89 protein-coding genes, 4 tRNA genes and 1 pseudogene (1 of these 94 only partly in view) are annotated in these 115,343 nt (G+C 71.8%); 68 read left to right on the top strand and 26 right to left on the bottom strand.

The genetic code is table 11. The features are described from left to right. Positions 1-123: 123 nt before the first annotated feature. Positions 124-2,712 (bottom strand): aminopeptidase N, encoded by a 2,589-nt coding sequence (gene pepN / locus AB0K80_RS02120; protein ID WP_365664839.1) that lies wholly within the window; start codon positions 2,710-2,712, stop codon positions 124-126. 137 nt (positions 2,713-2,849) lie between these two features. Between pepN and AB0K80_RS02115 the strand changes: the two genes are divergently transcribed. Next, complete coding sequence (locus tag AB0K80_RS02115; RefSeq protein ID WP_365664838.1) at positions 2,850-3,500, top strand: DsbA family protein; 651 nt, start codon at positions 2,850-2,852, stop codon at positions 3,498-3,500. Between the two features lie 3 nt (positions 3,501-3,503). Here the strand turns inward: AB0K80_RS02115 and AB0K80_RS02110 are convergent, their stop codons facing one another. The 9 genes from AB0K80_RS02110 to AB0K80_RS02070 form a co-directional block, all read right to left on the bottom strand. Further along, on the bottom strand, positions 3,504-3,728 hold the full coding sequence (locus tag AB0K80_RS02110; protein WP_365664836.1) for a hypothetical protein: 225 nt from the start codon (positions 3,726-3,728) through the stop codon (positions 3,504-3,506). Positions 3,729-3,796: 68 nt separating this feature from the next. Then, positions 3,797-5,221 (bottom strand): FGGY-family carbohydrate kinase, encoded by a 1,425-nt coding sequence (locus AB0K80_RS02105; protein ID WP_365664835.1) that lies wholly within the window; start codon positions 5,219-5,221, stop codon positions 3,797-3,799. A gap of 18 nt (positions 5,222-5,239) precedes the next feature. Continuing rightward, on the bottom strand, positions 5,240-6,271 hold the full coding sequence (locus AB0K80_RS02100; RefSeq protein ID WP_365664833.1) for a 2-hydroxyacid dehydrogenase: 1,032 nt from the start codon (positions 6,269-6,271) through the stop codon (positions 5,240-5,242). Continuing rightward, entirely contained in the window at positions 6,268-7,338 is a 1,071-nt protein-coding gene (locus AB0K80_RS02095) for an ABC transporter ATP-binding protein (protein ID WP_365664831.1), read from the bottom strand. The genes AB0K80_RS02100 and AB0K80_RS02095 overlap by 4 nt, the downstream gene beginning before the upstream one ends. Further along, positions 7,316-8,137, bottom strand: a complete 822-nt coding sequence (locus AB0K80_RS02090; protein WP_365664829.1) for a DeoR/GlpR family DNA-binding transcription regulator — start codon at positions 8,135-8,137, stop codon at positions 7,316-7,318. Before AB0K80_RS02090 ends, AB0K80_RS02095 begins: the two co-directional genes overlap by 23 nt. Continuing rightward, entirely contained in the window at positions 8,134-9,213 is a 1,080-nt protein-coding gene (locus AB0K80_RS02085; protein WP_365664827.1) for an ABC transporter ATP-binding protein, read from the bottom strand. The genes AB0K80_RS02090 and AB0K80_RS02085 overlap by 4 nt, the downstream gene beginning before the upstream one ends. Next, positions 9,210-10,040, bottom strand: coding sequence for a carbohydrate ABC transporter permease (locus AB0K80_RS02080; protein WP_365664825.1), 831 nt, complete (start codon positions 10,038-10,040; stop codon positions 9,210-9,212). Before AB0K80_RS02080 ends, AB0K80_RS02085 begins: the two co-directional genes overlap by 4 nt. Further along, positions 10,037-10,912: a sugar ABC transporter permease gene (locus tag AB0K80_RS02075; protein ID WP_365664966.1), complete on the bottom strand. Its 876-nt coding sequence runs from the start codon at positions 10,910-10,912 to the stop codon at positions 10,037-10,039. The genes AB0K80_RS02080 and AB0K80_RS02075 overlap by 4 nt, the downstream gene beginning before the upstream one ends. Next, the gene (locus AB0K80_RS02070; RefSeq protein ID WP_365664824.1) at positions 10,912-12,336 is read right to left on the bottom strand and encodes a sugar ABC transporter substrate-binding protein; all 1,425 of its coding nucleotides are present in this window, start codon (positions 12,334-12,336) and stop codon (positions 10,912-10,914) included. Before AB0K80_RS02070 ends, AB0K80_RS02075 begins: the two co-directional genes overlap by 1 nt. Positions 12,337-12,490: 154 nt before the next feature. Between AB0K80_RS02070 and AB0K80_RS02065 the strand changes: the two genes are divergently transcribed. From AB0K80_RS02065 to AB0K80_RS02055, 3 genes are all read left to right on the top strand, one after another. Next, the gene (locus AB0K80_RS02065; RefSeq protein WP_365664823.1) at positions 12,491-13,972 is read left to right on the top strand and encodes an FGGY family carbohydrate kinase; all 1,482 of its coding nucleotides are present in this window, start codon (positions 12,491-12,493) and stop codon (positions 13,970-13,972) included. After that, a complete protein-coding gene (locus AB0K80_RS02060; RefSeq protein ID WP_365664821.1) occupies positions 13,969-14,583 on the top strand; it encodes a histidine phosphatase family protein in 615 nt (204 codons plus the stop codon). The genes AB0K80_RS02065 and AB0K80_RS02060 overlap by 4 nt, the downstream gene beginning before the upstream one ends. 106 nt (positions 14,584-14,689) lie before the next feature. Then, complete coding sequence (locus tag AB0K80_RS02055) at positions 14,690-15,238, top strand: hypothetical protein (RefSeq protein ID WP_365664820.1); 549 nt, start codon at positions 14,690-14,692, stop codon at positions 15,236-15,238. A gap of 121 nt (positions 15,239-15,359) precedes the next feature. Here the strand turns inward: AB0K80_RS02055 and AB0K80_RS02050 are convergent, their stop codons facing one another. Then, positions 15,360-16,007 (bottom strand): superoxide dismutase, encoded by a 648-nt coding sequence (locus tag AB0K80_RS02050; RefSeq protein WP_365664818.1) that lies wholly within the window; start codon positions 16,005-16,007, stop codon positions 15,360-15,362. 128 nt (positions 16,008-16,135) lie between these two features. After that, a complete protein-coding gene (locus tag AB0K80_RS02045) occupies positions 16,136-17,524 on the bottom strand; it encodes an amino acid permease (RefSeq protein ID WP_365664816.1) in 1,389 nt (462 codons plus the stop codon). Between the two features lie 384 nt (positions 17,525-17,908). Between AB0K80_RS02045 and AB0K80_RS02040 the strand changes: the two genes are divergently transcribed. After that, positions 17,909-18,490: a biotin transporter BioY gene (locus AB0K80_RS02040; protein ID WP_365664815.1), complete on the top strand. Its 582-nt coding sequence runs from the start codon at positions 17,909-17,911 to the stop codon at positions 18,488-18,490. Here AB0K80_RS02040 and AB0K80_RS02035 read toward each other — a convergent pair. Next, positions 18,477-19,583 (bottom strand): annotated as a pseudogene (locus tag AB0K80_RS02035) (FAD-binding protein); the annotation flags it as partial. The gene AB0K80_RS02040 and the pseudogene AB0K80_RS02035 sit on opposite strands and share 14 nt — an antisense overlap. A gap of 241 nt (positions 19,584-19,824) precedes the next feature. Next, entirely contained in the window at positions 19,825-21,309 is a 1,485-nt protein-coding gene (locus AB0K80_RS02030; RefSeq protein ID WP_365664813.1) for an amino acid permease, read from the bottom strand. 206 nt (positions 21,310-21,515) lie between these two features. Between AB0K80_RS02030 and AB0K80_RS02025 the strand changes: the two genes are divergently transcribed. Together AB0K80_RS02025 and AB0K80_RS02020 are read left to right on the top strand one after the other, a co-directional pair. Further along, positions 21,516-22,001 (top strand): ribose-5-phosphate isomerase, encoded by a 486-nt coding sequence (locus AB0K80_RS02025; RefSeq protein WP_365664811.1) that lies wholly within the window; start codon positions 21,516-21,518, stop codon positions 21,999-22,001. Positions 22,002-22,806: 805 nt separating this feature from the next. Beyond that, complete coding sequence (locus AB0K80_RS02020; protein ID WP_365664810.1) at positions 22,807-23,619, top strand: DNA-formamidopyrimidine glycosylase family protein; 813 nt, start codon at positions 22,807-22,809, stop codon at positions 23,617-23,619. A gap of 10 nt (positions 23,620-23,629) precedes the next feature. On the opposite strand, the gene AB0K80_RS02015 is transcribed toward AB0K80_RS02020, so the two are convergent. After that, a complete protein-coding gene (locus tag AB0K80_RS02015; protein ID WP_365664808.1) occupies positions 23,630-24,886 on the bottom strand; it encodes a GNAT family N-acetyltransferase in 1,257 nt (418 codons plus the stop codon). A 164-nt stretch (positions 24,887-25,050) separates the two neighbouring features. On the opposite strand from AB0K80_RS02015, the gene AB0K80_RS02010 reads away from it, so the two are divergent. Together AB0K80_RS02010 and AB0K80_RS02005 are read left to right on the top strand one after the other, a co-directional pair. Further along, positions 25,051-26,229 (top strand): PP2C family protein-serine/threonine phosphatase, encoded by a 1,179-nt coding sequence (locus tag AB0K80_RS02010; protein WP_365664807.1) that lies wholly within the window; start codon positions 25,051-25,053, stop codon positions 26,227-26,229. 2 nt (positions 26,230-26,231) lie between these two features. Beyond that, a complete protein-coding gene (locus tag AB0K80_RS02005; protein ID WP_365664965.1) occupies positions 26,232-26,729 on the top strand; it encodes an HD domain-containing protein in 498 nt (165 codons plus the stop codon). Here the strand turns inward: AB0K80_RS02005 and AB0K80_RS02000 are convergent. Then, the gene (locus AB0K80_RS02000; protein WP_365664805.1) at positions 26,719-27,942 is read right to left on the bottom strand and encodes an acyltransferase family protein; all 1,224 of its coding nucleotides are present in this window, start codon (positions 27,940-27,942) and stop codon (positions 26,719-26,721) included. The genes AB0K80_RS02005 and AB0K80_RS02000 overlap by 11 nt on opposite strands. Before the next feature lie 624 nt (positions 27,943-28,566). Between AB0K80_RS02000 and AB0K80_RS01995 the strand changes: the two genes are divergently transcribed. Next, positions 28,567-28,761 (top strand): hypothetical protein, encoded by a 195-nt coding sequence (locus AB0K80_RS01995; protein ID WP_365664803.1) that lies wholly within the window; start codon positions 28,567-28,569, stop codon positions 28,759-28,761. A gap of 110 nt (positions 28,762-28,871) precedes the next feature. Then, positions 28,872-31,043 carry a protein kinase gene (locus AB0K80_RS01990; protein ID WP_365664801.1) on the top strand — a complete coding sequence of 724 codons (2,172 nt, stop codon included), beginning with the start codon at positions 28,872-28,874 and terminating at the stop codon, positions 31,041-31,043. A gap of 90 nt (positions 31,044-31,133) precedes the next feature. Here AB0K80_RS01990 and AB0K80_RS01985 read toward each other — a convergent pair. Then, positions 31,134-31,204 (bottom strand) — tRNA-Gly (locus tag AB0K80_RS01985). A gap of 154 nt (positions 31,205-31,358) precedes the next feature. On the opposite strand from AB0K80_RS01985, the gene AB0K80_RS01980 reads away from it, so the two are divergent. The 5 genes from AB0K80_RS01980 (at position 31,359) to clpX (ending at position 36,162) form a co-directional block, all read left to right on the top strand. After that, positions 31,359-31,435: transfer RNA gene (locus tag AB0K80_RS01980), tRNA-Pro, on the top strand. Positions 31,436-31,636: 201 nt separating this feature from the next. After that, positions 31,637-33,028 (top strand): trigger factor, encoded by a 1,392-nt coding sequence (gene tig / locus AB0K80_RS01975; RefSeq protein ID WP_365664799.1) that lies wholly within the window; start codon positions 31,637-31,639, stop codon positions 33,026-33,028. 244 nt (positions 33,029-33,272) lie between these two features. Beyond that, positions 33,273-33,878 carry an ATP-dependent Clp protease proteolytic subunit gene (locus AB0K80_RS01970; protein WP_365664963.1) on the top strand — a complete coding sequence of 202 codons (606 nt, stop codon included), beginning with the start codon at positions 33,273-33,275 and terminating at the stop codon, positions 33,876-33,878. A gap of 109 nt (positions 33,879-33,987) precedes the next feature. Further along, complete coding sequence (locus AB0K80_RS01965) at positions 33,988-34,695, top strand: ATP-dependent Clp protease proteolytic subunit (RefSeq protein WP_365664797.1); 708 nt, start codon at positions 33,988-33,990, stop codon at positions 34,693-34,695. 180 nt (positions 34,696-34,875) lie between these two features. Continuing rightward, positions 34,876-36,162 carry an ATP-dependent Clp protease ATP-binding subunit ClpX gene (gene clpX, locus AB0K80_RS01960; RefSeq protein WP_365664795.1) on the top strand — a complete coding sequence of 429 codons (1,287 nt, stop codon included), beginning with the start codon at positions 34,876-34,878 and terminating at the stop codon, positions 36,160-36,162. 67 nt (positions 36,163-36,229) lie between these two features. On the opposite strand, the gene AB0K80_RS01955 is transcribed toward clpX, so the two are convergent. After that, entirely contained in the window at positions 36,230-37,207 is a 978-nt protein-coding gene (locus AB0K80_RS01955; RefSeq protein ID WP_365664793.1) for a hypothetical protein, read from the bottom strand. Between the two features lie 138 nt (positions 37,208-37,345). Here AB0K80_RS01955 and AB0K80_RS01950 point away from each other — a divergent pair, with 138 nt between their 5' ends. The 11 genes from AB0K80_RS01950 to AB0K80_RS01900 all read left to right on the top strand — a co-directional run bounded on the left by AB0K80_RS01950 (position 37,346) and on the right by AB0K80_RS01900 (position 53,690). Continuing rightward, the gene (locus tag AB0K80_RS01950) at positions 37,346-39,970 is read left to right on the top strand and encodes a valine--tRNA ligase (RefSeq protein WP_365664792.1); all 2,625 of its coding nucleotides are present in this window, start codon (positions 37,346-37,348) and stop codon (positions 39,968-39,970) included. Positions 39,971-40,084: 114 nt separating this feature from the next. Beyond that, on the top strand, positions 40,085-41,599 hold the full coding sequence (locus tag AB0K80_RS01945) for a folylpolyglutamate synthase/dihydrofolate synthase family protein (protein WP_365664790.1): 1,515 nt from the start codon (positions 40,085-40,087) through the stop codon (positions 41,597-41,599). 10 nt (positions 41,600-41,609) lie between these two features. Then, on the top strand, positions 41,610-41,969 hold the full coding sequence (locus AB0K80_RS01940; RefSeq protein ID WP_365664788.1) for a DUF4233 domain-containing protein: 360 nt from the start codon (positions 41,610-41,612) through the stop codon (positions 41,967-41,969). Between the two features lie 55 nt (positions 41,970-42,024). Next, positions 42,025-42,438, top strand: a complete 414-nt coding sequence (gene ndk / locus AB0K80_RS01935; RefSeq protein WP_365664786.1) for a nucleoside-diphosphate kinase — start codon at positions 42,025-42,027, stop codon at positions 42,436-42,438. A 264-nt stretch (positions 42,439-42,702) separates the two neighbouring features. Next, complete coding sequence (locus AB0K80_RS01930) at positions 42,703-43,722, top strand: rod shape-determining protein (protein WP_028422119.1); 1,020 nt, start codon at positions 42,703-42,705, stop codon at positions 43,720-43,722. A gap of 115 nt (positions 43,723-43,837) precedes the next feature. Then, complete coding sequence (gene mreC / locus AB0K80_RS01925; RefSeq protein WP_365664785.1) at positions 43,838-44,809, top strand: rod shape-determining protein MreC; 972 nt, start codon at positions 43,838-43,840, stop codon at positions 44,807-44,809. Between the two features lie 12 nt (positions 44,810-44,821). Further along, a complete protein-coding gene (mreD, locus tag AB0K80_RS01920; protein WP_365664783.1) occupies positions 44,822-45,490 on the top strand; it encodes a rod shape-determining protein MreD in 669 nt (222 codons plus the stop codon). A gap of 254 nt (positions 45,491-45,744) precedes the next feature. Next, positions 45,745-47,991 (top strand): penicillin-binding protein 2, encoded by a 2,247-nt coding sequence (gene mrdA / locus AB0K80_RS01915; RefSeq protein WP_365664781.1) that lies wholly within the window; start codon positions 45,745-45,747, stop codon positions 47,989-47,991. Further along, positions 47,988-49,190, top strand: a complete 1,203-nt coding sequence (gene rodA, locus AB0K80_RS01910) for a rod shape-determining protein RodA (protein WP_365664779.1) — start codon at positions 47,988-47,990, stop codon at positions 49,188-49,190. Before mrdA ends, rodA begins: the two co-directional genes overlap by 4 nt. A gap of 295 nt (positions 49,191-49,485) precedes the next feature. Then, complete coding sequence (locus AB0K80_RS01905; RefSeq protein ID WP_365664777.1) at positions 49,486-51,450, top strand: TIGR03960 family B12-binding radical SAM protein; 1,965 nt, start codon at positions 49,486-49,488, stop codon at positions 51,448-51,450. Between the two features lie 182 nt (positions 51,451-51,632). Then, positions 51,633-53,690, top strand: coding sequence for a restriction endonuclease (locus AB0K80_RS01900; protein ID WP_365664775.1), 2,058 nt, complete (start codon positions 51,633-51,635; stop codon positions 53,688-53,690). A gap of 9 nt (positions 53,691-53,699) precedes the next feature. On the opposite strand, the gene AB0K80_RS01895 is transcribed toward AB0K80_RS01900, so the two are convergent. Further along, positions 53,700-54,452: a hypothetical protein gene (locus AB0K80_RS01895; protein WP_365664773.1), complete on the bottom strand. Its 753-nt coding sequence runs from the start codon at positions 54,450-54,452 to the stop codon at positions 53,700-53,702. A 130-nt stretch (positions 54,453-54,582) separates the two neighbouring features. Here AB0K80_RS01895 and AB0K80_RS01890 point away from each other — a divergent pair, with 130 nt between their 5' ends. From AB0K80_RS01890 to AB0K80_RS01835, 12 genes are all read left to right on the top strand, one after another. Then, positions 54,583-55,044 (top strand): GNAT family N-acetyltransferase, encoded by a 462-nt coding sequence (locus tag AB0K80_RS01890; RefSeq protein WP_365664771.1) that lies wholly within the window; start codon positions 54,583-54,585, stop codon positions 55,042-55,044. 67 nt (positions 55,045-55,111) lie between these two features. Then, entirely contained in the window at positions 55,112-56,248 is a 1,137-nt protein-coding gene (locus tag AB0K80_RS01885) for a hypothetical protein (RefSeq protein ID WP_365664769.1), read from the top strand. Between the two features lie 46 nt (positions 56,249-56,294). Next, positions 56,295-57,077 carry a TIGR03936 family radical SAM-associated protein gene (locus AB0K80_RS01880; protein WP_365664767.1) on the top strand — a complete coding sequence of 261 codons (783 nt, stop codon included), beginning with the start codon at positions 56,295-56,297 and terminating at the stop codon, positions 57,075-57,077. A 263-nt stretch (positions 57,078-57,340) separates the two neighbouring features. Next, entirely contained in the window at positions 57,341-61,927 is a 4,587-nt protein-coding gene (locus AB0K80_RS01875; protein ID WP_365664765.1) for an Rne/Rng family ribonuclease, read from the top strand. A 290-nt stretch (positions 61,928-62,217) separates the two neighbouring features. After that, on the top strand, positions 62,218-62,538 hold the full coding sequence (gene rplU / locus AB0K80_RS01870; protein WP_004001309.1) for a 50S ribosomal protein L21: 321 nt from the start codon (positions 62,218-62,220) through the stop codon (positions 62,536-62,538). A 14-nt stretch (positions 62,539-62,552) separates the two neighbouring features. Further along, positions 62,553-62,807, top strand: a complete 255-nt coding sequence (rpmA, locus tag AB0K80_RS01865; RefSeq protein WP_073938528.1) for a 50S ribosomal protein L27 — start codon at positions 62,553-62,555, stop codon at positions 62,805-62,807. A 136-nt stretch (positions 62,808-62,943) separates the two neighbouring features. Further along, positions 62,944-64,389, top strand: a complete 1,446-nt coding sequence (gene obgE / locus AB0K80_RS01860; RefSeq protein WP_365664763.1) for a GTPase ObgE — start codon at positions 62,944-62,946, stop codon at positions 64,387-64,389. Positions 64,390-64,542: 153 nt separating this feature from the next. Further along, entirely contained in the window at positions 64,543-65,973 is a 1,431-nt protein-coding gene (locus AB0K80_RS01855) for an FG-GAP repeat protein (RefSeq protein ID WP_365664761.1), read from the top strand. A 228-nt stretch (positions 65,974-66,201) separates the two neighbouring features. After that, positions 66,202-67,761: an alkaline phosphatase D family protein gene (locus AB0K80_RS01850; protein ID WP_365664759.1), complete on the top strand. Its 1,560-nt coding sequence runs from the start codon at positions 66,202-66,204 to the stop codon at positions 67,759-67,761. Positions 67,762-68,130: 369 nt separating this feature from the next. Next, complete coding sequence (locus tag AB0K80_RS01845; RefSeq protein ID WP_365664757.1) at positions 68,131-69,627, top strand: bifunctional cytidylyltransferase/SDR family oxidoreductase; 1,497 nt, start codon at positions 68,131-68,133, stop codon at positions 69,625-69,627. Between the two features lie 171 nt (positions 69,628-69,798). Continuing rightward, complete coding sequence (locus AB0K80_RS01840) at positions 69,799-71,934, top strand: hypothetical protein (protein WP_365664755.1); 2,136 nt, start codon at positions 69,799-69,801, stop codon at positions 71,932-71,934. Between the two features lie 244 nt (positions 71,935-72,178). Then, positions 72,179-73,399, top strand: coding sequence for a glycosyltransferase family 2 protein (locus tag AB0K80_RS01835; protein WP_365664753.1), 1,221 nt, complete (start codon positions 72,179-72,181; stop codon positions 73,397-73,399). A 130-nt stretch (positions 73,400-73,529) separates the two neighbouring features. Here AB0K80_RS01835 and AB0K80_RS01830 read toward each other — a convergent pair whose 3' ends face one another. Next, positions 73,530-75,584 carry a hypothetical protein gene (locus AB0K80_RS01830; protein WP_365664961.1) on the bottom strand — a complete coding sequence of 685 codons (2,055 nt, stop codon included), beginning with the start codon at positions 75,582-75,584 and terminating at the stop codon, positions 73,530-73,532. 496 nt (positions 75,585-76,080) lie between these two features. After that, on the bottom strand, positions 76,081-77,508 hold the full coding sequence (locus AB0K80_RS01825; RefSeq protein ID WP_365664751.1) for a polysaccharide pyruvyl transferase family protein: 1,428 nt from the start codon (positions 77,506-77,508) through the stop codon (positions 76,081-76,083). Positions 77,509-77,719: 211 nt separating this feature from the next. Between AB0K80_RS01825 and proB the strand changes: the two genes are divergently transcribed. The 5 genes from proB (at position 77,720) to AB0K80_RS01800 (ending at position 82,792) form a co-directional block, all read left to right on the top strand. Beyond that, positions 77,720-78,847, top strand: coding sequence for a glutamate 5-kinase (proB, locus tag AB0K80_RS01820; RefSeq protein ID WP_365664749.1), 1,128 nt, complete (start codon positions 77,720-77,722; stop codon positions 78,845-78,847). A gap of 199 nt (positions 78,848-79,046) precedes the next feature. Continuing rightward, positions 79,047-79,505, top strand: coding sequence for a hypothetical protein (locus tag AB0K80_RS01815; protein WP_365664959.1), 459 nt, complete (start codon positions 79,047-79,049; stop codon positions 79,503-79,505). 122 nt (positions 79,506-79,627) lie between these two features. Next, the gene (locus AB0K80_RS01810) at positions 79,628-80,914 is read left to right on the top strand and encodes a glutamate-5-semialdehyde dehydrogenase (RefSeq protein ID WP_365664748.1); all 1,287 of its coding nucleotides are present in this window, start codon (positions 79,628-79,630) and stop codon (positions 80,912-80,914) included. Positions 80,915-81,014: 100 nt separating this feature from the next. Next, positions 81,015-81,611 carry a hypothetical protein gene (locus AB0K80_RS01805; RefSeq protein WP_365664746.1) on the top strand — a complete coding sequence of 199 codons (597 nt, stop codon included), beginning with the start codon at positions 81,015-81,017 and terminating at the stop codon, positions 81,609-81,611. Between the two features lie 110 nt (positions 81,612-81,721). Further along, entirely contained in the window at positions 81,722-82,792 is a 1,071-nt protein-coding gene (locus AB0K80_RS01800) for a hypothetical protein (RefSeq protein ID WP_365664744.1), read from the top strand. Positions 82,793-82,957: 165 nt separating this feature from the next. Here the strand turns inward: AB0K80_RS01800 and AB0K80_RS01795 are convergent, their stop codons facing one another. Continuing rightward, positions 82,958-84,073 (bottom strand): M48 family metallopeptidase, encoded by a 1,116-nt coding sequence (locus AB0K80_RS01795; protein ID WP_365664743.1) that lies wholly within the window; start codon positions 84,071-84,073, stop codon positions 82,958-82,960. 125 nt (positions 84,074-84,198) lie between these two features. Here AB0K80_RS01795 and AB0K80_RS01790 point away from each other — a divergent pair, with 125 nt between their 5' ends. The 7 genes from AB0K80_RS01790 (at position 84,199) to AB0K80_RS01760 (ending at position 88,623) form a co-directional block, all read left to right on the top strand. Then, positions 84,199-84,360 (top strand): hypothetical protein, encoded by a 162-nt coding sequence (locus AB0K80_RS01790; RefSeq protein WP_365664741.1) that lies wholly within the window; start codon positions 84,199-84,201, stop codon positions 84,358-84,360. Positions 84,361-84,500: 140 nt separating this feature from the next. Then, entirely contained in the window at positions 84,501-84,665 is a 165-nt protein-coding gene (locus AB0K80_RS01785; RefSeq protein WP_365664739.1) for a hypothetical protein, read from the top strand. Between the two features lie 82 nt (positions 84,666-84,747). Next, complete coding sequence (nadD, locus tag AB0K80_RS01780) at positions 84,748-85,470, top strand: nicotinate-nucleotide adenylyltransferase (RefSeq protein ID WP_365664738.1); 723 nt, start codon at positions 84,748-84,750, stop codon at positions 85,468-85,470. 16 nt (positions 85,471-85,486) lie between these two features. Further along, the gene (locus AB0K80_RS01775; protein WP_365664736.1) at positions 85,487-87,229 is read left to right on the top strand and encodes a LytR C-terminal domain-containing protein; all 1,743 of its coding nucleotides are present in this window, start codon (positions 85,487-85,489) and stop codon (positions 87,227-87,229) included. Between the two features lie 101 nt (positions 87,230-87,330). Next, positions 87,331-87,777 (top strand): ribosome silencing factor, encoded by a 447-nt coding sequence (gene rsfS, locus AB0K80_RS01770; RefSeq protein WP_365664734.1) that lies wholly within the window; start codon positions 87,331-87,333, stop codon positions 87,775-87,777. Beyond that, positions 87,774-88,445, top strand: coding sequence for a histidine phosphatase family protein (locus tag AB0K80_RS01765; protein WP_365664732.1), 672 nt, complete (start codon positions 87,774-87,776; stop codon positions 88,443-88,445). Before rsfS ends, AB0K80_RS01765 begins: the two co-directional genes overlap by 4 nt. A 105-nt stretch (positions 88,446-88,550) precedes the next feature. Beyond that, a tRNA-Ala gene (locus AB0K80_RS01760) sits at positions 88,551-88,623 on the top strand. A 37-nt stretch (positions 88,624-88,660) separates the two neighbouring features. Here the strand turns inward: AB0K80_RS01760 and AB0K80_RS01755 are convergent. After that, a complete protein-coding gene (locus AB0K80_RS01755; RefSeq protein ID WP_365664731.1) occupies positions 88,661-89,521 on the bottom strand; it encodes a helix-turn-helix transcriptional regulator in 861 nt (286 codons plus the stop codon). Positions 89,522-89,734: 213 nt separating this feature from the next. Here AB0K80_RS01755 and AB0K80_RS01750 point away from each other — a divergent pair, with 213 nt between their 5' ends. The 4 genes from AB0K80_RS01750 (at position 89,735) to AB0K80_RS01735 (ending at position 91,775) form a co-directional block, all read left to right on the top strand. Further along, positions 89,735-91,099, top strand: a complete 1,365-nt coding sequence (locus tag AB0K80_RS01750) for an MFS transporter (protein WP_365664957.1) — start codon at positions 89,735-89,737, stop codon at positions 91,097-91,099. Between the two features lie 69 nt (positions 91,100-91,168). Then, positions 91,169-91,342 (top strand): hypothetical protein, encoded by a 174-nt coding sequence (locus AB0K80_RS01745; protein WP_365664729.1) that lies wholly within the window; start codon positions 91,169-91,171, stop codon positions 91,340-91,342. 3 nt (positions 91,343-91,345) lie between these two features. Continuing rightward, positions 91,346-91,579 (top strand): hypothetical protein, encoded by a 234-nt coding sequence (locus AB0K80_RS01740; protein ID WP_006136074.1) that lies wholly within the window; start codon positions 91,346-91,348, stop codon positions 91,577-91,579. Positions 91,580-91,702: 123 nt separating this feature from the next. Beyond that, positions 91,703-91,775, top strand: a tRNA-Ala gene (locus AB0K80_RS01735). A 127-nt stretch (positions 91,776-91,902) separates the two neighbouring features. On the opposite strand, the gene AB0K80_RS01730 is transcribed toward AB0K80_RS01735, so the two are convergent. Beyond that, the gene (locus AB0K80_RS01730) at positions 91,903-93,513 is read right to left on the bottom strand and encodes an NADH-ubiquinone oxidoreductase-F iron-sulfur binding region domain-containing protein (RefSeq protein ID WP_365664728.1); all 1,611 of its coding nucleotides are present in this window, start codon (positions 93,511-93,513) and stop codon (positions 91,903-91,905) included. Beyond that, on the bottom strand, positions 93,510-94,898 hold the full coding sequence (locus AB0K80_RS01725) for a ferric reductase-like transmembrane domain-containing protein (protein WP_365664726.1): 1,389 nt from the start codon (positions 94,896-94,898) through the stop codon (positions 93,510-93,512). The genes AB0K80_RS01730 and AB0K80_RS01725 overlap by 4 nt, the downstream gene beginning before the upstream one ends. A gap of 444 nt (positions 94,899-95,342) precedes the next feature. On the opposite strand from AB0K80_RS01725, the gene leuS reads away from it, so the two are divergent. The 10 genes from leuS (at position 95,343) to AB0K80_RS01675 (ending at position 108,108) form a co-directional block, all read left to right on the top strand. Continuing rightward, a complete protein-coding gene (gene leuS / locus AB0K80_RS01720) occupies positions 95,343-98,225 on the top strand; it encodes a leucine--tRNA ligase (RefSeq protein ID WP_365664725.1) in 2,883 nt (960 codons plus the stop codon). Positions 98,226-98,364: 139 nt separating this feature from the next. Continuing rightward, positions 98,365-99,096 (top strand): hypothetical protein, encoded by a 732-nt coding sequence (locus AB0K80_RS01715; protein WP_365664724.1) that lies wholly within the window; start codon positions 98,365-98,367, stop codon positions 99,094-99,096. 72 nt (positions 99,097-99,168) lie between these two features. Then, entirely contained in the window at positions 99,169-100,014 is an 846-nt protein-coding gene (locus AB0K80_RS01710; protein ID WP_365664722.1) for a DegV family protein, read from the top strand. Between the two features lie 340 nt (positions 100,015-100,354). Beyond that, the gene (locus AB0K80_RS01705) at positions 100,355-101,626 is read left to right on the top strand and encodes a helix-hairpin-helix domain-containing protein (RefSeq protein WP_365664720.1); all 1,272 of its coding nucleotides are present in this window, start codon (positions 100,355-100,357) and stop codon (positions 101,624-101,626) included. Positions 101,627-101,724: 98 nt separating this feature from the next. Beyond that, positions 101,725-104,223, top strand: a complete 2,499-nt coding sequence (locus AB0K80_RS01700; protein ID WP_365664955.1) for a ComEC/Rec2 family competence protein — start codon at positions 101,725-101,727, stop codon at positions 104,221-104,223. Positions 104,224-104,227: 4 nt separating this feature from the next. Beyond that, on the top strand, positions 104,228-105,067 hold the full coding sequence (locus tag AB0K80_RS01695; protein ID WP_365664719.1) for an arylamine N-acetyltransferase: 840 nt from the start codon (positions 104,228-104,230) through the stop codon (positions 105,065-105,067). Between the two features lie 185 nt (positions 105,068-105,252). Then, complete coding sequence (locus tag AB0K80_RS01690) at positions 105,253-106,134, top strand: YceI family protein (RefSeq protein WP_365664717.1); 882 nt, start codon at positions 105,253-105,255, stop codon at positions 106,132-106,134. A 53-nt stretch (positions 106,135-106,187) separates the two neighbouring features. After that, entirely contained in the window at positions 106,188-106,442 is a 255-nt protein-coding gene (locus tag AB0K80_RS01685) for a hypothetical protein (RefSeq protein WP_365664715.1), read from the top strand. A 69-nt stretch (positions 106,443-106,511) separates the two neighbouring features. Beyond that, positions 106,512-107,501, top strand: coding sequence for a DNA polymerase III subunit delta (gene holA / locus AB0K80_RS01680; protein WP_365664714.1), 990 nt, complete (start codon positions 106,512-106,514; stop codon positions 107,499-107,501). Between the two features lie 211 nt (positions 107,502-107,712). Further along, positions 107,713-108,108: a nuclear transport factor 2 family protein gene (locus AB0K80_RS01675; protein WP_365664712.1), complete on the top strand. Its 396-nt coding sequence runs from the start codon at positions 107,713-107,715 to the stop codon at positions 108,106-108,108. Positions 108,109-108,321: 213 nt separating this feature from the next. Here the strand turns inward: AB0K80_RS01675 and rpsT are convergent, their stop codons facing one another. Then, a complete protein-coding gene (gene rpsT, locus AB0K80_RS01670) occupies positions 108,322-108,588 on the bottom strand; it encodes a 30S ribosomal protein S20 (RefSeq protein WP_344602013.1) in 267 nt (88 codons plus the stop codon). A gap of 230 nt (positions 108,589-108,818) precedes the next feature. Between rpsT and lepA the strand changes: the two genes are divergently transcribed. From lepA to AB0K80_RS01655, 3 genes are all read left to right on the top strand, one after another. Next, positions 108,819-110,693, top strand: coding sequence for a translation elongation factor 4 (gene lepA, locus AB0K80_RS01665; protein ID WP_365664710.1), 1,875 nt, complete (start codon positions 108,819-108,821; stop codon positions 110,691-110,693). 280 nt (positions 110,694-110,973) lie between these two features. Then, positions 110,974-112,848, top strand: coding sequence for a long-chain fatty acid--CoA ligase (locus AB0K80_RS01660; RefSeq protein ID WP_365664708.1), 1,875 nt, complete (start codon positions 110,974-110,976; stop codon positions 112,846-112,848). Positions 112,849-113,486: 638 nt separating this feature from the next. Beyond that, a protein-coding gene (locus AB0K80_RS01655; RefSeq protein ID WP_365664953.1) for a SpoIIE family protein phosphatase crosses the window boundary here: on the top strand, positions 113,487-115,343 show its 5' portion. It continues 9 nt past the right edge of the window; 1,857 of the gene's 1,866 nt are visible here — the first part of the coding sequence; the start codon lies at positions 113,487-113,489; the stop codon falls past the right edge of the window.

The raw sequence follows: 115,343 nt of genomic DNA, 5'->3' as shown, positions 1-115,343 counted from the left end.
TAAAGTACGCGTGTTCGGATGCCGAAACCCCTGGTCGGTTCGGGTGCGGCCCAGGGGTCACGGCCTCATTGCCTGAATTTCGTAACGGTCACCGCCGGCCCGACCTCAGGCCAAAGCTCCTGGTCAGGAGGCCGCCGCGTCGTACGCCTGTCCGCGCAGCGCGCGTGCGAGGTCGTCCCGGGCCTCCAGCACCAGCCGGCGCAGCGCCGGGGCGGCGTCCTGGTGGGCGGCCAGCCACGCGTCCGTCGCCTCCAGGGTCTGCGGCGAGTCCTGCAGCGAGGGGAACAGGCCCCGCACGATGTCCATGCCGATCTGGATGGAGCGCTCGTTCCAGACGCGCTCGATGGCCGCGAAGTACTGGTCCGTGTACGGGGCGGTCAGCTCCCGCTGGGACGGCTGCGCGAACCCGGCGATGGTCGCCTCCACCAGCGCGTTGGACAGCTCGTCGGACTCCACGACCTGCGCCCACGCCTGCGCCTTGACGGCGGCGTGCGGGCGGGCGGCCAGACAGCGCACCTGGTGGCGCTTTCCGGACGCCGTGTCGTCCCGGGCGAGTTCCGCGGCCAGCTCCTTCTCACCGGCCACGTCGTGCACCGCGAGCGCGTGCAGGAACGCCCAGCGCAGCTCCTGGTCCACCTCCAGGCCCGGCACCTCGGCCGTGCCGTCCAGCAGCCCGCTCAGCAGCTCGAAGGCGGCCGGCACATCGGCCACCCGCGCGAAGAACCGCGCCCAGGCCAGCTGCTGCTCGCTGCCGGGCTCGGCGGCGTACAGCTGGACCGAGGCCGCCTGGCACAGCTCCCGCCCGGCCGCCGCCCGCCGCTCAGGCGCGGTGTAGTGCACCGCCGCCGACTCCGCCCACGCGTGCAGCATCTGCAGCACGCCGATGTCGGTCTCCTGGCCCGCGAACCGCACCACCAGGCCGATGAACTCCCGCGCCGGCAGCAGCGCGTCCCGCGTCATGTTCCACAGCGCCGACCAGCACAGCGCCCGCGCCAGGGGATCGGTCATGGAGCCGAGTTCGCGCCGCAGGGCCGCCAGCGAGGCCGCGTCGAACCGGGTCTTGCAGTACGTCAGGTCGTCGTCGTTGACCAGCACCAGGTCCGGGGCCTTTGCGCCCGCCAGCTCCGCCACGACCGTACGCGGCCCGTCGACGTCCGTCTCCACGCGCGCGTAGCGCTCCAGCGCCGCCGCTTCGCCGGCGTCCTCGGTGCGCCGGTACAGGCCGATCGCCACCCGGTGCGGCCGCAGTTCGGGGTGCGACTCGGCGGCCTCCTGGAGCACCGCCAGCTCGTCGATCCGGCCCTGTGCGTCCAGCAGCACCTGCGGCGTCAGCGAGTTGACCCCCGCCGTCTGGAGCCAGGAGCGCGCCCACGCCGCCATGTCCCGGCCGCTGGTCTCCTCCAGCACCGCCAGCAGGTCGCCCAGGCGCGTGTTGCCGTACGCGTGCCGCTTGAAGTAGCGCCGGGCGCCTTCCAGGAACGCGTCCTGGCCGACGTACGCCACCAGCTGCTTGAGCACGGAGGCGCCCTTGGCGTACGTGATGCCGTCGAAGTTGAGCTTGGCGTCCTGCAGGTCGCGGATGTCGGCGGTGATCGGGTGGGTGGAGGGCAGCTGGTCGGCCCGGTACGCCCACGCCTTGCGGCGGTTGGCGAAGGTGATCCAGCCGTCGGTGAAGCGGGTCGCGCCGACCAGCGAGAAGGCGCCCATGAAGTCGGCGAAGGACTCCTTCAGCCACAGGTCGTCCCACCACTCCATGGTGACCAGGTCGCCGAACCACATGTGCGCCATCTCGTGCAGGATCACGTTGGCCCGGCCCTCGTAGGAGGCCCGCGTCACCTTCCCCCGGAAGATGAACTCCTCCCGGAAGGTCACCAGACCCGGGTTCTCCATCGCGCCCAGGTTGTACTCGGGTACGAACGCCTGGTCGTACTTGCCGAACGGGTACGGGTAGTCGAAGTGGTCGTGGAAGAAGTCCAGGCCCTGCTTGGTGACCAGGAAGACGTCCTCCGGGTCGAAGTGCGGCGCCAGGCCCTTGCGGCACATCGCGCCGAGCGGGATCTCCAGCCGCGTGCCGTCCTCGAACACCCGCTCATAGGTGTCCGTCACGTAGTGGTACGGCCCCGCGACGACACAGGTGATGTACGTGGAGATCGGCTTGGTCTCCGCGAACCGCCACACCCCGTCCGTCCGCGAGCCGGCCCCGTTGCTCCACACCGTCCAGCCCTCCGGCGCCCGCACCTCGAAGCGGAACGGGGCCTTGAGGTCGGGCTGCTCGAAGTTCGCGAACACCCGGCGGGAGTCGGCCGGCTCGTACTGCGTGTACAGGTAGACCTCGCCGTCCTCCGGGTCGACGAAGCGGTGCAGGCCCTCGCCGGTGCGGGAGTAGGCGCACTGCGCGTCCACCACCAGTTCGTTGTCGGCGGCCAGGTCCTCCAGCGTGATACGGGAGCCGTCGAAGACCTGGCCCGGGTCGAGGTCCCGGCCGTTGAGGGTGACGGACGTCACGCTCGGGGCGATGAGATCCGCGAAGGTGGCCGCCCCCGGCTCGTTGCAGCGGAACCGGATCGTGGTGACGGAGCGGAACGTACGGGGCCCGTCACCGCTGTGCTCGCCGACCGCGGACCGCAGGTCGAGGGACACCTCGTACCCGTCGACGGACAGCAGGGCGGCCCGTTCCCGGGCCTCGTCGCGGGACAGATTCTCACCGGGCACGGGCGGCACTCCCTCACACGTCGCGGATACGGCTGAACAGCACCGATCCTGCCACGCGCTGCTGACGGCGGGCAGCCGGGAATGGCCGGGCCGAGCGGCGGTGTTCCCCGGAGAAACGGTTCCTTGTGAGGAGAGACATGTCGGACGCCACGACCCCCGCCACCCCGGTCGACTTCTGGTTCGACCCGCTGTGCCCCTGGGCCTGGATGACCTCCCGCTGGGTCCTGGAGGTGGAGAAGGTCCGGGACATCGAGGTCCGCTGGCATGTGATGAGCCTCGCCGTCCTCAACGAGAACAAGCTCGACGAGCTTCCCGAGGCGTACCGGGAGATGCTCGCCACCAAGGCGTGGGGTCCCGTCCGGGTCGTCATCGCGGCCCAGGAGGAGCACGGCGCCGACGTCCTCGGCGACCTGTACACCGCGCTCGGCACCCGCATCCACAACCAGGGCATGGGCCCCGAGAAGGAGGCCGTCGCCGCCGCCCTGCGGGACGTCGGCCTGCCCGAGTCGCTCCTGGACCACTGGGACGACACGCCGTACGAGGAGCAGCTGCGCGCCTCCCACAAGGAGGGCATCGAGAAGGTCGGTCAGGACGTCGGCACCCCGGTCATCGCCGTGCCCGGCCCCGACGGCGAGCAGATCGCCTTCTTCGGCCCGGTCGTCACCCCGGCCCCCAAGGGCGAGGAGGCCGCCCGCCTGTGGGACGGCACCCTCGCCGTGGCCTCGGTCCCCGGCTTCTACGAGATCAAGCGCACCCGCACCAAGGGCCCGGACTTCAGCAACCTGTAGGACTCACTCGGCGGCGGCGGGCTCCTCCCGGAACCTCTCGGGGAGCACGCCGCCGCCTCTCGCGTTGAGGTGCGGCTGGTACCACAGGCAGCCCCGCGCGGTGCAGCGCCAGAGATCGTCGACGTAGTGGCGCGCTCCCCTCTCCGCGCGCACCGCCGCCTTCTCGTCGGCGTCGAGCTTGCGGAAGTCGTGCCAGGCCCGGCATGTCGGGCACCACCTGTGGATCATGGCCCACCTCTCCGATCACCGCGTCCTCGTCAGCCCGCCGGGTCCATCATGCCCCGGTATGGCCGAGTTCAGCCCCGTGCCCGGGCCCGTGCCCGGGCCAGCCGGTCCAGGTGCTCCTCGTACCCCTTCGCGTACGACGCGGCCCGGGCCGCGTCCGGCTCGACGACGGCGGTCGGCTCCGTCCACACCGCCGCGTCCAGATCGACCCCGTACCGTTCGGCCGCCGCGAGCACCGCGCCGCGCGCGCCCACCTCGCCCTCGACCACCCGCAGCGGCCGGCCCAGCACGTCGGCCAGCAGCCGCATCCAGGCCGGCGAGCGGGTGCCGCCGCCGCACACGGCCAGGGTCCCGGTCAGGCCCGCCGCCTCCAGGCAGTGCCGGGCCGCGTACCCGATGCCCTCGCAGGTCGCGCGGATCAGATCGCCCTTGGTGGACTCCAGGGACACACCGGTGAGTTCGGCGCGCAGCCGCGGCTCGACGAAGGGGGCGCGCTCCCCGGACGGCGCGAAGTACGGCAGGACCCGCACCCCGTGCGCCCCGGGCGGGGTCTCGGCCAGCAGCCCGTCCACCTCCGCGTGCGCCACACCCGTGGTCGACAGCACCCAGTCCAGCGCCGCCGTGCCGACCATCGCGGGCATGGCGCGCAGCCAGTGCCCGGGCCGGTCGGTGGAGATGTACAGCCCGGCCGGTTCGCCGGTCAGGTCCAGCTCGGTGGTGGCGACCAGGGCGGCCAGGCAGGTCCCGACGATGAGGAGTCCGTCGCCGGGGGCGGTGACGCCCGCGCCCAGCGCGCACGCGGGCAGGTCGTAGGGGCCGTTGGCGATCCGGGTGCCGGCCGGCAGGCCCTCGCCGCGCGTCCGGGCCGTCGCCACCGGGTCGCTGACCGGGGCGAGCAGCCCGCGGCGGTGGGTGAGGCCGAGCAGCTCCACGACCCGGTCGTCGTAGCGGCGGGTGCGCGGGTCGAGGAACGGCATCGACGCGTCCGACACGTCCGTCGTCGCCGGTGCCCCGGTCAGCCGCAGGAACACCATGTCCTTGCAGTACAGGGCGGTGGCGGCGGCGTCCAGCGCGGCCGGCTCGTGCCGGTCCAGCCAGGCCAGCAGCGGGCCCGGGCAGCCGGGGAACAGCGTGCTGCCGGTGCGCCGGAACACCGCCTCCACGGTGCCGTCCGCCAGCCACCGGCCGAGCAGTTCGTGCGCCCGGCCGTCCATCCAGGAGGCGGCGGGCCGCACCGGCCGGCCCTCGGCGTCCACCAGCCACACCCCGTCGCCCTGCCCGGTCAGCCCCGCCAGCTCCACCGGCTCCGGCACCCGCCGGGTCAGCTCCGCCAGCACGGCGACGACCGCCGCGTACACCTCCTCCATGTCCTGCTCGACGCACCCGTCCCGCAGGGACAGGCCCACCGGCCGTGCCGCGACGGCCCGTTCGCGGCCCGTGCCGTCGAAGGCCGCCGCCTTGACCACCGACGTGCCCACATCGATACCGACGTACATGCGGCTTCCCTCCCGGTCTCAGGTCAGGCAGTGCGCGAGCGGCTCCCCGCGCGCCCAGCGCCCCACTTCCGCGGCGGCGATCCGCGCCGCCTTCCGTGCCACCGCGCGGCTCGCCCCGCCCAGGTGCGGGGTGAGGACCACCCGGTCGGCGAAGCCGAGCAGGCGCGATCCGGACGGCAGCGGCTCACGGGCGTAGGTGTCGAGCGCCGCCGCCGACACCTGCCCGCTCGCCAGCGCGTCGCACAGCGCCTCCTCGTCCAGCAGCGGGCCGCGCGCCGCGTTCACCACCACCGCACCGTGCGGCAGCAGGGCCAGTTCGCGGGCGCCGACCAGGCCGCGGGTCTCCTCGGTCAGCCGGGCGTGCAGGCTGATCACCTTCGAGCCGCGCAGCAGGTCGTCCAGCGATGGCACCCGCAGCCCGTGGATGTCGCCGTGCACGTAGGGGTCGTACACCATCACCCGCGCGCCGAACGCGCACAGCACGCGCGCCACCCGGCTGCCCACGGCCCCGTACCCGACCAGCCCGACCGGCAGGTCCTCCAGCTCCAGACCGCCGCGCTCGTAGGTGTAGTACGCCGCGCCCTCCCAACTGCCCTGCCGGGCCAGCAGGTCGTGGGCCTGCGGGATGCGGCGCAGCACCGCCAGCATCAGGCCGACGGTGAACTCGGCGGTCGCGGCGGCGTTGCGGCCGGGCGCGAAGCAGACGCGCACGTCGCGCTTCCCGGCCGCGTCCAGGTTGACGTTGACCGGGCCGCCCCGGCACACCACCACCAGCCGCAGCCCGGGGCAGGCGGCCAGCACCCGCTCGGTGACCGGGCCCATCTGGGTGACCAGCACCCGCGCCCCGGCGAGGGCCTCGATCAGCGCGTCCTCGGCGTCACTGGCCTCCGTCACCTCGGCCACCGGCCCGAAGGGCTCCAGGGGCCAGCCCAGCGTCACCTCCCGCACGGCGTACGGGCGGTCGCGCAGTTCGTCGCCCACCGCCCGCGCGATCAGCGAGGGCAGCACGAAGTGGTCACCGGCGGCCACGATGCGCAGCGGTTCGGTCATCGCAGGGTCTCTCCCGTCTCGGCGTCGAAGACATGGGTGAATCCGGCCGCGACCCGCACCCGCTCGCCGTGGCCGAGCCGCACCTCGGGGCCGGTGAGCACGACCAGGTGCCGTTCGACCCCGTCCAGCGCGAGGGTCGCGATGCCCGCCTCCAGCAGCGGCTCGTGAGCGACGACCCGGGCGGGCAGTCCGTCGGGCGCCAGGCGCAGGTCCTCGGGGCGCAGGCCGACGACCACCTCGCGGCCCGGGGCGACCGGCACGGGCAGGGCGACCGATGCGGAGCCGGCCAGCCGGGCGTGGCCGTCGTCGCCGGCGACACCGGGCAGCAGGTTGATCGCGGGCTCGCCGACGAAGTCCGCGACGAACACGTCGGCCGGGTGGTCGTAGATCTCGTAGGGGGTGCCGAGCTGGCGGATCACCCCGTCCTTCATCACGGCGATCCGGTCGGCGAGGGAGAGGGCCTCCTCCTGGTCGTGGGTGACCAGGATCGTGGTGTGGCCCAGGTCCTTCTGCAGGCGCTTGAGCTCACGGCGCGTGGCGTCCCGCTCGGCCGCGTCCAGGTGGGACAGCGGCTCGTCCAGCAGCAGCACGTCGGGTTCCCGGATCAGCGCCCGGGCCAGGGCGACGCGCTGCTTCTGCCCGCTGGACAGCCCGGCCGGGCGGGCGTCGAGGAGACGGGTGAGGCCGACCCGCTCGGCCATCTCGCTCACCCGGCGCTCGACGTCGCCCCGGGCGGCCTTCCCGCGGGCCCGCAGCCCGAACGCCAGGTTCTCCGCGACCGTCAGCGGCGGATACAGCGCGTAGTTCTCGAACGCCACCCCGATGTTGCGCCGCTGCGCGGGCAGCCGCACCACCGACGCACCGCCCACCCGGATGTCCCCGCCGGTCACGCTCTCCAGCCCGGCGATCATCCGCAGGGTCGTCGACTTGCCGCACCCCGACGGTCCGAGCAGCCCCAGCAGCTCCCCGGACCGCAGGTCCAGGTCCAGGCCGCGTACGGCGTCCACCGCCGGACGGCCCCGCGCCCGGTAGGTCTTGCGCAGCTCACGTAACTCCAGTTCCGTCATCACGGCCCTTCGTCGCGCAGACTCGGTACTCGGCCTTGTGCTCGTCCAGGTCCCGCAGTGCCTGGGGCGACGCCCCGTCGTCCACCAGCAGCAGGTCGAAACGGGTCAGCGGGCAGACCCGGTGCAGGGCGACCCGCCCCAGCTTCGTGTGGTCGACCAGCAGCACGTTGCGCGCGGCCGAGTCGAGCATGGCCCGCTTCACGGACACGATGTGCTGCTCCTGGTGGTAGGCGTACCCGCCGTGCACCGCCGAGGTGGAGGCGAAGCACACATCCACCCGCAGCTGCTCGACCGCCGCCACGCACGACACCCCGAGGAAGGACGCGTGCAGCGGGTCGTAGTCGCCGCCGAGCGCCATCAGGTGGATGCCCCGCTGGTCCGACAGCAGGTTGATCGCCTCCAGGAAGTTGGTGACGACCGTCAGCGGGGTGATCTCGCCCAGCCGCAGCCTGCCCGCTATCTCCAGCGTGGACGTGGAGTCGTCGAGCAGCACCGCCATGCCGGGCTCGATCAGCCGTATCGCCTCCTCGGCCAGGGCGGCCTTCTCGGCCCGCATGGTCTTCAGCCGGTACTGCACGTTCGACTCGAAGACCCCCGACGGCTGCGCGGTCACCCCGCCGCGGAACTTCCGCACGATGCCCTGCCGTGCGAGCTCGTCGAGGTCGCGGTGGATGGTCATCAGGCTCACCCCGAACCGCTCGGCGAGCTCGGCCGCCGTCGCCGAGCCGTCGGCCAGCACGCGTTCGGCGATCGCCGCCCGGCGGGCCGCGGGCCCCTGCTGTGCACTGCTGCTGCTCATCGCGTCTCTATCCGTCGTCCTGGGCGCTCAGGCCGGTCGGCCTCGAACAGCAGCAGGTTCTCAGGCCGCACGGCGAGCCGTACCGGATCGTCCGGCCTCAGGTGCGCCGCGGCGCCGCGCGGAGCGACCAGCGACAGCCGCTGCCCGCCGATCCGCACGGTGACCTCCACGGACCGGCCGAGGACCTCGATGACGTAGACGGTGCCGTGCAGCTCGTGACCCTCCCCGTGCAGCACCAGGTCCCGGGGCCGTACGCCGACCAGGACCGGGGTGCCGGCGGGCGTCTGCGCGCGGACGGGCAGCTCGGCCCCGCCGTCCGCGCGCACCCCGCCGTCCGTCACCACACCCGGCAGCAGATTGATCCGGGGCCGCCCGAAGGCCCGCGCGACCTCGGTGTCCCACGGCCGGTACCAGATCTCCTCCCGCGTCCCGGTCTGCACGATCCGCCCGTCACGGATGACACCGATCCGGTCGCCCAGCGCCAGCGCCTCCACGGAGTCGTGGGTGACGTACAGGGTGGTGGTGCGCTGCACCGCGCCGATCGCCTTCAGCTCGGCCCGCATCTGCTGGCGCAGCTTGGCGTCCAGGTGGGACAGCGGTTCGTCGAGGAGAAAGGCCCGGGCGGGCCGGACCAGCACCCGGCCGAGCGCGACGCGCTGCCGCTGGCCGTTGGAGAGCCGGCCCACCGGCCGGTCCAGCAGCTCCGCGATGCCGAGCATTTCGGCGATGGCGCCGATGCGCTGCCGGGCCTCGCCGGCGGGCAGGCGGTAGCGGGGCGAGCGCAGCGGCGAGGCGAGGTTGTCGTAGGCCGAGCGGTGCGGGTAGAGGGCGTAGCTCTCGAAGCACATGGCCACGCCCCGGTCGTACGGCTCGACCCCGGCCATGTCCTTCCCGTCCAGCTCGACGGTGCCGGCGTCGGGCGTCTCCAGCCCGGCGATCGTCTTCAGCGTGGTCGTCTTGCCCGCGCCGGACGGCCCGAGCAGGCAGAAGAACTCGCCCTGCGCCACGTCCAGGTCCAGCCCGTCCAGCGCGACGGTCCTGCCGTACTGCCTGCGGATCCCGCGCAGCCGGATCACGACTTCACCGCCCCGAAGGACAGCCCCCGCACCAGGTACCGCTGGATCGTCAGCGCCAGCAGCAGCGGCGGCACCACGGACACCAGCGCGGCGGCGGCCGTCAGGTGGTACTTGGGCCGGTCCCCGCCGAGGAAGGACAGCGCGCCCACGGTCACCGTCTGGGCCTCGCGGGAGGTGAGGATGAGCGGGAAGACGAAGTTGTTCCAGGCGAAGATGAAGGCGAGCAGCGACACGGCCGCGATCCCCGGCCTCACCAGGGGCAGCGCCACGCGGAAGAACGCCTGCTTGCGGGTGTAGCCGTCCAGCAGCGCCGCCTGCTCCAACTCGGGGCTGAGGTCGGCGAAGTACGACCGCATGATCCACACCACCAGCGGCAGCGTGACGAGCTGGAGCACCCACACCATGCCGACATAGGTGTCGAACAGCCCCAGCTTCTGGTACAGCACGAACAGCGGGATGATGACGGTCAGTTCGGGCGCGAACCGGAACGACAGCAGCGTGAACATCAGGTGGTCCGAGCCCCTGAACCGCCGGCGCGCCGAGGCGTACGCCGCCGGCAGCCCCACCACCAGCGACAGCGCGACCGCGCCCACCGACACCACCAGGCTGTTGACGAAGAACCGCACGAACGGCACGCCCTCGCTGTCGCCCAGGACCGTCCGGTAGCCGTCGAGCGTCGGCGAGAAGGCGAAGTACGTGCTGAACAGCTGGTCGGCGGGCTTGAGCGACAGGATCACCATCCAGGCGACGGGGAACAGCGCGAAGACGAAGTACAGGACGAGGGCGGCGTCCGCCAGCCACCCCAGCAGGCGCCTTGTGTACGTCATGTGGCCTCGGCCGCCTTCCGCTGGATCCGTCCCAGGTGCCGCACCAGCGCCATCGCGGCGAGGTACACCACGGCCCACAGCACGATCGTGTAGCTGATCCCGAAGGAGTACCGCTGGAACCGGATCGCCTCCAGATAGGCCCGGATCTGCAGCACGACGGTCGAGTCCCCGGGCCCGCCCTCGGTGAGGGCGTAGATGATGTCGAACACCTTCAGCGAGTCCATGAACCGGAAGATCACCGCGACCAGCACGTACGGCCACAGCATCGGCAGCGTCAGCCGCCGGAAGGTGTACCACCAGCCCGCCCCGTCCACGGCCGCCGCCTCGAAGGGCGACAGGGGCAGCGACCGCAGCCCGGCCAGCGCCAGGACCGCCACGAACGGCGTGTACACCCACACGTCCACGGCGATCGACGACAGCAGCGCGCCCGTCGGCGTGTCGGTCCACTGCACGTCACCGAGCCCGAAGGGCCCGAGCAGATGGTTCACGACCCCGACCGACGGCTGGAGCATCAGCTTCCAGATGATCGCCGCGATCACCGGGGCGATCATCAGGGGCAGGATCAGGACCTTCTCCAGCACGCGTCCCACGCGCGTCGGCCGGTGCAGCAGCAGCGCGACGGACACCCCGAGCACGGTCTCGACGGCGGCGGCCCCGACCGCGTACAGCACGGTCACCCACGCCGAGTTCCAGAACGCCTCCTGCGTGAAGACGGCCCGGTAGTTCTCCCACCCCACCATGTCGGGCTGCGGCTTGCTCGCCGAGAAGTCGAACAGCGTGTAGTACAGGCCGAGTCCGAACGGGTACAGGATCCCGCACGTCAGCAGCAGGGCCGGGACGATCAGGAGGTACGGGCGCAGCGCGAGCCGCATCACTGGCCCACTTTGCCGGCGAGGTCGTCCGCGAGCCCGTCCAGCACCGACCGGGCGCTCTTTCCGCCGTAGATCTCCTGCAGGGCCGCGGCCCAGCTGGTGGTGGCGTCGAAGAACTGCGCCTGCGGCGTGAACTGGATCCGTGTCTGGTCGACGACCGTCTCGAAGGTGTCGAGGAAGCCGGGCAGGTGCCGCATCTTGTTGCGGTACGCGGCGTCCTCGGCGACCGACCGGCGCACCGGGTCGATGTGGTGGTGCGTGAGCGCGGACGTGCGCAGGTGCTCCTTCCCGGTCGCCCACTGCAGGAACAGCCAACTGGCGCTCTTGCGCCTGCTCCTGGCGTTCATGCCGAGCGACCAGATCCACATGTTGGTGGCGAGCGAGCCGTCCGGGCCCTTCGGGCCGGGGTGGAAGGCGATCTTCCCGGAGGCCGGGCCGGCCCCCTCCACCGCCTGGAAGTAGGCGGCGGTGTCGGCGTCGAACAGCATCCCGGCCTTCTTCGCGCCGAGGTCGCTGGAGCACTGGTACCAGGTGTACGACGTCCACGACGGCGGCCCGCCCCGCTTCACCATGCGCGTCCAGTCCTCGGTGAAGGCGACGGCCTCGGGGCTGTTCATGGCGGGGGTGAGCTTCCCGCCGTCGACCGTGAAGTCCTTCAGCCCGTTGCGGGCGTACATGGTCATGAAGCCGGGGTGGATGGTGGCCCAGCTCCGCGACCCGCGTACGGCGATCCCGTACATGCCGTCGAAACCGGCACCGGGCGCCCTGCGCTTGATGGTCGCGGCGAGGTCCACCAGCTCCTCGAAGGTCTCGGCGGGCTTCAGCCCGAGCTTGCCGAACACCTCGGTGTTGTAGGCGACGACGTTGGTCTCCCAGCCCCACGGCAGCGCGTACTGCCCGCCCCGCCCGAGCGGTGCGCCCGCCTTCAGCGACCACTGGCCGGCCTGGAGGAGGTTGGGGAAGAAGTCCGTCCGGTCCCACTCCGCGCCGGTGGCGGAGGAGTTGCGCATCCACGGGCCGAGGTCCTCCAGCCAGCCCGGCGGCCCGTACTGCCACACCATGTACGCGCCCAGCATGAACACGTCGTAGGAGGCCCGCCCGCTGGACAGGTCCACGGTGAGCTTGTCGAAGTAGTTGTCCTCGGGGAACACGTCGTACTCGACCTCGATGCCGGTCTTCTCGGTGAACGCCTTCAGGTCGGCCAGCAGGGCGTCCGTGTAGGGGTGCTTGTTCAGCAGGGCCTTGACGGTGGTGCCCTTCTCGCGCCGCCAGTCGAAGGAGCCGGTGACGTCGTCGGCGGCGGAGCCGTCGCCCTTGTTCCCGTCCCCGCCGAAACCGGCGCCGCAGGCCGTGAGCAGGGGCGCCGCCGCGGCGGCGGCGGTCAGTGCGAGGAAGCGGCGGCGGTCGTGCACGTGCGTGTCCATCCGTGACCTCCGTGGGTCCGGGCCGGTCTGGGGTAACACGTCGAGTCGACTCGCTAACAGAGGGTGTTACGGCCCAAGGGGGGCGTCAATCCCTCGCGCACGGGAAAATATCGGTGCAGAGTGAGAAGTTCACACGCCGGAGCGGGAGGTGGGGATGGCGGACCGGGGCGTCACCGACGAGGCGTGGCTCGGCATCGACCTCGGCACCCAGAGCGTGCGCGTGCTGGCCGCCACCGCCGACGGCACGGTCCTCGGCGCCGGTTCGGCCCCGCTGACCGGACGGCGGGACGGGCCGCGGCACGAGCAGGACCCGCGGCAGTGGTGGACGGCGTTGTGCGCGGCCTCCCGGTCCGCGCTCGCCGCACTGCACGGCGTACGGATCGGCGGGCTCGCGGTGTGCGGCACCTCCGGCACCGTCCTGCTGACGGACGCCTCGGGGCGCCCGGCCACCCCCGCGCTGATGTACGACGACGCCCGCGCGGCCGGTGAGGCGGCCCGGGCCCGGCGGGCGGGGCTCGCGGTGCAGGACACCTGGGCGCTGCCGAAGGCGCTGTGGCTGCTGGCGGAGTACGGCCCCGCGGTGCGGGAGCACGGTCTGCGCCTGGCGCACCAGCCCGACCTGATCGTCACCCGCCTCACCGGCGAGCTGCCCCCCGCCGACTCCAGCCACGCCCTGAAGACCGGTTACGACCTGGAGCGCGACGCCTGGCCAGAGGCTGCTCTCGCCGGACTCGGCCTGCCGCAAGGGCTGTTGCCCCACGTCGTCCGCCCCGGCACCCGCCTCGGCGAGGTCGGCCCGGCCGCCGCCGACGCCACCGGCATCCCGGCCGGCACCCCGGTGATCGCCGGGATGACCGACGGCTGCGCCGCCCAGGTCGCCTCGGGCGCCCTGCGCCCCGGCGCCTGGAACTCGGTCCTCGGCACCACGCTCGTCCTCAAGGGCGCCGCCCGCGACCCCGTCCGGGACCCGGCCGGCGTGGTCTACAACCACCGTGCCCCGGACGGCACCTGGCTGCCGGGCGGGGCGTCCAGCGTCGGGGCGGGGGCGCTCCCGGCGGCCTTCCCCGGGGCCGATCCCGCCGCCCTGGACGCCCGGGCCGCCGCCTTCGAACCGTCCGGGGCGATCGCCTACCCGCTGGTCTCGCCGGGGGAGCGGTTCCCGTTCCTGGCCCCCGAGGCGACCTTCCTCCTCCTCGGCGAGCCCGCGGACGAGGCCGACCGGTGGGCCGCCCTCCTCCAGGGCGTCGGCCTGGCCGAACGGCTCTGCCTGGACTACCTGCACCACCTGGGCGCCCCCCTCGACGGCCCGCTCACCTTCACCGGGGGCGGCGCCCGCAGCACCTACTGGAACCAGCTGCGCGCCGACATCCTGGGCCGCCCGGCCCGCGTTCCGCAGCAGACCGAACCGGCCCTGGGCATGGCCGCGCTGGCCTGCCACGCGACGACCGGAACCCCGCTGACCGACGTCACCGACCGCATGGTCCGCATCCGCACCACCGTCCACCCCCAGAACACGGCCCGCTTCACCGCCCCCTACCTCCGCCTTCTGGACGCGCTGGAGTCCCGCGGCTGGCTGCCGGGCCCGGTGGCGGCGCATGCGCGCGGCCGGGCGGAGCGCCATACTGGCGGTCCATGACCGCCACCCTCCTCCTCGCCCGCCACGGACAGACCGTCTGGCACGCCGAGAACCGCTACGCCGGCGTCAGCGACATCGCGCTCACCGACACCGGCCGTGCCCAGGCGCGGTCCCTGGGCCGCTGGATCGGCGAGCACCCGGTCGACGCGGTGTGGACCTCGCCGCTGTCCCGCGCGGTGGCCACCGCCGAGCCCGCCTGCGCGGCGCTCGGCCTCACCCCGCGCCGCGAACCGGACCTGCGCGAATGCGACTTCGGGGTGGTGGAGGGCCGTACGCTCGCGGAGTTCGCCGAGCAGGACCCGGCCCACGCGGACGCCTACCGGGCCGACCCGGTGGCTCACCGCTTCCCCGGCGCCGAGGACCCGGCCGCCGCCTCCGGGCGCGGTGCCGCCGCCCTGCACCGCATCGCGGTTGCCCACCCCGGCGAACGGGTCCTGGTCGTCGCCCACAACACCCTGCTGCGCCTGGTGCTGTGCCGACTGCTGCACATCCCGCTCGCCGAGTACCGCCGCGTCTTCCCCCGCCTGCACAACGCGGCCCTCACCGAACTCCGACTGGACCCGGACACCGGCACCACGGGCCTGCTGTCGCTCAACGTCCCCACCACCTGACGCCCCGGCAGGGCCGGCGGAAGCGCCTGCTCCCGTCGTGAAGATCTTCTGCAAGAGGCAACCGGCGCAAGCCTGTTCACATCTGGATGTGCATGGTGTGGGACGAGTGCCAGTAGTCGGTGTACGGGCCGCCGTGGGACTGGTCACCGTGCTGGCCGTCGCGGTGCTCGCGGGGTGCGGGACCGGGAGTGGCGGCACGGACGCCCGTTCCTCCACGGACGCCGGTTCCCGGTCGGACTCCGGTGGACAGCGGGTGCCGTACTGGGTGAAGGGCGTCGGGTTCACGCGGGTCGCCCAGGACCTCGGGGTGACCGTCCCGCGGACGGCCACGCAGCGCCTGGGCGCCCGGCAGAAGGGCTTCCAGGACGACGTGCTGCTGCTGGCCTTCGTCCTGCCCGCGGGCGAGGTCGACGGCTTCGTCGACGGGCTCGACCCGGAGCACCAGCCGGTCCACCGGAAGAGGGCCGCCGCCCCGGCCGGCTACGAGCCCACCGCACCCTTCGCCCACCTGGGCCTGGCCGAGCCGGAGACCCTCGACGGCGTCACCGCGGGCCAGGTCTGTGCTCCGTGTGACGGTGAGCTGGACTCCCTGGACATCACCGTCGCCCCGGCGGGGAAGGACCGCAGCCGGATCTACCTGCGCGGCATCGACTGACCTCCTCGCACCGGCACGGGAAAGCCCCGCGCGTCACGTCCGCGCGGGGGCTTTCCTTCTCTCCGCCTGCCCGCGTGAAGGGTGAGAAGACGATCACGAGGCAGGGCGACGGGAAAGGCTCTCAGGGAGCCGGCAGCAGTACGTCCGCGCGCGCCTTGGCCGCCTCGTGACGGCGGGCCACGTCCTGCCAGTTGACGACCTGCCACATCGCCTCGACGAAGTCCGCCTTCTGGTTGCGGTACTGCAGGTAGAAGGCGTGCTCCCAGGCGTCGAAGACCAGGATCGGCGTCGAGCCCTGGCCGACGTTGCCCTGGTGGTCGTAGACCTGCTCGACGATCAGCCGCCCGCTGAGCGGCTCGTAGGCCAGGACGCCCCAGCCGGAGCCCTGGGTGGCCGCGGCGGCCTTGGACAGCTGCGTCCTGAACGCGGCGAACGAGCCGAACGACTCCCTGATCGCCTCCGCCAGCTCCCCGACCCCGTCCTGGGCGAGCGGCTCACCGCCGCCGTCCTTCGGGCCGGTCATGTTCTGCCAGTAGATCGAGTGCAGGATGTGCCCGGAGAGGTGGAAGGCCAGGTTCTTCTCCAGCCCGTTGATCGAGCCCCACTGCTCCTTGTCCCGCGCCTCGGCCAGCTGCTCCAGCGTGTCGTTGGCGCCCTTCACATAGGCCGCGTGGTGCTTGTCGTGGTGCAGCTCGATGATCTCGGGGCTGATCACGGGGGCGAGCGCGGAGTAGTCGTACGGCAGGTCAGGCAGCGTGTAGACGGGCATGGCGGGTCCCCTTCGAACCTCTTATTGCAAGCTACTTGCAACTGCACGCTAGCAGCAGGAGAGCGCCTGTGGGTGCCCAGGGACACAAAAAGGCCCCCGTGGACGGGGGCCTTGTATGCGGACGGGCGTCAGCGACCGGCGCGTGCCTTCTGCCAGGCGTAGCCGACCGCCGCGAGGAACAGCGTCATGCCGCCCGTCGAGTACAGCTGCACGCGGGTGTCCGGCTGCCGGGCCATCAGGACGAAGATCCCGGCCATGCCCGCCAGCGCCACCCAGGTCAGCCACGGGAACGCCCACATCCGCACGGCCAGCCGCTCCGGCGCCTCCCGCTCCAGCCGGCGGCGCAGCCGCAGCTGGGAGACGGCGATGAAGATCCAGACGACCAGGATCACCGCGCCGATCATGTTCAGCAGCCAGGCGAAGACGTCGTCGGGCCGCCAGTAGCTCAGCACCACGCACAGGAAGCCGAACACGCAGGAGGCCAGCACCGCGATCCGCGGCACCCCGCCGGACACCCGGCCCAGCCCCTTCGGCCCCTGCCCGCGCTCCACCAGCGAGTAGGCGATGCGCGAGGCGCCGTAGACGTTGGCGTTCATCGCCGACAGCAGCGCCACCAGCACCACGACGTTCATCAGCTGCCCGGCGCCCGGGATGCCGAGCTCGTCGAGCGCGGCGACGTACGGGCCCTTCGCCACGACCTCTTCGGAGTCCCACGGGACGAGGGTGACGATGACCGCCATCGAGCCGATGTAGAACACCGCGATACGCCACATCGCGGTCCGCACCGCGCTGGCGACCCCCTTGACCGGGTTCTCCGACTCGGCCGCCGCGATGGTGACCGTCTCCAGGCCGCCGTAGGCGAAGACGGACGCGAGCAGGCCGATGACCAGGCCCTCGCCGCCGTTGGGCAGGAAGCCGCCCTCGCCGGTGAGGTGGCTCAGGCCCGGGGAGTCCGTTCCGGGCAGCACGCCGGCGATCGCCAGCACGCCCAGCACCAGGAACAGGGTGATCGCGCCGACCTTCAGCGCGGCGAACCAGAACTCGAACTCGCCGAAGTTCTTCACGGCGGCGAGGTTCGTGGCGCAGAAGACCACCATGAACAGTGCCACCCATGCCCACTCGGGCGTCCCCGGCAGCCAGCCCGTCACGATCTTCGCGGCGCCGATGCCCTCCAGGCCGACGGCCGTGCACAGCAGCACCCAGAACGACCAGCCCGCCGTGAAGCCCGCCCACGGGCCGATCGCCCGCTCGGCGTGCGCGGAGAACGACCCCGACGACGGGTAGGCGGCCGACATCTCGCCCAGCATCCGCATCACGAGCATCACGAGGAGGCCGGAGAGGGCATAGGCGAGGACGATCGAGGGCCCGGCGGCGGCGATGCCCGCGCCGGAGCCGACGAACAGTCCGGCGCCGATCACCCCGCCGAGGGCGATCATCGACAGATGGCGCTGCTTCAGGCCGTGGGACAGGGCGGCGCCGTCGGTGCTCGGCGGCGTCCCGGTGGTGGTGCTGGGCATGGGCGTGGTGCGTCCAATGCGTGAGATGGCGTGCTGAGGGCAAAAACGCCGCCAGTCTGGGCGGACGGCCACGCGGAGGCGGCCGCCGCCCATCATGTGGACAGGTGCGGCACGGCACGTGATCGTCCGGTCACTGGCGGCGCGGGAGCCGCCCGGCGGCTCCTTTTGGTGAAACCCTACAGTCCCCTCGACCGGCGCCTGAGTGAGCGAAACCTCCCGGCCTCCGTGACCGGTGTCACGCCGTACCCGGTGTATCAGGCACCAGTTGTCGGAAGGTCACCAAGCGCGCGTTCGAGCCTTTGTCGACCGCTGATGGTGATCGCCTCGTGCCCGCCGGTATAGCGTCACCGTGTCCGTCCTGCCCACACCACCCGCGGAGTCCCCATGAGCACCGCTGCCGCCGCCCCCGCCCGCACCGGCCAGGTCCTCGCCGACCTCCTGCCCGCCTCCCGAGTCCGGGACGCGGCCCTCGTGCTCGGCGGAGCCGCGCTCACCGGCCTCGCCGCCCAGATCTCCGTGCCCGTGCCGGGCTCCCCGGTCCCGGTGACCGGCCAGACCTTCGCCGCGCTGCTGGTCGGCACGGCCCTCGGCGCGGGCCGCGGCTTCCTCTCGCTCGTGCTGTACGCCCTGGCCGGCATGGCGGGCGTGCCGTGGTTCGCGGGCGGGACCTCGGGCGCCGCCGCCCCCTCCTTCGGCTACATCCTCGGCATGATCCTCGCCTCCGCCGTGGTGGGCGCCCTGGCCCGGCGCGGCGCCGACCGCTCCGTGCTGCGCACGGCGGGCACGATGGTGCTGGGCGAGGTGATCATCTACGCCGTCGGCGTGCCCTACCTGGCCCTGGCCACCGGCATGTCCGCCACCGCTGCGATCGCGGCCGGCCTCACCCCGTTCCTGATCGGCGACGCCCTCAAGGCCGCCCTGGCGATGGGCGCGCTGCCCACCGCCTGGAAGCTCATCGAGCGCTGACCTCGAAGGGTGCGCGAAAGAGGTTCGCCGGGTCGAAGCGCTGCTTCAGCCCGGCGAGCCTCGCGCGCGTCACGGGGTCGTACAGCCCTTCGGTGCGGTCGCCCGCCCCGAAGGCGAAGTTCAGCGCACGGCCCAGGGTCACCGGGGCCAGCACCGCGAGCGCCGGGTCCAGCAGCGCACGCGCCTTCTCGCGCTCGCCCATCGTCAGCAGCCGCACCAGGAAACGCCCGGCGCGGAACGGCACCGCGTTCGGCGCGGGGCGGGCCAGCGCCCCGCCCAGGTGGTTGATCTGCACGACGCACATCGCGCCGGCGCCCGGCCCGGTCCTGGCCAGCACCTTCGCGGCCAGGTCGACGTCCAGCCCGCTCAGCACGGCGCTGTCCCCGTAGTAGGTGTGCGGGACGTCCGGGTCGCTGTGGATGGTGTGGCTCTCGGCGTACGGCATCACGCGCAGTGCGTCGTCGAGCACCGGCCCGATCTCCCGCAGCGGGGCGGTGAGCCGCTCCCCGTCGGGGCCGGTGCAGGCCACGCGTACGGAGATGACGTACCGCCCGCGCAGGTGCGGCGGCAGGCCCGGCAGGTCCGGGTACGGCACGGCCGCGAAGGACGAGGTCAGCGAGTCGGGCACGGTCCGCGTCCACTCCTCGTACGCCCGCAGCACGGCCACCGGGTCGACCCGGTGGCCGTCGAACGCCAGCGACCCGCCGTACAGCGTGCGCACCGGTACGAGGCCGATCTCCAGCCCGGTGACGACGCCGAGCCCGGGCCCGCCGCCGAGCAGCGCCCAGTACAGCCCAGGTTCCCGCTCCGGCGTGACGTGGCGCTCCCGTCCGTCCGCGGTGACGACGTCGAGCGAGCGCACATGGTCCGCCGCGTAGCCGAACTCCCGCGCCAGGATGCCCAGTCCGCCGCCCAGCGTGTACGACACGGCCCCGACGCCCGGCGCGGAGCCGTTGAGCGGCGCCAGCCCGTGGGGCACGGCGGCCGCCACGACCTGCCCCCAGCGCACCCCCGCCTGGATACGGGCCGTGCGGGACCCGGGGTCGACGGTCACCCGGTCCATGCGCCGGGTCGTCAGGAGCAGGCCGCCCTGCCGCGCCGGGGTCGCCGGGGCGGAGCGCGAACAGGTCGGTGATGCGGTTCTCGGAGCTCATGGCACCGAGGGTGGCCGGATAACCTGACAGGTCCCGTCACGTTATCCGGCAGGCCTTCCGAAGCCCCCCGATCAGCTCCGCCGCCGCTGGAGAGGGGTGCGTGAGCGCACGAAGACAGGGGCCCGCGGTACGCGAACGCACCGCGGGCCCCTGTACGCCTGGTCGGCCCGAAGCCGGGACTCAGCCCGCCGAGACCTCGTCCTTGGCCGGGGCGGCACCCGCCTCGCCCGCCGCGGCGGGCCGGCGACCGCCACCGACCTTCTCCTTCACGAAGGCGATGACCAGCACGATCGCCGCGACGAGCAGCGACAGCAGCACGGTCTCCCGGCCGTCGTGCTCGGTGTCGGTCAGCATGTACCCCAGCACGAACACGATCAGCGCGGCCGTGGCCCAGGTCAGGTACGGGTACAGCCACATCTTCACGACCAGCTTCTCCGGCGCCTCCGCCTTGATGATCTTCCGCATGCGCAGCTGCGAGAAGCAGATGACCAGCCACACGAACAGGGCGACGGCACCGCTGGAATTGACCAGGAAGAGGAAGACGGAGTCCGGGAACTTGTAGTTGAAGAAGACGGCCACGAAACCGAACACCACGGACGCGATGATCGCGGTACGCGGCACACCGTTGCTCGTCGTCCGGGCGAACGACTTCGGCGCGTCCCCGCGCTCGCCGAGCGAGAACGCCATGCGGGAGGCGGTGTACAGACCGGAGTTGAGGCAGGACAGCACCGAGGTCAGCACGATGAAGTTCATGATCTGACCGGCGTGCGGAATGCCGAGCGAGTCGAGCGCGGCGACGTACGAGCCCTTCTCCGTGATCGCCTTGCTGTCCCACGGCAGCAGGGACACCACGACGAGGATCGAGCCCAGGTAGAAGACGGCGACCCGCCAGATGATGCTGTTGGTCGCCTTGGTCACGGCCTGCTGCGGGTTCTCCGACTCCCCGGCGGCCAGCGTCGCGATCTCGCTGCCCATGAAGGAGAAGACGACGAGCAGCACACCGGTGAGGATGGCCCCCGGCCCGTTGGGCAGGAAGCCGCCGTGGGCGGTGAGGTTCGACAGGCCGGCCTGCTCGCTGTCGACACCCGGCAGCAGCCCGAACACGGCGAGCCCGCCGATCACGATGAAGGCGGCGATGGCGACGACCTTGATGCCGGCGAACCAGAACTCGAACTCACCGTAGGAGCCGACGGACACCAGGTTGGTGGCGGTCAGCACCACCATCACGATCAGCGCCCACCCCCACTGGGGCACCGCCGGTATCCACCCCTCCAGGATCTTGGCGCCCGCGGTGGCCTCCACCGCCAGCACCACGACCCAGAAGAACCAGTAGAGCCAGCCGATGCTGAATCCGGCCCAAGGGCCGAGCGCCCGGTCCGCGTGGGCGGAGAACGACCCGGAGGTCGGGTTGGCGGCCGACATCTCCCCGAGCATCCGCATCACCAGCACCACGAGCGTGCCGACGAGGGCGTACGACAGGAGAATGCCGGGCCCGGCGGTGGCGATACCGGAACTGGATCCGACGAACAGACCAGCCCCGATGACACCACCAATGGCGATCATCGACAGGTGACGGTTCTTGAGGCCTGCCTGGAGGCCGTGACCGGGTTCTCCGGGACCTCCGGGGCCGTTTCCGGCCTTCGTCAGGGTCGGCTGCGAAGTCATGGGACGGATTTCCTTTGCGCCGGTTGCACTGGAACCCGTACGAGCGGAGTACGAGCCGGTCCAGTGAAACGGAGGTGATTGGATTCGAAAACCTTTGATTCCGAATCGTTACTTGAGGTTTCCCTGAGGTTCGTGCCTCCTGCGCACCCTTTTCAGGATCGACACCCCCGGCTGCTGCCCCGAAACGGCCGTGTCACACTCGTCCCATGCGCGTGTATCTCGGCTCGGACCATGCCGGCTACGAACTCAAGAACCACCTCGTCGACTGGCTGAAGGCGGCGGGCCACGACCCCGTCGACTGCGGCCCGCACATCTACGACGCCCAGGACGACTACCCGCCCTTCTGCCTCCGCGCGGCGGAGCGCACGGCAGCGGACCCCGACGCCCTCGGCATCGTCATCGGCGGCTCCGGCAACGGCGAGCAGATCGCCGCGAACAAGGTCAAGGGCGTCCGCGCGGCCCTGGCCTGGAGCGAGGAGACGGCGGCCCTGGGCCGCCAGCACAACAACGCCAACGTGATCGCGGTGGGCGCGCGCATGCACTCCCTCGACGAGGCGACGAAGTTCGTCGAGACCTTCCTCGCCACGCCCTTCTCGAACGACGAACGCCACGTCCGCCGCATCGACATGCTCGCCGCATACGAAACGACAGGCGACCTGCCCCCGATCCCGCCCCACCACCCCCAGCAGTAGCCGGGGCTCCGAGGAGGCGGCCGGCGCAGCCCCGGCCTGCCTCCGGTTTCAAGGGCGCAGTGCTCGGGGAGCAGGTGAGGGCTTCGCCCCGCGCCTGGCGGCCCTCCGACGCGGTCGGCCCGCAGATGGGGCCCTCCAGGCTCAGGGAGAGCGGGTGAGGGCTTCGCCCCTCGCACCCCGAGGGCCGTCCGACGCGGTCGGCCCGGGGCTGAAGCCTCCGTGCTTCGGGAACGGCTCGATCGCAGCACGGGTGGAGGCTTCGCCTCCCGCCGTCCGTCCTCCGACGCAGTCGGCCGGCGGGGCGTCCCCATGCCCCGAGCTTGGAAACCCTGGGCCCCGGGTCGACTGCGTCGGACGGACTTGCCGGGGTGCAGGGGCGAAGCCCCGCCCCCCCCGCGGGCTGACCGCTTCGGACGGCCGCCAGGCGCGGGAGCGAAGCCCTCACCTGCCCCCGAGCTTGGAGGCCCGGGGCCCCAGGTCGACTGCGTCGGACAGGCCTGCCGGGGGTGCAGGGGGCGAAGCCCCCGCCGCCTCCCGAGTCACGGAAGCACCCCCCCCGGGCCGACTGCGTCGAACAGGCCTACTGGGGTGCAGGGGCGAAGCCCCCGGTCCCTCTCGAGTGCCCGAGAGCCCGCCCCCGCGCCTTCCCCGAGCCCGAGGACCCGGCCTCTCGGGGAACTCCGTCAGGTGGGTGGGAGACTGGCGGGGTCCGGGGCGGAGCCCCGGGGTGAGCCGGGCCTGTCGGCCGACCGTGTCGGGTGGGCGGGCGGGCGAGGAACGTGCCGCAGAACAGAGAGGAACCCCCGTGCCAGAAGGGCACACCATCCACCGCCTGGCCCAGGACTACCGCACCACCTTCGCCAACGGCACCCCCACCCACCTCACCAGCCCCCAAGGCAAGTTCACCCCCGCCGCGGCCCTCCTCACCGGCACCCCCCTGCACACCGCCGAAGCCCACGGCAAACACCTCTTCCTCGGCTTCCGCGACAGCGACTGGATCCACATCCACCTGGGCCTGTTCGGCAAGGTCACCTTCGGCCCGGCCCCCGCCCCGCCCCCCACCGACACCGTCCGCCTCCGCCTCGCGAACGACACCGCGTACGCGGACCTGCGCGGCCCCACCACCTGCGCCCTGATCACCGGCCCCGAGAAGCAGGCGATACACCACCGCCTCGGCCCCGACCCCCTCCGCCCGGACGCCGACCCCCGCGCCGCGTACCGCCGCATCTCCCGCAGCCGTACGACGATCGCCGCGCTCCTCATGGACCAGAAGGTCATCGCCGGCGTGGGCAACGTCTACCGGGCCGAGGTCCTCTTCCGCCACCGCATCGACCCGTACCGCCCCGGCAAGGACATCACCCCCGCCGAGTGGGACGCGATCTGGACCGACCTCGTCGGGCTGATGCGCGAGGGCGTCCGCACCAACCGCATCGACACCGTCCGCCCGGAACACACCCCCCAGGCCATGGGCCGCCCGCCCCGCGTGGACGACCACGGCGGCGAGGTGTACGTGTACCGCAGGGCCCACCAGCCCTGCCACCTGTGCGGCGACGAGATCCGCACTGCCGGCCTCGCCGCCCGCAACCTCTTCTGGTGCCCCACCTGCCAGACCGACTGACCTGCCCAGGTCAGAACCCGTACGGCAACCAGGGCGCCACCACACTCCCGAAACCCACCGCGGCCTCGGCCAGCGCCCCCGCCCGTACCTCCCGCACCCGCCCGGCCGTCCCCAGCGCCGCCAGACTCACACCCCCGAGGTACGCCGCCCCCAACTCCCGTACCGACAGCACCAGATCCGCCGCGTCCGAGGTCCGCACACAGGACGCCCCCTTCGCGTCCCCGGTCAGCCGCCAACGCCCCGCGTTCCAGGGACAGAACGCGTCCTCCACCTCGAACACCACGTCCACCGGCGCCTGGTACGTCCGCGCCTCCAACGCGGCCCCGACCTCCACCAGCCGTACGTACAGGTCGTCCCGCACCCGCGTCAGGCACCGCCGGATGTCGGACACCAGGTACTGCCACGCGTCGTCCACGGGCCGCCGTTGCACGACGAGCGACGTCGTCAGGTCGATCCCGAACAGGAACCGCCACAGCGCCGCGTCCGCCGCGGCGTCCATCGCCGCCAGATCCCGCAGCACCACCACGCCGTTGTGCCCGGTGGTCTCCCACTGCGGCTTGACCCGGAACCGCGCGTACCCGACCGTCTCACCGCCCCGCTCCGCGACGACACACTGCAACGGCGACGCCCCGTCCCGGCCGCTCTCCGGGTCGAGCAACCCCACCCGCTCCCACCCGGGCCGCCGCTGCAGCATCCCCGGCCGCAGCGGCACCAGCCGCGCGTACAGCGCCTCACAGGCATCGAGGACAGCGGCGGGATCGGCGTAGCGCAGCCGTACGTCATCGGTGCCGTCCGGCACCGACAGCCGCACCCGGCTGGTGTCGATCTCGGCGCTCAACAGCGACGTCGCGGCGCCGTATCCGAACCGCCCGTAGATCACCGGCTCGGACGCGGTCAGCACGGCCAGCGGCTCGCCCCACGACCGTACGTCCTCCAACTGCCGCCGCATCATCGAGGTCAGCACCCCGCGCCGCCGGTGCGTGGCGGACACGCCGACCATGGTGACGCCCGCCGTGGGCACCGACGCGCCGCCGGGCACGGTCATCCGGAAGGTGAACGCCCCCGCCGTCCCCACGCAGGTGTCCCCGTCCCAGGCACCGAGTGAACGCTCGTACTCGGTCAGCGTGTTCCACAGCTCGCGCTCCTGCACGGACTCCGGCACCCCGCCGAAGGCGCGCAGGAGGGTGTCGTACCACCGGTCCCAGTCGTCCGGCCGCAGCCCCCGCACCTCGTGCGCCGTTCCCGTGTCACGCGCGTCAGTTCCCATAGCCCATGCCTACCAGCGCGCCACGACGGCGAGCGAGGGAATTTGTGCCGGCCGCCAGCGCGGCGGCGTTCGGTGAAGTTCACTGTGGAAGTCGGTCCCCGGACGGGGGACAAGATGGACCTCCCGTGCCAAGCGGCTGGTCCGATGGATAGGGTCCCGAACTAATGGCAGCAGGACGACAACGGCGAGCGGAAGCCGAGACGTTCACGGCCCGGTTGAAGAAGCAGTGGCACCGGGCCCGCGTCGGCATGCGCCGATCCGCCGTCGACTACTTCCGCGGCGACGGTTCGGACTGGGTGGCCCTGGCCGGCCTGCTCCTGATGATCCCGCTGCTGGCGACGGCGACGCTCGCCAACTCGGTGTGGTTCTCCCCGGCCGCGCTGGTCCTGCCGATCGTCGCCGGCGGTCTGCTGCTGCGCCCGGCGAGCCTGCTCGGCCTGTACGCGGCGGCGGCCACCGCCCTGATCGTGGAGTCGGTACGGCTCGGCCCGTACACCGAGGGCCCCTCCCGGGTCACCCCCGGTGTGGTCCTGGTCGTCGCCGCCTGCGGCTTCTTCGGCCTGCTGCTCGCCCAGTTCCGCAGCCGCGTCGGCGTGCCCTGGCGGCGCGGCGGCACGATGCTCTTCGACCTGCGCGAACGCATCCGGGTGCAGAGCAAGCTGCCGAAACTGCCGGAGGGCTGGCACCGGGAGATGGCGCTGCGCCCCGCCGGGGGCCAGTCGTTCTCCGGTGACTTCGTTGTCGCGGCCCGCACCAACGGCGGCCGCACCCTGGAGGTCGTCCTCACGGACGTCTCCGGCAAGGGCATGGACGCCGGCTCGCGCGCCCTGCTGCTGTCCGGCGCGTTCGGCGGCCTGCTGGGCTCGCTCCCGCCGCACGCCTTCCTGCCCGCCGCCAACGGCTACCTGCTCCGCCAGGACTGGGAGGAGGGCTTCGCCACCTCCATCCACCTCGTGCTGGACCTGGACTCCGGCGACTACGAGCTGTACTCCGCCGGGCACCCGCCGGGCCTCCAGCTCAGCGCGGGCACCGGCCGCTGGGAGGAGAAGGCCGCCGAGGGCCCGCTCCTCGGGGTCTACGACGGCGCCCAGTTCGACCCGGTGAAAGGCTCGCTGCGCCCCGGTGACGTGCTGATGCTGTTCACGGACGGCCTGGTGGAGACCTCCGACCGCGACATCGTCGAGGGCATCGACCGCCTCACCGGCGAGGCCGACCGCTATGTCGCCGGCGGCTTCCACGGCGCCGCCTGGCACCTCATCGAGGCCGTCGCGAAGGACGTCAACGACGACCGCGCCCTGCTGCTGATCTGCCGCGAGGGCCCCACCGCGGCGGCGGCCCGGTGAGGCTGACCCTGGCCGAGGTCGAGGCCCTCGCCCGCGCCGCGCACGCCGGCCAGACCGACAAGGCGGGCCGGCCCTACGCCGAGCACCTGCGCGCGGTGGCCGAGGGTGTCAGGGCGCGCGGCGGCGACGAGGAGCAGATCGCGGCGGCCTGGCTGCACGACGCCGTCGAGGACGACGCGCTCTGCGAGCACTGGCTGGGCGAGGCCGCGCTGAGCCGCCGCACCAAGGACATCGTGCGGGCGGTCACCAAGCGGGCCGGGGAGCCACCGGAGGCGTACGCCGCGCGCATCCTGGCCACCCCGGGCGCGCTGCTGGTGAAGGAGGCGGACCTGGCGCACAACGCCGACCCGGCGCGCCTGGCGCTCCTCGACGAGGCCACCCGTACACGACTGACCGAGAAGTACGCACGGATGCGCGCACTCCTCGGTCTCGTCGAGGGCGGGGGAGCCGGGGCTGGGGACGAGGGGAGCGGACCGGACGGCGACGAGGTCAGGCGCTGACCTTCTCGCGCGTCTCCCGCGCGGCGCTGTCCCGCTTCTCGCGCTGCTCCCGCTCACGGGCCAGCTCGGCCGCGTCCCGCTTGAACGCCCACTCCATCTTCGGCTCCATCACGCACCGGAAGACCCGCTGCACGGGCTTGGTGCACAGCAGTGTCACGGCGACGCCCGCGAGGACGGTCACGAAGATCTCACCGAGCGGCCGGTGCAGCCACGCCGCCTCGAACCAGCCCCGGTAGTCGCCGGCCTTCACCAGGAAGCCGTGCAGCAGGTAGCCGTAGAGCGTGCCCGCCCCGAGCGCGGTGAACCACAGGTGCCGGCGCGGCACCCAGGCGAAGAAGCAGGCGGTCAGCAGCAGCGAGCAGCCGAACAGCGCCAGCACCATCACCGGTCCGGTCCACCAGGGAGCGCCGAGCTCCTGCGCGGAGTCGCGGTGGTAGAACCACCCGGTGTTCATGCGCGGCACCGCCCACCAGCTGACGGCGAACGCGGCGGCGAACACGGGCACCGCCAGGATCCGCACGGAGCGCCGGCGCACCCACTGGAAGTGCTCGGGCTTCATCGACAGGCCGAGCACGAAGAACGGCAGGAACTGCAGCACCCGCTGAAGGTCGAGGTCGTCACCGATCTCGGGGCAGACGGACGCCAGCATGGCGAGGGCGAGCGCGAGGGGGAGCGGGTGGCGGACCAGCTTCCAGATGGGCGTGGTCAGCCGCCAGATGAACAGCGCGCACAGGAACCAGGTCAGGTACCAGGGGTCGAGGAGGCTGATGTCCTGGTGCGGGTCGTGGGCGATGACGCGCTTGAACAGCGGGTAGGCGGTCTCGAAGACGATGTACGGCACGGCCACGCCGGTGATCAGGCGCTTGAGCCGGTCCGGGCGCATGTCGAAGCTGCGGGAGAAGTACCCGGAGATGATGATGAACGCCGGCATGTGGAAGGCGTACACGACCTGGTAGGCGGCCTCCAGGATCCGGCTGTCATCCTTCAGCGGCTCCCAGGAGTGGCCCATGGCCACCAGCACGATCGCCAGGTACTTGGCGTTGTCGAAGAACGCGTCGCGCTGCTTGCCGTTCTGCTTGGTCTGCGCGCTGCGTGAGCTGCGCGGGTTCTGCGGGCTCTGCGGTGAGCGGGGACTGGGCACCGCGCCCGCCGGCTCCTGGGCCGGGGGGAGTGCGGTCCTGCGGTGGCCGTACGGTCGCAGCGAGTCCGTCACGGGCCCTCCCACCGGAAAATCGGGGAGGGCGTCCGGGACCTCACTGCGCTTGCGGGGGACGAGGCAGCGTGGAACATCTGAGGCACCCTAGCGTCGTGTGTGGCATTCCGTAAAACGCTCGATGTGATTCCTGACTAATCACTGCGGGTACCCCGTATATCGGGGAGTTGTCGGTGTTGTGCGCGTGATGGCCAACACACCTGTGCAGCAGGGAGGATGCGCCTCTGCTACGCCTCACTTGTCATGATTCATCCGCACTAAACCGTGCATAAGACCAGCGGCCGACTCCGGCGGAATGTCCCGTTCCAGGCCCTCCGGTCCCCTGCTCACCGGGCGTTGGGGCAGCTGTGACGGCAATTGGAATTAGCTGCGCACACGTTGTGTGGGTACGGAAACGATCCCGTCGAATTCCCTGCGCGGGTGGCCTGTCGAATTGCTGTGCGGAACAAGGCCGTTGGGTGCGTGCGGACAAGCCCGCGCGGGCTCGTCCTGCTGCGCGGATCCGGACGTTGTGTCACGTGCCGCATAGCGCGGCCGTGTTGGTGGCACGATGGTTCTGGCGGGGTGCGCGGGGCCGCGTCCCCGGGTACCGGGAGAGCGGACCGACCGAGGGTGTGATCAGTTGTGGCCATTTCACTGTCTGTGGTGCTGCTGTTGGCGATCATCCTGATAGTGCTGATGAGAGGGGGGTCCCTCAAGGCCGGTCCCGCGATCGTCGCGATCCTCTTCGGCTTCTTCCTCGCCTCGACCGGCATGGCCCCGTCCATCAACCGGTTCCTCAACTCGATCGCGGAGACGATCAACTCGATCAGCTTCTGACCGGGTGCGCCGCGCGGGCCGCGGTGCCCCCGGGCGGCGGGACGTCCGTGACGGGCGGCTACCCTCGTCCCGGACCGAGGGACGGTACGTGACGGGGGGAACGTCCGGGGATGGCGCTGCGTGAGACGGACCCGGCGGAGGTCGGCGGCTACCGCATCGAGGACCGTCTCGGTTCCGGCGGCATGGGAGTGGTCTACCTGGCCCGCACGGCCTCCGGCCGCCGCCTCGCCGTGAAGGTCGTGCACGGCCAGTACGCGGACGACGACGAGTTCCGCGCCCGGTTCCGCCGCGAGGTGGCCGCCGCCCGGCAGGTCAGCGGCGCCTTCACCGCCCCGGTGGTGGACGCGGACGCCGACGCGCCGCGCCCCTGGATGGCCACCTTGTACATCCCGGGCGAGGACCTGGGCACCCATGTCCGCCGCCACGGCCCGCTGCCCGTGCAGCGGCTGCGGGAACTCGCCGTCGGCCTCGCCGAGGCGCTGCGCGACATCCACCGCGCCGGAGTGGTCCACCGCGACCTGAAACCGGCCAACGTGATGCTCGCCGAGGACGGCACCCGCGTCATCGACTTCGGCATCTCCCGCGCCGCCGAGTTCGCCGCCTCCGACGCCCTCACCCAGACCGGCCGCGTGATGGGCACCCCGCCCTTCATGTCCCCGGAGCAGTTCTCCTCACCCCACGACGTGGGCCCGGCCGCCGACGTCTTCTCCCTCGGCTCGGTCCTGGTCTACGCCGCCACCCGCCGCGGCCCGTTCGATAGCGTGAGCCCGTACGAGACGGCGGTGAAGGTCGTCGAGGGCGAACCCGACCTCACCGGCGTCCCCGGCGAGCTGCTCCCGCTGGTCCGCCTCTGCCTGAACAAGCACCCCAAGTCCCGCCCCACCCCGGGCGACCTCCTCGCCCTGCTGCGCGACGGCCGCCTGCCCGAGCCGTCCCCCGCCCGCGAGGCGCCGGACGGCGAGGAACCGGTGGCCGGGCAGGTGCCCACCGGGCCCGCGCGGCCGCGCCGGCGCCGGTTCCGCCTGGCGGGGGCGGCGGTGGCCGTCGTACTCGCCGCCGTCGCCGTCACCGCCGTCGTGCTCGTGCGCGGCGGCCCCACGTCCGGCGCCGACGCGAGCGCCCCGGGCGCCCCGCGCCCCAGCGGCCCGCCGCTGCCCGACGGCTGGCGGTCGTGGAGCTCGGCGGCGGGCGGGGACAGCCGCGGCACCACCTTCCGGCAGTGCGCCGCGACCGGCAGGTCCCTGGTGTGCGCCGGTTCGGACCTCTCGGCCGCCCGCTTCTCCCTCGCCGACGGCGGCGGCCGGTGGTCCCGGACCCTCGACCCCACCCCCGACGGCACCCTGAGCGACCGCGGCAGCCTGATCGGCGCCGAGGCGGGCCGCGTCTACACCTACCGCGCGGACGACTACGGCGTCGGCACCCCGCTGACCCGCTTCACCGTCCTGGCGCAGTCGGCGGACACCGGAAAAGTGCTGTGGCAGACCGTGACGGGTGACGGCGGCGCCGCCTACGCACCCGCGGGGGACGAGGGCGGTTCCACGGTCGTGCCCGGCGGCATCGTCGCGCTCTACGGGGACCGCGGGGAGTCCTACGTCCTGATCGACAGCGACGACGGCGAGATCCGCTGGACACGGCGGCTGCCCGCCCCGGCCGGCTGCGAGGTCCAGGGGGCGGCGGCCCGTGCCTACCTGCTCTGCCACAGCGGAAAGCAGGGCGCCGCCGACGCCCGCACCCGGGTGTCCCTGATCGACCCGGCCACCGGCGAGCCGCGCTGGACCGTCCGGGCGAAGGGGACCCTTGACCTCCTGGGCGAGCACCAGGGGCACCTGGTGCTCGCCCAGGACTATCCCTTCCGCCGCGCCCTGACGCTGGTCGACGCCTCCGCGCACACCGTCACCACGGTGCGGCTCGCCAAGAGCCTGCCCGACACGGCCGACGTCCACCTGGCCGGGGGCACCGTCTACTGCACGCTGCCCGGCGGCAGGGTGCTGGCCTTCGCGCCGCGGACCGGCCGCCTGCGGTGGGAGAGCAACTCCACCGTCGAGCGGCAGGGACCACCGACCGCCGGCGCCGCCCACGTGTACTTCGCGTCCCCCAGCGGCCGCGTCGCCGCCCTCGACACCACCACCGGCAAGGTGGCGAGGACCTGGCCGGGCCGCGACGACGCCGGCAGCGGCGGCTTCGGCCAGCTGCCCGGCGCGCCCGTCACCCTGGTGGGCGGCGCCCTGTACGTCCCGTACGGCATCCGCTCGGTCTACACGGTCGACGTGAGCGACCTGTGACCGGGGAAGGACCGGGCGGGGCGTCGAGGCAAGCCGGAAAAACGCCGACGGGCCCGGTTCCGCGGAACCGGGCCCGTCGGGCCGGTGCAGAGCGGGCGACGGGAATCGAACCCGCGTAGCCAGTTTGGAAGACTGGGGCTCTACCATTGAGCTACGCCCGCACACAACGCGCCGCAGGTCGGAAGGACCGCGGCACACAAGGCATCGTAGCGGGTGAACCGCCCTTGCCGCACACCCCGTTCCCGCCCGCCGCGGCGCCGGGGAAATGGGACTGCCCGAGCGTCCCGCGGCATGTACCCTACGTGTCGCACCAGACGGGGTGTGGCGCAGCTTGGTAGCGCGTCCGCTTTGGGAGCGGAAGGCCGTGGGTTCAAATCCCGCCACCCCGACCAGCCACCCGGTCACCTCGGGTGATCGGCGCCTGATCGCCTCGGTGATCGCCTTTTGGGCCGTGTACCCGCTGCCGTTACTATGCAAGCTGCACGCCCGTGTGTCTCAGGTCTGAAGCCTCAGAAGCCCTCCGGGCGGCGAAATCCGCCGGACCTGTCTGGCTCCGGCAGAACCCAAGAAGTCAGCCACAAGGAGACCGAACCGTGAAGAGCGCCGTGGAGACCCTGAACCCGACCCGGGTTCGGCTCACTGTCGAGGTGCCCTTCGAGGAGCTCAAGGACAGCCTCGACGCGGCGTACAAGAAGATCAACCAGCAGGTCACGGTGAAGGGCTTCCGCAAGGGCAAGGTCCCGGCCCGGGTCATCGACCAGCGGTTCGGCCGCGGTGCCGTGCTGGAGGAGGCCGTCAACGACGCGCTCCCGAAGTTCTACACCGAGGCGGTCAACGAGGCCGAGCTGAGCCCGCTGGGCCAGCCCGAGGTCGACATCACGGAGCTGAAGGACGGCGAGACGCTGAACTTCACCGCCGAGGTCGACGTCCGCCCGGCCATCGAGATCCCGGACTACTCCGGCATCGAGGTCGAGGTCGACGCCGTCGAGGTCACCGACGAGGACGTCGAGAAGTCGGTCGAGCAGCTGCGCGAGCGGTTCGCCTCCACCACCCCGGTCGACCGTGCCGCCGAGGACGGCGACGTCGTCACCATCGACCTGGAGGCCAAGGTCGACGGCGAGGTCCTCGAGGACGGCGTCGCCAAGGACGTCTCCTACACGATCGGCTCCGGTGAGCTGCTGGAGGGCATCGACGACGCCGTCAAGGGCCTGTCCGCCGGCGAGGAGGCCACCTTCACCTCCCAGCTCAAGGGCGGCTCGGCGGCCGGCAAGGACGCCGAGATCACCGTCAAGGTCAGCCAGGTCGCCCAGCGGGAACTGCCCGAGCTGGACGACGAGTTCGCGCAGCTCGCCTCCGAGTTCGACACCCTCGAGGAGCTGAAGGCCGACAGCCGCAAGCGCCTGGAGAACATGAAGCAGTACGACCAGGCCACGCAGGCCCAGGAGCGCGTCCTGGAGAAGCTGCTCGAGCTGGTCGAGGTCCCGGTCCCCGAGAAGCTACTCGAGGACGAGATCAACACCCGTAAGCACAACCTCGAGCACCACCAGCTCTCGCAGATGGGCCTCACCCTCGACAAGTACCTGGAGATCCAGGGCAAGACCGCCGAGGAGTTCGAGAACGAGACCCGCGAGGCCGCGATCAAGGGCATCAAGACCCAGTTCGTGCTCGACGAGCTCGTCAAGCAGGAGAAGCTCAACGTCAACCAGGAGGAGCTCACCGAGCACCTCATGCGGCGTGCGGCCTCCTCCGGCATGTCCCCCGACCAGTTCGCCCAGGCCGTCGTCGAGGGCGGCCAGGTGCCGCTGCTGGTCGGCGAGGTCGCCCGCGGCAAGGCCCTGGCCGTCGTGGTCGAGAAGGCCACGGTCAAGGACACCAACGGCGAGATCATCGACCTGGACGACGAGGACGAGGACGAGGACGAGGCCGCCGAGGCGGAGTCCGCGGAGAAGTCCGAGGACCAGGCCGACGCCAAGGCCGAGGGCTGAGCCCCCAGCCCCGCAGCGCCCCGCTGACGACATGACGACGGGCCCCGAGACAGCCAGTGCTTCTCGGGGCCCGTCGGCGTTCCCCGAGGCGCCCCGCCGCACCCTGTCGCTACGCCCCCGGCGAACACCCTCATTCCCGGGATTCCCCGGGGGAGGCTCCGCGTTAGGGTCCATGAATACGCAGAAACACGTGAGACGGCCCGGCGCCGTCGCAAGACGAGCAGGTGGATACGTGACGAATCTGATGCCCTCCGCCGCCGGCGAGCCTTCCATCGGTGGTGGCCTCGGCGACCAGGTCTACAGCCGGCTGCTCAACGAGCGGATCATCTTCCTCGGCCAGCCGGTCGACGACGACATCGCAAACCGGATCACCGCACAGCTGCTGCTCCTTGCCGCCGACCCCGACAAGGACATCTACCTGTACATCAACAGCCCCGGCGGTTCGATCACGGCCGGCATGGCGATCTACGACACCATGCAGTACATCAAGAACGACGTGGTGACGATCGCCATGGGTCTCGCGGCGTCCATGGGGCAGTTCCTGCTCAGCGCGGGCACCCCCGGCAAGCGCTTCGCGCTGCCGAACGCCGAGATCCTGATCCACCAGCCGTCCGCCGGTCTGGCCGGCTCGGCCTCGGACATCAAGATCCACGCCGAGCGGCTGCTGCACACCAAGAAGCGCATGGCCGAGCTCACCGCCTTCCACACCGGGCAGACGGTGGAGCAGATCACCCGCGACTCGGACCGCGACCGCTGGTTCGACGCGCAGGAGGCCAAGGAGTACGGCCTCATCGACGACGTGATCGCCACGGCCGCCGGTATGCCGGGCGGCGGCGGCACCGGGGCCTGAGCGGCCCCCACGGGGCCTTCAGCGGCCCCGTGGGGCCCTGTGAGCCCCGCAGGGCCCACCGACCCCAGACAGCCCCAGCCGACCGCCTCAGCCCCTTCCAGGAGACACCGTGAACGACTTCCCCGGCCGCGGCCTGTACGACCGCATGGACGCAGTGCAGGACATGCGCGCCTCGCAGAGCCGCTACACCGGCCCGCAGGCCGAGTCCCGCTATGTCATCCCGCGCTTCGTCGAGCGCACCTCCCAGGGCATCCGCGAGTACGACCCGTACGCGAAGCTCTTCGAGGAGCGCGTGATCTTCCTCGGCGTCCAGATCGACGACGCCTCCGCCAACGACGTCATGGCGCAGCTGCTGTGCCTGGAGTCGATGGACCCCGACCGGGACATCTCGGTCTACATCAACAGCCCCGGTGGCTCCTTCACGGCGCTCACGGCGATCTACGACACCATGCAGTACGTCAAGCCGGACATCCAGACGGTCTGCATGGGCCAGGCCGCCTCCGCGGCCGCCGTCCTGCTGGCCGCCGGCACGCCCGGCAAGCGCATGGCGCTGCCGAACGCCCGTGTGCTGATCCACCAGCCGTACAGCGAGACCGGCCGCGGCCAGGTCTCCGACCTGGAGATCGCCGCCAACGAGATCCTCCGTATGCGCACGCAGCTGGAGGAGATGCTGGCCAAGCACTCCACGCAGACGGTGGAGAAGATCCGCGAGGACATCGAGCGCGACAAGATCCTCACGGCCGAGGACGCGCTGAGTTACGGTCTGATCGACCAGATCATCACCACCCGCAAGATGGACAACGCCACCCTGCGCTGACGCGGGAGGCTGTATCTTGTGCCGCCCCTTGGCATGGTTCGGCGCGGTTCACGTCACAGCGAACCGTGCCAAGGGGGGCCCGAACGGGGGGCCCGGCAAGGTACCGTCGGACATAAGGCAGCACCAGGAGCCGCTGGACGTTGACGTCCAGTCGTCTCCCAGGCGAAGGGGAAGCACACCGTGGCACGCATCGGTGACGGCGGCGATCTGCTCAAGTGCTCGTTCTGCGGAAAGAGCCAGAAGCAGGTCAAGAAGCTCATCGCAGGGCCCGGTGTGTACATCTGCGACGAGTGCATCGATCTCTGCAACGAGATCATCGAGGAAGAGCTGGCGGAGACCAGCGAGGTCCGCTGGGAGGAACTCCCGAAGCCCCGCGAGATCTACGAGTTCCTCGAGCAGTACGTGGTCGGCCAGGAGGCCGCCAAGAAGGCGCTCTCCGTCGCGGTGTACAACCACTACAAGCGCGTTCAGGCCGGTGAGAACGGCGGGGCCAACGGCCGTGACGACGCGATCGAGTTGGCGAAGTCCAACATCCTCCTGCTGGGTCCCACGGGCTCCGGCAAGACCCTCCTCGCGCAGACCCTCGCGCGGATGCTGAACGTCCCCTTCGCCATCGCCGACGCCACAGCGCTGACGGAGGCCGGGTACGTCGGCGAGGACGTCGAGAACATCCTGCTCAAGCTCATCCAGGCGGCGGACTACGACGTCAAGAAGGCCGAGACCGGCATCATCTACATCGACGAGATCGACAAGGTCGCGCGCAAGAGCGAGAACCCCTCCATCACGCGTGACGTGAGCGGCGAGGGTGTCCAGCAGGCCCTGCTGAAGATCCTCGAAGGCACCACGGCCTCGGTCCCGCCGCAGGGCGGCCGCAAGCACCCGCACCAGGAGTTCATCCAGATCGACACGACGAACGTGCTGTTCATCGTGGGCGGTGCCTTCGCCGGTCTGGAGAAGATCATCGAGGCCCGGGCGGGCGCCAAGGGCATCGGCTTCGGCGCGCAGATCCGCTCCAAGCGGGAGATCGAGTCGCAGGACCAGTTCCAGGATGTCATGCCGGAGGACCTGGTCAAGTTCGGCATGATCCCCGAGTTCATCGGCCGGCTGCCGGTCATCACCTCGGTCCACAACCTGGACCGCGAGGCCCTGCTCAAGATCCTCGTCGAGCCGCGCAACGCCCTGGTCAAGCAGTACCAGCGCCTGTTCGAACTCGACGGCGTGGAGCTGGACTTCGAGCGGGAGGCCCTCGAGGCCATCGCCGACCAGGCCATCCTCCGCCAGACCGGCGCCCGCGGTCTGCGCGCCATCATGGAGGAGGTCCTCCAGGGCGTGATGTACGAGGTCCCGTCCCGCAAGGACGTGGCCCGGGTCGTCATCACGGCGGACGTGGTCCTGTCGAACGTCAACCCGACCCTGATCCCGCGGGACGCGCGGGGACGGGGGCCCGGGGAGCAGAAGACCGCGTAGTCTGACGGACGTACGCGAGGGGCCCCGGTCAACCAACCGGGGCCCCTTCGCTGTTCGGGGTGCGGCGTCAGGCCTTGACGCGGATCTCCTCGCGCAGCTTGGTGGTGATGTCCACGGCGGTGTCCTTGGGCACACCCGTGCCGGTGTTGTCGCCGGGCGAGACCATCGCGACCGTGCTGTAGTCGGCCCACGCGCAGAACCAGTCCGTCGACTGCTTCTTGGTGAGCGCGTTGGTGCTCTCGGTCGACTGGCACTTGGCGACCGCGCCGTCGATCTCCACCGTTTCCGGCTCGCCGACGAGTTTCGCGTTCTGCATGCCGCCGGTGTTGCTGGTGGAGCTCTCCTTGACCTTCTTCTGGATGACGGCGAAGAACTTGTCCAGCACGGCCTGCGGATCGTCGATCTTGCCGTAACCACCCAGCATCGTGACGCCCTTGGCGGTCAGCAGCTCGGCGCGGTCCGGGATCGTGGAGGGGTCCGACGGGTCGTAGTTGCTGAAGTCGGCGGTCGACCACTGACCGAGCACGCTCGTGCCGTTCTTGACGCCGCTCTTGGCCATGTCCTCGGCGGTGTCGGCGTCGCTGGAGCGCTGGCCGTCACCGACCCGCTTGTACTCGCTGAGCACCGTCGCCGGCGTGGTGAGCTTGTGCGGGCCGTCGTCCTCCAGGCCGCCCGCGCCGGCGCCCTGGCCGAGCACGAAGTACGCCCCGACACCGATCGCCGCCACGACCGCGACGGCCCCGATGATCAGGCCCGTCTTCTTCTTGCCGCCGCCCGCGGCCGGAGGCTGCGGCATGCCGTACGGGGCCTGGCCGTAGGGCGGCTGCTGGCCGTACGGAGGCTGCTGGCCGTAGGGGGCCTGGGGCGGGACGCCCTGCGGGGGCTGCTGCGGGTAGCCGTAGCCGGGCTGGGCGGGCGGTGCCTGCTGGGGATAGCCGTAGCCGGGCTGGGGGGCCTGCGGCGGCTGGCCGTACGGTCCCGGCTGGCCGTACGGTCCGGGCTGCTGGGGCTGCCCGCCGTACGGGCCCGGCTGGTTGTAGCTCATGTTCTGGGTTCCCCTCCAGATGCCTGTCTGTTTCAGACATCCTGGCGCAGACACGGCGTGTGCATGGCATCGGGGGGCCCACCGTTACAAAGGAATCGGGTTTCGGGACTGGCTCGTGACACCTCTAAACTGACCCCCGTGACCGAGAACACTCAGCAGCCGCAATCAGCGCCCACGACCGAACTGCCGACCCAGTACACGCCGGCCGAGGTAGAGGGGACGCTGTACGAGCGCTGGGTAGAGCGGGGGTACTTCGAGGCGGACGAGAAGAGCGACAAGCCGCCGTACACCATCGTCATCCCGCCGCCGAACGTCACGGGCAGCCTGCACCTGGGCCACGCCTTCGAGCACACGCTGATCGACGCCCTCACCCGCCGCAAGCGGATGCAGGGTTACGAGACGCTGTGGCAGCCCGGCATGGACCACGCCGGCATCGCGACCCAGAACGTCGTCGAGCGCGAGCTCGCCAAGGAGGGCAAGTCGCGGCACGACCTGGGCCGGGAGGCCTTCGTCGACCGCGTCTGGCAGTGGAAGGCCGAGTCCGGCGGGCAGATCTCCGGGCAGATGAAGCGGCTCGGTGACGGTGTCGCCTGGTCGCGTGAGCGCTTCACGATGGACGAGGGCCTGTCCAAGGCCGTCCAGACCATCTTCAAGCGTCTCTACGACGATGAGCTGATCTACCGCGCCGAGCGCATCATCAACTGGTGCCCGCGCTGCCTGACCGCCATCTCCGACATCGAGGTGGAGTACCAGGACGACGACGGCGAGCTCGTCTCCATCCGGTACGGCGAGGGCGACGCGTCCATCGTCGTCGCCACCACGCGGGCCGAGACGATGCTCGGTGACACCGCCGTCGCCGTCCACCCGGAGGACGAGCGCTACCGCCACCTCGTCGGCACGGAGATCGAACTGCCGCTCACCGGCCGCCGTATCCCGGTCGTCGCCGACGAGCACGTCGACCCCGAGTTCGGTACGGGTGCCGTCAAGGTCACCCCCGCGCACGACCCGAACGACTTCGAGATCGGCCAGCGCCACGACCTCCCGGCGCTCACGATCATGGACGAGCACGCCGTGATCACCGCGCACGGCCCCTTCCAGGGCCTGGACCGGCTGGAGGCCCGTTCCGCCATCGTCGCCGCGCTGCGCGCCGAGGGCCGGATCGTCGCCGAGAAGCGGCCCTACGTCCACTCCGTCGGCCACTGCTCGCGCTGCAAGACCACCATCGAGCCGCGCCTGTCCATGCAGTGGTGGGTCAAGGTCGGTCCGCTGGCGAAGGCGGCCGGTGACGCCGTCCGTGACGGGCGCGTCAAGATCCACCCGCAGGAGATGGAGAAGCGGTACTTCGACTGGGTCGACAACCTCCACGACTGGTGCATCTCGCGCCAGCTGTGGTGGGGCCACCGCATCCCGGTCTGGTACGGCCCGAACGGCGAGGTCGTCTGTGTCGGCCCGGACGAGGAACCGCCGAGCGGTGAGGGCTGGCGTCAGGACACCGACGTCCTCGACACCTGGTTCTCCTCCGGCCTGTGGCCGTTCTCCACGCTGGGCTGGCCCGAGCAGACCGAGAGCCTGGAGAAGTTCTATCCGAACTCCGTCCTGGTCACCGGCTACGACATCCTCTTCTTCTGGGTCGCCCGGATGATGATGTTCGGCCTGTACGCGATGGACGGCACCCCGCCGTTCCACACCATCGCGCTGCACGGCATGGTCCGCGACCAGTTCGGCAAGAAGATGTCGAAGTCCTTCGGCAACGCGGTCAACCCGCTGGACTGGATGGACAAGTACGGCTCCGACGCGCTCCGCTTCACCCTGGCGCGCGGCGCCAACCCGGGCGTCGACGTGCCGATCGGCGAGGACTGGGTCCAGGGTTCCCGCAACTTCGCCAACAAGGTCTGGAACGCCACCCGCTTCGCGCTGATGAACGGCGCGACGGTGGCCGGCCCGCTGCCGGACGCCTCGCGGCTGTCGTCGACCGACCGGTGGATCCTCTCCCGTCTGAACTCGGTGGTCGCCGAGGCCGACGCGTACTACGAGGACTACCAGTTCGCGAAGCTGTCCGACGCCCTGTTCCACTTCGCCTGGGACGAGGTCTTCGACTGGTACGTAGAGCTGTCCAAGACGACGTTCCAGCAGGGCGGCGAGGCCGCCGAGGTCTCCCAGCGGGTCCTCGGCGAGGTCCTCGACGTCACCCTGCGGCTGCTGCACCCCGTCATGCCGTTCGTGACGGAGACGCTGTGGACGACGCTGACCGGCGGCGAGTCGGTCGTCATCGCCGCGTGGCCGCAGGACAGCGGGTTCCGTGACGCCGCTGCCGAGCGGGAGATCGAGACGCTCCAGTCGCTGATCACCGAGGTCCGCCGGTTCCGCGCCGACCAGGGCCTGCAGCCCGGCCAGCGGGTCCCCGCCCGCCTGGCCCTCGCGGGCACGGACCTGGCCAGGCACGAGGCCGCGATCCGCCAGCTGCTCCGTCTCCAGCCGGAGGGCGAGGGCTTCACCGCGACGGCGACCCTGCCGGTCGCGGGCGTGGAGGTCGCGCTCGACCTGTCCGGCGCGATCGACGTCGCGGCGGAGCGCAAGCGCCTCGCCAAGGACCTCGCCGCCGCCGAGAAGGAGAAGGCCCAGGCCACCGCCAAGCTGGGCAACGAGGCGTTCCTGGCGAAGGCCCCGGAGCAGGTCAAGGAGAAGATCCGCACCCGCCTGGCCAAGGCGGAGCAGGACATCGCCCGCATCCAGGCCCAGCTGGAGAAGCTGCCGCAGGCGTAAGGGTCCGTACGCGGTGAGCCCCCGGCGCCTTGTCACAGGCGCCGGGGGCTTCACGCGCTTCCAGGGGCGCGGGGCCGCGACCCCCCTCACCAGGCACCGCCTTAGACTGGCTGCGTGAGCGACATCCCCGGCACCGGCGACCAGCCCGACCCCCTCGACAGCTTCGAAGAGATCATTTCGGAGGAGACCACCCGCGACCCCGACCTCGCGGTCATCGAGGCCGGCAGCCGCACCCTGCGCACCCAGGGCGGCCCGCCGCAGGCCGAGGTACCCGCGCGGCCCGAGGACCCCGAGGTCGACAGGGCCCTGCGCGAGGTCGAGGGCGAGCTCGCCACCCGCTGGGGCGAGACCAAGCTGGAGCCGTCCGTCAGCCGGATCTCCGCGCTGATGGACGTGCTGGGCGAGCCGCAGCGGTCGTACCCCTCCATCCACATCACCGGGACGAACGGCAAGACCTCCACCGCCCGCATGATCGAGGCCCTGCTCGGCGCGTTCGAGCTGCGCACCGGGCGCTACACCTCGCCGCACGTGCAGTCCATCACCGAGCGGATCAGCCTCGACGGGGCGCCCATCTCCGCCGAGCGGTTCATCGAGACGTACCAGGACATCAAGCCGTACGTGGAGATGGTCGACTCGCAGCAGGAGTACCGGCTGTCGTTCTTCGAGGTGCTCACCGGCATGGCGTACGCCGCCTTCGCCGACGCGCCCGTGGACGTCGCCGTCGTGGAAGTGGGGATGGGCGGCTCCTGGGACGCCACCAACGTGATCGACGGGGATGTCGCGGTGGTCACGCCCATCGACCTCGACCACACCGACCGGCTCGGCTCCACCACCGCCGAGATCGCCACCGAGAAGGCCGGGATCATCAAGCAGGACGCCACCGTGATCCTGGCGCAGCAGCCGGTCGACGCGGCGCAGGTGCTGCTGAAGAAGGCCGTCGAGGTGGACGCCACCGTGGCCCGGGAAGGGCTGGAGTTCGGGGTCGTCGCGCGGCAGGTCGCGGTCGGCGGGCAGCTGCTGACGCTGCGCGGGCTCGGCGGCGAGTACACCGACGTGTACATCCCGCTGCACGGCGCCCACCAGGCGCACAACGCGGCCGTCGCGCTGGCCGCCGTCGAGGCGTTCTTCGGTGTCGGCGCGCAGCGGGCCGAGCCGCTGGACGTCGAGACCGTGCGCAAGGCCTTCGCGTCCGTCGCCTCGCCGGGGCGGCTGGAGGTCGTACGGCGTTCGCCCACCGTCGTGCTGGACGCCGCGCACAACCCGGCGGGCGCGCGGGCCACGGCCGAGGCGCTCGGGGAGGCCTTCCAGTTCAGCCGGCTCATCGGGGTCGTCGGCGCCAGCGGCGACAAGAACGTACGGGGGCTGCTGGAGGCCTTCGAGCCGGTCTTCACCGAGGTCGTCGTCACCCAGAACGCCAGCCACCGGGCGATGGACGCCGACGCGCTGGCCGCGATCGCGGTGGAGGTGTTCGGCGAGGACCGCGTCCAGGTCGAGCCCCGGCTGCCCGACGCGCTGGAGGCCGCGATCACGCTCGCCGAGGAGGAGGGCGAGTTCGCGGGCGGCGGTGTGCTGGTGACCGGCTCCGTGATCACTGTCGGCGAGGCCCGACTGCTCCTGGGAAAGGGCTGAGGTTCCCACCATGCGTACGCTCTGCTCCTCGACCCTGATCGGCGAGTTCTTCATCATCGGCTTCGCCGGGCTGGTCGCGATGAAGGACCCCGACCTGTCCATGGGCACGGTGTGGACGGTGTGCGGCATCGCGATGGTGCTGTGCCTGGTGCTGTGCGGGCTGGTCACCCGGCCCGGCGGCGTCGCGCTCGGCTGGGCCCTGCAGATCGCCCTGGTCGCCTCCGGTTTCGTCGTGCCGCACATGTTCTTCATGGGCGCGGTGTTCGGGGCGCTGTGGTGGGCGTCGGTGCACTTCGGGCGGAAGGTGGACGAGGCGAAGGCCCGGTTCGCGGCACAGGCGGCCCAGGCCGACCAAGCTGACGCTGCGTAAGCGGGCTCTTGTACGCTCGTCCTCCCGCACACCTTTGATTCCAAGGAGCCCTGTCGTGACCCAGCGCACCCTCGTCCTCCTCAAGCCCGACGCCGTCCGTCGTGGCCTGACCGGCGAGATCATCAGCCGTATCGAGCGCAAGGCCGGCTGGCAGATCACCGCGCTGGAGCTGCGCACCCTGGACCAGGAGACGCTGGAGCAGCACTACGGCGAGCACAAGGGCAAGCCGTTCTACGAGCCGCTGGTGGAGTTCATGTCCTCCGGGCCCGTCGTGGCGATGATCGTCGAGGGTGAGCGGGTCATCGAGGGCGTGCGCCAGCTGGCCGGTCCCACGGACCCGATCGCCGCGCCGCCCGGGTCCATCCGCGGGGACTACGGCGTGATCGTCCGGGAGAACCTGATCCACGCCTCGGACTCGGAGGAGTCCGCCGAGCGCGAGGTGAAGATCTTCTTCCCCGGCCGCGCCTGAGGACGTACGGTTCTGGAAGGCCGGGGGCATGCCCCCCGGGCGTTCCGGCATATGCCAGGGCGATCGAGGGAACGATGCTCCCCGAACGCTCGTCTCCAGAAGCGAACCCGCCCCGCATCTGCTGACAATGGCGAAGACCCTCCCGCAGTGTTCGCGAAGGCGCGTCTACGATGGAAGCCTTCACGTCACAGCACCCACCTCGCCGACCTGAAAAGCCCTCAAAAGCTCCTGGGAAGGCCATGACGAATCCTGATGGGGAACTCAATGTCGTTCATCGGCCGTGACATGGCTGTCGACCTCGGGACCGCCAACACGCTGGTGTACGTCAGGGGTCGCGGGATCGTACTCAACGAGCCGTCCGTCGTCGCGATCAACACCAACACCGGTGGCATTCTCGCGGTCGGCGCCGAAGCGAAGAAGATGATCGGGCGCACGCCCGGCAACATCGTTGCCGTGCGGCCGCTGAAGGACGGCGTCATCGCCGACTTCGAGATCACCGAGCGGATGCTCCGCTACTTCATCCTGAAGATCCACAAGCGGCGGTATCTGGCTCGTCCGCGGGTCGTCGTCTGTGTGCCCTCGGGCATCACCGGCGTCGAGCGCCGTGCCGTCATCGAGGCGTCGTCCCAGGCCGGCGCCCGCCAGGTGCACATCATCGAGGAGCCCATGGCCGCGGCCATCGGCTCCGGCCTGCCGGTCCACGAGGCCACCGGCAACATGGTGGTCGACATCGGCGGCGGCACCACGGAGGTCGCGGTCATCTCCCTCGGCGGCATCGTCACCGCCCAGTCCATCCGTGTCGCGGGCGACGAACTGGACAACGCGATCATCCAGCACGTCAAGAAGGAGTACTCGCTGCTGCTGGGTGAGCGCACGGCCGAACAGATCAAGATCACGATCGGTTCGGCGTACGACCTGGACACCGACGAACACACCGAGATCCGTGGCCGGGACCTGGTCTCCGGGCTGCCGAAGACCGTCGTCATCTCCGCGGCCGAGGTGCGCAAGGCGATCGAGGAGCCGGTCAACGCCATCGTGGACGCCGTCAAGACGACCCTGGACAAGTGCCCGCCGGAGCTGTCCGGCGACATCATGGACCGGGGAATCGTTCTGACCGGCGGCGGAGCGCTGCTGCGCGGCCTGGACGAGCGGCTGCGCCGCGAGACCGGCATGCCGATCCACATCGCCGAGGACCCGCTGGACAGCGTCGCGCTGGGCTCCGGCAAGTGCGTCGAGGAGTTCGAGGCGTTGCAGCAGGTGCTGGACGCCCAGCCGCGCAGATGACGCACCTCGTCGATTCCGCCGTACGGGACGATCTCTCTCGTACGGCGGATCGTGCATAGACACATAACACCCCACCTCCCACCCGTTCTCGACGAGGAAGGCACGGCCGCCGCACGTGAGGGACACACGAGAGAGCCGGCTGCTCCTGGTGCTGCTGATCGCCATCGCGTTCGCGCTGATCACGGTGGACATCCGCGGTGGGGAGGACTCACCGGTCGACGGTGCCCGGCGGGCCGCGGCCACGGTCTTCGGCCCGATCGAGAACGGGATGTCCACCGCGGTCGACCCGATCGGCAACGCCGTCTCCGCCATCCGCGACTCCGGCGAACGGCACGACCGGCTCGCCCTGCTGGAGGAGGAGAACGCGGCCCTGAAGGCGAAGCTCGGCAGCGACGACCGCAGCCGCAGCCGCCTCAAGCAGCTCGACAAGATGCTGAAGATCGCCGGTGAGGGGCAGTACGGCATCAAGGGCGCCCAGGTCATCGCCATAGGGGCGGCCCAGGGCTTCTCCTGGACCATCACCATCGACGTCGGCGCCAACGACGGCATCAAGCGCGACATGACCGTCCTCAACGGCGACGGGCTGGTGGGCCGCGTGACGACCGTCGGGCCGGAGACGTCGACCGTGCTGCTCGCCACCGACCCCGACTTCACCGTCGGCACCCGGATGGAGGGCAGCGACGAACTCGGCTTCGCCTCCGGGCAGGGCGACCGGCCGCTGCGCGTGGAACTCCTCAACGGCAAGGCCGAGGTGAAGAAGGGCGACCGGCTCGTCACCTTCGGTTCGCAGGCCGACCGGCCGTTCGTGCCCGGGGTGCCGGTCGGGATCGTCTCCCGGGTCGACCCCTCCGGCGGCGACCTGACGCGCACGCTGTACGTCACGCCGTTCGTCGGCTTCACCAAGCTCGACATCGTCGGGGTCGTGGTGCAGGCCCCGAAGAAGGACCCGCGCGACACGGTCCTCCCGGCCAAGCCCAAGCCGACGCCCAGGCCGACCGTGACGGTCACCGTGACACCGGGCGCCGACGCCCAGGGGACCGGGGACGGTCAGGCGTCCGCCGACGGCCAGTCCCAGCAAGAGCGGTAGGAGCTGTCACCCATGCGCGTCAACCGGATCCTGCTCTCCTCGTCGCTGGTCGTCGTCGCCCTGGTCCTCCAGGTCAGCGTCCTGGCCCGCCTCCACCTCCCGGGCGCCGTGCCCGACATACTGCTGCTCACCGTCCTCGGGCTCGCGCTGGTGTACGGGCACGTCGGCGGTGCGCTGGTCGGCTTCGGCGCCGGGCTCCTCGCCGACCTGGCGCCGCCCGCCGACCACGCGGCCGGCCGCTACGCCCTGGTGCTGTGCGTCATCGGCTACCTCGCCGGCCTGGTGAAGCCAGAGACGGGCCAGGTGAAGTCGGCCGCCGGGCCGATGGTCGTGGTGGTCGCCGCCGCGATCGGCTCCACCCTGCTGTACGCCGGGGTCGGCTCCCTCGTCGGCGACACCGCCGCCCGCCATGTCGGCCTGCCCGGCCTGCTGTTCACGGCCGTCCTGTACGACCTGCTGCTCGCGCCGTTCGTTGTGCCCGGGGTGATGGCCCTGGCCCGGCGCGCCGAGAACGATCCGCTGGCCGAGACCACCTCCGCCAAGACCACCGACATCTCCTCCGGATGGCTGGCCGGCGGCACCGGCCTGCGGATCGGCGGACAGCGCAACGGACTGCGGGTGAGGGCGGCCCGGGCACGGGTGGCGCGCGCCGGGCGCATCAAGGGGGTCAAGCGGCTGTGAGCTCACGAGGCCGAGGGGACGTGAGCTCGCCGGGGCGGGCGGCTGGGGACGCTTCCGGGCACCAGGCCGGGTCGCCGGGGCGGGCGGCTGGGGGCGCACCGAGTCAACCGGCCGTGACCTCGGCGGAGTTCACCCGTACGGGCGAGCCCGGGAGGAACCGGGCCGCACGGGCCGGGCGTTCCTCCTGCGTACGCACGAACACATCACTCGCACTCGCACACCCGTACACGCACTGAGAGGGGGAGGCAGCCGCAGTGACCAACATTCCCGAGACGGGGCGCAACCAGCGGGTCCAGATCCGGCTCGTCGTCATCCAGGTCCTCGTCCTCTCCCTCCTGGGCACCCTCGGCGGACGCCTGTGGTACCTCCAGATCCGCGAGGGCGACCAGTACGCCAAGGAGGCCTCCGGCAACCACGTCCAGCAGGTCGTCCAGCCCGCCGTGCGCGGCTCGATCCTGGACGCGCGGGGTGTGCCGCTCGCCGACAACGAGACGCGGCTGGTGGTCTCCGCCTCCCGGACCGAGCTGCTGAAGATGAAGGACGACGGCAAGGCCGTCCTCACCAAGCTGGCCGGCGTGCTGGGCATGACGCCCAAGGAGGTCACGGAGAAGGTCCGGCTGTGCGACGCCAAGACCCCGCAGCCCTGCTGGAACGGCTCGCCGTACCAGCCCATCCCCATCACCGACGAGGCCACCCCCAAGCAGGCCCTGCAGATCCGTGAGCGCGCCGAGGACTTCCCCGGCATCACCGCCGAGCCGCAGGCCGTGCGCCGCTACCCGAGCCCGGGCAAGGCCAACACCGCCCAGGTCCTCGGCTACCTCTCGCCGGTCACCGACGAGGAGATCAAGCAGGCCCAGCACACCGACTCGCCGTACCTGCGCTCCGACCAGGTCGGCCGCTCCGGCCTGGAACGCGAGTACGACAAGGAACTGCGCGGCAAGGCCGGCGTGACCCGCTACGAGGTGGACAACCTCGGGCGGGTCATCGGGCAGGCGGAGGCCGACCCCGCCCAGCCCGGTGACAACCTCGTCACCAGCATCGACGCCCGGGTCCAGCGGGTCGCCGAGTACGAGCTGAACGAGGCGATGAAGGAGGCCCGCAAGCAGATCGACCGGAACACCGGCACCCACTACAAGGCGGACTCCGGTGCCGTCGTCGTCATGGAGGCCAAGACGGGCCGCGTGGTGGCCATGGCGTCCAACCCGACCTACGACCCGAACGCCTGGGTCGGCGGCATCTCCGCCAAGGACTACGCCAGGCTCACCGGCAAGACGTCCAACTACCCGCTGCTCAACCGCGCCATCCAGGGCCAGTCGGCGCCCGGCTCCATCTTCAAGGTGATCCCGACGGCCGCCGCGGTCAACGCGGGCTACTCCTTCAACGGCCCCTACGACTGCTCCAGCAGCTACTCCATCGGCAGCCAGGTCTTCAAGAACTTCGAGTCCAAGGGGTACGGCCCGATCAGCCTCGGCCGCGCCCTGGAGGTCTCCTGCGACACCGTCTTCTACCGCCTCGCCCACCAGGAGTGGAAGCGCGACGGCGGCACCACGCCGAAGAAGCACCCCGACGACTGGTTCTACAAGACCGCCCACCAGTTCGGCCTCGGCAAGGAGACCGGCATCGACCTGCCCAACGAGGTCACCGGCCGCGTCCCCGACCGCCAGTGGAAACTGAACTACTGGAAGGCCAACAAGGACGCCTGGTGCCGGACCGGCAAGAAGGACGGCGACTACGCCCAGCGCATCGCCTACGAGAACTGCCTCGAAGGCAACCGGATGCGCGCCGGTGACTCCGTCAACTACTCCATCGGACAGGGCGACACCCTCGTCACCCCCATCCAGATGGCGACCATCTACGCGGCCATCTCCAACGGCGGCACCCTCTACACCCCCACCGTCGGCAAGGCGGTCATCAGCGCCGACGGCAGGCACATCACGGAGATCAAGCCCAAGTCGCACGGCAAGCTGCCGATGACGCAGAAGACCCGCAGCGAGATAGACGAAGCCCTCGCAGGAGTCGCCACCCGCGGTACGGCCGCCTGGCGGTTCGGCGGCTGGCCGCAGGACAAGATCCCGATGCACGCCAAGACGGGTACCGCCGAGGTCTACGGCAAGCAGACGACCTCGTGGTTCGCCACCTACACCAAGGACTACACGATCGTCATGACGATCTCCCAGGGCGGTACGGGTTCCGGCGCCTCGGGTCCGGCGGTGCGCAACATCTACAACGCGCTGTACGGGGTCTCCCCGGACGGCGCGATCGACAAGAAGAAGGCGCTGCTGCCCGCGCCCCAGAAGGCCCTGCCGAAGATCAAGACGGACGGCACCGTCGCCGCCCCGAAGATGCCCAAGGACCCGGCGAAGGACCAGCGCGCCACCCAGAAGGACGAGAACGCCCTGGCCGACCCGACGCAGCCCGCGACGGCCGCGCCGCCGACGCCGGAGAACCGTGACACCCGCAGGCGCCGACGCCGGCGGACCCCCCGGAGGTTGGTGCCATGACCGGCGGCGTGAACAGCTTCCAGGTCTCCGGATACGGGCCCGAGCGCTCCGGCTGGATGCGGCTCCTGGCCCGCGACTCGGTGGCCCGCCGGCTCGACTGGCCGATCCTGCTGTCGGCGATGGCCCTGTCGCTGCTGGGCTCCCTCCTGGTGTACTCCGCGACCCGCAACCGCACCGAGCTCAACCAGGGCGACCCGTACTTCTTCCTGATCCGGCACCTGCTGAACACCGGCATCGGGCTCGCCCTGATGGCCGGCACGGTCTGGCTCGGCCACCGCGCCCTGCGCACGGCCGTGCCGATCCTCTACGGCCTGTCGGTCGCCCTGATCCTGCTGGTGCTCACCCCGCTCGGCTCCACCATCAACGGCGCCCACTCCTGGATCCAGCTCGGCGGCGGGTTCTCCATCCAGCCCTCGGAGTTCGTGAAGATTACGATCATCCTGGGCATGGCGATGCTGCTGGCGGCCCGGGTCGACGCGGGCGACAAGCAGTACCCGGACCACCGCACGGTCCTGCAGGCCCTGGGCCTGGCCGCCGTGCCCATGCTCATCGTGATGCTCATGCCCGACCTCGGCTCGGTCATGGTCATGGTGGTGATCGTGCTGGGGGTGCTGCTCGCCTCCGGTGCCTCCAACCGCTGGGTGTTCGGGCTGATCGGCGCGGGCGCGATCGGCGCGATCGCCGTCTGGCAGCTCGGGGTGCTCGACGAGTACCAGATCAACCGCTTCGCCGCCTTCGCCAACCCCGAGCTCGACCCCGCCGGCGTCGGCTACAACACCAACCAGGCCCGCATCGCCATCGGCTCCGGCGGGCTGACGGGCGCCGGGCTGTTCCACGGCTCGCAGACCACCGGCCAGTTCGTGCCCGAGCAGCAGACCGACTTCGTCTTCACCGTGGCGGGGGAGGAGCTGGGCTTCGTCGGCGGCGGACTGATCATCGTGCTGCTCGGCATCGTGCTGTGGCGGGCCTGCCGGATCGCCCGGGAGACGTCCGACCTGTACGGCACGATCGTCGCCGCCGGCATAGTCGCCTGGTTCGCCTTCCAGACCTTCGAGAACATCGGCATGACCCTCGGCATCATGCCGGTGACCGGCCTGCCGCTGCCGTTCGTGTCGTACGGCGGGTCCTCGATGTTCGCCGTGTGGATAGCGGTCGGGTTGCTGCAGTCGATCCGGGTGCAGCGGCCGTTGTCGGCCTGAACGACGGGTGCGGCGGTGGGCCGGCCCCTGCCGTCCGTACCCCGACGACAGCAGCTGCCGACCTCACCGCAGTCGCCGGCCTGCCACGCTGGACGCCCTGCCGCGCCCGCCGCTCACCGGCTCCGTCGCGGGCCATCGTGGACGAGACCGTGCTGTGCACCCGCCTGTACGGACCGTGTCGTGAACACGGCCGGGACCGAGGGGGATCACGGGCCGCGCCGCAAGGCGTCCGGGGCACCTCCCGGGCCGCGTTAGGCTTGAGGGTCACCCCTGTCAGCACACGAAGGTTCGTGAGATGCCTGCCGAAGCCGCCGAGTCTGTGTTCCCGCAGCTCGAAGCTCTGCTCCCGCATGTGCAGAAGCCGATCCAGTACGTCGGCGGAGAGCTCAACTCCACGGTCAAGGACTGGGACTCCTGCGACGTCCGCTGGGCGCTCATGTACCCCGACGCGTACGAGGTCGGCCTGCCCAACCAGGGCGTCATGATCCTCTACGAGGTGTTGAACGAGCAGGAGGGCGTCCTCGCCGAGCGCACCTACAGCGTGTGGCCGGACCTGGAGGCGCTGATGCGTGAGCACGGCGTCCCGCAGTTCACGGTGGACAGCCACCGGCCGGTCCGCGCCTTCGACGTGCTGGGCCTGAGCTTCTCCACCGAGCTCGGTTACACCAACATGCTCACGGCCCTGGACCTGGCGGGCATCCCGCTGGAGGCCAAGGACCGCACGCTGGACGACCCGATCGTCATGGCCGGCGGCCACGCGGCCTTCAACCCGGAGCCGATCGCCGACTTCATCGACTGCGCGGTGATCGGCGACGGCGAGCAGGCCGTCCTGGAGATCACGGAGATCATCCGCGCCTGGAAGACGGAGGGCCGCCCCGGCGGCCGCGAGGAACTCCTCCTCCGGCTGGCGAAGACCGGCGGGGTGTACGTCCCCGGGTTCTACGACGTCGAGTACCTCCCGGACGGCCGTATCGCCCGCGTCGTACCGAACCGCAGCGGGGTGCCCTGGCGGGTCTCCAAGCACACCGTGATGGACCTCGACGAGTGGCCGTACCCCAAGCAACCCCTCGTCCCCCTGGCCGAGACGGTGCACGAGCGCATGTCGGTCGAGATCTTCCGCGGCTGCACGCGCGGCTGCCGCTTCTGCCAGGCCGGCATGATCACCCGCCCGGTCCGCGAGCGCTCCATCACCGGTATCGGCGACATGGTGGAGAAGGGCCTGAAGGCGACGGGCTTCGAGGAGGTCGGCCTGCTGTCGCTGTCCTCCGCGGACCACTCGGAGATCGGCGACATCGCCAAGGGCCTGGCCGACCGCTACGAGGACGACAAGATCGGCCTGTCGCTGCCGTCCACCCGCGTGGACGCCTTCAACATCGACCTGGCCAACGAGCTGACGCGCAACGGCCGCCGCTCCGGCCTGACCTTCGCCCCCGAGGGCGGCTCGGAGCGCATCCGCAAGGTCATCAACAAGATGGTCTCGGAAGAGGACCTGATCAGGACCGTGGCGACGGCGTACGGCAACGGCTGGCGCCAGGTGAAGCTGTACTTCATGTGCGGTCTGCCGACGGAGACCGACGAGGACGTGCTGCAGATCGCCGACATGGCGACCCGCGTCATCCAGAAGGGCCGTGAGGTCTCCGGCTCCAACGACATCCGCTGCACGGTCTCGATCGGCGGCTTCGTCCCCAAGCCACACACGCCCTTCCAGTGGGCCCCGCAGCTGTCGGCCGAGGAGACGGACGCCCGCCTGGCCAAGCTCCGCGACAAGATCCGCGGCGACAAGAAGTACGGCCGTTCCATCGGCTTCCGCTACCACGACGGCAAGCCGGGCATCGTCGAGGGCCTGCTCTCGCGCGGCGACCGCCGCATCGGCGCCGTCATCCGCGCGGTGTACGAGGACGGCGGCCGTTTCGACGGCTGGCGCGAGCACTTCTCCTACGACCGCTGGATGAGCTGCGCCGAGAAGGCCCTCGCCCCCTTCGGCGTCGACGTCGACTGGTACACGACCCGCGAGCGCACCTACGAGGAGGTCCTGCCCTGGGACCACCTCGACTCCGGCCTCGACAAGGACTGGCTGTGGGAGGACTGGCAGGACGCCCTCGACGAGCAGGAGGTCGAGGACTGCCGGTGGACTCCGTGCTTCGACTGCGGGGTGTGCCCGCAGATGGACACGCACATCCAGATCGGCCCCACGGGCAAGAAGCTGCTGCCGCTGACGGTGAAGAACACCACGCCGACGCCGAGCGGGCACACGCACTGAGCGACGCCCCCTCCCCTCCGGAGGGGGCTCAGCAGTACCGGCGCCCGATGACGTACTGATCGCTTCGGCAACTCGACATTCACCACGGCGATTGCTGGATACAGTCGCTTTGTTACTGCTGGTTGCGGGGGCAACCAGAGCGTGGTCGGCTGTGCCGACGTCCTGGGGAGGGCCTGTAGCGCATGAGTCGTCGCTCTGCTGGTTTCGTCGGTGCCTGGGCTGAGATCCAGCGGCAGCAGCAACGCCAGATGGAAGCCGAGGCGAGACGGCGTCGGGAGGAGGCGCGGCAGGCCCAGGCGTACCAGCGGCTGGCCGCGCAAAGTCAGCGAGACTACCGCCAGGCGGAGGCCAGGCGACGTACAGAGGAACTGGAAGCCCATGTCGCGACCCTGCAGAGTCTGCTGACCACGGGCTGCCAGGCGCCGGCCTTCAGGGCATCGTCTCTCATGCGCACGGAGGACATCCCACCGTTCGACCCGGGGCAGCTCGCCTGGCCGGTGCGGATGCCCGACCCGAACCAGTACCAGGCTCAGGGCGGCTGGACCGCCGGTCAGCGAGCGCGGGCACAAGCCGAGGCGCGAGCTCGGTTCGAGCAGGACTGGCATGCCGCCCAGGCCGCCGAGGCGCAGCGGCAGCACCAGTTGGCCGCCTTGCAGCGGGACCACGAGCACAGGACGGAGTCTCAGCGAGCCGAGGTGCGTCGGCACAACGCCGGGGTCGTTCACGTCACCGAGGGCGTCAGGCGAGGCGACCCGGACTCCGTGGTCGAGTACTTCTCCGCTGCGCTCTACGCGTCGACTGCCTGGCCGGAGGGCTTTCCCCGGCAGGTGGCGGCCGCCTATGACGGAGCGGGACGGCAGTTGGTGCTGGACTGGGAACTGCCCCCGTACGACGTGGTCCCGGAAGCGAAGTCCGTGCGGTATCTGTCCCGTGAGGATCAGTACAAGGAAGTGGCACGGCCGGTGAGCCAGCGCCGGGCGCTGTACCGAGAGGTGCTGGGGCAGAGCATGCTGCTGGTGCTGCATCAGCTCTTCACGGCCGACGAGTACGGCATCCTCGACTCGGTGGCCCTGAACGGCTTCGTGGACGCCCACGACCCGGCGACAGGACGACAGACGCACATCTTTCTGGCGACCGTCATGGCTTCGCGGGCGGCTTTCACCGACCTGCATCTGGGGCAGGTGGACCCGGTCAGCTGCCTGACCGAGGCGCTGAGGGGACAGATCTCGACCCGGCCCGACCAGCTCACGTCCGTGCGGCCCAGCCGGCAGCCCCAGGACGTCGGAAGCCCTGTGGCCGCCCACGGAGGCGATCACGAACCGAACCTGTACGACATGGACCCGATCGCCTTCGAGTCCCTCGTCGCCGATCTGTTCCGCGCCATGGGAATGCAGGCCGTGACCACGCAGCGCTCGAACGACGGTGGCGTGGACGTCGACGCGATGGACCCGACTCCCATCCGAGGCGGCAAGATCGTGGTACAGGTGAAGCGCTACCGCAAGACGGTGCCGCCCACGGCCGTGCGTGACCTCTACGGCACCGTCCAGGACCTCGGCGCCAACAAGGGCGTCCTGGTGACGACGTCCGGATTCGGTCCGGGCTCCCATACCTTCGCCAGGGGCAAGCCGCTGGAGCTGATCTCGGGCAGCGAACTCGTCGACCTCCTGCACAGGCACGGGCTGCGTGGACGCCTGGACGAGGGAGGCGCGGCGGCCCCGGCGCAGCCGGCACGGTCCAGCACGGCGGCTCCGCCTGACGACCACAACGTGCTGGGCATGACGTGGTCCGGCACCGTCGCACTCGACGTGTGCGCGCTGGTCTGCCGTGGCAGCCAAGTCCTCAGCGAAGACCACTTCGTGTTCTTCAACAACGCGCAGACGCCGGACGGCTCGGTACGCGCGATACCGGCTGCGGGGCCGGACAAGGCGGCCATTCGTGTCGCCTTCGATGCACTGCCCCAGGCCGCTGATCGGTTGGTGATGGTGGCTGCTGTGGATCCTGAGGTGAACCCGGAGGCTGACCTGTCCGGGTTCACCGATGCCTGCATCCGGCTCCTGGATCCGGCGATGACCGAACTCGGGCGGCTCGAAGTCTCCGACGGGCGCGCCGGGGAGACCGCACTGGTGCTCGGGTCCTTCCGGCGCAGGTCCAGTGGTGACTGGGACTTCGTGCTGGGCGGCAAGGGGTACACAGGTGGCCTGGAGCAGCTCGTGCGGGACTACGGCGTGGAAGTGGAGTAACGGCACGGCTCAGGATGTGGGCGGGGCCGGCTGGGGCTTGCGCTGGACGTCGGTCACCTGCACGTCCTCCGTCTCCGGAGCGGCGAACGCCTCGACGCTCACCCCGGTGCCGGTGCCGGTGACCTCCAGGGCCAGGCGGCTGCCCAGCATGCGCAGGTCCACTCTCACCCGGGGCGCGCCCGCCCGGTCCGGCATGCGGTGGATCCGCGACGCCGGGTAGTCCAGGCGCGTCAGCTTCTCCCGCAGGGCCTGGTAGCCGGTCGTCCTCGTGTTCCCGAACGCCTCGCCGACGCGCCGGGCGTGCTCCCTGCCGCTGCACTTCTCGACACCCGTCAGCGGAACCTCCCCGACAGGTCCGGGCCCGGTGGAGTCAGGTGTCGGTTCCGAGGAGGGCGCGGGATCGTCCAGGGGGAGTGGTATGTCCCCGTCGGCGTTCGGCACGCCCGGCGGGGTCTCGCCCGGCCCGTACCTCGGTGGTGCCGTCCCTTCCCAGCCGGGCAGGTCCTCGGGCTCCGGCACGGCGTCGCCGCCCTCGCCGCTCGGGGCGTCCGGAGCGCAGGTCCGGGTGACGCGGTTCAGCAACGCGAGGAGCCGCAGCTCCGGGTCGTCGTCGATCATCGGAGTGTCCGGCGGGGTTCTGGCCGCGACGGCGCTGCCCGCGGTCCGCTGGTCGCCGCCGGTGGTCTGGCTGCCGCAGCCGGACAGGACCAGGCAGCCGAACACGGCCATCAGCACGGGCTTCGGAACGGTAAGTGAGCGCATGGACGCACCATGCGGCACGCGGGCCGCGCGCACATGAGTACGCGTGCTCAGCTTCGCCCCCAGGAGAGAACCGCCTTGGGAAACCGGTGTTCCCGGCCGCGTGCCCGCGAGCGGGCCGCACAATGCGCTGATGGACACCATCACCATCCGCCCCGCCCGGCCCGACGACCTGCCCGCCGTGGCCCGGCTGCGCTGGCAATGGATCGTCGAGAACGGCACCGACCCCGTCGCCGGGCCGCAGGAGTTCGTACGGCACTTCGTCGACTGGGCCGGGCGAAACGCCGCGTCCCACCGCTGCGTGGTCCTGGTGCGCGGCGCGGAGGTCATCGGCATGGCCTGGTTGGCGGTGGTGCAGCGGGTGCCCACCCCGGGGGCGCTGCAGCGGGCCTCCGGTGACCTGCAGTGCGTGTACGTCGTGCCCGAGGCGCGGGACGGCGGCCTGGGCGGGCGGCTCATCCGGGCGGTGCTGGACGGGGCGAAGGAGCTCGGACTGGAGCGGGTGACCGTGCACTCCAGTCCGCGGGCGATACCCGCGTACCTCCGCAACGGGTTCGAGGGATCCCCACGGCTTCTGCACGCACGCGTGCCGTGACGGAAACGTAAGGTCGGGAACCCGGCGGTCCGGGATCCGGGTGGGGCGCCCGGGCGTCTACGCCGGTATGGACCTGCAGAAACCGACCGACGCCGAGCCGCCCCGGAAGCCTGCTCCGCAGCCGCCGCCCGAAGGGTGTCTGGTCGTCGCGATCCGGCTCCCCGTGCGGATCGTGGTCCTCGTGCTGGTCGTGCCGGTGCGCATGGTGTGGGACGCGCTCGTCGTCGCCGGGCGGTTCCTGAACGACACGGTGCTCAGGCCGCTGGGACGCGCGCTGCTGTGGCTGGCGCGGGCGGTGTTCGTGTGGCCGTTCGTGGCCCTGTGGCGGTACGGGGCCGTCCCCCTGGCCAAGGGGCTGGCCTGGCTCGCGGCGGTGCTGCTGGTCCGCCCTGCCGTCTGGCTCTACGGGTACGTGCTGACACCCCTGGGGCACGCCCTGGCCTGGGTCGGGCGGGGTGTGGGGGCCGGGCTGGCGTGGGTGTACGCGCGTGTGCTCGCCCCGGTCGGCCACGGCGTGCTGTGGGTCCTGCGGGGGATCGGAGCCGTGCTCGCCGCCGTCGGGCTCGGCGTCTGGACGGCCGTCGCCTGGCTGGTGCGCCACCTCGTCGTCGTCCCCGCGCTGTGGCTGTACACGTGGGTGCTCGCGCCGGCCGGGCGGGCGATCGCGTGGTGCGGCAAGGGGCTGCTGTGGCTGCTGAGGATGATCGTCACCGGGATCGGCATCGCGCTGTACTGGACCGGCCGGATCCTGCTCGTGCTGCCGGCGCTGGCCGTGTGGCGGTGGGTCCTCGCACCCGTCGGCCGGTTCCTCGCCGTCGTCGGGCGGGAGGTCGGGGACGCCCTGGGGCACGCCTGGCGCATCGCGGGACGGATCTCCCTGGCCGTCGGGCGGTTCCTCGCCACCCTCTTCCGGTGGATCCTCGTCGAGCCGGTGCGGTGGGTGTACCGCAGCGTCCTGACGCCCGTCGGGCACGTCGTCAGGGACGCGGTGCTCCGCCCCGCCGCCGAGGCGGCCCGCAGCGTGGGACGGGCCACCCGGCAGGCCCTCGCCTCGGCCCGCGAGTCCGTCCGGCGGACCCGGGCCGACATCCGGCGCATGCTGTTCGGGGACCCGGGGAAGGCGCAGGTCGTGGACCGGCGGGAACCCGCCGGCCGCGCGACACGTACTCTTGGTAGCAGTACGACCGCTCTCACGAAGGACTAGGACACTGGGCAAGCGACAGCCCGAAGGCCCGCCGCCCGCACCCGCGGTGCAGCGCATCCGACTGCGCTACACCAAGCGCGGCCGCCTCCGGTTCACCAGCCACCGTGACTTCCAGCGCGCCTTCGAGCGCGCGTTGCGCCGCGCCGAGGTACCGATGGCGTACTCGGCGGGGTTCACGCCGCATCCGAAGGTGTCGTACGCCAATGCCGCACCCACCGGCACGGGCAGTGAGGCGGAGTACCTGGAGATCGCGCTCACCGAGCCGCGTGATCCGGAGCAGTTGCGTGTCCTCCTCGACGAGTCGCTGCCCGCCGGGCTCGACGTGATCGAGGCGGTCGAGGCCCGGACCTCCGGGCTCGCCGACCGGCTGACGGCTTCCGTCTGGGAGCTGAGACTGGACGGTGTGGACCCGGCCGAGGCGCGGCGCGCGGTGGAGGCCTTCAACACGGCCGACACCGTCGAGGTGCAGCGCCTGACCAAGAACGGCGTCCGCACCTTCGACGCCCGTCCCGCCGTCGTCAGCCTGGAAAGCCTCGACCCGGCCGATACGCAGAGTTCTCAGGCTGATAGGCCGAGCGACCAGCCCTGTGCGATACTGCGGCTGGTTGTTCGGCACGTGACGCCTGCCGTACGACCCGACGACGTCCTGTCCGGTCTCAGCGCCGTGGCCGACCTGGCGCCGCCGGTCCCCGCAGCGGTGACCAGGCTGGCGCAGGGGCTGTTCGATGAAGAGACCGGCACGGTGACCGACCCGCTCGCGCCCGACCGCGAGGCAGCCGAGGCCCACTCAACGGCCGATCCGACTGCCGCCGCGCCGGCGCCGGCGTAGGGAAGGTCCCGCGTAGGGACGGACGTCGTAGCGCCGCCCTCGAACTCGGGAGCCACCTGGGTCGGGCAGCGCACCGACCAGAAGACTTTCGCCAGGCCGTACGCATTCGGCGTACGGAACCGGCGAGACAGGACACAGAGAGCTCCCGTGCGGCGCCCGCGCCCCGGACGGCGGCACCGCGCACCGCGCGAGCCGCGGACGTCAACGGCGATCGACGCCGGACCAGGCGCGGCGCCCGGGAGCCTGACGGGAGACATGCCCGCATGCTCGAGCCGACCGAAGCCACCGAGTCCTCAACGGGCTCCGAACTGAACACCCCGAGCGACACCCTGCCGCCGCGCCGCCGGCGCCGTGCCGCATCCCGCCCGGCGGGACCGCCCGCCACCACCTCCTCCGACGCGCCCGTCGAGACCGTGACACCGGTCCTGCCGCCCGCGGAGTCCGTGGAGGCACTCGCCGAGACCGACGCGGCCGAGGAGACTTCCGCGGCGGAGGCCGAGGAGACTGCCCCGCAGGCCGTCGCCGAGGCGGCGGAAGACAAGGCAGACGGGGAGGACGAGGCCGCGCCGGCGGGTCGCCGGCGTCGGCGGGTCGTCCGCCGTGCGTCCGCGCCCGCCGGGTCCCCCGCGTCCGCGGAGGCCGCCGAGACCGTGGTGCCGGCGACGGCTGCCACGGCCCCCGTCGAGGCCCCCGAGCCGTCCGGGACCGCAGCGCCCGCCGAGGTCTCCGCGCCCGCCGAGAGCTCCGAGAGCGCGGCTCCCGGGCGCCCGCGGCGTCGCGCCACGCGCAGTGTGTCGTCGCCCACGGCGGTCTCCGGGCAGGCCGCTGCCGCCGAAGCGCCCACGGCCGCCGTGAGCGCCGAGGCCGCTGAGCCGTCGGCGGCCGGTGAGGCTGCCGGGATGGCCGCCGCGTCCGCCGAGTCCGGTGAGGAGGCCGCTCCGCGCCGCCGGCGCCGGGCTTCGCGCCGGGTGTCCGCGCCCGCCGGCGCCCCTGCGCCCGCGGAGTCCGCCGAGGCGGCGTCCACCGAGACCGCCACCTCCGCCGAGACCGCGGAATCCGCCGCCTCCGCCGAGGCGACGGCTGCCGCCGGAGGCGGCAGTACGCCGGAGCCGGTGACGTCCGCGGAACCCGCCGCCCCCGCCGAGGCCGCTGCCCCCGCCGACTCCGGTGAGGAGGCCGCTCCGCGCCGCCGGCGCCGGACCTCGCGCCGGGTGTCCGCGCCCGCCGAGGCCGCACAGCCGGCCGACAGCGCCGACGCCGCCGCGTCCGCGCAGGGTGCCGCCTCCGGCACCACCGCGGGGTCCGCCGAGACCGCCGCGACCTCCTCGTCCGCCGAGGAGGCGAACACCCCCGTGACCGAGACCCCCGCGACCGAGCCCCCCGCCGAGGCTCCCGCAGGCAAGAGCCGCGCCAAGGCCGCTCCCCGTGCCGAGGCTCCCGCGGCCGAGGCCCCTGCCGAGGCGCCCGCCGGTGAGGACGCCGCGCCGCGCCGCGCCCGTCGCCGGGTCGTGCGCCGGGCCGCCACGGGATTCGCCGAGCCCGCGCAGCAGCCCGCCCAGACCGCCCGGGCCGCCGCTCCGGCGCAGGACGAGCCCGAGGTGCCGCGGCGCCCGGCCCGCCCCGCCGTCGCGGTGTTCCAGCCGCCCGTCTTCACCGAGCCGAAGTTCCAGACGCCGGAGCGGGCCGCCGCCGAAGCGGCCGCCGAGGCCGCCGAGACGGAGGAGAGCGAGACCGAGGAGTTCCCGGAGGAGCAGCCCACCGGGTCGCGCCGCCGCCGTCGCCGCAGGGGCGCCGCGCACGGCGACGAGTTCGACGACCGGGCCGCCGGGACCGCCTCCGCCGACGACGAGACCGACACCGAGGCCGACGACACGGACGAGGGCGACGAGACCGACGAGGCCGAGGACCAGGCCGGCGAGGAGCAGGACGAGTCCGAGGGCACGGGGTCGCGCCGGCGCCGCCGCCGGGGCGGCCGTCGCCGTCGCCGCGGCGAGTCCGCCGACAGCGACGGCGAGGCCGACGCCGAGTCCGAGCGGTTCGCCGAGGAGCAGGCCGAGCAGGACGCCGAGGACACCGCCGAGCAGGCCGAGGAGGACTCCGAGGACAACACGGAGTCGGACGAGGCCGCCGAGGGCCGCGACGAGCAGTCCGCCGGGACCGGCAGCAGCACCAGCCGCCGCCGGCGTCGCCGGCGTCGCCGGGCCGGTGACAGCGGCGTCGAGGTGGAGCCCACCCCCGACGACCCCGAGCGGACCGTCGTCAAGGTCCGCGAGCCCCGCAAGGCCGCCGAACCCTCCGACGAGGTGCAGTCCATCAAGGGCTCGACCCGTCTGGAGGCCAAGAAGCAGCGCCGCCGCGAGGGCCGCGAGCAGGGCCGCCGCCGCGTGCCGATCATCACCGAGGCCGAGTTCCTCGCCCGGCGCGAGGCCGTCGAGCGCGTGATGGTGGTCCGGCAGAACGGCGACCGGACGCAGATCGGCGTCCTGGAGGACGGCGTGCTCGTCGAGCACTACGTCAACAAGGAGCAGTCGACCTCGTACGTCGGCAACGTCTACCTCGGCAAGGTGCAGAACGTGCTGCCGTCGATGGAGGCCGCCTTCATCGACATCGGCAAGGGCCGCAACGCCGTGCTGTACGCCGGTGAGGTCAACTTCGAGGCGCTCGGCATGGCCAACGGGCCGCGCCGTATCGAGTCCGCGCTGAAGTCCGGCCAGTCCGTCCTCGTCCAGGTCACCAAGGACCCGATCGGCCACAAGGGCGCCCGGCTGACCAGCCAGGTCTCCCTGCCCGGCCGCTACCTGGTGTACGTGCCCGAGGGCTCGATGACCGGCATCAGCCGCAAGCTGCCCGACACCGAGCGGGCCCGGCTGAAGACCATCCTCAAGAAGATCGTCCCCGAGGACGCGGGCGTCATCGTGCGCACCGCCGCCGAGGGCGCGAGCGAGGACGAGCTGCGCCGCGACGTCGAGCGGCTCCAGGCGCAGTGGGAGGACATCCAGAAGAAGGCCAAGAACGGCGGCAGCGCGCCGACGCTGCTGTACGGCGAGCCGGACATGACCGTCCGGGTCGTGCGCGACATCTTCAACGAGGACTTCTCCAAGGTCATCGTCAGCGGCGACGAGGCGTGGTCCACCATCCACGGGTACGTCTCGCACGTCGCGCCCGACCTCGCCGACCGCCTGCAGCGGTGGACCTCCGAGGTCGACGTGTTCGCCACCTACCGGATCGACGAGCAGCTCGCCAAGGCGCTGGACCGCAAGGTCTGGCTGCCCAGCGGCGGTTCGCTGGTGATCGACCGGACCGAGGCGATGGTCGTCATCGACGTCAACACCGGCAAGTTCACCGGCCAGGGCGGCAACCTCGAGGAGACCGTCACCAGGAACAACCTGGAGGCGGCCGAGGAGATCGTCCGCCAGCTCCGGCTGCGCGACCTCGGCGGCATCATCGTCATCGACTTCATCGACATGGTGCTGGAGTCCAACCGGGACCTGGTGCTGCGGCGCCTGCTGGAGTGCCTGGGCCGGGACCGCACGAAGCACCAGGTCGCCGAGGTGACCTCGCTGGGGCTCGTGCAGATGACCCGCAAGCGGGTCGGCCAGGGCCTGCTGGAGTCGTTCTCCGAGACCTGCGTCCACTGCAACGGGCGCGGTGTCATCGTCCACCTGGACCAGGCCACCGCCCAGGGTGGCGGCGGCAAGCGCAGCAAGAAGCGGGCGCGGGCCGGTGCCGCCGAGCAGGAGGCCGTGGCCGCCGTCGAGACCGCCGAGCAGGAAGCCGAGGCGGAGGCCGAGGAGGTCGCCGCCGAGGTGGCCGAGCCGGTCGCCCTGCCGGAGCCGGCCTTCGCGCCGGACGAGGAGCTGTACAGCAGCGCCGCCGAGGCGGAGGCCGCCGCCACCCGCGGGCGTGGCCGGCGCCGGGCGAGCCGGCGCGCGTCGGCACCGGCGGGCGCGCCGAAGCGAGAGACGGCGCGCGAGGCCGCCGCGGCCGACGCGCAGCCGGAGGCCGTGCGGCCCGAGCCCGCCAAGGCCGAGGAGCCGGAGGCCGGCGCGCCGACGGCGCAGGACGTGACGGCCGAGGAGGAGGCCGCGCGTCCGGTGCGGCAGGAGCCGGCCGCCGAGGCACACGCCGAGCCGGTGGCCGTCGAGGACCCGGTCGTCGAGGCCGCCCCGGAGGCTCCCGCAGAGGAGGCCGCGCCCAAGGGCCGTACCCGGCGGCGGGCGACCCGCAAGGCGTCCGCCCCGGCCGGTTCGCCGGCGGGCGCGGAGGCGGCCGTGGTGACGGTCCCGGAGACTCCCGCGGTCTCCGAGACGCCCGCGGAGTCCGAAAGCCCGGCGGTCTCCGAGACCCCCGCGGCCGAGGAGACCGGCGCTCCGGCGTCCGGGGCGCAGGCCGAGCAGGCCCCGGCCCCGCAGGCCGAGGCGGCCGAGGCCTCCGCCGACACCGCCGCCGCTCCGGCCCGTCCGAGGCGCCGTGCCGTCCGCAAGCCCACCACGCCCACCGCGTCCGAGGAGGCGGCCGTCGTGGTCGTCCCGGCGGCTCCCGCGGAGGAGAAGCCGGACGACAAGGCGGAGGTCACGGCTGAGGAGCCGCAGGCCACCGAGGCCACGGCGGCTTCCGAGGAGCCCGCCCCGGCCAAGAAGGCGGCCCGCAAGACCGCCAAGAAGGCCACGGCGAAGAAGGCCGCCACCAAGAAGACCGCGGCCAAGAAGACGACGACCGCGAAGAAGACGACGGCCAAGAAGGCGGCCAAGACCGCCAAGACGGCCGCCGCCAAGAAGACGGCGTCCAAGAAGACCGTGGCGGCGGAGCAGAGCACGTCCTCCGTCTCGGCCTCCACGGACGAGGGCTGACGGCCACCGGACCCGGGGCGTACGCGAGCACCGCGGACGCCCCGGGTCTTCGTCGCAGGCCCGCCGTGCCGGCCGGCGTGACCGGTCGCACACCCGCGGCCCCCGGCCCGGTTTGACCCCTTCGGCCGCGGGCCCGTAACCTTGACCGTCGGTCGGCGTGTCCCCTGGCACGCCACATCCCCGTAAACCTCATCCTCCCGGGCGCCGGGCGCCCAGGAGAGGCCGTCCGCATTGTGCCGGGCGGCTGGCCTGCGGGGGTGCCGTTCCCCGAGCGAGAGAGTGAGTTCCGCGTGTACGCCATCGTGCGCAGCGGTGGTCGCCAGCACAAGGTTGCTGTCGGCGACATCGTTGAGGTTGACAAGATTTCCACCGCCAAGGTTGGCGACACGGTCGAGCTCTCGACCCTGCTCGTCGTTGACGGCGACTCCGTGACCAGCGACCCGTGGGTGCTGGCCGGCATCAAGGTCCAGGCCGAGGTCGTGGACCACCACAAGGGCCAGAAGATCGACATTCTGCGCTACAAGAACAAGACCGGTTACCGCCGTCGCCAGGGCCACCGCCAGCAGTACACGGCGATCAAGGTCACCGAGATCCCCACGGCTGCGAAGTAAGGGACTGAGAACAGATGGCACACAAGAAGGGCGCATCGTCCACCCGGAACGGTCGCGACTCCAACGCCCAGCGGCTCGGCGTGAAGCGCTTCGGCGGTCAGGTCGTGAACGCGGGTGAGATCCTGGTCCGCCAGCGCGGCACCCACTTCCACCCCGGCGCCGGCGTCGGCCGTGGCGGCGACGACACGCTGTTCGCCCTGCAGGCCGGTGCGGTGCAGTTCGGCACCAGCCGTGGCCGCAAGGTCGTGAACATCGTTCCGGTCGCCTGAGCGGCGATCGGCTGATCGGACACCTTCGCGAGGCGGACCTCACTTCCCGGTCGGGAAGGCGGGTCCGCCTTTCGCGTGTTACGCAACTGACAACCCCGTACGAAGTACGAACCGAAAGTGCTGGAGGCACCTCACCATGACCACCTTCGTGGACCGCGTCGAACTGCACGTCGCCGCGGGTAACGGGGGCCACGGCTGTGCCTCCGTCCACCGTGAGAAGTTCAAGCCGCTCGGCGGACCCGACGGCGGCAACGGCGGACGCGGCGGCGATGTGATCCTCACCGTCGACCAGTCCGTCACCACGCTCCTCGACTACCACCACTCGCCGCACCGCAAGGCCACCAACGGCAAACCCGGCGAGGGCGGCAACCGATCCGGCAAGGACGGCCAGGACCTGGTCCTGCCCGTGCCGGACGGCACCGTCGTCCTGGACAAGGCGGGCAACGTGCTCGCCGACCTGGTCGGGCAGGGCACGTCGTACGTCGCCGCGCAGGGCGGCCGGGGCGGGCTCGGCAACGCCGCGCTGGCCTCCGCCCGGCGCAAGGCGCCCGGGTTCGCGCTGCTCGGCGAGCCCGGCGACGTCCGGGACATCGTGCTGGAGCTGAAGACCGTCGCCGACGTGGCGCTGGTGGGTTATCCGAGCGCCGGCAAGTCGTCCCTGATCTCCGTGCTGAGCGCCGCCAAGCCGAAGATCGCCGACTACCCCTTCACCACGCTCGTGCCGAACCTCGGGGTCGTCACGGCCGGCTCGACCGTGTACACGATCGCCGACGTGCCGGGCCTCATCCCCGGCGCCAGCCAGGGCAAGGGGCTGGGCCTGGAGTTCCTGCGGCACGTCGAGCGGTGCAGCGTGCTCGTGCACGTGCTGGACACCGCGACGCTGGAGTCCGACCGCGACCCCGTCTCCGACCTCGACGTCATCGAGGAGGAGCTGCGGCAGTACGGCGGGCTGGACAACCGGCCGCGGATCGTCGTGCTGAACAAGGTCGACGTGCCGGACGGCCGGGACCTCGCCGAGATGGTGCGGCCCGACCTCCAGGCGCGGGGCTACCGCGTCTTCGAGGTGTCGGCGGTGGCGCACATCGGGCTGAAGGAGCTGTCGTACGCGCTGGCCGAGCTGGTCGCGCAGGCCCGGGCCGCCAAGCCGAAGGAGGAGGCGACCCGGATCGTCATCCGGCCGAAGGCCGTGGACGACGCCGGCTTCACCGTGACGCGCGAGGAGACCGGCGGCGAGCCGCTGTTCCGGGTGCGCGGCGAGAAGCCCGAGCGCTGGGTGCGGCAGACCGACTTCAACAACGACGAGGCGGTCGGCTACCTCGCGGACCGGCTGGGCCGGCTCGGCGTCGAGGAGGAGCTGATGAAGGCGGGCGCCCGGGCGGGCGACGGCGTCGCCATCGGCCCCGAGGAGAACGCGGTCGTCTTCGACTGGGAGCCGTCCGTCATGGCCGGAGCCGAGATGCTCGGCCGGCGCGGCGAGGACCACCGGCTGGAGGGCGTACGCCCGGCCGCGCAGCGGCGCCGCGACCGGCAGGCCGAACGCGACGAGGCGCAGCGCGAGTTCGACGACTTCGAGCCGTTCTAGGCGAGGCGTCCCCGCCCGGGTGAACGGCGGGGAAAGCCCAGGAGCACCTCAGGGCAACCAACCCGCGTTCCGGTGAGTCGTACGGGGCAGCGCGGATGAGGATCTTCAGTGTCCTCTCCGTGGTCAACTGCCCTTCGTCTCACCGGAGTCGACGTGTTCCTTCCTGCCGGGTCCGTGCTGCCCACGGCGCGGCGTGCCGTGGTGGTCGCGGCCGCGCTGCTCGCCACCCTCGCTACGGCCGTGCCGCTCGCCCACGCCGCGCCGTCCGCCCCGACGGGCGTGCGGCAGGACTTCGACGGCGACGGCTACGAGGACCTGGCCGTCGCCGCCCCGCACGGCACGGTCGGCGGCCGGACCGACGCCGGGTACGTCGCCGTGGTGTACGGCTCGGCCGGCGGGCTCGCCGGCGGCACGAAGAAGGTCTACACGCAGGACTCCGCCGGAATACCCGGCACCGCCGAGGCGGGGGACCTCTTCGGCAGCCGTCTCGTCACCGCCGATCTGGACGGTGACGGGTTCACCGACCTGCTCGTCGACGCGGCCCGGGAGCAGTGGACGCAGGGCGGCATCGCACGCGAGGGCAGCCGCACCGTGCTGTGGGGCGGCCCGGGCGGCCTGACCACCGGCACGCTGCTGCCCGCCGAGGGCGACGGCCGGCAGCAGTCCTTCTTCAGCGTCGCCGGTGACTTCGACGGCGACGGACACCAGGACCTGGCCCGCAGCGGCCGGGTGGCCTACGGGCCGTTCGGGCGGGACGGCGTGCCCGCCTCCGCGCGGACCGGTCCGGACTTCGTCGACGGCGACCTGCTGACCGTCGCCGTGGCGGCCGGCGACACCGACGGCGACGGCACCACCGACCTGGTCAGCCTGGCCCGTTCCTACGACTGGGACGACGAGGGCCGCTACGGCTACGGCCTGTACCAGCTGCGCGGCAGCCGGGACGGCCTGCTGCCGCCCACCGCCCTGAAGAACCTGCCGGACCCCGAGGGGAGCGCCCTGGCCCTCGGCGATCTGGACGGGGACCGCCGGGCCGACCTCGTGCTCGGCGGGGACAGCCTGCGGATCCTGCGCGCCGGGCCGGACGGCCTGGCCGGCGGCACCGCCCGGGAGATCACCCAGGACACCCCGGGTGTGCCGGGCGCCCAGGAGGCGGGCGACGGGTTCGGCAGCGCGCTGTCGGTCGGCGACGTCGACGGGGACGGCTACGGCGACGTCCTCGCGGGCATCCCGTACGAGGACTTCGACGGGATCGATCAGGCCGGGACGTTCGCCGTCGTCCCCGGGGGACCGGCCGGGCCGACCGGCGCCGGCACCAAGGTGCTCAGCCAGAACAGCGCCGAGGTGCCCGGGACGGCCGAGGAGGGCGACACCTTCGGCGCCGGTACGGATCTGCTGGACGGCGACGGCGACGGGCGGGCCGAGCCGGTCGTCGCCGCGCCCGGGGAGAACTCCTTCGCCGGTGCCGTCTGGGCCTTCCGCTCCACCTCCGCCGGAGTCACCGCCCAGGGCTCCTTCTCCTTCGGTGCCTCAGCGCTCGGCATGCCGGTCAGCCGCGCCCTGCTCGGCAGCGTGTTCCCGCGCTGATCCGTCGCGTCGAAAACCTCCCGGACTCGTCGACGTCGGCAGCAGGCTGACGGCCCGACAGACCCGTTGCGGCCAGATCACGTTTGTCGTGTTGTTGCCGTGTCGCAACGGGTCTTCTGTTGTCTGCTTGTTTGTCATGCATGCGAAGCCAGGTGTTCAGGGGGCTGACCGCCCGGACGGCGAGCTTCGCAGTGCCGACAACAGGCCAGCGAGGCAAGGGAGTTCGCCGTGACCGGACGCAACGGGGCCGTATCGCCCGACCGACGCCGCTTTCTGACCGCCGGAGCCGCCGTGCTCGGCGCCGCGGCCTCCGCCCAGCTGTGGCGGCCGGCCGCCGCCCAGGCCGCGGACACGCCGCTGCCCGACGGGGTGTTCAGCCTCGGCGTCGCCTCCGGCGACCCGCTGCCGGACGGTGTCGTGCTGTGGACCCGGCTCGCCCCCGACCCGCTGAACGGCGGCGGGATGCCGGACAGCGCGGTGCCGGTGGAGTGGCAGGTCGCCCAGGACGAGCGGTTCAGACGAGTCGTCCGCCGGGGCGTCGCCACGGCCCGGCCCGAGTACGGGCACAGCGTTCACGTGGACGTACGCGGCCTGCGCCCCGGCCGGACGTACTGGTACCGCTTCCGCGCCGACGGGCAGATCTCGGCCGCCGGCCGCACCCGCACCGCGCCCCACCCGTTCCGCTCCGGCGGCACCCTGCGCCTCGCGCTGGCCTCCTGCCAGAACTGGCAGCACGGCTACTTCACGCCGTACGCCGACATGCTCGACCAGGACCCGGACGTCGTGCTGTTCGTCGGCGACTACATCTACGAGTCCACGCCGTCGGCGACGGCCGTACGACGCCACGAGGGCACCGGCGAGCCGTACAGCCTGGTCCAGTACCGCAACCGGTACGCCCAGTACCGCACCGACCCCGACCTCGCGGCGATGCACGCGAACGCGCCCTTCGTGGTGACCTTCGACGACCACGAGGTCGACAACGACTTCGCCGGCGAGATCCCGCAGGACCCCGACAAGCAGCCGCACGACGCGTTCGTGGCCCGGCTGACCGCGGCCTACCAGGCGTACTACGAGCACATGCCGGTGCGGGCCGGCGCGGTGCCGAACGGCCCGCACATCCGGATGTACCGGCGCCTGGAGTTCGGCCGGCTGGCCCGGCTCAACGTGCTGGACACCCGGCAGTACCGCAGCGACCAGGCCACCAGCCAGGCCGGGGCGCAGGACCCGGGCCTGACGATGCTGGGCGCGCGGCAGAAGCAGTGGCTGCTGGACGGGCTGCACGACTCGCCGGCCCGCTGGAACCTCGTCGCCTCGCAGATCATGATGGCCGAGACCGACCTGCTGGTCGGTGAGGGCAAGCAGTGGTTCTACGACGCCTGGGACGGCTACCAGGCCGAACGCAACGAGTTCCTGAAGGAGTTCAGGTCCGTGCGCAACCCGGTCGTGCTCTCCGGCGACCGGCACCTGACGATGATCAGCGATCTGAAGGAGGACTTCGCCGACCCGGACTCCGACGTGGTCGGCGCGGAGTTCGTGGGCACCTCCATCTCCAGCAGCGGCGACCAGGACCAGGCCGCCTTCCACCGCGAGTGGGACCCTCGGCTGCCGGACAACCCGCACTGGAAGGTGCTCGACGCCCACCGCGGCTACCACCTCCTCGACATCCGCCGCGACGGCATCGACGCCCAGGTGCGCATCGTCGACACCGTGCGGCAGCCGACGGCCACGCCCGGCACCCTGGCCCGGCTGCGGGTCGAGGCGGGCCGGCCCGGGGTCGAGGTGGTCTGACCCGCACGCCGCCCGTCGTCACCACGAGGAGCCCGGGAGGCGTCGTCCCGGGCTCCTCGGGCGTCTTCCCGGGGCGTATTCCGGCCGCGTACGGTGCTCTCTCCGAGACCGAAAAGCTGCGCAATCTTGATCCCGGGCCGCCGGGCGGGAACGGGCCAACACCGCATCACCCAGCGCGATCGGGGAACTCCTGTGGAGTTACTCACAGCAATTCCAGGGGCCTTCGGGGAACCGTCTCGTCAATCACCAGGAGTGCCAGGTGAATGACAGGTAGCGCGCACATATGCAGTGGTCGGCGCTCACCTTGCACTGCGGTAACCACAAGTGGGACCATTTCCGGGTTCCCTGTCGCCCCAAGGTAGGTCACCTGTGTCCCAGCACATAGCCAAGCCCCGTACCACCGCAGTGATCCTGGCCGGCGGTACCGGTCAGCGGGTGGGTCTGTCGATCCCCAAGCAGCTGCTGAAGATCGCCGGCAAGGCAGTCATCGAGCACACCCTGACCACCTTCGAGAAGGCCGACTCGATCGACGACATCATCGTGCTGATGGCTCCGGGTTATGTGCCCGACGTCGAGAAGATTGTCGCGAAAGCCGGATTCAAGAAGGTTTCGCGCGTCATCGAGGGCGGCTCCACGCGCAACGAGACCACCGAGCGCGCCATCGCGGCCCTCGGCGAGGGCCTGGCCGAGGGCGAGGACCTCAACGTCCTCTTCCACGACGCCGTGCGCCCGCTGCTCTCGCAGCGCGTCATAGACGACTGCGTGGCCGCCCTCGAGCGCTACCAGGCCGTCGACGTGGCCATCCCGTCCGCGGACACCATCATCGTCACGCGCACCCACGGCCAGGACGGCGAGTTCATCACCGAGATCCCGGACCGCTCCCGGCTGCGCCGCGGCCAGACCCCGCAGGCCTTCAAGCTGTCCACGATCAAGCGGGCCTACGAGATCGCCGCGGGCGACCCCAACTTCCAGGCCACCGACGACTGCTCCGTCGTCCTGCGGTACCTCCCGGACGTGCCGATCCACGTCGTCGCGGGCGACGAGTACAACATGAAGGTCACCCAGCCCGTCGACGTCTTCATCGCCGACAAGCTCTTCCAGCTGGCCTCGACGGCCGCGCCCGAGCAGAACGGCGACGAGGCCTACCGCCAGGCCCTCACCGGCAGGACGCTGGTCGTCTTCGGCGGCTCCTACGGCATCGGCAAGGACATCGCCGAACTCGCCGAGTCCTACGGCGCCAAGGTCTACGCGCTGGGCCGCTCCACCACCGGCACCCACGTGGAGAACCCGGAGGAGGTCGACGACGCGCTGTCCAAGGCGTACGCCGAGACCGGGCGGATCGACTACGTGGTCAACACCGCCGGTGTGCTGCGCATAGGCAAGCTCGCCGAGACCGACAACGCCACCATCGAGGAGGCGCTGAAGGTCAACTACCTGGCCCCGGTGCAGATCGCCCGCTCCTCGTACAAGTACCTGTCCGAGACCAAGGGCCAGCTGCTGCTGTACACCTCCAGCAGCTACACCCGCGGCCGCGCCGAGTACAGCCTGTACTCCTCCACCAAGGCCGCCATGGTGAACCTCACCCAGGCCCTGTCCGACGAGTGGGCCGCCGATGGCATCCGCGTCAACTGCATCAACCCGGAGCGCACCGCCACCCCGATGCGCACCAAGGCCTTCGGGCAGGAGCCGGCCGGTACGCTGCTGTCCTCCGAGGCCGTGGCGCGCACCTCGCTGGACGTGCTGCTGTCGGAGCTGACGGGCCACGTCATCGACGTCCGCCAGCAGGACCCGACCGCGGGCGCGGCCAAGGCGTCCGGCTTCGAGCAGGCGCTGGCCTCCGTGCTGGACCGGCAGGACGGCGTGTAATAATTGACGGTACATAGACTTCTGTAATTCAGGCCTCTGCGGGTTCCTGTTAACGTCCCGGCGTTATCAGGGGATACGCGGGGGCCTGATCCGTACATCTCGCATATTTCACAAACCAGCCGCATTCCCCAACAAAACCGGCACCTCCCCCCTCCAAGAGCAGGTTTCTCCGTGATAAGCACCGCTATTCGCGTCGCCCGGGTGGGCAGCGCGGCCGAACTGGCCGCGGCGGTCCTCATGATGGCGGGCTTCCCCGCCCTCATGCTGGCCGCGCTCGTCCCGAGCATCCCCGCCTTCGCGGCCGCGGCCGCCGTGACGTACCTGGCGGATCACTATCTGCACCGCAAGAGCAGTTACCTGATCAACCGCCTGAGCAAGGTACGGGCCGGCCTGTCGATCCGCTTCCTGATCCGCCAGCTGCTGCTCATCCTGCTGCTGGCCCGGCTGTCCCTCGCGGACAACCTGATCTACTACGGGGCGATCGCCTGCTTCATCGCCTTCTACGGCCTGCAGGCCCCGCACGGCGCGCTGGTCACCCTGATCCGCAACCGCCGCAGGATGCCGGTCGCCACCCGCAACGTCGACCTGAAGTCGCGCATCCGCATCCCGGACGCCCCGCCGCGCGGGCTGCTGCACCGCTCCGCCGAGAAGATGCTGCACCTCGACGTCGCGGCGGTCGTGGGCATCCTGGTCTCCGCGGAGCTGGGCTCGGCCGTGGCCGGCTTCCTCGGCATCGGCATCACCCTCGCGGCGAGCACCGGCTACGTCCTCGCGCTCATGCCGTACGTGCGCGGCAAGAAGGTCCCGCCGAGGGCCGAGACGGTCCTGGCCGCCGTCGACGACTGGCTGCGCGAGTACAAGCCCGAGACGGTGCTGTACTTCTCCGGCTCCAGGGACTCCGCCTACCAGGTCAACATGTGGCTGGAGACCATGGAGCAGCTCCGCACCCGGCCGCTGATCATCCTGCGCGAGCGGGTCATCCTGGCCAACCTGGCGCCCACCACGGTCCCCGTCATCTGCGTGCCCGGAGGGGTGCACCTGATGAACATGGACCTGTCCACGGTGCGGGTCGCGCTGTACGCGGCGAACGTCGGCAAGAACATCCACATGCTGCGCGTCCCGACGATGAAGCACGTCTTCATCGGCCACGGGGACAGCGACAAGCTCGCCAGCGTCAACCCGTTCAGCAAGGTCTACGACGAGGTGTGGACCGCCGGCCGGGCCGGCCGCGACCGCTACGCCATCGCCGACGTCGGCGTCCGCGACGAGGACATCGTCGAGGTCGGCCGCCCGCAGCTGGCCCCCATCCAGACCTGGCAGGGCGTCCCGGAGGGCCGTATCCCGACGGTCCTGTACGCCCCCACCTGGGAGGGCTGGGACGACAACCCGGGCAACACCTCGATCCTGCTGGCCGGCGAGAACATCGTCCGCCGCCTGGTGACCGCCGACCCGCCGGTGCGTGTCCTGTACAAGCCGCACCCCTTCACCGGCACCCGCAGCAGGGACGCCAAGGCCGCCCACCAGCGCATCACCGCCCTGGTCGGGAAGGCCGCCGCCGAGCGCGCCGCCGACCCCCGCTTCACCGCCGACACCGCCGCCCAGGCGCAGGCCAAGGCCGAGCTGGCCCGCATCGAGGCCCGGATCGCCGAACTGGCCGGCGCCGGCGGCGACAAGGGCGACGAGGCCGAGGGCAGCCGGGACGGCATCGTCGACGTGCACCGGCACGAGGAGATCGCCCGGCTGCGCGCCGAGTGGAACAGCGCCTACTGGCGCTCCTTCCCCACCTGGGAGCACCGCGTCATCACCGGCGCCGAGCCGCGTCTGTACGACTGCTTCAACGTCTCCGACGCGATGGTCTCCGACATCTCCAGCGTGGTCTCCGACTTCATCGCCAGCGGCAAGCCGTACGCGGTCACCGACTCCGCCGAGCTGGGCGTGGAGGAGTTCAAGCGGGCCAACACGGCGGTGCGCGCCGCGGTGATCCTGTCCAACAGCGCGGCCGAGCTGGGCGAGCTGCTGGCGGCGGTCCGTGACCCCGCCTCCGACCCGCTGGCTAAGGACCGCAAGGAGCTCAAGCGGTACCTGCTGGGGCCGGACGAGCCCAAGTCCATCGACCAGTTCAACACCGCGGTCGCCAACCTCGCCCTGAAGGCCGAGACCCGCAACGTCGGCCAGGCCACGCGCGCCACCGTCGGCGGCACCGAGACCGACGTCGCCGAGGCCGGTGGTGCCGAGGCCGAACTGGCCAACGCCGTGCCCGGGCAGCGGGTGGCGGCGGACGACACGGACGGGGTCGGCGCCGGCTGACCGGCAGCGTGGCGCCACCAGGGTTCGGCTCCCGGGGGATTCCCCCGGGAGCCGAGCCCTTTCCCCGTCCTCACCCGTACTCATGGGTGCTCTTACCGAGGGCACATACGGTGTTCCCTGTCAGTTCACCGTGTGAGGTACCTCACGTACACACGGGTTTGAGGCAACCGCTTACGCGGGTCAGTCGTCTATCAGGTAGCGATTGAGGCGATACGGGGAAAAATCCCGTTGACAAGGGGGAAACGTGACGCAGCCTGATGTCAGTGTGATCATCGGGGCGTACGAAGCGATGCCGTATCTGGTCGAGTGCCTGGCGTCCGTCGAGGCACAGACCATCGACCCGGAGCGCATCGAGGTCATCGCCGTCGACGACGGTTCGACGGACGGCACCGGGGAGTACCTCGAGGAGTTCGCCGACCGGGCCCCCATGCCCGTCACGGTGATCCGGCAGGAGAACTCCGGCGGCCCCAGCGGCCCGCGCAACGTCGGCCTGAGCAAGGCGGCCGGGCGCTACGTCTTCTTCCTCGACGCCGACGACCGGCTGGGCCCCGAGGCGCTGCAGCGGATGGTCGCCATGGCCGACCGCGCCGGCACGGACGTGGTGCTCGGCAAGGTCGAGGGCGTCAACCGCACCGCGCCCAAGTCGATGTGGGGCAAGACGCTAGAGCGCACCGACGTCTTCTCCTCGAACATCAAGTTCACGCTCAGCGCCCAGAAGCTGTTCCGCCGCGAGCTGCTGACCCGGCACGGCATGCGGTTCGACGAGTCGCTGTTCACCGGTGAGGACGCGCTGTTCACCATGGAGGCGTACCTGCGCGCGAACGGCGTGTCGGTGATCTCCGACTACACCTGCTACTACCTGGTGGGCCGCGACGACGGCAAGCACGTCACCAAGAGCGGCAGCTACACCCTCCGCTTCGACTCGGCCCGTGCCCTGATGAAGCTGATCGCCGAGCACGTCCCGGCCGGTGACCGGCGCGACCTGCTCATGGTCCGCCCGTTCGTGGTGACGCTGCTGCCGCAGTTCGGCCCCAAGTACGCCACCGACAGCGAGGAGATACGCCGGCACAAGTTCGAGCTGGCCAAGCCGCTGATGGACGCCTACTGGACCGAGGGCGTCGCCCATCGCCTCAAGGTCCACGAGCGCCTGCGGCTGCACCTGGTCGCCGAGCAGCGCCCCGACCTGCTCCTCGACGTGGTGAAGTTCGTCAAGGCCAAGAAGCAGGCGGCGGCGCTCCTGGAGAAGAAGGGCCGCCGCGTCTACCTGGTCTACCCCCACTTCCGCGACCGCGAGGCGGGCATCCCCGACTCGGTCTACCTCGCCGAGCCCCGTGAGGCCCGCGCCTTCCTCGGCTACCGCGAGGGCGGCGTCGACTCCCTCGTGCGCCGCGCGGCCCGCAAGGCCCGCCGCCTGCTGACCTCGTCGAAGCGGGTGACCCCGGGCGGGACGACCGCGGCGGCCTGACGGCCCGGCCGGGCCCCGGCCCGGAGCAGAGCAGCACCGCTCGGTGGGCGGGCGTGCCCGATACCGCGCCCCGGGCGCCGTCCCGCGGCGGGGGTGTCCCCGGCCCCGGCCCGGCCGCGCCCGGGCAGGGCTACGGGGCCGTATCCGGAGCGGCCACGGCGCCCTGGGCGGCCGGGTGTTCCCGGCCGGTCGCCCTGCGCTGGGCCGGGAGTTCCGCGGTCGGGCGCTGTGCCGTGCGGGTCCGGTGGTCCCGGGCCGCCTCGCACAGGGACCGCACCGCCGCGTTGAAGCGCTCCTGGGACGGCGGCTCGGCCGGGCCCAGCAGACGGCGCTTCAGCTGCGCGCGGGCCTCGGCCAGGCGGTCGTGCTCCGGGTGCCGCACGGTCTTGAGCAGCTGCGGGACCCCGGCCGCGTCCGGCGTCAGCACGGTCGCCGCCGCCACCGTCGGGAAGGCCGCGCGGAACGCCTCCTCGGGCAGCCCGCTGGTGTTCGCCACCGCGTACGGCTTCTCGCTCGCCAGGAAGTCGCTGATCACGCTCGACACGTCACTGATCAGCAGGTCGGCCTGGTTGAAGCAGGAGTACAGCGCCGGGTGGGCGTCCGTGACGATCTGGTGCTCCCCCTCGGGCAGCGACGCCCAGTACGCCTCCTCCCAGGCGGCCGTCGCCCGCGCCACCGCCTCGGCCCGCCCGGGCTCGGGTGCGCCCTGCAGCAGCATCCGCTCCACCTGGTCGGCGCCGGCCCGGAACACGGACGTGGTCAGCCGGTCCAACTCGGCTGTACGCAGGGACAGTTCACCGTCGGCAGCGGGTCGCTCCAGGGCCCGCTCCCGGTTCGCCGCCCGGATCAGCTCCCGGATGCGCAGGTCCGCGGCGCCCGCCCGCGGATCCACCGACCCGGTCAGCGGATGCGGCTTGTACAGCAGCCGTACCCCCGGGTCCGCGAGCAGCGCCCGCACCAGGTTCTCCCCGGCCGCGATCACGGAGGTGTTGCCGGGGTTGCCGTCCCAGCCCTCCCAGGTCGGCGCGTACAGCACCGTCGTGTACGCACCCGTGGGCGGCCCCGCGTACGGCCGTACGCCGTCCAGCTGCGGGCGGCCGATCTCCACCACGTCCTTGTCCTCGACCCCGACGTCGGCCAGCGCGTACCGCTCCCGGGCGGCGGGCCCGGCCACCCACACCTCGTCGTACGCCTTCGCGTACGGGTTGCACGAGGACAGCTTGTCGCTCTCCCCGTGGTTGACGAAGGTGTGCTTGATCGTGGGGATGCGCAGCACCTGCGAGGTCTTGCCCGAGTTCGACGGGTGGATGAGGACCTGGAGCGTGGAGTGCTCCAGGCGCATCAGCGTGGAGACCTTCGGCAGGCAGACGATCGGGAGGTCGGTCGCGGCGATCTTCTGCACCATGAACCGCTCCCGCAGGACGATCAACGGCCGGCCCTCCAGCTTGGCGAGCGGCTCCAGCCACATGTTCGCCTGGTACGCGGAGGACGCGCCGCCGGAGAAGTACAGGCCGACCGTCGGCCGGTACTCCGCCAGCCACGCGTCGAACCAGTCCAGCACCTCCTGCTCGCCCGCCGGACGGCGTCCCGGCAGCAGCCGCAGCAGCAGGGCGCCCAGGCCGGCCAGCGCCGGCACCAGCGCCAGGGCGAGGCCCACCGCCCCGTACAGCGGCCGGTCGGTGACCGCCGTGGCGAGCAGTCCGGCCGTCGCCGGCAGCCCGAACGCCAGCAGCCGGTGGCCCGGGCGGCGCAGCAGCGCGGGCGGGGCCGGGGACAGCCGCAGCGCGGAGGCGTCGATGTTGCGCGTCACCACCGGCAGCGTCCGGGTCCGGCGCACCAGTACCGAGACCGCCTGGATCGCGCAGTGCAGCGCGTAGAAGACGAGCAGGCCGGCCACGAGCGGGGCGTACGCCGGCTCGCGGTCCTGCTCGCCGAGCCGCAGCAGCGCCACGACCAGCAGCAGATCCCGCAGGACGTGCCGCACGGTGAGGTCCGCGTGCGACTTCGCGAACAGCAACAGCACGCCGCGCTGCCAGCGGTACAGGGCGGCCTCGGTGGCCAGCGACGCGGCGGTCGCCGCGAGCAGCAGCGGCACGTGCGGCAGCAGCGCCGCCACGGCCTGCGCGCCGAAGGCCGCGGCCAGGACGGCGACGACCAGCGCCTTGGCGGCGGCCGGCCGCCGCAGGGACCGTACGGCCCGGCCCAGGACGGGGGTGATACCGGGCCGGGGAGCTGGGGGACGGGAAGTCGGCTGCCGTCGCCGGGGCAGGGGTAGGGGCACTGCGGTCACTCCAGGTTCGTCGCGGGACAGGCGCACGGGTTAACGCGCACCGACCTCTGGACGACACGCGCGTGTCCTGAAGCCCTGCAGCGACCGCGAATGCTATGGCCCCGCGAAGCGCCCAACCCTGTGCGCCCTCGCAAACGCCCGGTGGGGAAACGCCTGGCTGGGAGTGCGCGGGGGAGTGGCTGCGAGCACCCGGGGAGCGCCCCCCGGAGCTGCACCGCTCGGAGCTGCTTCACCTGGACGTGCACCGTTTGGCGAGCCCGCCCGCAGCTGCGCCGCCTGCAAGCGTCCGCCCGGCGCCGCGCCACCCGGAAGTGCGCTGCCCAGAGCTGCGCCACCTGTACCGGCCCCTCCCGCAAGCGCGCTGGTCCGGCGCGTTCCAGTCGTGCCGTCCCTACTGCCGGCCCGCCTGGAGGGCCCGCCGGAGGGGGCGGCCCACCACCCGGCGTGCCTTGCGGTACACCGCGCTCGTCACCGGCGTGCTCGCGGGTGCCTTCGCCGCGGCCTTGGCCCGGGCCAGCTCGCGCCGCAACCGGTCGTTGTCCGCGGACAGTTCGGTGACCCGGCTGTTCAGCCAGCCCATGCGCGCGCCGAGGGAGGCCAGGTCGGTGTCGTTCCAGGGACGGATGCCCGGCGGGAAGGCCAGCGACCGCATGCGCTCCTCGAAGGCGGCCCCGCCGTCGCCGTGCGTGAAGGTGTTCTCCAGCCCGTTGCGGTCCAGGAACGCCGTGAACCGCTCGAAGCGCGTCTGGTGATTCCCCGTCAGCGCGGAGAAGTCGGCCTCCTCGTACAGCCGCGCCGCGTCGAGGTCCTCGGGCAGCTTCTCGAGCAGCCGGTGCGGGATCTCGAAGTAGCGGCACAGCTCCAGGGTGCGGGAGTCGCCGCACAGCACGGTCGCGGGCGTACCGGCCAGCAGCGCCGCGATGTTGCCGTGGATGCGCGAGCCGAAGGAGAAGTCGAAGCCGCGCAGGTCGTCGATCCAGGTGGCCGGGTCGATGTAGACGCGGACCTTGCCCTCCCGGTACATCGGATGGTCCGGGTGCGTCGGCATCTGCGTCACCTGCCCGTTCGGGTCGGACAGGTCCCGCCAGTGCAACTGCCGGGCGTCGCTGAGGTTCTGGCCGATGAACCGCAGATGCGGGTAGCGGGCGTGGGCACGCCGGATGATCGCGTCCAGGCCCTGCTTGCGCACCGCGTTGTGCGAGCCGTTGACCGCGATCCGGGAGGCGCTCGTCAGCTCCTGCTCCCGCTTCTGTACGGCGAGTTCCTTGCCGTACAGGAACAGCGACGGGCAGCCGATGACCTCCACGTCGCGAAAGCCCAGGTCCCTCAGGTACCGCTCGGTGAACTCACCGCGCACCCCGATGGAGGCGCTGCGGTCCAGCACCGCCGAGACGAAGTCGCGCACGGCCGGCTCCATCGGCTTCAGCCGCGCCGCGTTGTAGCTCACCCCGGCCTGGGCGCCGACGCCCAGCACGACCACGGGGATCCGCAGCTTCCTGATCAGCCGCGTCAGCCGCTTCAACTGGGGCTCGAAGGACGGCCGGAAGGCGTTGGCGAGCGGCACGACGAAAGCGTCGTACTCCTCGTTGATCCGGCCGGCCGCGGCCACGTCCGTGCGTATGCCGTTCGAGACGACCTCGGTGTGCGGAGTCTCGAGAATCTTGTGCGCGGCGTCACTGAAGATGAGATTGCCGGAGTTGGTGGCGATGACATCGCGCTGGAGGGCGTCCTCCACGGACACGACGTCGTAGGGGCTCTTGCCCGAGCGGAGGAGGATCCGCTTCACGCGGCGAACGTTGTGTGGCACGCAGTTCAACATATGTTTACGCGCTCTTTGATTTCTACAGGCAACCAACACAACCTTTTTGCCGTATGCGACCCGTGAGCAAAGAGAAGCAAAACGTGACCGGCGGGGCGTCCGTGGACTGGACCGGTGCGCGGCGCCCGGGCCGCTTCGCGTAGATTGCCGGAGAGGGAAGGGCCTTCCCGACGGGCAGCGGACCGGACGCACGCGAGGGGGAAGAACACAGGTGGCAGGCGCAAGGCAGGCCGTGGGCGAAGCCCGCAGGATCGTCGTCAAGGTGGGCTCCTCGTCGCTGACCACCGCCTCGGGCGGCCTGGACGCCGACCGGGTCGACGCGCTCGTCGACGTCCTCGCCAAGGTCCGCAGCGGGGGAGAGAAGGAGATCGTGCTGGTCTCCTCCGGCGCCATCGCCGCGGGCCTCGCCCCGCTGGGCCTGCGCCGCCGCCCCAGGGACCTGGCCCGCCAGCAGGCCGCCGCCAGCGTCGGCCAGGGCCTGCTCGTCGCCCGCTACACCGCCTCCTTCGCCCGCTACGGCGTGCGCGTCGGCCAGGTGCTGCTGACCAGCGACGACATGAGCCGCCGCGCCCACCACCGCAACGCCTCCCGCACGCTGGACAAGCTGCTCGCGATGGGCGCCTTCCCGATCGTCAACGAGAACGACACCGTCGCCACCGACGAGATCCGCTTCGGCGACAACGACCGCCTCGCCGCCCTCGTCGCCCACCTGGTCCACGCCGACCTGCTGGTCCTGCTCTCCGACGTGGACGGCGTGTACGACGGCGACCCCGGCAGGCCGGGCACCTCCCGGATCGCCGAGGTGCGCGGGCCCGAGGACCTCGCGCACGTCGAGATCGGCAGCGCGGGCAAGGCCGGAGTCGGCACCGGCGGCATGGTCACCAAGGTCGAGGCCGCCCGGATCGCGGCCGCCGCCGGCATCCCCGTCGTGCTGACCAGCGCGATCCACGCCGCCGACGCGCTGACCGGCCAGGACACCGGCACCTACTTCCACCCCACCGGCAAGCGCTCCGCCGACCGGCTGCTCTGGCTCCAGCACGCCTCCACCCCGCAGGGCTCGCTGACCCTGGACGACGGTGCCGTACGGGCCGTCGTGGAGCGCCGCAAGTCGCTGCTGCCGGCCGGCATCGCCGCCGTGGAGGGCGAGTTCAACGCGGGCGACCCGGTCGAGCTGCGCGACACCGAGGGGCGGGCGGTGGCCCGGGGCCTGGTCAACTTCGACGCCAAGGAGATCCCCCGGCTCATCGGCCGCTCGACCCGCGAACTCGCCCGCGACCTCGGCCCGGCCTACGAGCGCGAGGTCGTCCACCGGGACGACCTGGTGGTCCTGCACCCGTAGCCGGCCGCCGTCCCTCGGGGAAACCGTACGGAGGTCCGTGAGGACCCGTACGGCGGCCCGTAATGCATCGAAACGTCCGATCCCGGCGGTGGACGTTCCGCAAAAGTGCCACGCGATCCCTTGCGGCCTGCTCAACTTTGTCCCAGAGACACATTCCGCGCGAGCACACCGCTGTGTAAAGGAGGCCGTCGTGAGACGAGTGCGCCCAGGGACGACGGCGTCCCGCGGTGGTGCCGGCTCCCGGGCGGCCGGCGAGGAACGCCCCCTGGCGAGCGTCGCGGCCGGGGAGCGGTTCTCCGGCGAGGAGCCGGCGGACACCCCGCGGCTGTGGCACATCACCCTCAGCGTCTCCGGGAAACAGGCCCCGCTGGCGGAGGTCCGGCGTGCCCTGGAGCAGCTCGCCCACGACCATCCCTTCCTGCTGACCAGCCGGTACGCCACCGACCACGCGGAGATCCGGTACTGGGAGGAGGCCCGCGACCTGCACGACGCCGCGGCCGTCGCGCTGCGCCTGTGGGGCGAGCACCGCCAGACCGCCGGGCTGCCGCCCTGGGAGATCGTCGGGCTGGAGGTCATCGACCGGGCGACCTACCACCAGCGCATCGCGGAGGGCTACGGCCCGCGACCCGCGTCGCCGGTCGGGGTCCACCCCTTCTGAGCCCGGTTTCGTGCGCTATGGCAGGCATTCTCGGGCTCCGGGGTGATTGATCCCTGATTGATCCCGTCTCGGGGTGTGGAACGACCGGCGGACCGGCCCCGTCGGCGCACTACCCTTCCCTCATGACCACGCTTTCGCCGTACGACTCGATGTCCCCGGTCACCCAGGCCGCCTACCGCGCCAAGGCCGCCGCAGCCAGCCTCGCGCCGCTGCCGCGGGCCGATAAGGACGACGCGCTGCTCGCCATCGCGGACGCGCTGGAGGTCCGTACGGCCGAGATCGTCGAGGCCAACGCCCAGGACGTGGCCAAGGCGCGGGAGGCCGGCACCAGCGAGGGCATGATCGACCGGCTCACGCTCACCCCGGAGCGGGTGCGGGCCATCGCCTCCGACGTGCGCGATGTCGCCGCCCTGCCCGACCCGGTCGGCGAGGTCGTGCGCGGCTCCACGCTGCCCAACGGCATCGACCTGCGCCAGGTCCGGGTGCCGCTCGGCGTGGTCGGGATCATCTACGAGGGCCGCCCGAACGTGACCGTCGACGCCGCCGCCCTGTGCCTGAAGTCCGGCAACGCGGTGCTGCTGCGCGGCTCCTCCTCGGCCTACCGGTCGAACACCGCGCTGGTGCGGGTCCTGCGCGACGCCGTGGGCGGGGCCGGGCTGCCCGCCGACGCCATCCAGCTGGTGCCCGGCGAGAGCCGGGACAGCGTGCGCGAGCTGATGCGCGCCCGGGGCCTGGTCGACGTGCTGATCCCGCGCGGCGGCGCCTCGCTGATCAACACGGTGGTCCAGGAGTCCGTCGTCCCGGTCATCGAGACCGGCACCGGCAACTGCCACGTCTACGTCGACGCCGCCGCCGACCTCGACATGGCCGTCGAGATCCTGATCAACTCCAAGGCTCAGCGGGTCGGCGTCTGCAACGCCGCCGAGACCCTGCTGGTCCACCAGGACATCGCCGCCGAGTTCCTGCCGCGCGCCCTGGACGCCCTCGCGGAGGCCGGGGTCACCGTGCACGCCGACGAGCGCGTGATGGCCTACGCCAAGGACTCCAAGGCGACCGTCGTCGAGGCGACCGCCGAGGACTGGGAGACCGAGTACCTCTCCCACGACATCGCCGCCGCGGTGGTGGACTCCCTCGACAAGGCCGTCGAACACATCCGGCTGTGGACCTCCGGCCACACCGAGGCCATCGTCACCACCTCCCAGCAGGCCGCCCGCCGCTTCACCCAGCTGGTCGACTCCACCACCGTCGCCGTGAACGCCTCCACCCGCTTCACCGACGGCGGCCAGTTCGGCTTCGGCGCGGAGATCGGCATCTCCACGCAGAAGCTGCACGCCCGCGGCCCCATGGGCCTGCCGGAGCTCACCAGCACGAAGTACATCGTGACCGGCGACGGGCACGTACGGCGCTGAGGCCGGCGCGCACGGGGAGCCCCACCCGGCGTGCGCGCCGCACACCACCGCGTGAGAGGCGTCTCACCAGCCGGATGAATTTCCCCACCGTCTGCCCAAATTGACCCCCCAGGTCTACTCTGGTTCCGTGCCGGAGGACGTGGGGGGCACGCCGTTCCCTGACGGCTGGGAGCCCGACGACGACCACGACCGCGGGGTGTCGGACGAAGAGTTCGCCTCCGTGGTCTTCGACGAGGCCTTCGTACGGGCGGCCGTGGTCCACGAGCCCACCGCCGTCGAACGCCTCCTGGCCGCCGCGCAGGCGAGAGCCGAGGCCTTCGAGGCCGAGGCACGCCGGGCGCACGGCAGAGCCGAGCGCTACGACGACGGCTACCGCCGCGGCGATCTCGGACCCGAGCCCGACTTCGACGACCTGGACGACCCGGACTTCCTGGAGGACCGCTACGGCGCCCCCGGCCCCCGCTACGGCAACCAGGTCCGCTGGCACCGGCCCGTCGCCTGGATCCTGGCCCTCGTGATGGGCATCGGCATGGTCGCGCTGGCCTTCACGGCCGTCTACCGGGGCGCCTCCTCCAGCCGTGAGGACAAGGTGCCGCCGCCCGCCTCGACGGGCCTGGAACAGGGCAGCGCGGCGGCCCCCTCCGCGTCCGCCGACCACTCCCAGCCGGCCCTCTCGGTCATCCCGCGCAGCCCCTGAAACGGGCCGGGGGCGCGGCCGCGCACCCCGGGCGATGCTGTTGAGAACCTGTCAGAACTTGTGGCGGGACGGGGCGTTTACCGGCGCTTGCGGCGACCTACCCTGAAGGTATGGGAGGGCCTGGAGAACCGCCCGAGGGGACACCCGAGGGAGTCCCAGGAGGTGGAGAGGACGAGTACCGGTCCGTCGTCTTCGACGAATCGTTCGTCCGCGCTGCCCGCCTCCAGGAGTACTCCGCCCAGGAGCGCATCGCCGACCACGCCCCCGCCGTACGCCGCCGCCCGCCACTGCGCCGGGGACTGTCCCGGCAGGTGCTCGTGCTCGTCGTACTGATCGCCCTGGCCTTCGGCACGGCGATCTACATGGGGGTCCGGCACCCGTACCAGTCCCCGTCCGCGCAGGTCCCGGCCGAACCGTTGCGGATGACCGTCATCCCGCTCGCCCCTGAGGGCCGGGTGCCCGGCACCGCCGACGTCGAACAGCTTTACGAGCGCAGCCCCGCCGCGCAGTTCCGGATCGGCGCGGAGGGCATCACGCTGCCCGCCTCCCGGCGCACCGCGCACTTCTCCGACAGCCAGGTCGTGACCGCCCTGACGACCGCCAAGGACTACATCGTCCGTTCCGCGCTCGACCCCGAGGTGCTCCTCGGCGGGAAGGTCCGGCCCGCCCGCGTGCTGCTCGACCCCGACCAGCTCGACCAGTTCGACGAGAGCTTCGCGCGCCCCGCCGCGGACGGGCGGCACGCCCCCACCGGCTGGCTGGTGCGCATCGACCCCTCCCGCGCCGAACTGGCCGACCGCAAGATCCGGGTCCAGGGCACCCTCCAGGCCGCCGAGTCCGACGCCGCCACCCTCGAGGTCACCGCCGACCACACCTTCGTGTACGCGCTGCGGCCGGTCGGCGCCGCGGCCGGGGCCAAGGCGTCCCTGTTCACCGTCCGGCGCGAGCTGCAGTTCCGCTTCGACCGCGACGACCTGCGCGTGCACCAGGCCCAGCTGGTCGTCTCCTACGTCCAGGCCGGCCCGCTGTCCTGCGCGGACGACGCCACGAACCACCTGCGCCCCCTGCTCGCCGACCAGACCGCCAGGGCGGGCGGCCCCGCGGGCACGGACCCCTACGCCACGGGCAGCGCGACCGCGCTGTGCGGATCGCTGGCGAGGAGTGCGCAGCCGAAGGTGTGAGCCGGCGAGGTGAGCCGACAGGGTGAGCGGCGGGGCGAGCGGACAGGGTGAGCGCCGGGTTCGGATGAGCCCCCGGGTGGGCCGGACAGCCGGCCCGTGCCGCCGGGCGGGAGCCGCTGGGGCCACTGCCGCGCCGCGGGCGGCTGCGGAAGCCGCCCCCGGGTCTCACTCCTCGTCGCGCGGCGGGCGGTTCTCCCGGGTGTCCGACGTCCCCGGGTCCTCGGGACCCCGGGGCGGCCTCGGGGCCGTGAAGCCGCTGAAGCCGCGACGGACCCGGTTACCCAGGTCACCGGCGCCGTCGGCGATGTCGCTGACCAGCTTCATCAGCGGGTCCTTGGAGCTCTTGACGTCGCCGGCGTAGCTGGACGCCGACTCCCGCCAGGAGTCCCGCACCGAGGCGTCCTTGTCGTCGTCCCGCCGCGGATAGTGACCGTCCATGATCCGCTGGTGGTCCCGGGACTCGGCCCACTTCTTCAGCTCGGCCGCCCGCACGGCGGTGAAGGGGTGGCTCCGGGGCAGCACGTTCATGATCTTCAGCACGGAGTCGCGCAGATCGCCGCCCGCCTCGTACTCCTCGGCCTGCTCCAGGAAGGCGTCCACGTTCATCTCGTGCAGATGGTTGCCGCCCGCGATCTTCATCAGGCCCCGCATGGACGCCTGGAGGTCCTGCCCGACCAGCAGCCCCGCCCGGTCCGCGGACAGCTCCGACTTGCGGAACCACTCCCGCAGCGCGGTCACGATCGCCATGATCGCCAGATTGCCGAGCGGGATCCACGCCACCCGGACGGCGAGACTGGTCAGGAACAGCAGGATCGTGCGGTACACCGCGTGCCCGGACAGCGCGTGGCCGACCTCGTGGCCGATGACCGCCCGCATCTCCTCCTCGTCCAGCAGCTCGACGAGCCCCGTGGTGACGACGATGATCGGCTCGTCAAGACCGATGCACATCGCGTTCGGCTGCGGGTCCTGGTTGACGTACATCGGCGGGACCTTCTCCAGGTCCAGGATGTAGCAGGCGTCCCGCAGCATGTCGTTGAGGTGCGCGAACTGCCGGTCCGACACACGCACCGAGTCGGACAGGAACAGCAGCCGCAGGCTGCGCTCGGGCAGCAGGCCGCTGAGGGCCTTGAACACCGTGTCGAACCCGCTCAGCCTGCGCAGCGCCACCAGGGCGGAACGGTCGGCGGGATGCTCGTAAGCACGCGAGGAGATCCCGGGGAAGCGCCTGCGCTGCCTGCCCGGCACGTGCGCGTGCCCGTTGTGCTCGTGGCCGTCGGCCATGTCTTCCCCCATGTGCGTGTGTACGGACCTTTGCGGCCCCTTGTGCGGCCTTTTGCGTCCCCGAGGCAGAGCCCAGCCTAGGCGGAGATACGGTGGACGGGCAGGACAGCGAAGGAGACCGCGTCATGGAGCACACCCCTCCGGCCACCTGGCTCACCACGGCGGCGGGCGCCGCCGGGCAGCAGGGGACCGGGAACCTGCTCCGGGTCGTCCTGGTCGTGATGATCGTGGGGTGTGCGCTGACCGCGTGGTTCTTGTTGCGGGGCTACAGACACAAGGACGACTGAGCCGCGCGGGAAGTTCCCCGCCGGGCCGGGACAGGCGCGGCGGCGGCCACAGGGCGGAGTCGGCGTGATCGCCGTCGGGCACCCCGCTTACGATGAGCCGACGTCTTTGTCCCGCCCACACGCGATAGGTCCTGCCGAAGATGAGCTTCCACAGCACCGCTGCCCAGTTGGTCACCCTCGCCGCCGAGGGCCAGGAGCACGGCGGCAACCACGAGAGCCTCAGCCCCTACCTGACCGGCGGCGGCGCGCTGTTCGTCCTGCTGCTCCTGCTGTGGGTCACCACCCGTTTCAACCGCGACCGCTGAGGCCGGACAGCGCCCTGGACGGCAAGCCCCCGCGGGGACTGACGGCCGGGGCCCTCAGGCCGGGCCGGTAGGGTCTGCACGCATGGGAGAGCAGGACATGCCTACCGGTCCGGCGAACATCACGCCCGGCGACACGGCCCAGGACACGGCGCGCCACGCCGAGCGCCACCCGGCACCCCACCGCGGGGACGGCCCCGGCGGCGGCCCGTCGAACCCCGGCAAGCGCCGCCTCGGCGTCATGGGCGGCACCTTCGACCCGATCCACCACGGGCACCTCGTGGCGGCCAGCGAGGTCGCCGCGCAGTTCCACCTCGACGAGGTGGTGTTCGTCCCGACCGGCCAGCCCTGGCAGAAGAGCCACCGCCAGGTCTCCCCGGCCGAGGACCGCTACCTGATGACGGTGATCGCGACCGCCGAGAACCCCCAGTTCTCGGTGAGCCGCATCGACATCGACCGCGGCGGCCCCACCTACACCGTGGACACCCTGCGCGACCTGCGGGCCCTCAACCCGGACACGGACCTGTTCTTCATCACCGGCGCCGACGCCCTCGCCCAGATCCTGACCTGGCGGGACAGCGCGGAACTGTTCTCCCTGGCGCACTTCGTCGGGGTCACCCGGCCCGGCCACCACCTCGACGACTCCGGGCTCCCGGAGGGCGGTGTCTCCCTCGTCGAGGTCCCGGCCCTCGCCATCTCCTCCACGGACTGCCGTGCGAGAGTCGCCAAGGGAGACCCCATCTGGTATCTGGTGCCGGACGGGGTCGTGCGCTACATCGACAAGCGCCAGCTGTACCGCGGCGAGTGAGCCGAGAGGGGCACCGGTGAACGACCGATACGACGCGGGCTACGGGGGCGAGAACCCGGGCTACGGCGGTGACCAGTCCGGCTACGGGGGCGACCCGTACGAGCTCGTCGGCTACGACGAGTACGGCCGCCCCGTGTACCGCCAGATCCCGGCTCAGCAGACCGGGCAGCAGACCTACGACCCGTACGCCCAGCACGGGCAGCAGGGCTACGGCTACGACCCGTACACGGGCCACCAGCAGCCCGCTGCCCCGTACGGCACCTACGACACCGGTCAGCAGCCACCCGCCCCCTCCTACGACCCCTACGGCACCGGACACACCGGGCACGCCGGCGCGGGCACCGCCACGCCCTACGACCCGTACGGCCAGACCGCCGCCGGTGGCGCGCAGCCGCGGGTCGCCGAGCAGGCCCCCTACATCCCGCAGCAGGCCGGCCCCTCCCAGGAGGAGGCCCGCAGCTCCGGGCGGGCCGAGGACGAGCGGGAGTACCACACCGAGCAGTTCGCCTTCGTCGAGGAGCCGGACGACGACTCCGAGGACGTCATCGACTGGCTGAAGTTCACCGAGAACCGCACCGAGCGCCGTGAGGAGGCCCGGCGCCGCGCACGCGCACGCGTGATCGCCCTGGTCGTCGTCCTGGCACTCGCCGCGGCCGGCGGCGTCGGCTACCTCTGGTACGCCGGGAAGCTGCCCGGCCTGTCCTCCTCCGGCTCCAAGACCGACACCGCCACACCGGTGGGCGCGCAGAAGCGCGACGTGATCGTCGTCCACCTGCACGACACCAAGAAGGGCGGCACCTCCACGGCGCTGCTGGTCGACAACACCACCACCAAGCAGGGCACCACCGTCCTGCTGCCCAACTCCCTCACGCTCACCAGCGACGACGGCACCACCACGACGCTCGCCAAGTCGGTGGAGGACGACGGCTCCGACGGCACCCGCGAGGCCCTCGACACCGTCCTCGGCACCGACATCGAGGGCACCTGGCGGCTGGACACCCCCTACCTGCAGAACCTCGTCGACCTCGTCGGCAGTATCGACATCGACACCGACACCGACGTCCCCGACCCGGCCGCCAAGAAGAAGGGCGAGGCGCCCCTGGTCCACAAGGGCACCGGCCAGACGCTCAGCGGGAAGATGGCCGTCGCCTACGCCACCTACCGCGCGCCCGGCGAGGCCCCGAACGCCCAGCTGGAGCGGTTCGGGCAGGTCATGCAGGGCGTGCTGCGCAAGATGACCTCCGACCCGGGCGCCGCCACGACCACCATCCAGACCCTGGGCCAGATCATCGAGCCGCCGCTGACCGACAAGGACCTCGCCGGCTTCCTCGCCCGGCTCGCCGACCTCGCCAAGGGCGGCGACTACAAGACGGCCCTGCTGCCCGTCCAGCCCGACGGCACCCTCAGCGCGCAGGCCAGTGCCAGTGTGGTCAAGGACGTCCTCGGCGGCACCGCCAAGAGCCCCGACAAGGACGCGGCCGTCAGCGTCTCCGTCCAGAACGCCAGCGGAGTGAAGGACAACACCGAAAAGGCCCGCGTCGTCCTCCTCAACGGCGGCTTCACCTTCCTGGAGGGCGGCACCCCCGCCGCCACCCGGGCCACGTCCAAGGTCATCTACCGCGACGCCGCCGGCAAGGAGAACGCCACCGAGGTCGCCAAGACCCTGGGCCTGCCCGCCGGCTCCGTCACCCAGGGCAAGATCCCCGGCAACGCCGACGTCTCGGTGATCCTCGGCCAGGACTACAAGCCGTCGTCGTAGCCGCCGTGCACACGTGGGGTGCTCGCGGCGGTCCGTGAGACCCTTGATGACACAAGACCGACTAATGACCGACCTAAAGACCGCCGACCGAAAGCCTTGTAGTGACCGCGACCGACCGCTCTCTTCAGCTCATCAACACCGCGGCCCAGGCGGCCGCCGACAAGCTCGCGCACGACGTCGTCGCCTACGACGTCAGTGATGTGCTGTCCATCACGGACGCCTTCCTGCTGGCCTCCGCACCCAACGACCGCCAGGTCAAGGCGATCGTCGACGAGATCGAGGAACGGCTCCTGAAGGAGCTCGGTGCCAAGCCGGTGCGCCGCGAGGGCGACCGCGAGGCCCGCTGGGTCCTCCTCGACTACGTCGACATCGTCGTCCACGTGCAGCACAGCGAGGAGCGGGTCTTCTACGCCCTGGAGCGGCTGTGGAAGGACTGCCCCGAACTCGACCTGCCCGCCGACGCCCGGGCCACCCGCGGCAAGGCCGAGGAACACGCCAAGTCGCAGGCGGCCGAGGAGGCGGCGGACCTGGGCGGTGAGTGGCGGTGAGCGCCACCGGCGAGGTGACCGCCGGCAAGCCGGGCCGCGGCCGCCGCATCATCCTGTGGCGGCACGGCCAGACCTCGTGGAACGTGGAGCGCCGCTTCCAGGGCACCACGGACGTCGAGCTGACCGAGACCGGCGTCGCCCAGGCCCGCCGCGCCGCCCGGCTGCTCGTCAACCTCAAGCCCGACGCCATCGTCGCCTCCGACCTCCAGCGCGCCGCGAAGACGGCCGCGGAACTCGCCGCGCTCACCGGCCTGGACGTCACCCTCGAGGAGGGCCTGCGGGAGACCTACGCGGGCGTCTGGCAGGGCCTGACGCACGAGGAGATCATCGCCCGGTACGGCGAGGAGTACGCCGCGTGGAAGCGCGGTGAGCCGGTGCGCCGCGGCGGCGGCGAACTGGAGACGGAGGTCGCCGACCGCGCCGCCCCCGTCGTGCTCCGGCACGCCGAGAAGCTGCCCGACGACGGCACGCTGGTCGTCGTCAGCCACGGCGGCACGATCCGCACGACCATAGGCCGCCTCCTCGGCCTGGAGCCGCACAACTGGGAGAGCCTCGGCGGGCTCTCCAACTGCTGCTGGTCCGTCCTGGGCGAGGGCGCGCGCGGCTGGCGCCTGCTCGAGCACAACGCCGGCACCCTCCCGGAGCCGGTGCTCGGCGACGACGACTGAGACGGAAGACCCGGGGCGGGCGGCCCCCGGGACCCGGATTTCACTTTCCGGCAGGTCGCAGGCTAAAGTTCTTCTTGTTCGCCCCGCCGAGCGGGAAGAACACCAGGGGCTATAGCTCAGTTGGTAGAGCGCCTGCATGGCATGCAGGAGGTCAGGAGTTCAATTCTCCTTAGCTCCACTCGATCGACACTCTTGAGATGTCAAGGATCAGTTGATCAGGATCCCGTTCCCTGCAGGGAACGGGATTTTTCGTGCAGCCGGGCGATCCGCCGCTCCGTCTCCTCGTCGTCGGGGGTGTAGACGACGATCCGGCACTCCGGCATCCCGTTGATCGACAGCGACACCGACGTCATCCGCAGCTCGCCCGTATGTTCGTGCCGGAACACCTTCACCCGCCGCCCGGGCCGCGCCACGTCGCCGCTCTCCCACAGCCGCGCGAAGCAGGGGCTCGCCGCCGAAAGTCTGCGTATGAACTCCTCCCAGGCCGGCTCCCCGGCGTGCAGCCCGTACGCGGCACGCAGGGTCGCCACCATCACCGGCAGCTCGTCGTCCCGGAACACCAGGGGGCAGTCGTCCTCCGCCACGGTGAACAGCGTCCACAGCGCGTTGGGCACCCCGTCCAGGCGCGTCCGCCCGGAGAAGGAGAACAGGTCCCGGTAGACGGCGTTGGTGGCGAGGACGTCGTAGCGCGCGTTGTAGACCACCGCCGGGCGCGGCACGAGGGCGTCGAGGATGCCCTGGATCTCCGGACCCACGCTGCGGGCCTGGGGCTCGGGAGCGGGCGTGTACGGCACCTCCGCCAGGTGGTACAGATGCTCCCGCTCCGGCGCGTCCAGCCGCAGGGTGCGGGCCACCGCGTCCAGGACCTGCGCAGAGGCGTTGATCGGCCGGCCCTGCTCCAGCCACGTGTACCAGGTGACGCCCACGCCGGAGAGCTGGGCGACCTCCTCCCGGCGCAGCCCCGGTGTGCGGCGCCTCAGTCCCGGCGGCATCCCCACGTCGGCCGGTGTCACCCGGGCCCTCCTGCTGCGCAGGAACGCGGCCAGTTCGGGTCGGCGGCGCTGTGTCGTCCCCATCGTCACATCCCCCATCGTCGACGCCCGGCCCGCCTGTGCCAGGTGCTGTCAGTACCAGCATCAGCGGGCACTCGGCACCCGTACCGGGCTGTCGTCAGGCTCGACGGCATGACGACAACGCCCAGGACGGAACCGGATGTCGCACCCGTTCCAAGCCGTGCGACCAGTGAAGCACCCGCCACTGACCACCGGCCGCGGCCGCTGCTGACGGTCCTGCTCACCGCCCAGTTCATGGCGCTGCTGGACGTGTTCATCGTGAACGTCGCCGCCCCCACCATCGGCACCGAACTCCACGCCTCCGGCGCCGACTTGCAGCTGGTCGTCGCCGGATACGCCATCACCTACTCGGTGCTGCTCATCACCGGGGCCCGGCTCGGCGACCGGTACGGGCACGGCCGGGTCCATCTCGCCGGGCTCGCGCTGTTCACCGCCGCCTCGCTCGCCTGCGGACTGGCCCGGGGCACCACCGAACTCATCGCGTTCCGGCTGGTGCAGGGCGCCGGCTCGGCGCTGATTATCCCGCAGGTGCTCAGCCTCATCCAGCGCACCTTCACCGGCGAGGCACGGGCCAGGGCGTTCGGCGCGTACTCGGCGGTCCTCGCCGTCGGCGCCGTGGCCGGGCAGGTGCTCGGCGGAATCCTGGTCAGCGCCGACCTGTTCGGCACCGGCTGGCGGCCGGTGTTCCTCGTCAACGTGCCCGTGGGCCTCGCCCTGCTGGTCATCGGCAGACGCGTGCTGCCCCGGGACGGCGCGACGGCGCCCGAGCGGGTGCGCGGCCTGGACCTGCCGGGCCTGGTGCTGCTCGGCGCGGCCGTGTCGCTGCTCACCGTGCCGCTGGTGCTCGGGCAGGAGGCGGACTGGCCGCTGTGGTCCTGGCTGTCGCTGGCCGCGGCCGTGGCCGTGTTCGGCCTCTTCTGCGCGTACGAGGCCCGGCTCGCGCGGCGCGGTGGCGCCCCGCTGATCGCGCCCCGGGTGCTGCGCCACCCCGGCATGGGGCTCGCCGTCGTCCGCGTCCTCGCGGTCATGGCCGTCAACGGCGGCTTCCTGTTCACCCTCACCCTCCACGTGCAGGGGGGCCTCGGCCACAGCGCGCTGCGGGCCGGGCTCACCTTCGCGCCGACGGCGGTCGTCTTCGGTGTCGTCGGCCTGACCTGGCGGAGGTGGCCGGCGTCCTGGCAGCGCGCGCTGATCCCGGCCGGGTTCGCGCTGACCACGCTGTCCATGGCCGGTGTCGGCCTGACGCTGGTCGGCGGCGGCGACGGCGGCGCCCTGGTGCTCGCCGCCTACGCGGGGGTCGGCGCGGGGCTCGCGCTCGCCTTCAGCCCGACGCTCACCCAGGCCCTGGCCACCGTCCGTCCCGAGGACGCGGCGGACGCCAGCGGGCTGCTCGCCACGGTCACCCAGCTCGGTCAGCTGGTCGGTGTCGCGGCGTTCGGCGCACTGTTCCTGAACCGGCTTGAGTCACTTGGCGCCCCTGAGGCGTATACCTCTGCGGAGGCGCTGACGGCATGCGCGTACGCGCTGGCCGGAACCGCCGCGGCGGGTGCCGTGGCGGGACTGGTGCTGAGGCGTCGCTGACCGTATTGGTCCGGTCGTGGCAGAATCAAACGGCCGGAAGGGGGCGCGACCCGACGGGAGGGAGTTGCGATGCCTGCGAGCATCCTCGAGGAGGTCGAACGCCTCCTCGGCGCAGCGTTGACACGGGACATGTCCACCCGCCTCAGCTGCCCTTCCTGCGGTTCGGCGCACGTCGCCCAGATGCTCGGCGACAACGGCGGGATCTCCTACGTGTGCACGGCCTGCGGCCACAGCTGGAGCTGATCGATGGGTGCACACAGGCGGAAGTGCGACTGGTGCGGCAGCGGGACCCCGATCGTCCGTGACATGGAGCCGATCAATCCCGACTACCAGTACTGGTGCGAGGAGTGCGCGCGGGCGCTGATCATAAAAGGCGATCCGATCGAGACGTACCGCGAACTGGAGGGGGAGCCGATCTACGGCCGGCTCCTGGAGGAGCACTGCACCCTCAAGCGGTTCTACTCGTTCGTCACGGCGTGACGGGGCCGACATCAGGGGGAATCCGGACAGAACGGAAACCGATTTGGTGTTGGACCCCCCGGACCGTGTAATGTTGGCGTCGCCGCCGGGGGAACCGGAAGGAAACCAGGCGGACCACCTCAAGGGGCTATAGCTCAGTTGGTAGAGCGCTTGCATGGCATGCAAGAGGTCAGGAGTTCAATTCTCCTTAGCTCCACAAAAGTCGAAGGCGGGTCATCCGATCGGATGACCCGCCTTCGGCGTTTCCCGGGACCCTGCACGCGCGCGTGCCGTACGCGAACGGCGGGCCACCCCGCGGAGGGTGGCCCGCCGTTCGTCGTCGCCTAGCGTCCCAGGGCGCGGCGACCGCGGCCCTGGGAGAGGACCGGGAGGTTGCGGGACGGGGCCTGCCCGCGGGTGTCCTCCTCGATGCGCAGAGCCAGCGCCGGGCAGCGACGCACCGCGCGTAGAGCCTTGGCCTCGGCGTACCGCGGTACCGATGCCTGGGCCACGGTCGGGAAGCCGTCGGCGCCGAGCTGGAAGACCTCCGGGAGGATGTCCGCGCACAGTCCGTGGCCCCGGCACAGCGTCCAGTCCACGAAGATCTTCTGGCGGCTGGGTCCGTTCTCCTCGGCCTCCGCGCCGCCCGGGATGCCCGTAGGGGCCCTGCCCCCCTCGAAGAGCGGCAGAACGCCCTCCACGGGCCGTCCGCAGCCGTTTCCGAGGACATGGGCGGCCAGGTCGTCGGTGAACGCCTTGATGGTCGACTCCAGGAACATCGCGGAGCCGTCCGGGTGCGAGCAGGCGCCGCGCCGCTTGACGTTCTTGGCGACCTGCTTGAGCGCCTCCAGGGCGGCCGGGCCGCCGCCGTTGAGGATGTCCTCCATGCCGCGCGCGGCGGCGGGCAGTCCGAGGTAGCAGGGGCCGCACTGGCCGGCGCTCTCCTCCGCCAGCCACTGCGCCACCCGCAGCGACTCGCCCAGCGGGCAGGTCTCCTGACTGATCGGCAGGATCGCGCCGGCGCCGAGCGAGCCGCCCACCGCGTCCAGGGAGTTGCGCGAGACGACCGCCTCGTTGACGGTGGCCGCGTCGATCCACTTGCCGTGGTAGCCGCCCGTCAGCACGCCCTGCGGCACCGGTGGCGCCCCGGCGAGCTGAAGCACGTAACGCAGGGGTACGCCCGTCGGGACCTCGATCACCATGGGGCGGGCGACGGCGCCCGAGACCGTGAGCATGACCGTGCCCGGCTCGTCGTACAGGCCCGTGTTGCCGTAGCGCTCCGGGCCGATGCGGGCCGCGATGGCCAGCTGGGCGAAGGTCTCGGCGTTCGACAGCAGGGTGGGGGCGCCGCCGACGCCGCTCTGCGAGGCGCTGATCTTGCGGCCGGGCGGGATGGCCGGGCCGCCGTCGATGGAGCGGATCAGGGAGGCGGCCGCTCCGGTGACCATGCGGACCGGATTGCGCTGCACGCGCGCGCGCAGCGCCGATCTGCGGCCGTTGTTCAGGCCGCGTTCGGCGAGCGCCGCCTCCATGGAGCGCTGGGTGGACTCCCGGGTGACCCCCACCACGAGCGTGCGGGCACCCAGCGCCTCCGCGCACAGCAGGGCGCCGTCGAGGATGAGGTGCGGGGCACGGTTGATCAGCACCGTGTCCTTGCGGCAGGCCGGCTCGTCCTCGCTGCCGTTGACCACGACGACCGGCCGGACGCCGCGCTTGATCGCCGACTCGGCGACCGAGCGCAGCTTCTTGTGGAAGGGGAAGCCGGCGCCGCCGCGGCCCCTGAGGTTGATCCGCTCGGCGAGCTGCGCGAGCTGTTCGCCGCCCATCGGTTCGAGCGGTCCGTGCACCTTCAGGTGCATGGGCAGGTCAAGTCGCTCGACAAGGTCGAAGCCCGACGTGAGCTGAGGAAGGCCGACCACGCGGACTTCGGGGACGTCGGGCAGGGCCTCGTTCACTTAAAGCCTCCGGAAGGCGTGTTCCAAGGTTCGCCCGAGCCCGGTGCGTCGAAGTCGTAGGAGGCACCGGGCAGTGTTTCGGTGGCGGGACCGCTGTTGGTGTACGTGTCGTTCTGGTTGTACGTCCCGAAGACGGCGTTCGTCTCACCGGTGTCGTACACGTCACTCGAGCCGTAGCCCGCGGCGCCCGCATTGCCATAGACCGGGATGTTGTATCCGGTGTCCTGGAGCGGGTCGTAGGCCGACGGCGGGGCCTCGCCGACCGGCGGCGGGGACGGGATCGGCCAGTTACCCGAGGTGCTGGAGAGGCCGTCCATGCGCGGGATCGGCCCGGTGCCGTCCATGCGCGGGATGGGCCCGGTGCCGTCCATCCGGGGGATGGTCTCCGTGGGCTGCATGTCCAGCGGCAGCTGCATACCGGCGGTCTGGTCCGTGGCGAAGGCCGCCTGCTGCTGCGCGGGGCGGGAGGGCGCCGAGACGGCCCGGTAGGCGGCCGCGAAGCCGTTGACGGGCTCCTGGGCGGCGGGGCGCTCGGCCGTCTCGAACAGCGGCCCGGACGAAGTCGTACGCGGCGTGGCGGCGCGTCGGCTCTCGTAGCCCGGCAGGGCCGACTCGGTCACGCGGGCGCGGCTCTCCTCGAGCCTGTCGCGCTCCGGGCGGTCCACGGTGCCCATCAGCGCGGCGATCCGGTCGGCGACCTTGCGCTTGACCGGGCGGGGGGCGGCCCGCAACGCCAGGGCCGCCATGACCACGACCAGGGAGAGCTCGTACAGGTACAGGAAGATCGGGGCCTTGACCGCGCGGCCCGCGTACAGGCCGTGGATCAGGGCCGCGCACCAGGCCGGGTAGGCCAGCATGTGCATCATCCGCCAGCGCGCCGCGACCGGGGCGGGGGAGGCGAAGCGGTTGCGCAGCGCGCCGGTGATGCCCACGAAGATCATGAGCATGGCAGCCAGGGAGCCGCACCCGATGAGGAAGGCGCTGCCCATGGGCTCGCCGGCCTGGAAGGCGTCGCCGCCGGTGAGGACGAGCCAGAAGGGGATCAGCGCCGCGCCCCAGGTGGTGTGCTCCAGTGCCAGCTTCACCGCGACGTGCACGAGCATGAAGGCGATGGAGGCGACCGCGGTCACCCGGTGGATGCCCTGGGCGACGATCCTCTGGCGGGTGTTGAGGATGACCCGGTCCTGGGCGACCAGGCCCCAGATCACCGAGCAGCTGAGCGAGACGAGGGACAGCACGCCCGCGCCGAAGTTGAGGAACTGCTGAAGTGTGTCACCTCCGACCAGCACGATCACGGGTATGAGGAGCAGAACGACAGCCGTCGCCACCCCGTAGGCCGAGCGGCCGGGCCGGGGGAGAGAGCTGTTACTGCGGCGAGGGTTCATGGGGGCAACTCCGAGCGGTTCGGGAAAGCGGTCCCGCTGCCGCACTCTAAGCGGCGCCATACCGATGGGTACGAGGTTTGGGTTATTGCGCTGTTATCAAAGGACAATGTGGTTGTTGTGATGCCCCTTAGAGGCGGTTACGCGAAGTAACACTTGAACAATGTTCAGCTTTACGAAGGTTTCACACCCCGACGTACGGCTCGCGGCGCCGTGCCGTTCAGCCGCGGGCCGGTCGAAAAGCCCCGTCGCGGTACGCTCCGCCGCTGCGGTACCCTGACGCCATGCGTGCCGTACGCCTTCTGCTTAGCGGGCCGCGCTGATCAGTCCCGGCCACCGGAGTCCAGTGGCCGGAGTCGGCGCGGCGTCCCCTCCTGTGTGAGGGGATTTTTCGTTTCTCGAACGACACAGCCGCTGGCAGAGACGATCGATGGAGCTTTGAGGATCATGAGCGAGACGAACCCCGCTGTCACCGCCGAGGTGGCCGCGCCGCACCGCTACACGGCCGCCATGGCAGCCGAGATCGAGGCACGCTGGCAGGACTTCTGGGACGCCGAGGGCACCTACGAGGCACCCAACCCGAAGGGTGACCTGGCGGGCGACGCGGAGCAGGTCGCCAAGCCCAAGAAGTTCATCATGGACATGTTCCCGTACCCCTCCGGTGCGGGCCTGCACGTCGGCCACCCCCTGGGCTACATCGCCACCGACGTCTTCGCCCGGTTCCAGCGCATGACCGGCCACAACGTCCTGCACACGCTGGGCTTCGACGCCTTCGGCCTGCCCGCCGAGCAGTACGCCGTGCAGACCGGCACGCACCCGCGTGTGTCGACCGAGGCCAACATCAAGAACATGCAGAGCCAGCTGCGCCGGCTGGGCCTGGGCCACGACAAGCGCCGGTCGTTCGCCACGATCGACCCGGACTACTACAAGTGGACCCAGTGGATCTTCCTGCAGATCTTCAACTCCTGGTACGACGAGAAGGCGAAGAAGGCCCGCCCGATCTCCGAGCTGGTCGCCCAGTTCGAGTCCGGTGAGCGGCCCGTGCCGAGCGCCGACGGCGGCACGCGCGCGTGGAGCGAGCTGAGCGCCGCCGAGAAGGCCGACGTCCTGGGCGAGTACCGCCTGGCCTACGCCTCCGACGCGCCGGTCAACTGGTGCCCCGGGCTGGGCACCGTACTGGCCAACGAGGAGGTCACCGCCGACGGCCGCTCCGAGCGCGGCAACTACCCGGTCTTCAAGGCCAAGCTGCGCCAGTGGAACATGCGCATCACCGCCTACGCCGACCGGCTGCTGGAGGACCTGGAGGAGCTGGACTGGCCCGAGGCCATCAAGCTGCAGCAGCGCAACTGGATCGGCCGCTCCGAGGGCGCCCGCGTCGACTTCCCGATCGACGGCGAGCACATCACCGTCTTCACCACGCGCCAGGACACCCTGTTCGGCGCGACCTACATGGTGCTGGCCCCCGAGCACCCGCTGGTCGAGAAGTTCACCCCGGCCGCCTGGCCGGAGGGCACCCACGAGGTGTGGACCGGCGGCCACGCCACCCCCGCCGAGGCCGTCGCCGCCTACCGCGCGCAGGCCGCGTCCAAGTCCGACGTCGAGCGGCAGGCCGAGGCCAAGGACAAGACCGGCGTCTTCACGGGCGCGTACGCGACCAACCCGGTCAACGGCGAGAAGATCCCGGTCTTCATCGCCGACTACGTCCTGATGGGCTACGGCACCGGCGCGATCATGGCCGTCCCGGCGCACGACAGCCGCGACTTCGCCTTCGCGCGCGCCTTCGAGCTGCCGATCCGCTGCGTGGTCGAGCCGACCGACGGCCGCGGCACCGACCCCTCCACCTGGGACGACGCCTTCGTGTCGTACGACGCGAAGATCATGAACTCCTCCGGTGACGGCATCTCCCTGGACGGCCTGGGCGTCACCGAGGCCAAGGCGCGCATCACCGAGTGGCTGCAGGACAAGGGCATCGGCGAGGGCACCGTCAACTACCGCCTGCGCGACTGGCTGTTCAGCCGCCAGCGTTACTGGGGCGAGCCCTTCCCGATCGTCTACGACGAGGACGGCGTCGCCCACGCCCTGCCCGAGTCGATGCTGCCCCTGGAGCTGCCGGAGGTCGAGGACTACTCGCCGCGCACCTTCGACCCGGACGACGCCGACACCCAGCCCGAGACGCCGCTGTCGCGCAACGAGGAGTGGGTCAACGTCACCCTGGACCTGGGCGACGGGCCGAAGAAGTACCGGCGTGAGACCAACACCATGCCCAACTGGGCCGGTTCCTGCTGGTACGAGCTGCGCTACCTGGACCCGCACAACGCCGGGAAGCTGGTCGACCCCGAGATCGAGCAGTACTGGATGGGCCCGCGCGAGGGCCGGCCGCACGGCGGCGTCGACCTGTACGTCGGCGGCGCCGAGCACGCCGTGCTGCACCTGCTGTACGCCCGCTTCTGGTCGAAGGTGCTGTACGACCTGGGGTACGTCTCCTCGGCCGAGCCGTTCCACAAGCTGTTCAACCAGGGCATGATCCAGGCCTACGTCTACCGCGACAGCCGGGGCATCGCGGTGCCGGCCGCCGAGGTGGAGGAGCGCGACGGCGCGTACTACTACCAGGGCGAGAAGGTCACCCGGCTGCTGGGCAAGATGGGCAAGTCCCTGAAGAACGCGGTCACTCCGGACGAGATCTGCGCCGAGTACGGCGCCGACACGCTGCGCCTGTACGAGATGGCCATGGGCCCGCTGGACGTGTCCCGGCCCTGGGACACGCGCGCGGTGGTCGGCCAGTTCCGGCTGCTGCAGCGACTGTGGCGCAACATCGTCGACGAGAGCACCGGCGAGGTCACGGTGGTCGACGCCGAGCCCGACGAGGAGACGCTGCGTGCCCTGCACAAGGCGATCGACGGGGTGCGCGGCGACCTGGAGGGCATGCGCTTCAACACCGCCATCGCCAAGATCACCGAGCTGAACAACCACCTGACCAAGACGGGCCGCCCGGTGCCGCGCTCCGTCGCCGAGGCCCTGGTGCTGCTGATCGCGCCGCTGGCCCCGCACATCGCCGAGGAGCTGTGGCGCAAGCTGGGCCACGGCGACTCGGTGGTCCATCAGGACTTCCCGGTGGCCGACCCGGCGTACGTCGTGGACGAGACCGTGACGTGCGTGGTGCAGATCAAGGGCAAGGTCAAGGCGCGGCTGGAGGTGCCGCCGGGCATCTCCGAGGAAGAGCTGGAGAAGGTGGCGCTGGCCGACGAGAAGGTCGTCGCCGCGCTGGGCGGGGCCGGGATCCGCAAGGTCATCGTGCGGGCGCCGAAGCTGGTGAACATCGTTCCGGCCTAGCCGGCGCGGCTCGCCGGCGGTGTCCGGGTAGTCCCCTACGGGCAGGTTCGGGGTTCTTCAGGAACTCCGCGCCTGCCCGTTGCGTTTACCGTGGAAGAGCGGCGCGGCGTGTGCCGCGGCAGCCGGAGGAGGAGAGTTCGTGGAAGCAGTGATCGTGGTGTTCGCCCTGCTCTTCGTGCTCTTTCTCGTGCTGGGCGCCTACGCCACGGTGAAGGTGGTCGGTGCCGCCAAGCGCGGTGTGGACCGTACCCTCACCCAGGCGCGCCGCACGGTGGAGGACCACACCCTGCGCGCCAAGTCCTTCGCCCAGCCAGGCCCGGCGGGCGAGATCGCCCAGCTGCGGCTGAAGCTGCGCACGTCGATGCGGGCCACGCAGGAGGCGCTGCACGCGAGCGCGGCCGAGGACGACTCCCTCAAGGAGTCCCTCGCCCTCTTCCAGCGGCTCAGCGCGCACGGACACGAACTCGACGACGAGCTCAGGCGCCTGGAGTCCGAGCCCGACCGCTCCGCGCTCGCCGAGCGGCTGCCCCAGCTGCGGGAGCGCACCGAGCGCGTCACACGGTCGGCCGACTCGCTGCGCTGGGCGGCCCGCGACCGCGCGCGCCGCTTCGCCGACGACGACCTGGACACGCTCAGCGCCCAGATCGACATGGAGGCCGGGGCGCTGCGGCACTGGACGACCACCGAACAGCCCGCGCCGCCGCCGTGGCCCCAGGCCCCGGCCGCCGACGGTCCGGCGCCCGGACAGACCTGGACCGACACCGCGCGGTCCAGCACCGCTCAGGAGCCGGCCCGGCCCGCCATCCCCCCGTCGGGCCCGCGGGCCACCTACCCCTGGCAGAAGAAGCCCCGCCCGGAGAGCACCACTTGATCCGCTCGCACGTGCCCCGGGGGACCGGGGCCGGGCTGCCGTACGGGCACTACGCCAGGTAACCTCCAGCTCATGTCCCGCCATGTCGCGATCGTCACCGATTCAACGGCCTATCTGCCGGCCCGGACGATGGAGCGCCACGGCATCACCGCGGTGCCCCTGACCGTGGTCCTCGGCGACCGCGCCCTGGAAGAGGGCACCGAGATCTCGACCCGTGCCCTGGCGCAGGCTTTGCACAAGCGTCGCCCGGTGACCACCTCGCGGCCCAGCCCGGAGCAGTTCGCGCAGACCTACCGCAAGGTCGCCGACTCCGGTGCCACCGACATCGTTTCGCTCCACCTCTCCGCCGAGTTGTCGGGCACGTACGACGCGGCGGTCCTCGCGGCACGCCAGGCGCCGGTTCCGGTACGGGTGGTGGACACCGGCATGATCGCGATGGCGCTCGGCTTCTGCGCGCTCGCCGCCGCGCAGACGGCAGAGGCGGGCGGCACGGCGGACGAGGCCGTCACGGCGGCGGAGAAGCGAGCCGCGGGCACGTCCGCCTACTTCTACGTCGACACCCTGGACTACCTGCGCCGCGGCGGCCGTATCGGCGCCGCGCAGGCCCTGCTCGGTTCGGCGCTCGCGGTGAAGCCGCTGCTGCAGCTGGCCGGGGGGCGTATCGAGCCGCTGGAGAAGGTGCGCACGGCCTCGAAGGCGATCGCCCGTCTGGAGGAGATCGCGGCCGACCGGGCCGGCGCCGCCGAGGTCGACGTCGCCGTCCACCATCTCGCCGCCCCGGACCGCGCGTCGGCTCTCGCGGACCGGCTGCGGGCCCGGGTGCCCGGGCTGGGCGAGCTGCACGTCAGCGAGGTCGGAGCGGTGATCGGGGCGCACACCGGGCCCGGGCTGCTGGGGGTCGTGGTCTCGGGGCGGTGACGGATCGTTTTGTGAGCCGGTGTCACACGTGTGGGTGACGGGGTTGTCCACAACCGGGGGGTAATCCCCGGGAATTGACCAAGATCATCGCGGTTGTGGCGGTGTGCTCCATCCTCGTCGCATGGCACTTCGATCACGTTCACGCACTGCGACTGCAACCAGCGGCCCGGGCCGTGCGCCGGCCTCCGACGGCCGCGTCCGCCACCGCCGCCGTCCGCCCCGTGCCCAGGGGCGGGCAGGGCGACGTCATACCTCGACGGAGGAGCTACGACGGCGGGCGGAACTGCTTTTCGGGGAGCGCGGCGGGGGGATGGAGGGGGGCTTCGGTGAGCGGGGTGGTGTGGAGGAGACGAGGTTCGGGGAGCGGGCCGGGGGCCCGGCGGCGGGCTTCGGCGAGGGTGCCGGGAGTACGGCGGTGTGCTTCGGCGAGGGTGCCGGGAGTACGGCGGCGGGCTTCGGCGAGGGTGCCGGGGGTACGGCGGTGGGTTCCGGGGAGCGGGCCGGTCTGACGGAGGCGGGCCTCGGCGAGGGTGCCGGGGGCGCGGGGGCGGGCTTCGGCGAGGGCCCCGGGGGTACGGCGGTGGGCTTCGACGAGCGGGGCAGGACCACCGAAGGGGGTTTCGGCGAGCGTGCCGGTCTGACGGAGGCGGGCTGCGAAGTAGGCGTCAGGCGGAGGGGCGTGGGCCTCGGTGAGCGCTCCGAGTGGGCTGGTGAGGCGCCGGGGCGTTCGCCCGCGGGTGGATGGGGGCTGCCCGGCGATGAGGCACGGTTCCCAGCAGCCTCGCCCCTCGAGCCCGAGCGTGCCGAGGCGGCGCCCGACGGAGATGCCGGAGCGACACGGACCGGGCCGGGGGACGGGGAGTCGCCGGCCTGGACGAAGGGGCGGGTCGGGCCGGCGCTGCGGGAGCGGATGCCGGTGTGGCTGCAGGCGCGGTGCGGCCTGGAGCGGCGGAGCGTCCTCGCCCTGACGGTGGTGCTGGTCCTCGCCGCGGTGTTCGCCGTGCAGCACTTCTGGGCCGGTCGCACGCAGCCCGTGCGGCCGCCCGAGATGGTGCGCGCGGCCCCGCCGTACGGGGAGCGCAAGCCGGACGGGCGGAGCCCGGAGACAGTGGGGCCGGGCACCGCGGCGGGCGCGGCGCAGCCGACCGGCACGGCGGGGCCCGAGATCGTCGTGGACGTCGGTGGCAAGGTCCGTGAGCCGGGCATCCACCGCCTGCCGCCCGGTTCACGGGTCGCGGACGCGCTGCGTGCGGCGGGCGGGGTCCGCCCGGGTACGAACACCGACGGCCTCAACCGCGCCCGTTTCCTCGTGGACGGTGAACAGATCGTCGTCGGCAGCCCGGCGCCCGCATCGGGGACCGGCCCGGGCGGCGCGGCCGCGGCAGGCACCGCCGGGATGGGCGCCGGAGGGGGCCCTGCTGCTCCGGTCTCCCTCAACACGGCCACCGTGGAGCAGCTCGACACCCTGCCGGGCGTCGGACCTGTGCTGGCCCAGCACATCATCGACTACCGCACCCAGCACGGCGGTTTCCGTTCGGTGGACGAGTTGCGCGAGGTCAACGGGATCGGGGACCGCCGTTTCGCCGACCTGCGGAACCTGGTGCGGCCATGAGGCAGGACCGTGACGCGCCCGGACGGACGCCTGGGGCGGCACAGCGCCCGGGAGCCGGGGAACGGCCGACAACCGGCGGACGGCCCGCAACCGGCCAGCTGCCGCGACGCGCTGGGCCGCGACAGGAGGGCCCGGCGGATCTCCGGCTCGTGCCGCCCGCGTTGGCCGCCTGGGCGACGGCGGCGCTGCTGCTGAACGCGCCACCGGGTCTGGTCGCGGGTGTGGTGGTGCTCTGCCTGGTGGCGGCCGGACTGCTCCTGCCGGTGGGGCGTCACCGAGAACGCCGGCCGCTTGGGCAGGGACACACACGCGGGTGGCCGCACGCCTCCGGCGCCGCCCTGCTGCTCTGTGTCGCGGCGGCCGCCGCGACGGCCGGGCTGCACGGGGCGGATCTGCGGCGCGGACCCGTCCCGGAGCTGGCGCGGCAGTATGCGGCGGTGACCGCCGAGGTCGAGATCACCTCCGATCCACGGCTGACCCGGCCGAGAGTCAGAGGGGACCGTGTGGCTCCGACCGCCGTGCTGATCGACGCCGTGGTGCGGCGGGTGGAGGAGGCGGGCGGCACGGCCGTGGCCACGCGGACACCGGTGCTGCTGATCGTGGATGTGCGATCCGGTGGCGGTGCCGCCGGCGGTGCCGGCGTGTCCGCCGACGGCCCAGGGCGGTCGCCGTGGCTCGGGCTGCTGCCCTCCACGCGGCTGCGGGTGGGCGCGGGGCTGGCGCCGGCGCTGGTGGGCGGTGACCGGGTCGCGGCCGTGCTGCGGGTGCGCGGCCAGGCGGAGCCGGAGGTGGTGGGGGAGCCCTCGCGGCCGCAGCGGTGGGCGGGCCGGTTGCGTGCCGGGCTGCGGGAGGCGACCGACGGGTTGCCGCCGGACGCCCGGGCGTTGCTGCCGGGGCTGGTCGTGGGGGACACCGCGCGGATCACCCCCGAGCTCGACGAGGCCTTCAAGGAGACCGATCTCACGCACACGCTCGCCGTGTCCGGCGCGAACTTCACCATCCTGCTCGCCCTGCTCCTCGGACCTCCCGGCCTGGCGCAGCATGTCGAGCGGCGGGGACTCGCACCGCGTCTGGGCATCTCCCTGCGGGCGACGGCGCTGCTCGGCGGGGCCCTCGCCCTCGGGTTCGTCGTCGTGTGCCGGCCGGATCCGAGCGTGCTGCGCGCCGCGGCCTGCGGTTCGGTGGCCCTGCTGGCGCTGGCGACCGGTCGCCGCAGATCACTGATCCCCGCGCTGGCCACGGCCGTCCTGCTGCTGGTGCTGTACGACCCGTGGCTGGCCCGCAGTTACGGGTTCCTGCTGTCCGTCGTGGCCACCGGGGCGCTGCTCACGCTCGCGCCGCGCTGGAGCGCCGCGCTGCGACGGCGCGGGATGCCCCCGAGACCGGCCGAGGCACTGGCCGCCGCCGCGGCCGCGCAGGCGCTGTGCGCGCCGATCGTGGCCGTGCTGTCGGCGCGGGTGAGTCTGGTGGCGGTGCCGTGCAACCTGCTCGCCGAGTTCGCGATCGCGCCGGCGACGGTCCTGGGCTTCGCCGCGCTGGCGACGGCGCCGGTGGTGATGCCGATGGCCAAGGCCCTGGCGTGGTGCGCCGGCTGGCCCGCGGAGTGGATCGCGGGGATCGCCCGTACCGGGGCCGCGTTGCCCGGCGCCGGGGTGGACTGGCCCGGCAGCTGGCTCGGCGCCGGGCTGCTGGCCGTTGTCACCCTCGTGGTGCTGTTCGTCGGGCGGCGGCTGCTGAGACACCCCTGGTGGTGTGCCGTCTGCGGGGTGCTGCTGGTACTGGCGGTGGTGCGGCCGGCGCCGCTGACCCGGGTCGTCACGGGGTGGCCGCCGCCCGGCTGGCGGCTGGTGATGTGCGATGTGGGACAGGGCGACGCGATGGTGCTCGCGGCGGGCGAGGGCACGGGGGTGGTCGTGGACGCCGGGCCCGATCCCACGCTCGTCGACCACTGCCTGCGCTCCCTCGGCATCACCCGGATCCCGCTCGTCGTCCTGACCCACTTCCACGCCGATCACGTGGCGGGCCTGCCCGGGGTGCTGCGGGGACGCGCGGTGGGGGCGATCCAGACGACCGGCTTCCCGGAGCCGGCGGACCAGGCCGAGTTCGTGCGCGGCCAGGCAGCCGCCCGGCGCGTCCCCCTGCGGCAGGCCGTCGCCGGGGAAGAGCGGCGCACCGGGGAGCTGTCCTGGCGGGTGGTGTGGCCCCCGCCGCGGCCGGTACCGGAGCCGGAGGGGCCGAACGACGCCAGCGTCACCCTGCTCGTCCGGACGGCCGGGCTGCGCCTGCTGCTGCTCGGCGACCTCGAGCCCCCGGCCCAGCGGGCCCTGGCGAGGTCACCGGCGGCCGCGGAACTGGCCGACGTGGACGTGCTCAAGGTCGCCCACCACGGCTCGGCCTACCAGGACCCGGACCTGATACGCCGGGTGGCCCCGAGGCTGGCGCTGATCTCCTGCGGAGCCGACAACCCGTACGGGCACCCCGCGCCGAGCACGGTGGCGGCGCTGCGCGCCGGGGGCGCGACCGTGCTGCGTACCGACCGGGACGGGGCGCTGGCGGTGCTCGGCGGGGGCGACGAGCTGCGGGTGGCGCGAGACTGAGGGCATGAACTCCGCACAGGTTGATGCCTACCTGGCCCGCCTCGGGGCCGAGCACCCAGCGTGGCCCACCGTCGATGTGCTGCGCGACCTGCACCTGCGCCACCTGCGGGCCGTGCCGTTCGAGAACCTCTCCGTCCATCTGGGCGAGGAGATCGTGCTGGAGGAGAAGCGGCTGCTGGACAAGATCGTGAGCGCGGGGCGGGGCGGGTTCTGCTACGAACTCAACGGCGCCTTCGGGGCGTTGCTCGCCGCGCTGGGCTATGACGTCACCCTGCTCGCGGCGCGGGTGTACGGCCCGGAGGGGCGGCTCGGGATCCCGTACGACCATCTCGCGCTGCGGGTGCGGACGGTGGACGGGGGTGACTGGCTGGCCGATGTGGGCTTCGGGGCGCACAGCCACTTCCCGCTGGCGTTCGGGGAGCGGGGTGAGCAGAAGGACCCGGGCGGGACCTTCCGGATCGTGGAGGCGGGGCCGGACGCGGCAGGCGTACGGGGCGGGCACGACACGGTCGAGGCGGCGGACCTGGACGTGCTCCGCGACGGCGGGCCGCAGTACCGACTCGAGGTGCGGCCGCGCGTGCTCGGCGACTTCGTGACCGGCGCGTGGTGGCACAGCACCTCGCCCGCGTCGCACTTCATGCGGTCCCTGGTCTGTTCACGGCTCACCGGGGACGGCGGCCGGATCACCCTCAGCGGCCGCAGGCTCACGGTGACGGCCGCCGACGGGACGCGGGAGGAGCGGCAGCTCGGATCGGACGAGGAGGTGCTGGCGGTGTACCGGGAGCGGTTCGGTATCGGGCTGAGCAGTGTGCCGGCCGTGCGGGGCGCCGAGCGGAACGGCTGAATACGGACCCGGCGGCCCACATGGTGCCACTCGTGCGCAGTACCAGCACATGTGCGGGATTCCCGTGATGTGGTCCTGTGTTGCCTCGAAAGCCTCACTGGTGGTCGAATGCGTCTTCGGCAGCAGGTGATCAACTGTGCTCAACGGTGATCAACAGGTTTTTTCGAGTCACGCAGGGGGCGTGGATGATCGGTCGCTGGCTGGGAAGCCGGACCAACCGGGTGCAGCGGGCGAACCCTCTGGCGGCGGTGCAGACGCCGCCCAGCGCCGGAGTGCTCGCCTGCCGCGTGCTCGACCCCGTCAACGAGCCGGTGACGCACGCGGAGTTCGCGGTCAGCGACACCGCGGGGCGCACGGTGGTCACCGGGGGCGTGGATCCGTTCGGGTCGTTCATGACGACGGTGCCCGCCGGGGAGTACCGGCTCGCGGTGTCGGCCGAGGGGTACACGCCGTACCGGGCGACCACGAGGGTGACCGAGGACACGCTCGCCTCCCTCGGTGACGTGACGCTGCAGGTGGCGCGGCCGCCGGAGCTGCCCCGGGCCGGGGACTGGGAGATCGAGCCGGCGCACTCCTCGATCGGCTTCACCGCCCGGCACATCGGGCTCGCCCGGATCCACGGGCGGTTCAACTCCTTCGCGGGCGTGGTGCGGATCGCGGACCCGGTGGAGCGGTCGGCGATGCACGTGGTGATCGACGCGGCCTCCATCGACACCAACGTGAAGATGCGGGACGACCATCTTCGGTCGGCGGACTTCCTGGACGTGGCGCGGTTCCCGACGCTCGAGTTCTACAGCGACCGGTTCGTGCACAAGGGGGGCAGCCGCTGGGCCGTCACCGGGGCGCTGTCGCTGCACGGGGTGACGCGCACGGTGACGCTCGACACCGAGTACCTGGGACTCGGCAACGGCATGGAGGGGGAGGTCCGGGCGGCCTGCCGGGCCACCACGGAACTGCACCGGGACGACTTCACGGTGAGCTGGCAGACGATGCTGGCGCGCGGGATCGCGGTGGTGGGGCCGAGCATCACGGTGGACCTCGACGTGCAGATCGTGCGCAAGGGCTGAGCGGCGGGGCGGTGCGGGAGCCGGCGGGCATGGCCGGGCCGGGGTGCCGGACAATGACCGGCGTGAGTGATGTGCGACATGTGCTGGTGCTGCCCGACCGTGATGCCGCGGAAGAGGTCGTGGAGGCGCTGGGGGAGCGGTTCGGGATCGACGAGGAGCCGCGGCTGGTGCGGGACGCGCTGGCCGGGGAGGACGACGCCGAGGACGCGCAGTGGCTCGTGGTGCTGCGCGACGAGGCGGGGCGGCTGGATCCGGCGGAGCTGGACGCGTTCGCCGCGCAGTGGGAGGGGTGGCGGGAGGAGCCGTAGCCCGCACGAGCCTTGCCGGGTGCGAGGCGGGCGGGGGCGTTGTCAGTGGCCCGTGGGATGCTTGTCGCGATGGCCAGGAAGACCGCGAACGATGATCCTCTCGCCCCCGTGACGCTCGCCGTGGGGCAGGAGGAGTTGCTGCTGGACCGTGCCGTGCGGGAGGTGGTGGCCGCCGCCAGGGCCGCCGACGCCGACACGGACGTCCGTGACCTCACCCCGGACCAGGTGCAGCCGGGCACGCTCGCGGAGCTGACGAGCCCGTCGCTGTTCGCCGAGCGCAAGGTCGTGGTCGTGCGCGACGCGCAGGACCTGTCGGCCGACACGGTCAAGGACGTCAAGGCCTATCTCGGCGCGCCGGCCGAGGAGATCACACTCGTGCTGCTGCACGCGGGCGGGGCCAAGGGCAAGGCCCTGCTGGACGCGGCGCGCAAGGCCGGGGCGCGGGAGGTGGCGTGCCCGAAGATGACGAAGCCGGCGGACCGGCTGGCGTTCGTGCGGGGGGAGTTCCGGACGGCGGGGCGATCGGCCACACCGGAGGCGTGCCAGGCGCTTGTGGAGGCGATCGGCAGTGATCTGCGGGAGCTGGCCTCCGCCGTGTCCCAGTTGGTCGCGGACATCGAGGGCACGATCGACGAGGCCGTGGTCGGCCGGTACTACACGGGGCGGGCCGAGGCGTCGAGCTTCACCGTCGCCGACCGGGCGGTCGAGGGGCGGGCCGCGGAAGCCCTGGAGGCGTTGCGCTGGTCGCTGGCGACCGGGGTCGCGCCGGTGATGATCACCAGCGCGCTGGCCCAGGGCGTACGGGCGATCGGGAAGCTGTCGGCCGCGCGTGGGGGCCGGCCGGCGGATCTCGCCCGGGAGCTGGGCATGCCGCCGTGGAAGATCGACCGGGTCCGGCAGCAGATGCGGGGGTGGACACCGGACGGGGTGGCGGTGGCGCTGCGGGCGGTGGCCGAGGCGGACGCGGGGGTGAAGGGCGGTGGGGACGACCCCGGTTACGCCCTGGAGAAGGCGGTGGTGACCATCGCCCGGGCGGCACGGTCCAGGGGACGCGGGTAGGGGGCCACTCCACCCCGAGCCACCCCGCCCGCACCCCACCTCGCCCGCACCCCACCCCCTCCCGTCGGCACCCCACACCCTCCCCCCCCGGCACCCGGCCCCCTGATCCAGTGGCCGTCCTCCCCGCACGGAGGAGAATCGGACGTGTCAGCCCCACCGCCCACGTCAGGGGGCGGGGATACGGCCGATACGACGGAAGGCGGCGATCGGTATGGCTGAACACCCGCACGCAGCGCTGGTCCGCAAGGGATTCGAGGCCTTCTCGCGCGGTGACATGGACGCCCTGCGGGGCCTGATGACGGACGACTGCACGCAGCACGTCCCGGGCAGTCACCCGCTCTCGGGCGACTTCAAGGGACAGGACTCGATCATCGACATGTACCGGCGCATGTTCGAGGAGACCAACGGGACGATGAACGTCGACCTGCGGGAGGTCTTCGTCGACGGCCGCGGCCATGCCGTCGCCGTCAACCGCTTCACGGCCGAGCGTCAGGGCAGGCGCATCGACCAGATGGGGTGCATCGTCTTCCGCATCGTCGGCGACAAGGTCAGCGATCTTGACGAGTGTCTCGACGACATCGAGGTCTCGGACGCGTTCTGGTCCTGACGCCCTGCGCCATGCCGAAGGCCCCGCCGGCCGCCCTGGGGAAGAGCGAACGGCGGGGCCTTCGGTGTCACGCTGGATGAGCCCGCTCCCGCGTGGCGAACGCAGGCCGCGAGCGAGCTCGGGGTGCCGGTCGGGAGCGGATGAGAGAGGGCCCGCTCTGGGTCCTTCCGGCGGCTGGATCCCCGCGGGGATCCGTCAGATCAAGTAAGGGGTTCAGCCCTTGAGCGCGGCGACCTTCTGAGCCAGCGCCGACTTCTTGTTGGCGGCCTGGTTCTTGTGGATGACGCCCTTGGAGACGGCCTTGTCGAGCTGACGCGCGGCAGCGCGCTGGTACTCGACGGCCTTCTCGACGTCACCCGCGGCAGCGGCCTCGCGGGCCTTGCGGATCGCGGTCTTCAGGGAGGACTTGACGGCCTTGTTGCGCAGCCGGGCCTTCTCGTTGGTCTTGATCCGCTTGATCTGGGACTTGATGTTCGCCACGAATGAGCCTCTACAAGTTCTGGCACGGGGCCGCGAAGGTCCCGCGCCGGTGATTTCTTGGGGTCGTGCCTCCTGCGGAGAGGGCATGAGACACAGCCACTCAGACTACCAGCGGCCCTTCCTGTGGCCCAAACCGGTCCCAGCCCCGCGCCCGTGGGACCATGGAGGCTACGTATCGATCCGACCCGAGACCGCAGACACTGCGGACGCCTCAAGAATCAGGACCCTGCGTGCCCGCGATCCCTAGCCATGTGCCCGAGCCGAGCCGTACCGACCCGGCTCTGATCCGCAATTTCTGCATCATCGCGCACATCGACCACGGCAAGTCCACGCTCGCCGACCGGATGCTCCAGCTGACCGGTGTGGTCGAGCAGCGGCAGATGCGCGCTCAGTACCTCGACCGCATGGACATCGAGCGCGAGCGCGGCATCACGATCAAGTCCCAGGCCGTGCGGCTGCCCTGGGCCCCGACCACGGGTCCCGACCAGGGCACCACGCACATCCTCAACATGATCGACACCCCGGGGCACGTCGACTTCACCTACGAGGTCTCGCGGTCGCTCGCCGCCTGTGAGGGGACCATCCTCCTGGTCGACGCCGCCCAGGGCATCGAGGCGCAGACCCTCGCCAACCTGTACCTGGCGATGGAGAACGACCTGACGATCATCCCCGTACTGAACAAGATCGACCTGCCGGCCGCGCAGCCGGAGAAGTTCGCGGAGGAGCTCGCGAACCTCGTCGGCTGTGACCCGGACGACGTACTGAAGGTGTCCGCCAAGACCGGCCTCGGGGTGGAGGCCCTGCTGGACAAGGTCGTCGCGGAGATCCCCGCCCCGGTCGGGGTGAAGGACGCCCCCGCCCGCGCGATGATCTTCGACTCTGTCTACGACTCCTACCGCGGTGTCGTGACGTACGTCCGGGTCATCGACGGGCAGCTCAACAAGCGCGAGCGGATCCGGATGATGTCCACGGGCGCCACGCACGAGCTGCTGGAGATCGGCGTCAACTCCCCGGAGATGCTCGGTGCGGACGGCCTCGGTGTCGGCGAGGTGGGCTACCTCATCACCGGGGTGAAGGACGTCCGCCAGTCCAAGGTCGGTGACACCGTCACCAGCCAGGCCAAGGGTGCCACCGAGCCGCTGGGCGGCTACAAGGACCCCAAGCCCATGGTCTTCTCGGGCCTGTATCCGCTGGACGGCTCCGACTACCCCGAGCTGCGCGAGGCCCTGGACAAGCTCCAGCTCAACGACGCCGCCCTCGTCTACGAGCCCGAGACCTCCGCCGCCCTCGGCTTCGGCTTCCGCGTCGGCTTCCTCGGGCTGCTGCACCTGGACGTGATCCGCGAGCGGCTGGAGCGCGAGTTCGGGCTGGACCTGATCGCCACCGCGCCCAACGTGGTCTACCGCGTGATCATGGAGGACGGCACCGAGCACACCGTCACCAACCCGAGCGAGTTCCCCGAGGGCAAGATCCAGGAGGTCTTCGAGCCGGTCGTGCGGGCCACCATCCTCGCGCCCACCGAGTTCATCGGCGCGATCATGGAGCTGTGCCAGACCCGGCGCGGCACGCTGCTCGGCATGGACTACCTGTCCGAGGACCGGGTCGAGATCCGCTACACGCTCCCGCTCGCCGAGATCGTCTTCGACTTCTTCGACCAGCTGAAGTCCAAGACGCGCGGCTACGCCTCGCTGGACTACGAGCCCACCGGCGAGCAGAGCAGCTCCCTGGTCAAGGTGGACATCCTGCTGCACGGCGACAAGGTGGACGCCTTCTCGGCGATCACCCACAAGGACCAGGCGTACGCGTACGGCGTGCGGCTGGTCGCCAAGCTCAAGGAGCTCATCCCGCGGCAGAACTTCGAGGTGCCCGTCCAGGCGGCCATCGGCTCCCGGGTCATCGCCCGCGAGACGATCCGCGCCATCCGCAAGGACGTCCTCGCCAAGTGCTACGGCGGTGACATCTCCCGTAAGCGCAAGCTGCTGGAGAAGCAGAAGGAGGGCAAGAAGCGGATGAAGATGGTGGGTTCCGTGGAGGTTCCGCAGGAGGCCTTCATCGCCGTCCTGTCGAGCGACGACGGCGCGGGGTCGGCCAAGGGCAAGAAGTAGTCGCCCGGTCACTGCGGGATCCCGCTGGTTACCTTCGGTTACTCCGCAGGGCGGGTGCAAAACGGACCCAAGGGGGCCTGTCGTACGAAAGTGCGGCGGGCCCCCGCGCGTGTACGGGGTAGCTGTCTGGAGGAAGTGACAGGGTGCGGAGTCTTACGCAGGGGCCGGTCGACCTTTACTCTGATCCCTGCTCGTTAGTTACTCACGAGTTAAACAAGAAGCGCGTGAGTACACCCAGCCGCACCTGAGCCAGCCGCATGTCGCGGGCCCGGAGGATGTCGTGAGCGACACACAAGCACTGATCGAGAACCGTCCGCCGTCCGTGGCGGCCCTCTTCCTGGAGCGCGTGGCGGCCACACCGGACGCCGAGGCCTACCGCTACCCCGTTCCGCCGGCCTCGGGCCAGGGCCCCGACGACTGGAAGTCGCTGAGCTGGGCGCAGGCCGCCGAGCGGGTGTACGCGATCGCCGCCGGGCTCATCGAGCTGGGCGTGCGGCCGGAGCAGCGCGTCGCGCTGGCCTGCGCCACCCGCATCGAGTGGATCCTCGCCGACCTCGGCATCATGTGCGCGGGCGCGGCCACCACCACGATCTACCCGCAGACCAACGCCGAGGAGTCCGCGTACATCCTCTCCGACTCCGAGAGCCGGGTGCTCATCGCGGAGAACGCCGAGCAGCTGGCCAAGGCGAAGGAGAAGCGGGCCGAGCTGCCCGACCTCACCCACGTCGTGGTCATCGACCCCGCGGGCGTCGAGACGGCCGACTGGATCCTCACCCTCGACGAGCTGGAAAAGCGCGGCGCGGCCCGGCTGGAGAAGGACCCCGACCTGATCAGGGAGCGGGTCGGCACCCTCACCAAGGACCAGCTGGCCACCCTCATCTACACCTCCGGCACCACCGGCCGCCCCAAGGGCGTGCGCCTGCCGCACGACAACTGGGCGTACATGGCCAAGGCGATCGCCGCGACCGGGCTGATCAGCAGCGAGGACGTGCAGTACCTGTGGCTGCCGCTCGCGCACGTCTTCGGCAAGGTGCTCACCTCCGGCCAGATCGAGGTCGGGCACGTCACCGCCGTCGACGGCCGGGTCGACAAGATCATCGAGAACCTGCCGGTGGTGCAGCCGACGTACATGGCCGCCGTGCCGCGCATCTTCGAGAAGGTCTACAACGGGGTCGCGGCCAAGGCGAAGGCCGGCGGCGGCGCCAAGTACAAGATCTTCCAGTGGGCGGCCGAGGTGGCCCGCGAGTACGCCAAGGTCACGCAGGACAACTTCCGCCGCACCGGCAACCGCACCGCACCCTTCGGCCTGGCCGCCAAGCACAAGATCGCCGACGCGCTCGTGTACGCCAAGATCCGCGAGGCGTTCGGCGGGCGGCTGCGCGCCTGCGTCTCCGGCTCGGCCGCCCTCGCGCCCGAGATCGGCTACTTCTTCTCCGGCGCCGGCATCCACATCCTGGAGGGCTACGGCCTGACCGAGTCCTCGGCGGCCTCCTTCGTCAACCCCGGCGAGGCCTACCGCACCGGCACGGTCGGCAAGCCGCTGCCCGGCACCGAGGTGCGCATCGCCGACGACGGCGAGATCCTGCTGCGCGGCCCCGGCATCATGGAGGGCTACCACAAGCTGCCCGACAAGACCGCCGAGGTCCTCGAACCGGACGGCTGGTTCCACACCGGTGACATCGGCGAGTTGTCGCCCGACGGCTACCTGCGCATCACCGACCGCAAGAAGGACCTCATCAAGACCTCCGGCGGCAAGTACATCGCGCCCGCCGAGGTCGAGGGGCAGTTCAAGGCGGTGTGCCCGTACGTGTCCAACATCCTGGTGCACGGCGCCGACCGGAACTACTGCACCGCGCTCATCGCGCTCGACGAGGCCGCCCTCACGCAGTGGGCGCAGGAGAACGGGCTCGAGGGGAAGTCGTACGCGGAGATCGTGGCCGCGCCGCAGACGGTGGAGATGGTCGACGGGTATGTCCGCAAGCTCAACGAGGGGCTTCAGCGGTGGCAGACGATCAAGAAGTTCCGGTTGCTGCCCCGCGATCTCGACGTCGAGCACGGGGAGATCACGCCGAGCCTGAAGCTGAAGCGGCCGGTTGTGGAGCGGGAGTACAAGGACCTGATCGAGGAGATGTACGAGGGGACGCGCGAGGCGTGACGGCGGTGCACGCGCGCGGGCGGCTGCCGGCTCCGGCGGGCGGCTGCCGGTTCCGGCGGACGCCCGCGCCCACCGCTCAGCCGTAGCTCCCGGACCTCGGCCCGCAGGCGTTCCACCTCGCGCCTGCCGGGGGCCCCGCTCCAGTGTCTCGATCCCTCGCGGCCGTTCTCCGCTCGAATATGACCGTCTTTCAGTCCTTCTTCGACCACATGCGCAGCATGGTTCTCACTCATGACGGCCCACTTCGGTAACTCGGCGCTTATGGGCGCGGCCAGTCTGTCACCCTGTCGGCATCGACTGAGGCGTATTCGTACGAGCTGCCCGGGGAGCTGTCCATGGGGGCCATTCCGACGCAACGGGAGACGACGTCCCGTGCCTCCGAGGTGCCTGCGGATGTTTCCGGGGTGCCTGCGGGGGTCTCCGAGGTGCCCTCGGACGTCTCGGGGGTGCCCGTGCCCGTCTCCGGGGTGCTGGCCGACAGCCCCCGGGGGGCCGCGCACGGCTGCGAGGTGCCCTCGCCCGCGCAGGAGGAGGTGGCAGCCCGCGCGTACGAGCCGGGCGCAGCGGCGCATGCACCGGCGTACGAGCCCGGCGCGCCGTCGGTCGTACCTGCGTACGCGCCGGACGGGCCAGCGCACGTGCCCGCGGGCGAGCCGGGCGCACCAGCGCACGCGCGGGCGCACGCGACCCTGCCCGGCAGTTCGCTCGCGCCGGGCTCCGCCCGCGCCCTGGTCCGTGCCGCGCTCACCGAGTGGACCGGCCTCGGCCTGCCCGGCACCGAGCACGTCACCGACCGCCTCGCTGACGACGCCCTGCTCGTCGTCAGCGAACTGGTCACCAACGCGGTCGTGCACGCCGGCACCGCCGTGGAGCTGACCTGCCGGCTGGAGGCGAGCACCGGAGCGCTCGTGGTCGAGGTCCACGACCAGCACCCCTCGCGCGCCCCGCGCGGCGGCGAGCCCGGGACGCCGTCCGAGCCGCCGCCCGAGTACGGACGCGGCCTGCGGCTGGTGGCCACCCTGTCGGAGGCCTGGGGCATCACCTACCGCACCGGCAGCAAGACGGTGTGGGCACGGCTGCCCGCCACGGGCCGACCCGCCGGCCGGGAGAGCGAGGCGTACGCCGGGGAACGCGCCCTGGAGCACGAGCTGCGGGCCGCCGCGGTCCTCGCCCCCGAGCCGCAGCAGACCGAGGGCGGCCGGGACTGGCTGGGCCGCGGCGCCCTGTCCTTCCTCGCAGAGGCCTCCGACCTGCTCGCCGGGCAGCTCGACGAGGACCTGGTCGCCGCCCTGGCCGGGCAGCTGATCGTGCCGCGGCTGGCCGACTGGTGCGCGGTGTGGCTGGAGGACGAGGCCACCGGCCGCCTGGGGTGGGACGACGGCACGGGCCTTGCCGCAGGGCGCCTGGCGCGCGTCTGGCACGGCAGCGAGAACCGTATCGACGCACTGCGCGCGGCCCTGGAGAAGGACCCGCCCCGGCCGCCCGACCCGGTGGGGTCCGGGCCCGTGCCCTACCCCTGGCCCGAAGGCTGCCTGGGTGGGACGGGCGCGGCGCTCGCGTACCGGCTGGTGGCCGGCGGACGGCCGTTGGGCACCCTGGTCATCGGGCGGGCCGGCGCGGCCCGCTTCCCCGACGAGATCACCGGGCTGGTCGAGGACCTCGGCCGCCGGGTGGCGCTCGCCATCGGCGCCGCCCGCCAGTACGCCCGGCAGGCCACCATCAGCGCCGTCCTGCAGCGCGGACTGCTGCCCGGCGCCGTCGCCGAGATCCCCGGGGTGCGCAGCGCCCTGGTCTACGAGCCGTGCGACAAGGGCGGGCCGAGCGGCGACTTCTACGACGTCTTCCCGGCCGGCGACGGCCGCTGGTGCTTCGCGGTCGGCGACGTCCAGGGCAAGGGACCGGAGGCGGCCGTGGTCATCGGACTGGCCCGGCCCTGGCTGCGGCTGCTGGCCCGCGAGGGCTACCGGGTCGCCGACGTCCTGGACCGCCTCAACCAGCTCCTGCTCGACGACGCCACGGAGGCCGCCGACGCCGCGGCCCGGGCCCTGGTCGCCGCCGGGGCCCGCCCGTCCGTCCCCGGCGACGGCCCCCAGACCCGCTTCCTGTCCCTCCTGTACGGCGAACTCGTCCCCCACGACGGCGGCGTCCGCTGCACCCTCGCCTCCGCCGGGCACCCGCTGCCGCTGCTCCTCGGCCCCGACGGCGGCGTCCGCGCGGTGGCGCAGCCGCAGACCCTCCTCGGGGTCATCGAGGACGAGACGTACACCAGCGAGACCTTCGAGCTGCGCCCCGGCGACACGCTGCTGTGCGTCACCGACGGGGTGACCGAGCGGCGCAGCGGCTCGCGCCAGTTCGACGACGGGGACGGGCTCGCGGCGGCGCTGGCGGGCTGCGCCGGGCTGGACGCGGAGCTGATAGCCGAGCGGATCAAGCGACTCGTGCACGAGTTCGGGGCGCGGCCCCCGGCGGACGACCTGGCGCTGCTGGTGCTCCAG

The organism is Streptomyces sp. NPDC052682, assembly GCF_040678435.1.
Classification (GTDB): domain Bacteria; phylum Actinomycetota; class Actinomycetes; order Streptomycetales; family Streptomycetaceae; genus Streptomyces.
Note: the sequence above shows the minus strand (reverse complement) of the source record. Positions and strands in the feature narration are given on the sequence as shown.

Excerpts from the sequence above, each read along its gene's own strand:
- AB0K80_RS01755 (WP_365664731.1), bottom strand. The coding sequence starts at position 89,521 with ATGGGGACGACACAGCGCCGCCGACCCGAACTGGCCGCGTTCCTGCGC.
- AB0K80_RS01905 (WP_365664777.1), top strand. The coding sequence starts at position 49,486 with ATGCCTGCCGAAGCCGCCGAGTCTGTGTTCCCGCAGCTCGAAGCTCTG.
- AB0K80_RS02030 (WP_365664813.1), bottom strand. The coding sequence starts at position 21,309 with ATGACTTCGCAGCCGACCCTGACGAAGGCCGGAAACGGCCCCGGAGGT.
- AB0K80_RS01885 (WP_365664769.1), top strand. The coding sequence starts at position 55,112 with ATGGACCTGCAGAAACCGACCGACGCCGAGCCGCCCCGGAAGCCTGCT.
- AB0K80_RS02060 (WP_365664821.1), top strand. The coding sequence starts at position 13,969 with ATGACCGCCACCCTCCTCCTCGCCCGCCACGGACAGACCGTCTGGCAC.
- AB0K80_RS01675 (WP_365664712.1), top strand. The coding sequence starts at position 107,713 with ATGGCTGAACACCCGCACGCAGCGCTGGTCCGCAAGGGATTCGAGGCC.
- AB0K80_RS02075 (WP_365664966.1), bottom strand. The coding sequence starts at position 10,912 with ATGCGGCTCGCGCTGCGCCCGTACCTCCTGATCGTCCCGGCCCTGCTG.
- AB0K80_RS01785 (WP_365664739.1), top strand. The coding sequence starts at position 84,501 with ATGAGCTTCCACAGCACCGCTGCCCAGTTGGTCACCCTCGCCGCCGAG.
- AB0K80_RS01970 (WP_365664963.1), top strand. The coding sequence starts at position 33,273 with ATGCCCTCCGCCGCCGGCGAGCCTTCCATCGGTGGTGGCCTCGGCGAC.
- AB0K80_RS02070 (WP_365664824.1), bottom strand. The coding sequence starts at position 12,336 with ATGGACACGCACGTGCACGACCGCCGCCGCTTCCTCGCACTGACCGCC.
- mreD (WP_365664783.1), top strand. The coding sequence starts at position 44,822 with ATGCGCGTCAACCGGATCCTGCTCTCCTCGTCGCTGGTCGTCGTCGCC.
- AB0K80_RS01795 (WP_365664743.1), bottom strand. The coding sequence starts at position 84,073 with ATGGCCGACGGCCACGAGCACAACGGGCACGCGCACGTGCCGGGCAGG.
- AB0K80_RS01695 (WP_365664719.1), top strand. The coding sequence starts at position 104,228 with ATGAACTCCGCACAGGTTGATGCCTACCTGGCCCGCCTCGGGGCCGAG.
- rodA (WP_365664779.1), top strand. The coding sequence starts at position 47,988 with ATGACCGGCGGCGTGAACAGCTTCCAGGTCTCCGGATACGGGCCCGAG.
- AB0K80_RS01740 (WP_006136074.1), top strand. The coding sequence starts at position 91,346 with ATGGGTGCACACAGGCGGAAGTGCGACTGGTGCGGCAGCGGGACCCCG.
- AB0K80_RS01745 (WP_365664729.1), top strand. The coding sequence starts at position 91,169 with ATGCCTGCGAGCATCCTCGAGGAGGTCGAACGCCTCCTCGGCGCAGCG.
- AB0K80_RS02050 (WP_365664818.1), bottom strand. The coding sequence starts at position 16,007 with ATGCCCGTCTACACGCTGCCTGACCTGCCGTACGACTACTCCGCGCTC.
- AB0K80_RS02115 (WP_365664838.1), top strand. The coding sequence starts at position 2,850 with ATGTCGGACGCCACGACCCCCGCCACCCCGGTCGACTTCTGGTTCGAC.
- AB0K80_RS01710 (WP_365664722.1), top strand. The coding sequence starts at position 99,169 with ATGTCCCGCCATGTCGCGATCGTCACCGATTCAACGGCCTATCTGCCG.
- AB0K80_RS01900 (WP_365664775.1), top strand. The coding sequence starts at position 51,633 with ATGAGTCGTCGCTCTGCTGGTTTCGTCGGTGCCTGGGCTGAGATCCAG.
- AB0K80_RS02040 (WP_365664815.1), top strand. The coding sequence starts at position 17,909 with ATGAGCACCGCTGCCGCCGCCCCCGCCCGCACCGGCCAGGTCCTCGCC.
- AB0K80_RS01790 (WP_365664741.1), top strand. The coding sequence starts at position 84,199 with ATGGAGCACACCCCTCCGGCCACCTGGCTCACCACGGCGGCGGGCGCC.
- AB0K80_RS02110 (WP_365664836.1), bottom strand. The coding sequence starts at position 3,728 with ATGATCCACAGGTGGTGCCCGACATGCCGGGCCTGGCACGACTTCCGC.
- AB0K80_RS02100 (WP_365664833.1), bottom strand. The coding sequence starts at position 6,271 with ATGACCGAACCGCTGCGCATCGTGGCCGCCGGTGACCACTTCGTGCTG.
- AB0K80_RS01725 (WP_365664726.1), bottom strand. The coding sequence starts at position 94,898 with ATGAACCCTCGCCGCAGTAACAGCTCTCTCCCCCGGCCCGGCCGCTCG.
- AB0K80_RS02025 (WP_365664811.1), top strand. The coding sequence starts at position 21,516 with ATGCGCGTGTATCTCGGCTCGGACCATGCCGGCTACGAACTCAAGAAC.
- leuS (WP_365664725.1), top strand. The coding sequence starts at position 95,343 with ATGAGCGAGACGAACCCCGCTGTCACCGCCGAGGTGGCCGCGCCGCAC.
- AB0K80_RS02065 (WP_365664823.1), top strand. The coding sequence starts at position 12,491 with ATGGCGGACCGGGGCGTCACCGACGAGGCGTGGCTCGGCATCGACCTC.
- nadD (WP_365664738.1), top strand. The coding sequence starts at position 84,748 with ATGGGAGAGCAGGACATGCCTACCGGTCCGGCGAACATCACGCCCGGC.
- AB0K80_RS01690 (WP_365664717.1), top strand. The coding sequence starts at position 105,253 with ATGATCGGTCGCTGGCTGGGAAGCCGGACCAACCGGGTGCAGCGGGCG.
- AB0K80_RS01930 (WP_028422119.1), top strand. The coding sequence starts at position 42,703 with ATGTCGTTCATCGGCCGTGACATGGCTGTCGACCTCGGGACCGCCAAC.
- holA (WP_365664714.1), top strand. The coding sequence starts at position 106,512 with ATGGCCAGGAAGACCGCGAACGATGATCCTCTCGCCCCCGTGACGCTC.
- AB0K80_RS02010 (WP_365664807.1), top strand. The coding sequence starts at position 25,051 with ATGGCAGCAGGACGACAACGGCGAGCGGAAGCCGAGACGTTCACGGCC.
- AB0K80_RS02015 (WP_365664808.1), bottom strand. The coding sequence starts at position 24,886 with ATGGGAACTGACGCGCGTGACACGGGAACGGCGCACGAGGTGCGGGGG.
- AB0K80_RS01825 (WP_365664751.1), bottom strand. The coding sequence starts at position 77,508 with ATGTTGAACTGCGTGCCACACAACGTTCGCCGCGTGAAGCGGATCCTC.
- AB0K80_RS01875 (WP_365664765.1), top strand. The coding sequence starts at position 57,341 with ATGCTCGAGCCGACCGAAGCCACCGAGTCCTCAACGGGCTCCGAACTG.
- AB0K80_RS01940 (WP_365664788.1), top strand. The coding sequence starts at position 41,610 with ATGCGTACGCTCTGCTCCTCGACCCTGATCGGCGAGTTCTTCATCATC.
- AB0K80_RS01890 (WP_365664771.1), top strand. The coding sequence starts at position 54,583 with ATGGACACCATCACCATCCGCCCCGCCCGGCCCGACGACCTGCCCGCC.
- AB0K80_RS01955 (WP_365664793.1), bottom strand. The coding sequence starts at position 37,207 with ATGAGCTACAACCAGCCGGGCCCGTACGGCGGGCAGCCCCAGCAGCCC.
- AB0K80_RS01685 (WP_365664715.1), top strand. The coding sequence starts at position 106,188 with ATGACCGGCGTGAGTGATGTGCGACATGTGCTGGTGCTGCCCGACCGT.
- AB0K80_RS02105 (WP_365664835.1), bottom strand. The coding sequence starts at position 5,221 with ATGTACGTCGGTATCGATGTGGGCACGTCGGTGGTCAAGGCGGCGGCC.
- AB0K80_RS02045 (WP_365664816.1), bottom strand. The coding sequence starts at position 17,524 with ATGCCCAGCACCACCACCGGGACGCCGCCGAGCACCGACGGCGCCGCC.
- AB0K80_RS01810 (WP_365664748.1), top strand. The coding sequence starts at position 79,628 with ATGACCACGCTTTCGCCGTACGACTCGATGTCCCCGGTCACCCAGGCC.
- obgE (WP_365664763.1), top strand. The coding sequence starts at position 62,944 with ATGACCACCTTCGTGGACCGCGTCGAACTGCACGTCGCCGCGGGTAAC.
- AB0K80_RS02080 (WP_365664825.1), bottom strand. The coding sequence starts at position 10,040 with ATGACGTACACAAGGCGCCTGCTGGGGTGGCTGGCGGACGCCGCCCTC.
- rpmA (WP_073938528.1), top strand. The coding sequence starts at position 62,553 with ATGGCACACAAGAAGGGCGCATCGTCCACCCGGAACGGTCGCGACTCC.
- AB0K80_RS01895 (WP_365664773.1), bottom strand. The coding sequence starts at position 54,452 with ATGCGCTCACTTACCGTTCCGAAGCCCGTGCTGATGGCCGTGTTCGGC.
- AB0K80_RS01990 (WP_365664801.1), top strand. The coding sequence starts at position 28,872 with ATGGCGCTGCGTGAGACGGACCCGGCGGAGGTCGGCGGCTACCGCATC.
- AB0K80_RS02090 (WP_365664829.1), bottom strand. The coding sequence starts at position 8,137 with ATGAGCAGCAGCAGTGCACAGCAGGGGCCCGCGGCCCGCCGGGCGGCG.
- AB0K80_RS02095 (WP_365664831.1), bottom strand. The coding sequence starts at position 7,338 with ATGACGGAACTGGAGTTACGTGAGCTGCGCAAGACCTACCGGGCGCGG.
- AB0K80_RS01800 (WP_365664744.1), top strand. The coding sequence starts at position 81,722 with ATGGGAGGGCCTGGAGAACCGCCCGAGGGGACACCCGAGGGAGTCCCA.